General features: G+C 43.5%; 112 protein-coding genes and 3 pseudogenes (2 of these 115 cut by a window edge). 19 read left to right on the top strand and 96 right to left on the bottom strand.

Translation table 11 applies throughout. The features are described from left to right. The 4 genes in view from H509_RS0113950 to rfbH are tightly spaced (each overlapping or abutting the next) and all read right to left on the bottom strand, a layout consistent with a single transcriptional unit that may run on beyond the window. Positions 1 to 148, bottom strand: partial view of a thiamine pyrophosphate-binding protein gene (locus H509_RS0113950; RefSeq protein WP_245596047.1) — the beginning only. Its footprint begins 1,751 nt before the window's first position; only the first 148 of its 1,899 coding nucleotides appear in the window; the start codon lies at positions 146 to 148; its stop codon lies off the left edge, out of view. Continuing rightward, the gene (rfbG, locus tag H509_RS0113945; RefSeq protein WP_245596045.1) at positions 52 to 1,164 is read right to left on the bottom strand and encodes a CDP-glucose 4,6-dehydratase; all 1,113 of its coding nucleotides are present in this window, start codon (positions 1,162 to 1,164) and stop codon (positions 52 to 54) included. The genes H509_RS0113950 and rfbG overlap by 97 nt, the downstream gene beginning before the upstream one ends. Beyond that, a complete protein-coding gene (rfbF, locus tag H509_RS0113940) occupies positions 1,161 to 1,940 on the bottom strand; it encodes a glucose-1-phosphate cytidylyltransferase (protein ID WP_028545632.1) in 780 nt (259 codons plus the stop codon). The genes rfbG and rfbF overlap by 4 nt, the downstream gene beginning before the upstream one ends. Continuing rightward, positions 1,937 to 3,265 (bottom strand): lipopolysaccharide biosynthesis protein RfbH, encoded by a 1,329-nt coding sequence (rfbH, locus tag H509_RS0113935; RefSeq protein ID WP_211234336.1) that lies wholly within the window; start codon positions 3,263 to 3,265, stop codon positions 1,937 to 1,939. Before rfbH ends, rfbF begins: the two co-directional genes overlap by 4 nt. Positions 3,266 to 3,470: 205 nt before the next feature. On the opposite strand from rfbH, the gene H509_RS0113930 reads away from it, so the two are divergent. Further along, on the top strand, positions 3,471 to 4,292 hold the full coding sequence (locus H509_RS0113930; RefSeq protein ID WP_028545630.1) for an aldo/keto reductase: 822 nt from the start codon (positions 3,471 to 3,473) through the stop codon (positions 4,290 to 4,292). Between the two features lie 62 nt (positions 4,293 to 4,354). Then, complete coding sequence (locus H509_RS0113925) at positions 4,355 to 7,342, top strand: glycosyltransferase (protein ID WP_028545629.1); 2,988 nt, start codon at positions 4,355 to 4,357, stop codon at positions 7,340 to 7,342. Between the two features lie 408 nt (positions 7,343 to 7,750). On the opposite strand, the gene H509_RS0113920 is transcribed toward H509_RS0113925, so the two are convergent. Continuing rightward, entirely contained in the window at positions 7,751 to 8,599 is an 849-nt protein-coding gene (locus tag H509_RS0113920) for a metallophosphoesterase family protein (protein WP_157277685.1), read from the bottom strand. A 270-nt stretch (positions 8,600 to 8,869) separates the two neighbouring features. Between H509_RS0113920 and H509_RS0113915 the strand changes: the two genes are divergently transcribed. Continuing rightward, complete coding sequence (locus tag H509_RS0113915; protein ID WP_028545627.1) at positions 8,870 to 9,442, top strand: hypothetical protein; 573 nt, start codon at positions 8,870 to 8,872, stop codon at positions 9,440 to 9,442. A 125-nt stretch (positions 9,443 to 9,567) separates the two neighbouring features. Here H509_RS0113915 and H509_RS27250 read toward each other — a convergent pair. Continuing rightward, positions 9,568 to 9,950, bottom strand: a pseudogene (locus H509_RS27250) (aspartate/glutamate racemase family protein); the annotation flags it as partial. Positions 9,951 to 10,208: 258 nt separating this feature from the next. Here H509_RS27250 and H509_RS25300 point away from each other — a divergent pair. Both H509_RS25300 and H509_RS0113900 read left to right on the top strand, forming a co-directional pair. Continuing rightward, positions 10,209 to 10,595 carry a hypothetical protein gene (locus tag H509_RS25300; protein WP_036697058.1) on the top strand — a complete coding sequence of 129 codons (387 nt, stop codon included), beginning with the start codon at positions 10,209 to 10,211 and terminating at the stop codon, positions 10,593 to 10,595. A 369-nt stretch (positions 10,596 to 10,964) separates the two neighbouring features. Continuing rightward, positions 10,965 to 11,654, top strand: coding sequence for a hypothetical protein (locus H509_RS0113900; RefSeq protein WP_028545626.1), 690 nt, complete (start codon positions 10,965 to 10,967; stop codon positions 11,652 to 11,654). 358 nt (positions 11,655 to 12,012) lie between these two features. Here H509_RS0113900 and H509_RS28785 read toward each other — a convergent pair whose 3' ends face one another. Next, positions 12,013 to 12,210 carry an IPT/TIG domain-containing protein gene (locus H509_RS28785; protein WP_157277682.1) on the bottom strand — a complete coding sequence of 66 codons (198 nt, stop codon included), beginning with the start codon at positions 12,208 to 12,210 and terminating at the stop codon, positions 12,013 to 12,015. A 359-nt stretch (positions 12,211 to 12,569) separates the two neighbouring features. Between H509_RS28785 and H509_RS27705 the strand changes: the two genes are divergently transcribed. Beyond that, positions 12,570 to 13,580 (top strand): alpha-helical endospore appendage domain-containing protein, encoded by a 1,011-nt coding sequence (locus H509_RS27705; RefSeq protein ID WP_036697057.1) that lies wholly within the window; start codon positions 12,570 to 12,572, stop codon positions 13,578 to 13,580. A 675-nt stretch (positions 13,581 to 14,255) separates the two neighbouring features. Here the strand turns inward: H509_RS27705 and H509_RS0113885 are convergent. From H509_RS0113885 to H509_RS0113870, 4 genes are all read right to left on the bottom strand, one after another. Continuing rightward, positions 14,256 to 14,795: a cupin domain-containing protein gene (locus tag H509_RS0113885; RefSeq protein WP_028545624.1), complete on the bottom strand. Its 540-nt coding sequence runs from the start codon at positions 14,793 to 14,795 to the stop codon at positions 14,256 to 14,258. Between the two features lie 144 nt (positions 14,796 to 14,939). Beyond that, positions 14,940 to 15,362 carry an arsenate reductase (thioredoxin) gene (gene arsC, locus H509_RS0113880; protein ID WP_028545623.1) on the bottom strand — a complete coding sequence of 141 codons (423 nt, stop codon included), beginning with the start codon at positions 15,360 to 15,362 and terminating at the stop codon, positions 14,940 to 14,942. A 59-nt stretch (positions 15,363 to 15,421) separates the two neighbouring features. Continuing rightward, on the bottom strand, positions 15,422 to 16,483 hold the full coding sequence (arsB, locus tag H509_RS0113875; protein ID WP_028545622.1) for an ACR3 family arsenite efflux transporter: 1,062 nt from the start codon (positions 16,481 to 16,483) through the stop codon (positions 15,422 to 15,424). A gap of 5 nt (positions 16,484 to 16,488) precedes the next feature. Next, positions 16,489 to 16,797 (bottom strand): ArsR/SmtB family transcription factor, encoded by a 309-nt coding sequence (locus H509_RS0113870; RefSeq protein WP_245596077.1) that lies wholly within the window; start codon positions 16,795 to 16,797, stop codon positions 16,489 to 16,491. Positions 16,798 to 17,060: 263 nt separating this feature from the next. Between H509_RS0113870 and H509_RS0113865 the strand changes: the two genes are divergently transcribed. Continuing rightward, a complete protein-coding gene (locus H509_RS0113865; RefSeq protein WP_028545620.1) occupies positions 17,061 to 17,498 on the top strand; it encodes a protein-tyrosine phosphatase family protein in 438 nt (145 codons plus the stop codon). A gap of 48 nt (positions 17,499 to 17,546) precedes the next feature. Here H509_RS0113865 and H509_RS0113860 read toward each other — a convergent pair whose 3' ends face one another. From H509_RS0113860 to yhfZ, 9 genes are all read right to left on the bottom strand, one after another. After that, complete coding sequence (locus tag H509_RS0113860) at positions 17,547 to 17,873, bottom strand: ArsR/SmtB family transcription factor (RefSeq protein WP_028545619.1); 327 nt, start codon at positions 17,871 to 17,873, stop codon at positions 17,547 to 17,549. Positions 17,874 to 18,085: 212 nt separating this feature from the next. Continuing rightward, complete coding sequence (locus H509_RS0113855; protein ID WP_028545618.1) at positions 18,086 to 18,394, bottom strand: hypothetical protein; 309 nt, start codon at positions 18,392 to 18,394, stop codon at positions 18,086 to 18,088. Between the two features lie 173 nt (positions 18,395 to 18,567). Continuing rightward, positions 18,568 to 19,773, bottom strand: a complete 1,206-nt coding sequence (locus H509_RS0113850; RefSeq protein WP_028545617.1) for a phosphopentomutase — start codon at positions 19,771 to 19,773, stop codon at positions 18,568 to 18,570. Positions 19,774 to 19,779: 6 nt separating this feature from the next. Beyond that, positions 19,780 to 20,946 carry an alanine racemase gene (locus H509_RS0113845; RefSeq protein ID WP_028545616.1) on the bottom strand — a complete coding sequence of 389 codons (1,167 nt, stop codon included), beginning with the start codon at positions 20,944 to 20,946 and terminating at the stop codon, positions 19,780 to 19,782. A 71-nt stretch (positions 20,947 to 21,017) separates the two neighbouring features. After that, a complete protein-coding gene (locus H509_RS0113840) occupies positions 21,018 to 21,947 on the bottom strand; it encodes a phosphotriesterase family protein (RefSeq protein ID WP_028545615.1) in 930 nt (309 codons plus the stop codon). Positions 21,948 to 21,999: 52 nt separating this feature from the next. Beyond that, positions 22,000 to 23,346 (bottom strand): YhfT family protein, encoded by a 1,347-nt coding sequence (locus H509_RS0113835; protein WP_051287091.1) that lies wholly within the window; start codon positions 23,344 to 23,346, stop codon positions 22,000 to 22,002. Between the two features lie 3 nt (positions 23,347 to 23,349). Then, the gene (locus H509_RS0113830; RefSeq protein WP_028545613.1) at positions 23,350 to 23,715 is read right to left on the bottom strand and encodes a DUF2620 family protein; all 366 of its coding nucleotides are present in this window, start codon (positions 23,713 to 23,715) and stop codon (positions 23,350 to 23,352) included. Further along, positions 23,709 to 24,065 carry a PRD domain-containing protein gene (locus H509_RS0113825; RefSeq protein ID WP_028545612.1) on the bottom strand — a complete coding sequence of 119 codons (357 nt, stop codon included), beginning with the start codon at positions 24,063 to 24,065 and terminating at the stop codon, positions 23,709 to 23,711. The genes H509_RS0113830 and H509_RS0113825 overlap by 7 nt, the downstream gene beginning before the upstream one ends. Positions 24,066 to 24,214: 149 nt before the next feature. Then, positions 24,215 to 25,135 (bottom strand): GntR family transcriptional regulator YhfZ, encoded by a 921-nt coding sequence (gene yhfZ / locus H509_RS0113820; protein WP_028545611.1) that lies wholly within the window; start codon positions 25,133 to 25,135, stop codon positions 24,215 to 24,217. Between the two features lie 233 nt (positions 25,136 to 25,368). Between yhfZ and H509_RS0113815 the strand changes: the two genes are divergently transcribed. From H509_RS0113815 to H509_RS0113805, 3 genes are all read left to right on the top strand, one after another. Further along, positions 25,369 to 26,721, top strand: coding sequence for an extracellular solute-binding protein (locus H509_RS0113815; RefSeq protein WP_028545610.1), 1,353 nt, complete (start codon positions 25,369 to 25,371; stop codon positions 26,719 to 26,721). A 67-nt stretch (positions 26,722 to 26,788) separates the two neighbouring features. After that, positions 26,789 to 27,673 (top strand): carbohydrate ABC transporter permease, encoded by an 885-nt coding sequence (locus H509_RS0113810; protein WP_028545609.1) that lies wholly within the window; start codon positions 26,789 to 26,791, stop codon positions 27,671 to 27,673. Then, complete coding sequence (locus H509_RS0113805; RefSeq protein WP_342663648.1) at positions 27,673 to 28,506, top strand: carbohydrate ABC transporter permease; 834 nt, start codon at positions 27,673 to 27,675, stop codon at positions 28,504 to 28,506. Before H509_RS0113810 ends, H509_RS0113805 begins: the two co-directional genes overlap by 1 nt. 67 nt (positions 28,507 to 28,573) lie before the next feature. On the opposite strand, the gene H509_RS0113800 is transcribed toward H509_RS0113805, so the two are convergent. The 17 genes and pseudogenes from H509_RS0113800 to H509_RS28780 all read right to left on the bottom strand — a co-directional run bounded on the left by H509_RS0113800 (position 28,574) and on the right by H509_RS28780 (position 41,115). Next, positions 28,574 to 29,350, bottom strand: a complete 777-nt coding sequence (locus H509_RS0113800; RefSeq protein ID WP_028545607.1) for a sulfite exporter TauE/SafE family protein — start codon at positions 29,348 to 29,350, stop codon at positions 28,574 to 28,576. 66 nt (positions 29,351 to 29,416) lie between these two features. Further along, positions 29,417 to 29,644: a sulfurtransferase TusA family protein gene (locus H509_RS0113795; protein ID WP_028545606.1), complete on the bottom strand. Its 228-nt coding sequence runs from the start codon at positions 29,642 to 29,644 to the stop codon at positions 29,417 to 29,419. A 54-nt stretch (positions 29,645 to 29,698) separates the two neighbouring features. Further along, positions 29,699 to 30,832: pseudogene (locus tag H509_RS25295) on the bottom strand (MBL fold metallo-hydrolase). 138 nt (positions 30,833 to 30,970) lie between these two features. Beyond that, the gene (locus tag H509_RS0113785; RefSeq protein ID WP_036697053.1) at positions 30,971 to 31,534 is read right to left on the bottom strand and encodes a sulfurtransferase TusA family protein; all 564 of its coding nucleotides are present in this window, start codon (positions 31,532 to 31,534) and stop codon (positions 30,971 to 30,973) included. A 53-nt stretch (positions 31,535 to 31,587) separates the two neighbouring features. Next, on the bottom strand, positions 31,588 to 31,884 hold the full coding sequence (locus tag H509_RS0113780) for a rhodanese-like domain-containing protein (protein ID WP_028545604.1): 297 nt from the start codon (positions 31,882 to 31,884) through the stop codon (positions 31,588 to 31,590). 5 nt (positions 31,885 to 31,889) lie between these two features. Beyond that, positions 31,890 to 32,237: a rhodanese-like domain-containing protein gene (locus H509_RS0113775; protein ID WP_028545603.1), complete on the bottom strand. Its 348-nt coding sequence runs from the start codon at positions 32,235 to 32,237 to the stop codon at positions 31,890 to 31,892. An 11-nt stretch (positions 32,238 to 32,248) separates the two neighbouring features. Beyond that, complete coding sequence (locus H509_RS0113770; RefSeq protein ID WP_028545602.1) at positions 32,249 to 32,728, bottom strand: DsrE/DsrF/DrsH-like family protein; 480 nt, start codon at positions 32,726 to 32,728, stop codon at positions 32,249 to 32,251. Between the two features lie 61 nt (positions 32,729 to 32,789). After that, entirely contained in the window at positions 32,790 to 33,050 is a 261-nt protein-coding gene (locus H509_RS0113765) for a metal-sensitive transcriptional regulator (RefSeq protein WP_028545601.1), read from the bottom strand. 108 nt (positions 33,051 to 33,158) lie between these two features. After that, complete coding sequence (locus H509_RS0113760; RefSeq protein WP_028545600.1) at positions 33,159 to 34,853, bottom strand: FAD-dependent oxidoreductase; 1,695 nt, start codon at positions 34,851 to 34,853, stop codon at positions 33,159 to 33,161. A 186-nt stretch (positions 34,854 to 35,039) separates the two neighbouring features. Then, complete coding sequence (locus H509_RS0113755; RefSeq protein WP_028545599.1) at positions 35,040 to 36,401, bottom strand: PepSY-associated TM helix domain-containing protein; 1,362 nt, start codon at positions 36,399 to 36,401, stop codon at positions 35,040 to 35,042. 168 nt (positions 36,402 to 36,569) lie between these two features. After that, positions 36,570 to 37,457 (bottom strand): response regulator, encoded by an 888-nt coding sequence (locus H509_RS0113750; RefSeq protein WP_028545598.1) that lies wholly within the window; start codon positions 37,455 to 37,457, stop codon positions 36,570 to 36,572. Positions 37,458 to 37,485: 28 nt separating this feature from the next. Next, positions 37,486 to 38,289: a metal ABC transporter permease gene (locus H509_RS0113745; RefSeq protein ID WP_028545597.1), complete on the bottom strand. Its 804-nt coding sequence runs from the start codon at positions 38,287 to 38,289 to the stop codon at positions 37,486 to 37,488. Beyond that, positions 38,286 to 39,020 (bottom strand): metal ABC transporter ATP-binding protein, encoded by a 735-nt coding sequence (locus H509_RS25290; RefSeq protein ID WP_051287089.1) that lies wholly within the window; start codon positions 39,018 to 39,020, stop codon positions 38,286 to 38,288. The genes H509_RS0113745 and H509_RS25290 overlap by 4 nt, the downstream gene beginning before the upstream one ends. Before the next feature lie 266 nt (positions 39,021 to 39,286). Then, a complete protein-coding gene (locus H509_RS0113735; protein ID WP_028545596.1) occupies positions 39,287 to 39,790 on the bottom strand; it encodes a DUF5412 family protein in 504 nt (167 codons plus the stop codon). Positions 39,791 to 40,015: 225 nt separating this feature from the next. Beyond that, positions 40,016 to 40,585 carry a manganese catalase family protein gene (locus H509_RS0113730; RefSeq protein ID WP_028545595.1) on the bottom strand — a complete coding sequence of 190 codons (570 nt, stop codon included), beginning with the start codon at positions 40,583 to 40,585 and terminating at the stop codon, positions 40,016 to 40,018. A gap of 105 nt (positions 40,586 to 40,690) precedes the next feature. Continuing rightward, entirely contained in the window at positions 40,691 to 40,960 is a 270-nt protein-coding gene (locus H509_RS0113725; protein ID WP_028545594.1) for a spore coat protein CotJB, read from the bottom strand. Beyond that, positions 40,957 to 41,115 (bottom strand): spore coat associated protein CotJA, encoded by a 159-nt coding sequence (locus tag H509_RS28780; protein ID WP_245596076.1) that lies wholly within the window; start codon positions 41,113 to 41,115, stop codon positions 40,957 to 40,959. The genes H509_RS0113725 and H509_RS28780 overlap by 4 nt, the downstream gene beginning before the upstream one ends. A gap of 417 nt (positions 41,116 to 41,532) precedes the next feature. Between H509_RS28780 and H509_RS0113715 the strand changes: the two genes are divergently transcribed. After that, entirely contained in the window at positions 41,533 to 42,207 is a 675-nt protein-coding gene (locus H509_RS0113715; protein ID WP_051287087.1) for a CerR family C-terminal domain-containing protein, read from the top strand. A 56-nt stretch (positions 42,208 to 42,263) separates the two neighbouring features. On the opposite strand, the gene H509_RS0113710 is transcribed toward H509_RS0113715, so the two are convergent. From H509_RS0113710 to H509_RS0113540, 35 genes are all read right to left on the bottom strand, one after another. Next, complete coding sequence (locus H509_RS0113710) at positions 42,264 to 43,523, bottom strand: M24 family metallopeptidase (RefSeq protein WP_028545591.1); 1,260 nt, start codon at positions 43,521 to 43,523, stop codon at positions 42,264 to 42,266. A 553-nt stretch (positions 43,524 to 44,076) separates the two neighbouring features. Further along, positions 44,077 to 45,162 (bottom strand): hypothetical protein, encoded by a 1,086-nt coding sequence (locus H509_RS0113705; RefSeq protein WP_028545590.1) that lies wholly within the window; start codon positions 45,160 to 45,162, stop codon positions 44,077 to 44,079. A gap of 468 nt (positions 45,163 to 45,630) precedes the next feature. Further along, on the bottom strand, positions 45,631 to 45,795 hold the full coding sequence (locus H509_RS28380; RefSeq protein WP_084159183.1) for a serine hydrolase: 165 nt from the start codon (positions 45,793 to 45,795) through the stop codon (positions 45,631 to 45,633). Between the two features lie 279 nt (positions 45,796 to 46,074). Beyond that, positions 46,075 to 47,232, bottom strand: coding sequence for an alpha-helical endospore appendage domain-containing protein (locus H509_RS25285; protein WP_036697046.1), 1,158 nt, complete (start codon positions 47,230 to 47,232; stop codon positions 46,075 to 46,077). A 200-nt stretch (positions 47,233 to 47,432) separates the two neighbouring features. Beyond that, complete coding sequence (locus H509_RS0113690; RefSeq protein ID WP_028545588.1) at positions 47,433 to 48,023, bottom strand: YdeI/OmpD-associated family protein; 591 nt, start codon at positions 48,021 to 48,023, stop codon at positions 47,433 to 47,435. Between the two features lie 28 nt (positions 48,024 to 48,051). After that, positions 48,052 to 48,465 carry an SRPBCC family protein gene (locus H509_RS0113685; RefSeq protein ID WP_028545587.1) on the bottom strand — a complete coding sequence of 138 codons (414 nt, stop codon included), beginning with the start codon at positions 48,463 to 48,465 and terminating at the stop codon, positions 48,052 to 48,054. After that, on the bottom strand, positions 48,462 to 48,791 hold the full coding sequence (locus tag H509_RS0113680) for an ArsR/SmtB family transcription factor (RefSeq protein WP_028545586.1): 330 nt from the start codon (positions 48,789 to 48,791) through the stop codon (positions 48,462 to 48,464). The genes H509_RS0113685 and H509_RS0113680 overlap by 4 nt, the downstream gene beginning before the upstream one ends. A gap of 309 nt (positions 48,792 to 49,100) precedes the next feature. Continuing rightward, positions 49,101 to 50,294, bottom strand: coding sequence for a serine hydrolase domain-containing protein (locus H509_RS25280; protein ID WP_051287084.1), 1,194 nt, complete (start codon positions 50,292 to 50,294; stop codon positions 49,101 to 49,103). 232 nt (positions 50,295 to 50,526) lie between these two features. Beyond that, positions 50,527 to 51,210, bottom strand: coding sequence for a class I SAM-dependent methyltransferase (locus H509_RS0113670; protein ID WP_028545585.1), 684 nt, complete (start codon positions 51,208 to 51,210; stop codon positions 50,527 to 50,529). A gap of 37 nt (positions 51,211 to 51,247) precedes the next feature. After that, positions 51,248 to 52,099: a DMT family transporter gene (locus tag H509_RS0113665; protein WP_028545584.1), complete on the bottom strand. Its 852-nt coding sequence runs from the start codon at positions 52,097 to 52,099 to the stop codon at positions 51,248 to 51,250. Positions 52,100 to 52,140: 41 nt separating this feature from the next. Next, on the bottom strand, positions 52,141 to 53,007 hold the full coding sequence (gene nikC, locus H509_RS0113660) for a nickel transporter permease (RefSeq protein ID WP_245596042.1): 867 nt from the start codon (positions 53,005 to 53,007) through the stop codon (positions 52,141 to 52,143). Further along, complete coding sequence (gene nikB, locus H509_RS0113655; protein ID WP_028545582.1) at positions 53,004 to 53,948, bottom strand: nickel ABC transporter permease; 945 nt, start codon at positions 53,946 to 53,948, stop codon at positions 53,004 to 53,006. The genes nikC and nikB overlap by 4 nt, the downstream gene beginning before the upstream one ends. A 1-nt stretch (position 53,949) precedes the next feature. Continuing rightward, complete coding sequence (gene nikA, locus H509_RS0113650) at positions 53,950 to 55,518, bottom strand: nickel ABC transporter substrate-binding protein (protein ID WP_036697044.1); 1,569 nt, start codon at positions 55,516 to 55,518, stop codon at positions 53,950 to 53,952. Next, positions 55,500 to 56,837 (bottom strand): opine metallophore biosynthesis dehydrogenase, encoded by a 1,338-nt coding sequence (locus H509_RS0113645; protein ID WP_028545580.1) that lies wholly within the window; start codon positions 56,835 to 56,837, stop codon positions 55,500 to 55,502. The genes nikA and H509_RS0113645 overlap by 19 nt, the downstream gene beginning before the upstream one ends. 5 nt (positions 56,838 to 56,842) lie before the next feature. After that, the gene (locus H509_RS0113640) at positions 56,843 to 57,652 is read right to left on the bottom strand and encodes a nicotianamine synthase family protein (protein WP_028545579.1); all 810 of its coding nucleotides are present in this window, start codon (positions 57,650 to 57,652) and stop codon (positions 56,843 to 56,845) included. 149 nt (positions 57,653 to 57,801) lie between these two features. Next, positions 57,802 to 58,590 carry an ABC transporter ATP-binding protein gene (locus tag H509_RS0113635; RefSeq protein WP_028545578.1) on the bottom strand — a complete coding sequence of 263 codons (789 nt, stop codon included), beginning with the start codon at positions 58,588 to 58,590 and terminating at the stop codon, positions 57,802 to 57,804. Positions 58,591 to 58,678: 88 nt separating this feature from the next. Next, positions 58,679 to 59,560, bottom strand: a complete 882-nt coding sequence (locus tag H509_RS0113630; protein ID WP_084159182.1) for an ATP-binding cassette domain-containing protein — start codon at positions 59,558 to 59,560, stop codon at positions 58,679 to 58,681. Between the two features lie 126 nt (positions 59,561 to 59,686). Continuing rightward, entirely contained in the window at positions 59,687 to 60,328 is a 642-nt protein-coding gene (locus H509_RS0113625; RefSeq protein WP_028545576.1) for a response regulator, read from the bottom strand. A gap of 6 nt (positions 60,329 to 60,334) precedes the next feature. Further along, on the bottom strand, positions 60,335 to 61,153 hold the full coding sequence (locus H509_RS0113620) for a sensor histidine kinase (protein ID WP_028545575.1): 819 nt from the start codon (positions 61,151 to 61,153) through the stop codon (positions 60,335 to 60,337). An 84-nt stretch (positions 61,154 to 61,237) separates the two neighbouring features. Continuing rightward, positions 61,238 to 61,558: a hypothetical protein gene (locus tag H509_RS25275; RefSeq protein ID WP_051287081.1), complete on the bottom strand. Its 321-nt coding sequence runs from the start codon at positions 61,556 to 61,558 to the stop codon at positions 61,238 to 61,240. After that, the gene (locus H509_RS0113610; RefSeq protein ID WP_028545574.1) at positions 61,551 to 62,063 is read right to left on the bottom strand and encodes a redoxin domain-containing protein; all 513 of its coding nucleotides are present in this window, start codon (positions 62,061 to 62,063) and stop codon (positions 61,551 to 61,553) included. Before H509_RS0113610 ends, H509_RS25275 begins: the two co-directional genes overlap by 8 nt. Positions 62,064 to 62,092: 29 nt before the next feature. Continuing rightward, entirely contained in the window at positions 62,093 to 62,821 is a 729-nt protein-coding gene (locus H509_RS0113605) for an ABC transporter ATP-binding protein (protein WP_028545573.1), read from the bottom strand. Further along, a complete protein-coding gene (locus H509_RS0113600) occupies positions 62,814 to 63,626 on the bottom strand; it encodes an ABC transporter permease (protein ID WP_036697413.1) in 813 nt (270 codons plus the stop codon). Before H509_RS0113600 ends, H509_RS0113605 begins: the two co-directional genes overlap by 8 nt. Before the next feature lie 5 nt (positions 63,627 to 63,631). Further along, positions 63,632 to 64,231, bottom strand: a complete 600-nt coding sequence (locus H509_RS0113595) for a nitrous oxide reductase accessory protein NosL (protein WP_157277677.1) — start codon at positions 64,229 to 64,231, stop codon at positions 63,632 to 63,634. Continuing rightward, on the bottom strand, positions 64,231 to 65,559 hold the full coding sequence (locus H509_RS0113590; RefSeq protein ID WP_028545570.1) for a right-handed parallel beta-helix repeat-containing protein: 1,329 nt from the start codon (positions 65,557 to 65,559) through the stop codon (positions 64,231 to 64,233). The genes H509_RS0113595 and H509_RS0113590 overlap by 1 nt, the downstream gene beginning before the upstream one ends. Beyond that, positions 65,556 to 65,927, bottom strand: a complete 372-nt coding sequence (locus H509_RS0113585) for a hypothetical protein (protein ID WP_028545569.1) — start codon at positions 65,925 to 65,927, stop codon at positions 65,556 to 65,558. The genes H509_RS0113590 and H509_RS0113585 overlap by 4 nt, the downstream gene beginning before the upstream one ends. A gap of 252 nt (positions 65,928 to 66,179) precedes the next feature. After that, positions 66,180 to 66,611, bottom strand: a complete 432-nt coding sequence (locus H509_RS0113580) for a hypothetical protein (RefSeq protein ID WP_028545568.1) — start codon at positions 66,609 to 66,611, stop codon at positions 66,180 to 66,182. An 11-nt stretch (positions 66,612 to 66,622) separates the two neighbouring features. Beyond that, complete coding sequence (locus tag H509_RS0113575) at positions 66,623 to 67,162, bottom strand: LytTR family DNA-binding domain-containing protein (RefSeq protein ID WP_028545567.1); 540 nt, start codon at positions 67,160 to 67,162, stop codon at positions 66,623 to 66,625. A 33-nt stretch (positions 67,163 to 67,195) separates the two neighbouring features. Further along, complete coding sequence (locus tag H509_RS0113570; protein WP_028545566.1) at positions 67,196 to 68,377, bottom strand: serine hydrolase domain-containing protein; 1,182 nt, start codon at positions 68,375 to 68,377, stop codon at positions 67,196 to 67,198. Positions 68,378 to 68,554: 177 nt separating this feature from the next. Continuing rightward, a complete protein-coding gene (locus H509_RS0113565) occupies positions 68,555 to 69,955 on the bottom strand; it encodes an amino acid permease (RefSeq protein WP_028545565.1) in 1,401 nt (466 codons plus the stop codon). Positions 69,956 to 70,169: 214 nt separating this feature from the next. Next, positions 70,170 to 70,877: a DNA alkylation repair protein gene (locus tag H509_RS0113560; protein ID WP_028545564.1), complete on the bottom strand. Its 708-nt coding sequence runs from the start codon at positions 70,875 to 70,877 to the stop codon at positions 70,170 to 70,172. A gap of 225 nt (positions 70,878 to 71,102) precedes the next feature. After that, complete coding sequence (locus H509_RS0113555) at positions 71,103 to 71,861, bottom strand: class I SAM-dependent methyltransferase (protein ID WP_028545563.1); 759 nt, start codon at positions 71,859 to 71,861, stop codon at positions 71,103 to 71,105. Between the two features lie 259 nt (positions 71,862 to 72,120). Then, a complete protein-coding gene (locus tag H509_RS0113550) occupies positions 72,121 to 73,416 on the bottom strand; it encodes a DUF4179 domain-containing protein (protein WP_028545562.1) in 1,296 nt (431 codons plus the stop codon). Further along, a complete protein-coding gene (locus H509_RS0113545) occupies positions 73,382 to 73,945 on the bottom strand; it encodes an RNA polymerase sigma factor (protein ID WP_028545561.1) in 564 nt (187 codons plus the stop codon). Before H509_RS0113545 ends, H509_RS0113550 begins: the two co-directional genes overlap by 35 nt. 191 nt (positions 73,946 to 74,136) lie before the next feature. Further along, positions 74,137 to 74,904, bottom strand: coding sequence for a GNAT family N-acetyltransferase (locus H509_RS0113540; protein WP_051287079.1), 768 nt, complete (start codon positions 74,902 to 74,904; stop codon positions 74,137 to 74,139). A gap of 178 nt (positions 74,905 to 75,082) precedes the next feature. Between H509_RS0113540 and H509_RS0113535 the strand changes: the two genes are divergently transcribed. The 3 genes from H509_RS0113535 to H509_RS0113525 all read left to right on the top strand — a co-directional run bounded on the left by H509_RS0113535 (position 75,083) and on the right by H509_RS0113525 (position 77,570). After that, positions 75,083 to 75,544, top strand: a complete 462-nt coding sequence (locus tag H509_RS0113535) for a hypothetical protein (RefSeq protein ID WP_028545559.1) — start codon at positions 75,083 to 75,085, stop codon at positions 75,542 to 75,544. A 48-nt stretch (positions 75,545 to 75,592) separates the two neighbouring features. Next, positions 75,593 to 76,978, top strand: a complete 1,386-nt coding sequence (locus tag H509_RS0113530) for an SMI1/KNR4 family protein (protein ID WP_028545558.1) — start codon at positions 75,593 to 75,595, stop codon at positions 76,976 to 76,978. A gap of 238 nt (positions 76,979 to 77,216) precedes the next feature. Beyond that, positions 77,217 to 77,570 (top strand): hypothetical protein, encoded by a 354-nt coding sequence (locus H509_RS0113525; RefSeq protein ID WP_028545557.1) that lies wholly within the window; start codon positions 77,217 to 77,219, stop codon positions 77,568 to 77,570. Positions 77,571 to 77,685: 115 nt separating this feature from the next. On the opposite strand, the gene H509_RS0113520 is transcribed toward H509_RS0113525, so the two are convergent. The 9 genes and pseudogenes from H509_RS0113520 to H509_RS0113480 all read right to left on the bottom strand — a co-directional run bounded on the left by H509_RS0113520 (position 77,686) and on the right by H509_RS0113480 (position 88,059). Continuing rightward, a complete protein-coding gene (locus H509_RS0113520) occupies positions 77,686 to 78,297 on the bottom strand; it encodes a CatB-related O-acetyltransferase (RefSeq protein WP_157277721.1) in 612 nt (203 codons plus the stop codon). Positions 78,298 to 78,629: 332 nt separating this feature from the next. Beyond that, a complete protein-coding gene (locus tag H509_RS0113515; RefSeq protein WP_028545555.1) occupies positions 78,630 to 79,691 on the bottom strand; it encodes a suppressor of fused domain protein in 1,062 nt (353 codons plus the stop codon). A gap of 66 nt (positions 79,692 to 79,757) precedes the next feature. Next, positions 79,758 to 79,868: pseudogene (locus tag H509_RS27230) on the bottom strand (YfzA family protein); the annotation flags it as partial. 55 nt (positions 79,869 to 79,923) lie between these two features. Then, a complete protein-coding gene (locus tag H509_RS0113505; protein ID WP_028545554.1) occupies positions 79,924 to 80,550 on the bottom strand; it encodes an ABC-2 transporter permease in 627 nt (208 codons plus the stop codon). Beyond that, entirely contained in the window at positions 80,543 to 81,412 is an 870-nt protein-coding gene (locus tag H509_RS0113500; RefSeq protein ID WP_028545553.1) for an ABC transporter ATP-binding protein, read from the bottom strand. Before H509_RS0113500 ends, H509_RS0113505 begins: the two co-directional genes overlap by 8 nt. A 2-nt stretch (positions 81,413 to 81,414) precedes the next feature. Continuing rightward, complete coding sequence (locus H509_RS0113495) at positions 81,415 to 81,789, bottom strand: GntR family transcriptional regulator (protein ID WP_028545552.1); 375 nt, start codon at positions 81,787 to 81,789, stop codon at positions 81,415 to 81,417. 236 nt (positions 81,790 to 82,025) lie between these two features. Beyond that, complete coding sequence (locus H509_RS0113490; protein WP_028545551.1) at positions 82,026 to 83,492, bottom strand: TolC family protein; 1,467 nt, start codon at positions 83,490 to 83,492, stop codon at positions 82,026 to 82,028. Positions 83,493 to 83,560: 68 nt separating this feature from the next. Continuing rightward, positions 83,561 to 86,692 carry an efflux RND transporter permease subunit gene (locus H509_RS0113485; RefSeq protein WP_028545550.1) on the bottom strand — a complete coding sequence of 1,044 codons (3,132 nt, stop codon included), beginning with the start codon at positions 86,690 to 86,692 and terminating at the stop codon, positions 83,561 to 83,563. Further along, entirely contained in the window at positions 86,689 to 88,059 is a 1,371-nt protein-coding gene (locus tag H509_RS0113480) for an efflux RND transporter periplasmic adaptor subunit (protein WP_028545549.1), read from the bottom strand. The genes H509_RS0113485 and H509_RS0113480 overlap by 4 nt, the downstream gene beginning before the upstream one ends. A gap of 305 nt (positions 88,060 to 88,364) precedes the next feature. On the opposite strand from H509_RS0113480, the gene H509_RS0113470 reads away from it, so the two are divergent. The 3 genes from H509_RS0113470 (at position 88,365) to H509_RS0113455 (ending at position 91,211) form a co-directional block, all read left to right on the top strand. After that, on the top strand, positions 88,365 to 89,186 hold the full coding sequence (locus tag H509_RS0113470; protein ID WP_342663646.1) for a MerR family transcriptional regulator: 822 nt from the start codon (positions 88,365 to 88,367) through the stop codon (positions 89,184 to 89,186). Then, positions 89,161 to 89,793, top strand: coding sequence for a GNAT family N-acetyltransferase (locus H509_RS0113465; protein WP_028545547.1), 633 nt, complete (start codon positions 89,161 to 89,163; stop codon positions 89,791 to 89,793). Before H509_RS0113470 ends, H509_RS0113465 begins: the two co-directional genes overlap by 26 nt. Before the next feature lie 803 nt (positions 89,794 to 90,596). Then, a complete protein-coding gene (locus tag H509_RS0113455) occupies positions 90,597 to 91,211 on the top strand; it encodes a hypothetical protein (RefSeq protein WP_028545546.1) in 615 nt (204 codons plus the stop codon). Positions 91,212 to 91,583: 372 nt separating this feature from the next. On the opposite strand, the gene H509_RS27695 is transcribed toward H509_RS0113455, so the two are convergent. From H509_RS27695 to H509_RS0113435, 3 genes are all read right to left on the bottom strand, one after another. Beyond that, positions 91,584 to 91,865 carry a hypothetical protein gene (locus H509_RS27695; protein ID WP_157277671.1) on the bottom strand — a complete coding sequence of 94 codons (282 nt, stop codon included), beginning with the start codon at positions 91,863 to 91,865 and terminating at the stop codon, positions 91,584 to 91,586. A gap of 171 nt (positions 91,866 to 92,036) precedes the next feature. After that, on the bottom strand, positions 92,037 to 92,180 hold the full coding sequence (locus tag H509_RS27690) for a hypothetical protein (protein WP_157277668.1): 144 nt from the start codon (positions 92,178 to 92,180) through the stop codon (positions 92,037 to 92,039). A 15-nt stretch (positions 92,181 to 92,195) separates the two neighbouring features. After that, on the bottom strand, positions 92,196 to 93,509 hold the full coding sequence (locus H509_RS0113435; RefSeq protein ID WP_281169735.1) for a helix-turn-helix domain-containing protein: 1,314 nt from the start codon (positions 93,507 to 93,509) through the stop codon (positions 92,196 to 92,198). Positions 93,510 to 93,860: 351 nt separating this feature from the next. On the opposite strand from H509_RS0113435, the gene H509_RS0113430 reads away from it, so the two are divergent. Next, a complete protein-coding gene (locus H509_RS0113430) occupies positions 93,861 to 94,991 on the top strand; it encodes a DUF418 domain-containing protein (protein WP_245596074.1) in 1,131 nt (376 codons plus the stop codon). Between the two features lie 51 nt (positions 94,992 to 95,042). On the opposite strand, the gene H509_RS28375 is transcribed toward H509_RS0113430, so the two are convergent. From H509_RS28375 to H509_RS0113385, 10 genes are all read right to left on the bottom strand, one after another. Continuing rightward, the gene (locus H509_RS28375) at positions 95,043 to 97,082 is read right to left on the bottom strand and encodes an S-layer homology domain-containing protein (protein WP_245596041.1); all 2,040 of its coding nucleotides are present in this window, start codon (positions 97,080 to 97,082) and stop codon (positions 95,043 to 95,045) included. 24 nt (positions 97,083 to 97,106) lie between these two features. Further along, positions 97,107 to 98,327, bottom strand: coding sequence for a M14 family zinc carboxypeptidase (locus H509_RS28370; RefSeq protein ID WP_245596040.1), 1,221 nt, complete (start codon positions 98,325 to 98,327; stop codon positions 97,107 to 97,109). A gap of 105 nt (positions 98,328 to 98,432) precedes the next feature. Continuing rightward, positions 98,433 to 99,425, bottom strand: a complete 993-nt coding sequence (locus H509_RS0113420) for an LCP family protein (protein ID WP_028545541.1) — start codon at positions 99,423 to 99,425, stop codon at positions 98,433 to 98,435. Between the two features lie 44 nt (positions 99,426 to 99,469). Then, positions 99,470 to 100,132: an SGNH/GDSL hydrolase family protein gene (locus H509_RS0113415; RefSeq protein ID WP_028545540.1), complete on the bottom strand. Its 663-nt coding sequence runs from the start codon at positions 100,130 to 100,132 to the stop codon at positions 99,470 to 99,472. Positions 100,133 to 100,177: 45 nt separating this feature from the next. After that, positions 100,178 to 101,989, bottom strand: a complete 1,812-nt coding sequence (locus tag H509_RS0113410) for an acyltransferase family protein (RefSeq protein ID WP_028545539.1) — start codon at positions 101,987 to 101,989, stop codon at positions 100,178 to 100,180. 180 nt (positions 101,990 to 102,169) lie between these two features. After that, positions 102,170 to 103,309 carry a WD40 repeat domain-containing protein gene (locus H509_RS25260; protein WP_051287076.1) on the bottom strand — a complete coding sequence of 380 codons (1,140 nt, stop codon included), beginning with the start codon at positions 103,307 to 103,309 and terminating at the stop codon, positions 102,170 to 102,172. Continuing rightward, positions 103,302 to 104,771, bottom strand: a complete 1,470-nt coding sequence (locus tag H509_RS0113400; protein WP_028545538.1) for a HAMP domain-containing sensor histidine kinase — start codon at positions 104,769 to 104,771, stop codon at positions 103,302 to 103,304. Before H509_RS0113400 ends, H509_RS25260 begins: the two co-directional genes overlap by 8 nt. A 2-nt stretch (positions 104,772 to 104,773) precedes the next feature. Then, complete coding sequence (locus tag H509_RS0113395; RefSeq protein WP_028545537.1) at positions 104,774 to 105,472, bottom strand: response regulator transcription factor; 699 nt, start codon at positions 105,470 to 105,472, stop codon at positions 104,774 to 104,776. Positions 105,473 to 105,734: 262 nt separating this feature from the next. Then, the gene (locus H509_RS0113390; RefSeq protein WP_028545536.1) at positions 105,735 to 106,808 is read right to left on the bottom strand and encodes a hypothetical protein; all 1,074 of its coding nucleotides are present in this window, start codon (positions 106,806 to 106,808) and stop codon (positions 105,735 to 105,737) included. Then, on the bottom strand, positions 106,798 to 107,373 hold the full coding sequence (locus tag H509_RS0113385) for a sigma-70 family RNA polymerase sigma factor (RefSeq protein ID WP_028545535.1): 576 nt from the start codon (positions 107,371 to 107,373) through the stop codon (positions 106,798 to 106,800). Before H509_RS0113385 ends, H509_RS0113390 begins: the two co-directional genes overlap by 11 nt. Positions 107,374 to 107,609: 236 nt before the next feature. Here H509_RS0113385 and H509_RS28365 point away from each other — a divergent pair, with 236 nt between their 5' ends. After that, a complete protein-coding gene (locus tag H509_RS28365; RefSeq protein ID WP_051287075.1) occupies positions 107,610 to 108,527 on the top strand; it encodes a collagen-like triple helix repeat-containing protein in 918 nt (305 codons plus the stop codon). Between the two features lie 154 nt (positions 108,528 to 108,681). Here the strand turns inward: H509_RS28365 and H509_RS0113375 are convergent, their stop codons facing one another. Continuing rightward, positions 108,682 to 110,937 carry an ATP-binding cassette domain-containing protein gene (locus tag H509_RS0113375; RefSeq protein ID WP_028545534.1) on the bottom strand — a complete coding sequence of 752 codons (2,256 nt, stop codon included), beginning with the start codon at positions 110,935 to 110,937 and terminating at the stop codon, positions 108,682 to 108,684. Between the two features lie 187 nt (positions 110,938 to 111,124). Next, a protein-coding gene (locus tag H509_RS0113370) for a non-ribosomal peptide synthetase (RefSeq protein ID WP_028545533.1) crosses the window boundary here: on the bottom strand, positions 111,125 to 115,343 show its final stretch. The gene runs 5,480 nt beyond the window's last position; only the last 4,219 of its 9,699 coding nucleotides appear in the window; its start codon lies off the right edge, out of view; it ends in the stop codon at positions 111,125 to 111,127.

Here is a 115,343-nt window from a genome sequence, read left to right as displayed (position 1 = left end):
GAATGAAATTGATCACATAGTCAGATAACTTCACTTCGATCCCCTCCGCTGCTAGTTGTCCTCGCAAGCTGCTGCAAGTGTGAATGCCTCTAGTTCCTTCATGCAGACAGCCTTCATGTCCGCTTGTTTGTAATAAGCTTGGAACCATTCCACCGTTTTCTCCAACGCTTGCTCCACGCCCCATACCGGCTGCCAGCCGAGGAACCGCCTTGCTTTGGCGCTATCAAGACTGAGATTGACCGCTTCATGGAGGCTATCCCCTTCTGCCAGCTCGTAGAAATGATGATCGCCCCAGAGCTTTCCTATCGCCTTGACCAGCCACTTAACGCTTTTGATGCCATCTTCATTCGGCCCAAAATTCCACGCTTCTCCAAATTCCGCGCCGCACTCGACCATCTTTTGCGCCAGCAGCAAATAACCCCGCAGCGGCTCGAGGACGTGCTGCCATGGACGGGTAGCGCTTGGATTGCGTATAGTCAGCTTGCTTCCGCTCAGCAAAGCTCTCATGCAGTCGGGTATGATACGATCTTGGGACCAATCTCCTCCACCGATTACATTCCCTGCTCTTGCCGTAGCAATGCTAAGTCCGTGAGAAGCGTAGTCGTTAACATGAAAATAGCTATTTCTAAATGATGAAGTAACAAGCTCCGCGCAGGCTTTGCTGCTGGAATAAGGATCGTAACCGCCGAGCCTGTCAATCTCGCGGTATCCCCACGTCCATTCCTGATTCTCGTAACACTTGTCTGTTGTGACGTTTAGTACGGCCTTGATGCTTGCTCCCTCGACCAGCGCCGTTCTTACCGCATCAAAAAGATTAGCGGTTCCAAGTACATTCACCTCATAGGTGGCTACTGGGTTCAAATACGAATATCGAACAAGCGGCTGCGCGGCCATGTGAATAATGACTTCGGGTTGAGTATCCTTAATCGTCTGAAGAAGAGTTTCCCGATCCCGGATATCGGCCGTAACGGAGCGGATCGTACGATCAAGCCCGCACAGTGAAAACAAATTCGGCTCGCCAGCAGGCTGCAGCGCATAACCGGTCACCTCGGCCCCTAACGCCTGAAGCCACAGACTAAGCCAGCTTCCTTTAAAGCCCGTATGGCCCGTCAGCAGCACTTTTTTTTTCGACCAGAAATAGTTATTTGGCATAACTGTTTTCATCCATTTCCTTTCCAGGAGGCGTCTCCCTTTTTCCACAGCTCCTCTAAATAGTTTTTGTCACGAAGAGTATCCATCGGTTGCCAAAATCCCTTATGATGGTAAGCCATTAATTGACCGGCTTTCGCCAGACGCACAAGCGGTTCTTTTTCCCAAACCGTTGCATCCCCGTCAATGAATTCGAAAACATCAGGCTGTAAGACAAAAAAACCGCCGTTTACCCATCCACCGTCCCCTTTGGGCTTTTCTTCAAATCCAAGCACTTGATGATCATCCGTAATTTGCAAGGCTCCGAATCGCCCAACCGGCTGTGTTGCAGTCACCGTTGCCCATTTCCCGTGTGATTTGTGGAATTCGACTAGCTTTCCAATATCCACATCAGAGAGGCCGTCGCCATACGTAAGCATGAATGACTCATTTTCAACATATTTCTCAATTCGTTTCAGTCTGCCGCCTGTCATTGTATCTTGACCTGTATCCACCAAGGTCACTTTCCATGGGTCATGATAACGGTTATGAACCGTGACCTGGTTCGTCTTACTGGAAAAATCAAACGTTACGTCCGAACCATACAAATAATAGTGCGCAAAATATTCTTTAATTACATGAGCTTTATATCCCAAGCAAATGATAAACTCGTTAAATCCGTGTTTTGAATAAATATTCATGATGTGACACAGTATCGGCTTGTCACCAATTTCAATCATCGGCTTCGGCTTTAAATGTGTTTCTTCACTGATCCTCGTTCCGTAACCTCCGGCCAAAATAACCACCTTCATGATGAACAGCTCTCTTTCAGAAGCGTATGAAGAACATCTGCGACATATTGCAACATATCCTCAGTTAGACCTGGATACACACCGATCCAGAAGGCCTGGTTCATGATCCGGTCTGTGTTTCGCAATTCGCCAACAATCCGGCAGTTTATGTCTTTGTAAGCGGGTTGACGCAGTATGTTTCCTGCAAATAACAATCGAGTGCCGATGCGATGTTTTTCCAAAGCCTGCACCAACTGATTGCGCGTAAGAGTTGCATTCTCTCTCAGAGTAATCGGGAAGCCAAACCAGCTTGGCTCGCACCCTGCCGTCGCCTTTGGCAAGATAAGCACATCTTCCAAAGACTTCAGCGCATTTATCAAATACGTAAAATTGTGCTTGCGCTTGGCTATGAATCCTTGCAACTTCTTCAATTGAGCGACGCCAAGAGCCGCTTGCATATCCGTTAACTTCAAGTTGTAGCCGATATGGCTGTACGTATATTTATGATCGTAACCTTGCGGGAGCTCCCCATGCTGCCATTGGAACCTTTTTCCGCACGAGTTGTCTTTGCCTGGCTCGCACCAACAATCCCTTCCCCAATCGCGGAACGACTCTACGATTTTCTTTAGCTTAGCCGACGAGGTTAATACCGCTCCCCCTTCACCCGTTGTAAGATGATGTGCTGGATAAAAGCTTACGGTCGCCAGATCCCCGAATGATCCAACTCCTTTTCCTTCGTAGGTCGTACCAACAGCGTCACACGTATCTTCTATGAGCCATAAGCCGTACTGATCTGCAATTCGTTTGACCTCATTGATCTGAAATGAATTGCCGAGCGTATGCGCGATCATAATCGCTTTCGTTTTGCTGCTGATTGCTGCTTCCAGGAGCGTCGTGTCTATATTGTAGGTGGGTAAGTCCACATCCAAAAAAACGGGCACCAATCCATATAGCAGAATCGGATTGACCGTTGTGGGAAAGCCGGCAGCTACTGTCAAGACTTCATCTCCCGGCTGAAGCCTGCGCTCACCAAGCTGAGGTGAAGTCAGCGCTGCTAAGGCTAAGAGATTGGCACTGGAGCCAGAGTTCGTAAGAAGCGCATATTTACATCCCATGATCGCGGCAAACTCGCGCTCAAACTGCTGTGCGTAGCGGTCAGTAGTCAAATGAAAGTCGAGGGAGGCATCAACTAAATGCGTTATCTCATCGTGGTCAAACATCTTGCCGCTTACAGGGATATAATCTACACCTGGTCGAAATGTCTTCTTGGGCCACTTTATTGCATGAAATGCGGCAGTTAGCTCCAAAATTTGTTTTCTAAGACTTTCCTCGGACAAACTCATCATTTTTGAATCCTCCTGCCCCTTACATCGCTCTTTGAGAAATCCAACTTGTATGTTACATCAATCACCCAGTTCATATTTCAGATATATGCAAATGATTGAAAAAGTTTAATAATGTATTGAGAAAAAAATCTAAATGAACATATTTATGTCGGCCCCTTATTATGATTATTGAGGGAAGAAAGCTGAAAGAGAGGCTCTGAAGATGATTAGAAGCATTCAGGATAAAGCCTTGCTCAATAATGGAGTCGAAATGCCTTGGCTTGGACTCGGCGTCTGGAAAGCCAAAGACGGCAATGAGGTGATCCGTGCTGTTCAAACTGCAATTGCTGCCGGATATCGAAGTATTGATACAGCGGCAGTTTATAATAATGAGTCCGGTGTGGGTGCCGCTATCCGCCAATGCGGCGTACCCCGCGAGGAACTTTTTATTGCAACGAAACTGTGGAATTCCAATCAAGGCTATACTCAAACCGTTCAGGCTTTTCATGAGAGCCTTCAGAAATTAAGGCTGGATTACCTGGATCTATACTTAATCCATTGGCCGGTAAAAGAGACCTATAAAGAAACATGGCAAGCGTTCCTGGATCTCTATGAGCAAGGAAAAATCAGAGCAATTGGTGTTAGCAATTTTCAGGATTACCATATAAACGAGCTCTTATCGTTCAGCGGGATTATTCCGGCAGTCAACCAAGTTGAACTTCATCCGCGTCTGACTCAAAAACCCTTATTAGCCTTTTGTAAAGAAAAGGGTATTCAAGTCGAAGCGTGGAGTCCTCTCATGCGCGGGCAGTTTTTGGACCATCCCGTGCTTATGAACTTAGCTAAACTGCACGCCAAGTCTGTTGCACAAATTATACTTCGCTGGAATTTGCAAAATAATGTGATTGTAATCCCAAAATCGGTGACAAAACAACGCATTATTGAAAATACAGGAATTTTCGATTTCGAGCTTTCCGCAGAAGAACTGTCAGCGATTGATTCCCTTCATGCAGATCACCGATTAGGGGCGGATCCGAATAAGTATTAGGGAGCAGAACGATATCAAGGCAGGATCATGGTGACTGATAAACCCTATTTAGGAGGCGCTATATGACGTGTTACATCACACCTGAACTGGCAGCTCGCTTTCATCAGTTCGGGAGCAATACGTTCGTTCAAAGCGGCGGCACCTTCCATTCCCCCGAGCAAATGGCAATAGGTCATGGCGTATTTATGCGTGCTCCCTATTCGCTCAATGCGGCTGGCAGCAATAACCGATTGCCAGTCATCCAGCTCGGCGACGGCTGTGAAATTAACCCAGGAATGGAGATTACAGCGAAGAATCAAGTTAAGCTGGATCGAAACGTGCTCATCGGTCCGCATGTTTACATTAGTGATGAGGTCAACATAACAGCGCATCCGACAACAGGCGCTCCTATTCCCGAGCTACCTTTGACCAAACACGAAGGGGGGATTTATATTGGCGAAGGCGCTTGGATCGGGGCGAATGCCGTACTGTTGGGCCATGTAAGCATCGGTACTGGCAGTGTTGTAAAACCGAATAGCGTGGTATTGCACGATGTGCCTGATTTTTGTGTTGTCTCTGGAAGTCCCGCGGCAATCGTTCAGATCTACGAGGCGTCATCAGGCAGTTGGGTCCCTGTCTCTGACAATGAGCAAGCTAAAGAGCTTCTCTGCGCCCGGCGTCGGCAACCACTGCTGTCCATATGCATACCGACGTTTAACCGTGCACCGCATTTGGAGCACTGTTTGGAATCCATTTATTCACAAGTCGGAAACAACGAATTGATTGAGGTCATCGTGTCAGATAACGCTTCTACAGATGCAACCGCTGAAATTGCCAATCGCTTTGCAACTCGTTATACCAATATGAGGGTTGTGCGCAATACAGAGAATATCGGTGCAGATCCAAATATTTACCGAGTCATGAATTTAGCTCAGGGCAAATTTATCAAGTTACAAGGCGATGATGATTTCTACGTAGACGGCACGTTGTTGCCGTTGCTTCATGTTTTACACAGTCATGGGGATTGCGGCGTTGTTCAAATTTTCGTAAGAAACGGGGACGGAAGAATTTGGTCTGATGTCGGTATGAGCGTTTACCTCGATATAACATCCATTTACGCTACTTTCATTACCTCGATCGTTCTGCGTCGCGAAGATCTGGAGAGGGTCGAAGAGCCCGCCTTATTTCTGCAATCCTCCTTTAACCAACTCTATCTTCAATATGCTATTTTGGAAAAAAACCCAAGATTCTGCATCATGAACAGTTGTATGTTCACATACGCCGGCATTTCCTCGGATGAATATAATTTTGGTGAGGTCATCTTCCGCAGCTATCAATCAATTCTGCAGCACTTCGTGGGCCGAGGGTTGACACCTGAGGACATTCGTAAAGAAAAGAAACGAACGCTTTTTGAGTATGCGATTCCATGGTTCAAACATATTATTGCGACGGGAATGCTAGCCGATACGACTAGATTTGAAGACATCTATACCGAGCACTATCACGATGAACCCTATTATGAAGAGGCTTTGGCCATTATCACCGCCCATTCGACATCTGCCATAGAAAGGAGAAGATGTATGTCGTTATCCATAGATCCGCAAACCGCCGCTGCCTTCCATCATTTCGGAGAGGATTCCTTCTTGGATATTAGCGGCCAGTTCCATCATCCCGAGAAAATATCAATTGGCAGCCGCGTATCCATTCGTGAATATTATTGGCTGAATGTTATTGAGATAGACACACGACCTCACCCTAAAATCATAATCGGCGACGGTTGCAAATGTGAACAGGGTCTAATCCTCTCTGCTTTAAATCGGATCGAGCTTGGACCCAATGTAATTATCGAGCCGCGCGTGTATATTTCCGATACGGATCATGAATATCGACAAATTGGAAAACCCGTAAAGGCACAAGGGCTGATCGAAAATTGGGGTGAGGTGTTTATCGGAGAAGGAGTTCGCATTGGCGCCGGCGCCGTCATAGCCGGAAATATCCGGATAGGCCAAGGAAGTATCGTACAGCCCGGCAGCGTTGTAGAACAAGATGTTCCGGAGCAGTGCGTTGTCAGCGGCTCCCCCGCACGGATCATCCAAATTTATGAGCCTGCTCTGGACAAATGGGTGGATGTGGGCAGGAAAACAGACCGTGGAGATACGGATATCACAGCGCAAAAGCGGCCTCCCCTTCTTTCTATATGCATCCCCACCTATAACCGCTCGGCTAATTTAGACCGGTGTTTAGGTGCTATATTAAATCAACTGAAGGAAGATGCGCCCGTCGAAGTCCTCGTTTCCGATAATGCCTCGACAGATGATACCGCTGAGGTTGTTCAACGTTATGCAACTCGGTATCCTTGTTTGAAATACTTCCGCAATAACGTTAACATTGGTGCTGACCGTAATATTTACCACATTATGCGTCTAGCCAAAGGAACATTTGTTAAAATGCAAGGTGATGATGATTATTGTGTTGAGGGCACACTTATGCCGCTCATTCAGGTAGTGAAAGATCACCCGGAATGTGGAATTATCCATATTCATGTGCATAATAACGACCGTCGCGTCTATACAGCCAAAGGAGCGCAAGCATTTCTCGAAGCATCGACCATCATGTCCACCTTTATTTCAGGCATGATTCTGCGGAGAGAAGATTTGGAGAAGGTTGAACAGCCGACTATGTTTTTGGACTCTTCCTTTAACCAAATGTATCTTCAATATGCAATATTGATGAAAAATCCTACATTTTGCGTAGTAAATTGGAGTATGTTCTATTATGAAGGGAATCCACCTCTAGGTTACAATTTTGGTGAAGTCGTGTTTCGCAGTTACCAATCGATTTTACGTTACTTTATCGGAAAAGGATTGACCGAGGATAGTGTTCGAGCCGAAAAACGCCGCTCGCTTTATCATTATATTCTTCCATGGTATAGAGGGATTATCGCAAATGGTTACCAGACCAACACTAATCAGTTCGAAGAAATTTTCAGCGAGCATTACCAGGATGAACCTTATTATGAGCAAGTCTTGAGCGAAATTCGCTCAATAAAAGCAGCTAGGCAGAGTGGTTAGCAGCACAAAGAAATCGCTCCTTTCGTATTGACGTGCACTCCTTATAGTAGACATCAGAACCTCCTGTTCATTCCGTTGAATTGGGAACGGCAGCGTTCTAACAAAATGCTGCCTATTGAGCAACCGCCCCCCTATCGAAAAGCATTTTATGCAAGCCATGCAGACGGAACAGCGTATACGTTTCATGGTTTCTATTGATTTATGATCTATAAGCATTCTGGTTTCAGAATGGATCTGACTTGAGACAACAGTGTACTCCGCCCTGCCGCCTAGCATCATTGGCAGCAGCACATCCTTTTTCAAATAAAGTTATTTTACCTATTATTAATATTTAAACAACCTGATTGGTGACTAAAAAACTCCTGCCATAGAGATGACAGGAGTAAAAATTAACTTTCTTGTGGTAGGTTAAGCTGTAAACCCTATAGGAATGACGCGGCGTTTTACAACGATCCCTTTCCGCACGGTGAACTCCACGATGTGGAAAATCGGAGTGCGTGTCCCTTTCAGGAAGCCTTGTTTCACTAGAGGAGCTCCCGCTCCTCCAGATAGAACATAACGAGTCCCTTGGAATTTCAACGTATCAAAAGCATGTACATGACCGACCAAAACGTGGCGCACTTTCCCCCTAATCCTGTTAAGAAATCGAGTCAATTGCCCGTTTTGATTACCAAAGGTCGATTCAGGATCCTTAAAATAGTTCGGGTTTCCCCACTTTCCTATCCTAGGCGGAACGTGCATTAGGACAAGCGAGTTTTTCATAGATTTTGTTAGTTTCCTTTTCAAGAAGTTTAATTCTGTTGGCGAAAATCCATATACCGGCTTATTATTTTTATCCAGTCCCAATTGCTGTACATTATTGAGACCGATGATCGTCGTTTTGATTCGAGGAAGGTTGAACCCGAATCGCGTGGGACCAATAAAAGTTCTGAAATTGGTTAGAGGTCCGTTAATGCCAGTCCGATCATGGTTACCAGGCACAATGAAAAACGGGATGTCGGGAACACCTTTCTTTGGGTCCCGAATTAATTGAAGTAGACTTTTCACAGGAACTTTGTCGGTGTAGGTTCCTCCTGTTTTAAATTCTTTGGCCGTCCCTGTAAAGACCGAATCTCCGCTATGCAAAATGAATAACGGTTTCCTTTTCAAGGACCGAGCTGCCGAAAGAGCCAGCCCAAAAATGGTATTGCTCGTTTGCCCGTCACCCGCCCAACCGTCACCCATAAAAACAAACGTGAAATCATTCGGATTTTTCATCTTTTGTACGTTATGTTGCAGGAGCTTCCTGGATGTTCGGAATAACGATGCTGTGGTCGCCTTCTTTCTTGGTTTTAGCCTCACATCAACCACTTTCCTTTCAATCCGTTTGTGCCCATCATATGGACTTGAGATAGAAACCGTACCGGCTTCTACCCATCACAGGAGAGGAACCTCTGAATTCATTTCATATCACAGGGCATGCATACAAGTCATCTTGTGATTAGCCACATACTTATAGCTTATCAACGATTAAGGAGAGTGGTGTATTTGGCTACCATCAAGGCTGGAGATTGCGTCGGCATTCTTTATTTTACTACGATGGGAGCACCTGCTACCGTTCATGATGGTGTTCTGGTTTCTCCTAAGAGTCTGAATTCGAAAACGTATAGTGGGCCAGTTACAATACTGCATTACAACATCGACAGGAACACCGGACATCTCTTTCGCCAACTTATTACGGTCACTCCTATTGAAATTCGTAAAACTCCATTTAAAAAAAGCGATCAAAAAGGGCGGTGCAGTAATATGCCTTCTTCGCCCGCAATTCCGGCGGCTTCTTGCGTTGCCGTTAAATTCAGAGTTCCGCAGTCGCCCGCATTCCCCGCAGGGCGTGAAGTGAAAAACGGCAGGTTGCTTTGCCCGATCAAGAATGGGAATAACCCTCCTAATGAAGTATGGATCTATCATTGGTTAGTAAAAAATCCAAATAGCGATTATCCAAGTTTAAGGCTGGATCTGAAAAAATATACCGGTGTAACTTACGTAGAAAAAGCGAGAGTATTTCCTCTCCCGAAATCAAGAAAACGAGTTGCTCGCTTGCTAAAGAAAAGAATCAGTTGATTTCTGTTACCAGACTTGGGATTGGCATATATGAAAATCTATCATATATAAAAAAGAACTATGATCCGAGATGGACATGACTCCGTTCAAAAACGTAAACGTAAAAACAATCGACTTACGATTGTTTACATTTTATCTTTTAGAAAAAATATTAAAAATGCGATTTCTTTTTGTTTATCCAGAAAAAAAGGCACTTCTGAATCCTCTTGTTTTACTAATAAACCTATTTCTGTACAACCTAATATTATTCCTTCAGCACCACTATCAACTAAAGACATAATAACCTTTTTGTAATAATCCCTTGATGATTGCTTAATGATTCCTACACATAATTCGTCATAAATAACCTTATGTACCGTTTATCAGGCTGATCGGGCACTAATACCGTTATTCCGTTTGACTCTATTCGAGATATATAAAAGTCTTGCTCCAGCAATATGCAAAACAGGAATCGATATTTTTTCTTCAATATATTCTATTACTTATGCATCGTATTTGTACAAATAATTCTGCCCCTCCTTTTTCTAACGAAAGAGCAACATCTTGGTGCTATCTGCCATAAATAATTGTGATCGAAAGTCTTTGTTATTTTCTGGCCCTATAATTATGGGAAGGTCACTGGAATTTCAAAATTCTCCCTCTACAGTTCTGTTTAAAAAGCCTTAATGGCTCCTTCTTTCTTTTGAAGATAGATAACATCATTTTTTTGATAAAGAAATCAGGAAGCAGTAGCAAATCACAGCTAACAATGCTTTCTTCTTAATACTTGGAAGTACGCCAATCTAATGAACCGATCCCTTTTCTGGAGGCAGAAGTAACAAACGGGACAGGCATCTCCTTTTCCCCGAGCACGCCTACATCGATTCAGCTAGCACCCAATACCACCTACTTTGCCTCTTATAATTACATTGCTTGCCCAACCATTGTAGGGTTGGCTGTCCGTGTAATCTTATCTCTAAACAGCCAATTTATAGATCAGAGCTTATCATTGGCTCCCTCACTTACGGATCTTTCCACTGTATTTACGAGTGCTGCGGGCTCTGCTGTCTTTAATACAGGGCCTGAACCAATCCAAGTGTTGCAGCTAATCAACAATACGACTATTCTCACCAAGTTTGTATCAGCCAATATCAACTTGATGCAAATTGGATGAACCTTATTAGAGCATTCATGTAGTTCAAACTTTAATAATTGAACAGTATTATTCGACTAGTTATCGATCACATCTGTCACTTTCTCTTTTCCAGAATATATGCATTTCAAAAGGAGCTGCCGCGGCGGCTCCTTTTTCTATGAAATGAATTATTTTAAAGTACACGTTCATGCTCGGGGTGCGGAGGACAGACGATGATTGTTTTGTTTGTTGTTGGCTTCAATGATGTTCTACAGTATTGCAGCACAGTAACATTAATAAAATATTAGCTTTTAAACGAAGTAGCATCATGCTATTATTTAAATGTGTTTAAAGGTAAATATTACTAATTAAACACAAATAACATTCGGTGGAAGAGGGTGGATTTTGATGAAAAAGTGGATGTTGGTTATTATGGCAATGGTTCTGGTTTTATCCGTAAGCGGCTCGGTGTTTGCGAGTGGGTCGTTTACAAGCAATGCGGTTCATTTGGGGAAAAATGCGGACGGTTTGCGTCAGGTGAAGATCAGCTGGAACCCGCCAGCTGGCGTGTCGGTAAGCCACTATGAGGTGAAACGGTATGATTTCTATGACGCCCCTTATTTTACGTGGATCGTGTGCACGAATGTAACGACAACCACATGTACGGATACAAGAAACTATGCCGGCCCTTATAATAGCACTATTGTAAAAGGGTTCTCGTATGATTACTTTGTAACAGCCTATTTGACGGACGGCACAAAGATTGAAGCTCCGAAGACGCGTATTCTGATTAGGGATTACATGGGTGCACCTGCGGTTCCAACGGTAACGTTTGTTCCTGCTGAGACTGCAGGATTTTACTATGTTGGCTTCTCGATCACAAATGGAAACAACGCTGACGTCTGGCAAGTGTATCAAAATGATGTGTGCTTGAACTGTGGCTTATTGTTCCAAGACGTCGCAGTGGAGAATGGGACAGCACCTCAGTCCAAGTCCAGATTAACGAAGCTCGTTCCGGGAACAAACGTGTATAAGGTGAGGCTGAAAAACGACTTCGGCGAAACGTGGTCTGAGCCGCTGACGATAGTCGCGCCATAAGTTCTTCGTTTTAACCGAAAAAGAATCTGCTCCTTGGCAAAATGGCTGAACGGCAGTCATTTACCAGGGAGCTTCTTTTTTAGGTTGGTCTTACTTGCTCAAGGCAACCTACAGGTTGGCCAGGACGAGGACCAGGAAGGCTACACAGGCCGGAAGACCCTGGATATCTACAGAACCGACTACTGCTGCTTTCGGTACTCTTGCTCTAATTGTTGTGGCATTAATGAACTCTGCTTTCGCCACTGTACTGCCAAAGTATGTCTTCTTCCATTTTATAAAGTTTGAGCCATCGATATAATTTGACTTCCTCCAGTAAGGGTATCGTTAGTAAGGGGCATTGCTTTAGGCACTACAACTTTTACTTGAAAACCGGATACGAAGCTGTTAACCATGGCTTCTTCCCACCAAAGTACACTTTCAGGCCTTTAATGAAGTTAGTCCCCATAATCGTAATTACGGTACCTCTTGCAATGTCTCCGTTAGTCAACGAATATACCTGATTTACAATTTTTCTGTGCAAGCACTGGCATCTCACCAATATTTCCGTACAACACATACTCTAAGTTACCATCTTCTACAAATAAGCAACTACTCACTTTCCGCATACGTGACAAGCTTCCTCGTCTCTACTTCTACCCCATCTAATGAAAATGGTTAACGCCAATAATTCTAGCCATGTTTTCAATATAGCAATAACGATTCACTTCATTTCATTCATTAGAGAAATGAAGTCTCTCATGAATGTTCGCAGTTTATCTTTGCATTCATATGGCTCGAGATGCTTGTTATGTCCCATTGAGTTAAATCAGCATTACTACGCTAGTTCATTAGCGGACTTTCAAATAAATCGTAACTCTTTTTCTATCCTGTAAATATGTTATACGGAACATTCATTATTTTATAAGGAGGATGATTATGTCTCAAGCAAATATTCCTAATATTACGCCCAATATATCGATCTCTAGGGATGATGCATTGAATTTACTTTTGTCTTCGATTGCCATTGAGGAGTTAGGTTTAGGACACGTTGTAAATGCAGAGGCGGAGAAAATTCAGTATGCAGTCGGTACGCTGCCAGGCCTATCGGCCCCTGCTACTATAAGCGATCTACTTGCTATTGATGACAGCGTAAGAAGTACGCTTCAAGAAATTGTTATGAAGGAAATGATGCTCAAATATAAATTGGATAGCGTGCTTGCTGCCCCTTCTCTGTTAGGACCTACAGGTGCCACAGGGGCCACTGGCCCATCAGGAGGACCTACTGGACCGACAGGTGCTACAGGTCAAGGTACTACTGGACCGACAGGAGTTACGGGTGCTACGGGACCCACTGGCGCGACAGGTGTTGGGGTAACAGGTGCTACGGGACCTACTGGTGCTACGGGTATTGGTGTAACAGGAGCGACAGGAGCCACTGGTGCGACAGGTGTTGGGGTAACAGGAGCGACAGGACCTACTGGCGCTACGGGTATTGGTGTAACAGGAGCGACAGGACCTACGGGTACTACTGGACCCCTTGTTACGGCAAATAGTGCACGCATTACAAATGGTGCTTCAGTAAACGTTGCCGGTGGAGGTTCCATTCCTTTAACGAACAATGCAGAGATCAATGGCACGGCAATTACTCATGTAGTCGGATCACCGAATATTTTATTGGCACCGAATCAGACTTACTTTGCTACCTTTGAGACAACTGCAAATGTAGGAACCAACGGCAGTGCAGCCGTAGAACTTGACCTGAATGGATCACTTATTGCAGGGACGCAATCTTCTGCAGCAGGTCTGCCGGCTGGCTCTAGTACAGTCTTAACTTCCTCCGCAGTATTTACTACAGGAGCGGGTCCTAATGTGCTGACGATAACGAATCCTCAAGGTACAGCTACAAGCTACTTGGGTACCAACATAAATATAATTAAGATTGTTTGATCAACACTCTTTCTCCCCATGCCAATGTGTGCGATCCGCTTAATTGCGTGTTACGCTGCATTGGCTATTTGCAATGTTTGACTATGTACCTGTACTATTTAGATGTGAGAACGTGTATGGGAGGACATGAGTTGTTGTGAAGCAGCCTGGTAGTCCAGATCGCAAACTTCATCCGCATACAAAAAGAACAGCCCGTCAAGTGTACATGTATCTCCGTTTTACCATAGCTCAAACGTCGCCAAGTAGCTTCTCTAAAAAATCATGTACAAAATGTCTTATTTTTCAATCTTCTAAGATACTTCTTGCAATCAATCATATCTCAGGATCTTTTAAGCCTGATACATAGGTTGTTAGCAATACAAGCAAAAATATCGTAATTGGTCCAGTCATCAGAGCCCGTTGTGTTTGAATGTCCTGATGCAATTGAGTGCAATAATTTTATTTTGATATACACCTTCAAATTGTTTATTACTGTCGCTGTGCAATATAACTATGTGGTAACACAGCTCAAACTGTCGTGTAGATAAAACGATTTAATGGAGGCATTATTATGGGAGTTCCCTACGGAACATGCTCGTAATAATGCCTCTTCCTTTTACAGCCCACTACTAAATGCAATACTTGTATAACCTTACAGACTGCCTCTGATTTGCAAAGTAAATAAATTGGATTTAACTATCCTTCAGCAGACATCGCGACTGCTTTTGTTTCATGAACTGTACCATATGGATGCTGAGGCGGTGCATAGATCACGTAAATTTTAAGAGGAGTATGTCCCGTATTCGTTAAATTGTGCCATTTTCCCGCGGGTATTATAATTGCATAATCTTTGTACGCCATCGTTTGAAAATCTAAATTATCTTTCCGATCCCCCATTTGTACAAGCCCTTGCCCTTCTTCAATTCGTATGAATTGATCCGTTGTCGGATGAACTTCCAAACCGATATCTTCACCAACATTAATGCTCATTAGAGTTACTTGAAAATGTTTCCCTGTCCATAAAGCGGTACGGTAAGTTTGGTTTTGCTTTGCGGCCTGATCAATATTGAGTACAAGTGGATTTGGTCCATAATCTGTTATTGTTAGGGTTTCATAGAGTCGATGATCGATACCGTACCTATAATGGTATGGATAACAATAGCTCTGATAGTTATGACTCCAATTGCTGGATATCGGATTATGCCAGTGACAGTGATAACCTAAATGATGATACATCCTCATTCTCCTCTTCACAATCAGTGTTTATTTTTATCATATGCAAATGCCCATATAAAGGAGTGCCGTACCTACAACAATGGGCTAGAGCCTACATGATAAAGAGGAAAATAAAAACTATTGCACCGATCCTAAATAATCACATTATTGACCTTCACGCAGGAACTGTTCAATTCTTGCTTTAATGTCGTCACGAACTTGGCGAAACTCTGTCATAACCTCTTCTTCGGTGCCGGTTGCCTTTGCAGGATCATTAAAGCCCCAATGCCATTTAACCACATCTTTATTGGAGATGACAGGGCAATGCTCATCCGCATGGCCGCATAATGTAATTACATAATCCGCACGATGCAACAACTCTTGACTAATCACATCAGAGGTATGAGTAGAGATGTCTACCCCAGCCTCACTCATGACTTGAACGGCTCTTGGGTTAAGTCCATGTGCTTCCAAGCCTGCGCTTTGCACCACATAACGTTCTCCCCCCAACAGCTGCAACCAACCATCTGCGATTTGACTGCGGCATGAATTACCTGTACACAAGAAATAAACTAATTTTTTATCCATATAGATGAATCTCCTTTTGTTTCGACTGTATATAGCTGAACTTCTAACTGACTTCTCAATTAACCGCTCAAACCTTGCTTATCAAAATATTTCTTTCTAAACCCGAAGGCAACGTTGACTAAACCAATGAGCACGGGAACTTCAACTAATGGGCCGATAACCGCTGCAAAGGCAGCGCCAGAGTCGATACCAAATACACCGATAGCAACTGCGATCCCGAGTTCAAAATTATTGCTTGCAGCCGTAAACGACAAAGAGCAGCAGACTGGATAGGAAGTCCCGGCCCGAATGGACATAAAGAACGACAGCAAAAACATAATGACGAAGTAAATAAGTAACGGAATGGCAATTCGTACGACATCAAGCGGCAGTGATACCATTAATTGCGCCTTAAGAGAAAACATAAGTACGATCGTAAAGAGTAATGCAATTAGTGTTAAAGGACTAATCTTGGGGATAAATGACTTTTCATACCATTCGTTCCCCTTCCATCTGACCATGATCAGTCGTGTAAAAAGACCAGCAGCGAACGGGATTCCCAAGTAAATAAATACACTTTCCGCAATTTGACCCATGGATACATTCACTTCGGCACCTTGTACCCCGAACCAGCCAGGCAATATCGTAATAAAAATATAAGCAAATACGGAATAAAACAAGATCTGGAAGATCGAGTTAAACGCGACGAGACCTGCCGTATACTCCGGATCACCCTTGGCAAGGTCGCTCCATACGATGACCATGGCAATACACCGTGCTAACCCGATCATAATAAGCCCAATCATATATTCCGGCATATCACTCAAGAAAAGAATGGCCAGTATAAACATGAGGATGGGCCCGACAATCCAATTCTGTACTAAGGAGAGCAGCAGCACTTTCCAATCTTTGAACACACGCCCTAGCTTTTCGTATTTGACCTTCGCGAGCGGTGGATACATCATGATAATTAAACCAATAGCAATGGGAATGGAAGTTGTTCCAACTTGCATTCCAGATAAGCCTTCTGAAAAGCCGGGTACCACATAACCGAGTACGATACCTAGTGCCATGGCGGCAAATATCCATAGCGTCAAATAGCGATCCAGAAATGAAAGCTTTTTGGTTGTTGCTTGACTCAAGCCGATCACGCCCCTATTTCACAACTTAATTTACTTAACTTATCTTTTATCTTTCCATTCATACTCGGTACGTACTTAAATATCTCTTGTAAATGTGGTTTATCTTCGAGCTGCAAATGATAATAGCTCCATTGGCCTCTTCGTTTTTCCCGAACAAGCCCTGCATCCTTTAATTTTCTTAAATGCTGACTAATATTCGGTTGCGTTGTGTCCATCAGTTCTACAAGCTGGCATACGCACAGTTCTTGACCATAAAGCAAAGAAACGATGTTCATGCGCGTACGATCACCAAGCAGCTTAAATTGATCAGACATCTGTTCTAGCAAGATCGAATTCACGGTTACACCTCCTGTCGGCATCATTATATAAGTACATAGTTATATAATCAAGTAATTATTTATTAGTTCACATACCTTGAAATATATAAGTTAGTAATTATATAATTAAATATGTATCTATAGCCTTAATGGTGGGGAAATACTTCATCATCTATTCTGTTTTTTTGAAATTCTTTAGCACCAAAAAGGAAGAAATCAGTTGGAATTAGTTGCTTTGTTTACAAAAGGAGATACAAGAAATGAATAATGAGAAGGTATACCACGAGCTTATCCCTGAACGTATTTACATGTGTGGTGCCAAAGATGTAGATACTGTAATTGGGCAAGAAGGTGTTGAAGTGATCGTTGATCTTCGGGCGGAAAAGGAAATGGATGCATGGAACTCGACTACTGCTGAGCGAATTCATGCCCCACTTCGAGACAACACTACGGAGACTGAAGAAGAGTTGATGGCGAAAGCCATTCAAGCCGTCATTAAAGCTTATGAAGTCGGAAAAAAGGTCGCCTTCCACTGCGGAGCTGGTAAAGGTCGTACCGGGGCGGTTGCTATCGGAACCCTGCTTGAATTGGGATTAAGTACATCGGTTGAGGACGCAGAGCAACGTGCTAAGGAGGCCCGTGCGATATTGTCCATCAACGATGCACAGCGCCAAACGCTGCATCGTCTCTATCCCTAACACAAGCAAAGGAACAGAACTGTACAGTTGAACAGTCTGTTCCTTTTATTAATCACAAGAAACCTTCAAACCCTTTTCCTCGAGGTCTAAAATAGACTGCTTCATTGAAGGTAAATGCTTTAGAACATCTTGTAGATAAGGTTCCAGTTCACGGTTTATCGAATAATAGACCCACTGTCCCTTCTTCGTCTCTTTAATCATTCCACTAGCTTTCAGCTTTCTCAGATGCTGGCTTATATTCGGTTGAGATAATCCCAGAACCGCTACAATCTCGCATACGCACAGCTCCTGCTCATTCAGCAGGGCCACAATCGTTAAGCGGGTCTTGTCTCCCAGCAATTTATATTGATCTGACATCTGACTTAACAATTCCAATCCGTTACCTCCTCCAGCAGGACATATATAAGTAGTTGCAACTATAGTTATATTACCACATACAAATCGTATTATTGCTAGCTCATTTAAAAGTTATGTAAGAAGCACCTGCTAGTGTAGCAATATTGGACGCTTAAACACAAAAAAAGAGAAGCGACCTAAGCCGTCTCTCTTTCATAAAAATAAGGATGTTAAATTTCAAATTGTCGTGTTTATGAGAAGCGGGCAGAAATATGGCCATCAGCCCGAATCTTATAGGTTCCTTGAGGGAGATTGTTCAGAACAAGTCTAGCAATGCCTTTAAAGGAACCAAGAGCTCTTCCTTCTTGGATCGTGGCTCCATACTCATTAGTTACCTTGTAGTTGTAAAAGCTGCCATCAATCTTGCCCGATATACCAATAGTAAGGGTTCCCTGACCAGTAATTTCTACAGTTGATGGAGTTGTCGCAGATGCAGATAATGGTACCATCAAAAAGACTAACACAAATACTAACAATGCAGATAATGCTTTTCTTTTCATTAACCTCTTCCTTTCAAATAGGGGGTTTAGGGAAGATGTCAATACCATAGGAGGACAACTGGCCAGCTCAATGTATCCCTACTATTCAGATTAACAAACAAGACATATACCTACAATAAAAATTTTGATAAATTTTTATTAAAGTACCCCCGACGATGGCGCTTGCCAACGCTTTATTGGATCGCTAAAAGGAATGATGTACCATTTTCTGGCGCTTGCACCTGAAAATAATCAGCTGCCGTTGCGCCAATGCAAGACAAAGTAGAATAATGTCCGATATAGCCACTTCTGCCTCGACGTTGATAAACAAGTATAGGGACCTTTTCGCGGGTATGCCGACTATGACCTATCGTAGGATCGTTGCCGTGATCCGCCGCTATCATTAACATATCGTCATCATGCATCCGATCCATCATATAGCCTACGTATTTGTCGCACACTTCAAGCCGATTCATATAACGCTCCGTATCCTGCGCATGACCCGCTAAATCTGTTTCTTGAATGTTGACGCAAATAAAGCCGTGGGACATGGATTGCATTTCACGTAATGTAATATCGAGTAATTCCGCAGTATCTACTCCGGGGTAATTTCGTCCTTTAACATTAGACACAATGTTCTCGACCTTACCTATTAAAGAAACAGGAATACCCGCTACACCTAAAATAGTTGGAATTTGCACAGCGCTGTTCACGCCGTATCCGAGATGAACCACTCGATAACCGTGCTTGTACACGCCAGACAATGGCGTATCGATTCCCGCGTACTTGCCCTCTTTTATTTGTCTGGCAGCGAGCAATTGTTTCAGGGAAACGTGTTCCCCGCCAAAAGCAATCACACGAGAAACATATACAACCTCTCGTACACAACGTCCCAATTGTTCAATCTGCTCGAATGTCATCATATCGAGTAAGCCCGTTACATTATATACTTGGCCTGAATCCGTTTCCAAGTTATCGCCGACTACTGCTGATCCATTCACAAGTAGAATGGCAGGAGTCCCGCCAATACGCTCGACGACATATCCCTTACGCTCTAAATGAACGTGTACATCGTCGATGACGGTTGAAAACGAAGCAATAAGCGGTTTTATTGGCCTTGTGCCCATAATTTCCTGATGGCCCAAAAAGCTGTCCGCTCCTTCATGCATCAAGTCAGAAGTGGCAAATAAAGCTTCAGCGGAAAATTTCATGCTGCCTACTTCTTCTCCAAGGGCATTCATTAATCCGAGACGTTCCAGGTTAGGAAGCCGTTTATCTGGATATTGAGCTAATACATGCTTGCACGTGTTAGCTCCGACATCTGCACTACGTACAACTGCGACATCCTCCATCGCGCCGATACCGAAGCTATCGATGACTACCACTATTAATTTCCCCATCTGTCATCACCTGACTGATTTAGATTGTCCTAAGCTGTCAAATACACCAAGTAGTTGCGGACGACCTGAATGTAATCCGCCTATAACCGCCACATCACTTCTCGTGACAAATATTTGCGAGCGAAACGCCATCAATACGGTGCTTCCAATGGGGTGGACACCGCTTAAACCAAAATAATAATCAATACTGCTTGCCTCTGGCGCATCAACCTGTGCCTCCTGCCACTCTCCACCTCTAGTAGCTACATAAGCTCTCTCTATGCCCGATCTGCGATAATGTCCTCCACCATAACAATAGCTGTGGTGATCAAATTGATGTGACACTTCGCTTACATATAAGATGGCTGGGGTCTCAGCCAGATCGGTAACCGCATGCATCGGCGTCGTTCCTGTCAGACCATGTCCCGGTTCCCCTTGAGTTCCGCCTGCTGCACTTATTTTGGGTATCGTATAGGCGCACGTAGCCGAAGGCATATTAATATGCTGGATAGGCTGATCATATCGGTGCCGCAGCTGATAGGCCGCTTCTTGCAGCGTCTGCACATTTGGGGTCGCCACAACATCTTGAAGCACGCTGTCATACAAGAAGCAAGGAAACGAAGTCACCCCTTCTATCGATAGATGTGACAGTTTGGATAGTTCAGCAACCGCTGCATCCAGTTCACTCCGTTTGATGCCACCCTGCTGAGCGTCGTAGATTACGTCCTCTTCTCCGATTATCCGAAGCATAATAGGCTGTACATGGTTTTCCAAGCGGCTCATTTCGTCGATCTCCCGTGCTTTCTCTACTGAGAACACCGTCATCAGCTTAGGCTTGGCCTTGATCACTTCGCGGATGACCTGTGTTGGTGTCTGAACGAGATGACCGACGTGCGCCAACGGAATACCGTTTCTGATCATAAGCAGTGCTTCTTTATAATCAACTGTAACCGCACCGGCAAAGCCAGCTTCAATCAACATTTTCGAAATCAATGGATTACGTCCAAGCTGCTTTGTCATCATAAATAAATCGATATCCAGCTTTTGGGCAACCTCAATCATATGTGCAGCATTATGCTGAATCTGGTCATAATCCAATACAAACGTATCAGGCAACAGGCTTCCATTTTGATGGAGCTCTATTGCCGCCTTCATTAGGGAAGGGTTTCTTTCCGCTGTCTTATATAAGAACATATTGCCTCCTCGTTATGAGCATCGGTCGGCTGTCGATCGCTGTTTTAATGGGTATGGCAAACCATTCCCGCTTATAAAACAGCAGGCTCGCTCTTAAATATTAAAAATCGACGTGGATTATGAATGAGCATTTTGTCTATACAGCTATCTGTAGCCCCTCTTTGTTTTAAGCTCGGAATAAACGATTGAAACAAGTGAACATATCCGTGTCCACCTTGCGAAAGAAGATGGGACTGTCTTGTCAGATCACATGACAGCATAAGCTGGTTCTCGTATCCAAGCTCAAGCAAGGTGATTAATTGATTCATCCGTTCTTCATCTGAGCGATATCCGCATTTTCCAATCGTATCGAACTGAATGTACGCCCCGCTATCAAGCAGCCATTGCTGTTCGCTTACGTCCGAGTTCAAATCCTGGTGGCCAAATGAAATGGACTCGGGCTTTACACCGCATTTTAGTAATAGTCGCAACTGCTCACTTCCCATAGTACCGATCTCGCAGTGCGTACTTAAAGGTGCGCCAGTCATCACCTGTGCTCTCGCAGCAGCGCAAAATACTTTTTGCTCATGTGCTGTGATCTGCTTATAACTGCTGCCGATCTCCGCAATAATACCAGCCCGAATGCCGCTTCCTTCTATCCCCTCGCTAATGTCAGCAATCATTCGATTGGATAACGCTTCTTCACTCCATTGGAACACTTCGACCGGATAGTATTCCTGCTTGTAATAACCTGTCGCGGCAATGATATGCAGCTGATGTTGAGCTGCGATACGCCGAAGTGCGTGAACGTTTCTCCCCATACCTTGATTAGACACTTCAACAATGGTATTACACTTATTCAGTTTCAGTTGCTCTAATTCGGAAAACAAACTGGCATCATCATACAATCTGGAATCCGTATCCTGACGAACAGGCGTCAGATCAAATACGATATGCTCATGAATAAGTGTTGCTTCAACAGACGCTGGGGGAATGCTGCCAAGGACCGTTTGGATAAACAATTGACATTCACCTCTTTTTGGGATAAAAACTTCATCAATTCACCCTTTATCACTACCAAACACTTAAATAAGCCCATACATTGAGCAGCAGCGCCGTTAGTATGGCAGCAATCGGGCCAATGGCCAGACGCATAACAGGGCGTCCCGCCACCTCATTTATCACATAAATGAACATATAACATAGAAGACCCAGCTCGGCTAACTGTGTATTCATTCGCAGCACCGCCAGCATCCCGCCAAACAACATGCCAAGCTCAAGCATCGTATTAAGAGCAGATCTCAAATAATCCGCCGATTCCCTCACCGTAGGCTGTAAATATAAAGCAAGCGCCATGCGACGAAGCAACAACATTTCAAGTACGATACAGCCTGCGCCTAAAACGACAGCAGAAATCGGATCAGGAGCCAAATACCCGACGGGATATACAAGGGTCAGCCCGACTACTCCGTATACTCCTGTTGCAAGTGTCGTCGTCACGAGCAGCGGCACAAAACATAAAGCGCGCATCCATTCCGCAGCGGCAACTATAGTCGGGTTAACACCTGCTGCAGCTCCCCCTTCGCTCCACATATCGTGCAGCAATGGTGCTGACAATTCAGTGCCTGCCAACCACTGCATATGTACACATAGCGAAACTAAACCGCCGATAACCGCGAATAAGGGCATGAGCTTTTTCATGCGCGTATAAGAATCGGCATGTAATGCAAGCATTTGCTCAGCGACAGCTCGTCGTTCCTGGATTCCTTTGCGATCACGCCAATAGCCAATGGCAACTAACATCACAAGTCCTAACGCCAATGTCGGTGCCGCAAATTCAGCGATGTGAACATCTGTTAACGAAAAGGACTTCCCTTGCGCAGCGTAATATATGATAGCTGCACCTACTACTACGACCATACTTGCTATTAGCTTTGATCGCCCAAACTGCTGCAATATGGCTAAGAAAGGAACAATAACTACCGCAGCCAGAACCGGTACTGTCACATGCCGGAGCGAGTCAAATAGCGGAATCGGAAGGGCATGAAGCCATAAAGGCACCAGATGGATGACCATCGTGGCCCCCCCTCCCCATAAGGCGCCTAGCAGCAGCGCAGTACGTTTTCTGGAGGCGTACACTCCGAGCGCGTCTGTAGCTAAAAACAACAGCCACGGATTTAACAGCTGATAGGATAACGCAAAGGACAGTCCTAACGTCAGCACAAATCCTACGCTTAAACGGTACGATCTACCAGCCAGCTCTTGTCGACTCATCCGGCCAGCCGTCTGTTCAGCCAGCAACGGTCTCACGCCATCGTTAAAAGCAGCTCTGCCACAGTGTGATAAATAAGCCGTTAAGGCACAAAGCAAAGATACTATACAAAGCTGCACAGCCATATGACTGCCCATCATATTTAACATGTGTTACTCCTGTCGCTCTAATAAAGCATGGACTATGCAGCGAGCTGTTTCCTCTATGCTGTCTACGGTCATACCAAATGCGACAACCCCATCTTGAATATGACGTTGAATAACAGCTTGATTCGGGCGTTCACCATTTTTGGTAATCGTGGCACACTTCCCTAATGTCAAAATTCCAATTGCCATCGAAAGTGCTGCACCTCCGCCTGTGTTGCACGCCCCCAAGTAATAGTCCGCTTGCCCATTCTTCACTTGCAGCGCCGCTTCAATATCGGATAGTGCCTGAACGGATACTTGATCTCCACCGGCGGCAGCAACGGCTTTTGCAAGCTTGTCTTTGTTTAGTCCTGCAACTACAACTCTCAACATACAGGTTCCTCCCCTAACATCATTTCAAAATAAGAAACGAAGTACACCGCTTCTCCATCCAATGATACGTTGTCATTCGCGAAAGGATGAAGCGATTCGATAGCCCATTGGAACAAGCGCTCCTTTTTTTGCGCCATTTGAATGAAGGAAGGATCTTCTTGAATCGGAGCCCCTGCCTTCACACGCTGAATGGCCTTTATATAATGAGACACAAAAGCACCTGCATTATCTTCTTGCAGTTCGACACCCAGTTTGTTCTCTAATTCGCCCAGCAAAGACGGAATCCTCTCATATGTATCCGCATCCATTTGCTGAGAAGCATACAGCAGCTCCAATCGTTTTTGTAACATGTCATCACTCCTTGTTTACACAAACTACTTGTAATTTAGATAGTATCCATATACAATAGAGAATGTACAATATACAATATTTTGTACATTGATCTAAGGAAATAATAACACCGTTTGATAGTGTTGTAAACGACTATTTCCTTTTGACGTTAATAGCTAGGGTCAATTTCACAATGAACAACTTGTTGTTGGATGCTAAGCACCGTGTCAATTGCAATAATCTCTTTTATCATATGTCTAATGCCCTTATTAGTCTTGGCGGTTACGACCGCAGCGACAGATACGTTATCCATACCTTCGATATCGGTGATGTCACGGTACAATACGGGCAGCTCCTTGTCTTTAATTTCATCCAGATTCCACACCCCTGCATCAATGCGGCGTGACATAATACTTGACACGATTTGACTGTATGGCATTTCAACTAACGTAATATGTTTGCCTTCACATAGCCGTTGCGTAATCATCGACTGGTCTGTTGATTTGGGATCAATCGCTACTGTCATTCCATCTTCTATGTTGGTCATACGAGAATCAGCCACAACGAGGACGTGTTTAGACAAGTAGCTGTGCTTTCCGAACTGAAGAGCAATCTCTATCTCTTCTCCAGATTCAATCGCTTGCTGCGCGGCTAACAACGACACCACTGCAAAGTCATAAGCACCTTTAGCTAACATTTGTAAGCGGATACGTGAACCACGTACATAGGCCATGCTTAACTCAGCACCGAATTGTTGAAAAGATCGATACAAGCCAGTCGCCATTCCTTCGTAAAGCTTGGAATACGGCAGCGGCATCGCACCCGAGCATATGTCCCATCCGGTGTGCTCCCATACTTTTTTATAATCAATATCTGTTACATAAGTACCCGAATGCCCTTTGCTTTCCAAAGCGATCGCGCCAGACTGCTTCAACCGATTAATCGCATTCTGAATCGTACCACGAGCAAAGCCGATTTCTTTCTCGTACTCGCTAATGGTTTGCAGCCGGTCACCCTTTTTGACCGTCATCATAATTCTAGCCAAATGCATTAGTGCAAGTCCGCTCTTCTGATATAACTGTGTGTTCAATATTGTTCATCCTTCCATGTTCACTGTTAAAGATACAAAAATTTGTATATTGCACTAATTAGCATATCATCATCATTTGGACATGTAAAGAAACGACCATGTTGCCTATTGAAAGGAGTGATGCCTGTTCACCTAACGTTACATTTGTAGGTCGCTATACAGATTCATTCATTACAGCTGTTACTTGAAGGGGAAGTCATTTGTATCATATTTCTTGTGAGGAGTTGTTGTTGATGAAAAAAAGATTGTTGCTGCTAATCGTTGCTGTACTTGCTACCATGTCTGCCCTAGCTGGATGCGGTTCGAATACCCCAGCGGATTCTAACGCTGCGAACGGAACCGAGCAAGGTGGAAAGACTACAGAGGACGTGAAGTCATTTAACATGGTACTGCGGCACATTCATATCCGTGACACTGCTAAAAAATCATTAGAAATTTTACAACAAACTGTAAAAAAGACGGAAAGTGACGTGCCTGGACTTACGTTTGTGCTCGATGGTGTTGAAGACGCTGTCAATCGTGACGTCAAGCTAAAAGCCGAGATGGCGGCCGGTACGCAGCCACCTGTTTTTAGTTTATTTGGTGGCGCAGACACACGCAATTATTCCAAAGCAGGGCGACTGTTGCCCTTAAACGATATTTTGAAAGAGTTGGGCATTGCAGATTCGTTTTTTGACCTTCGTGAGTTTACGGTAGATGGACAAATATATGGGCTGCCAGAGTCAGGTTACATCGAAGGTTTCTTCTATAACAAAAAGCTGTTCGAGCAAGCTGGAGCAAAAGTACCTACCACTTGGGATGAGCTTGTGAGCGCGATGGAGCTATTAAAAGCTAAAGGAATCACCCCAATTGCGATGGGCGCAGGCAGCGGCGATGGCTGGGTCGTAAACATGCTTGTGAACAGCATGTTTGTCGCCTTGGGTGGTCCAAAGCTGCAAGAAGGATTTGCGACTGGAGCTACGAAATGGACAGATCCTGCTGTCATCGAGACGTTCAAACGTATTCAGATGATGGTCGAAAAGCAGTACATTGATCCGAACGTCCTTGGCTTAAAGTTCCCGCAAGGGCAAGCTAATTTCTACACAGGCAAAGCGGCCATGTTGTTTGATGGCAGTTGGGCAGTAAATGCCATATCAGGAGAGTCATCAACGGTAAAGGATGACACTGGCTTCTTCCGCTTTCCAGATGTAGGCGGGCCTGGAGATGGTTACATCAATGGTGGATGGTCTAACGGGTATGGATTCTCTGCGACGGTTAAAGATCAGGAGTTGACAGCAGTCAAAGCCTTCATCAAAAACTTCTACAATCAAGAGAATCAAAAACGGACGTTAATTGAGACGAGCCAAATCCCTTCCATGAAAGGTATTTCTGATGTGCAAGGCGCCAATGCATTAATTCAAACGATCGGAGAAGCACAAGGTTCTGCTAAAGGAGCATTTCCTGCATTTGATTCCTTGGTACAGCCAAAAGTAAAAGTGACGCTGGAAGCCACGATGCAGCAACTGTTGGGCGGCAAGATCGAACCGGAGAAAGCCGCAGAGCGTATGCAAAAAACCCAGGACGAAGCTAACGCTGAAAGCAAGTAATGATCGTGAGGGAGCTGTTATTTCGGCTCCCTTCTACTCGCCAGGGAGAGGAAGATAGGTAGCTGATATGAACAACATTCAACGTAATCATTGGGCTTATGCAGTATTTGTTGTACCTGCTATGCTTATCTATGTCACATTTTATCTCGTGCCGTTATTTCAATCACTTCAGTATTCCCTGACCCAATGGAACGGAATTAATGATCCCGTCTTTGTGGGTCTGGACAATTTCGCCAAAGTGTTAACCGATGATAGCTTCTGGATCTCATTTAACAATAACATGTATTTCGTACTGTTCTCCGTCTTTATTCAAGTTCCGTTTATTATACTCATCTCGATTATCGTCAGCAGTGTTCGACGTTTTCTTGATTTCTATAAACTTACGGTATTTATGCCCAGCATTTTATCTACCGCTTCCATCGGTGTCATCTGGCAATTTATTTATGCACCAGAAGCAGGGCTGTTAAATCAATTACTTCGTACTATCGGTTTAGAGCATTGGACTCGTATTTGGCTTGGAGATGAAGCAACGGCGATGCTGGCTGTATTGCTGACTAACAGTTGGCAGTGGACTGGATTTTATATTGTGCTTGTCCTGGCAGCCATCTTTGCCATCCCTAAAGAAATGCTGGAGGCTGGAGAGATGGATGGAGCTACCGGATGGAAAAAAGCGTGGCTGCTCACCATCCCGTTAATTCGGCCCGTTATTGTCGTAACCTTGCTGTTATCGATTACTGGCGCAATGAAGGCGCTTGATATTATATTAATTATGACCAAAGGCGGACCGTTCGGCAGCTCGGAAGTGATGGCTTCTTACATGTATAAACAAGCGTATACGTTAAGCGACTTTGGGTACGCCAACGCAATTGCTGTCATTATTAGCTTGTTTACTGCCTTATTAGCGCTCGTATTCCATTATATTAACGTCAAAACAAGGGAGGCCACAGAATAATGATGTTTAAAAAGAAAGTAAAACAGTTGGCTCCTCACCTCTTTTTATGGCCTTACATTTTGATCGTACTTTACCCACTGCTGTTTGTCATTACAGCGTCGATGAAAAATAATACCGAAATATTTAATGATCCGTGGGGACTTCCGGCCGTTTTTAATATGCAAAACTATCGAGATGCACTGACAAATTCCTACATCGGTCATTATTTTGCAAACAGTCTATACGTTGGGGTTGTGGCCACCGTATCCACGTTGTTGTTGTCTACGGCTATCGCTTACGCGGTCACACGAATGAAATATCCTGTTATAAGCAAGCTTGTATACGGAATGCTGCTGCTTTCGCTGTTAATTCCTCCAGCCTCCTTGCTCATTCCGTTATATACGCTCGTTAAAGATTTTGGTCTGTACAATACACCGTTAGCGCTTATATTTCCATATATCGCATTTGGCATCCCGCTTACGGTGTTTGTTTTGGCTGCTTTTTTGAAGTCGATTCCGAATGAATTGGAAGAAGCAGGCATTATCGATGGCCTTAATACGTTTGGCATTTTGTGGCGTATTATTATTCCACTTACACTGCCTACATTAGTGACGGTGTTTATATTAAACTTTATTAACAATTGGAACGAGTTTGTTATGGCTAACTTGTTTTTGTCCAATGAAAAGCTGCGTACGCTCCCAGTAGCCATCGTCGCCTTTGCCGATAAGTTTAATATGAACTATGGTGCAATGACAGCAGCGATTACGATCAGCATTATTCCCGTCATCCTTATATTTGCTCTTCTTCAAAGACGGATTATCGAAGGGGTTACGGCGGGTAGTGTAAAAGGTTAAACGTAGTGAAGAACAACCGAGTTATTACCACTCGGTTGTTCTTCATCTCACACCTAGTTAGCTGAATTTAAAATAAATCAAGCCATATCTTAGCAGCAGTAGCGAGTATCAATACGGCTAAACTTGCTTGCAGCGCTTTCGTATTTAATGTTTTACCTACTTTCGCTCCGAGTGGGGCTGCAAGTAGACTCGCAGCAATCATAATGATGGCTGGCAAGTAATCGACTTGCCCTGTCATCAATTTGCCAACACTTCCTCCTATGGAGGAGATAAACGTAATCGCTAAGCTTGTCGCGATCGTCATTCGTGTTGGAATGTTAAGGACAACCAGCATCACGGGCACAAGTAAAAATCCACCTGCGGCCCCTACAATCCCAGACCCTACCCCCACAATAAACGCTACAATTACTGCAATTGTTTTATTAAAGGTGACGTTATCAAGCGGAATATCATCGACTTGCTTTTTAGGTACAAACATCATGATTGCTGCTATGGTCGCGAGTATGCCATATACCACATTTACAGACTGCTCAGACAAATAAGACGAGCCAAAGCTACCGATAAAGCTGCCAAGTAAAATGGAGCCGCCCATGTACATGATCAATGACTTATTCAGATAGCCACCTTTACGATAAGCCCAAACTCCCGCGATAGAGGCAAACAATACTTGTATCGCACTAATACCTGAAACCTGATGTGCTGTAAAAGCTGCTATCCCAAATAACTGCGGAATATATAAAAGCATCGGGTACTTAATAATAGAACCCCCAACACCTAACATTCCAGATACAAAAGAGCCGATAAAACCTATTAAGAAAATGACAACAATAAATGTGAGATCCATACGTACCCTTCCTTCTCATAACGATGGCGGGCTTCGATGAACGAAAACCCGCCTAAAAGAACAACTTTACGCTTTTTTAATAAAAAATTTAAACACGCCAGCGTCTTCCGTCTGATCTAAAATGATGTGTCCACCAGCATTGGCCCAAGCTGGAAAATCTGCAAGCGCCCCCTTATCTGTTACCAGAATCTCTACGACCTCGCCTGAAGCAACGGCATCCATTGCCTTTTTTACTCTAACGATGGGCATCGGGCATGCTAGTCCTTTTACGTCTATCACTTTGTCTACTTTCATATTAAATACCCTCATTTCATTTATTTTGTCTGCTATTGATTTCAGATTTATACATTAACGGACTGCACAACGATTTGGTCCAATTTCCATTTCAGTTTGTTCATCACTGTCCGGCGTCATTTTCCCCATATTCACTTGGCGAATTTGTTTATAAGCATGCGGTTGTGGTGGAAGATGTTCAGTAACAAGTTGTCGGAATTGTTCCTCATCTTTTATATTCAAACCGTGATTTTCTGCGAGCAGGTCCCCTAACCGTTTCGCAGCTGTACCATCTTCATTTAATTCGTCCATAATCATAAAATGGGCCGGTAAAACAATAAGCTCCTCTGTAAGCTCTCGATAACGACGATATAAAGTTTCACGAAGATCTCCTACCCAATCCTCAGCAAGTCCTGCTAAGTCAGGCCGACCAATAGAATCGATAAATAGAATGTCACCTGTTAAGAGAAACGTGCCGTCTACTATAAATGAAGTTGATCCAATCGTGTGACCTGGTGAATAAAGTGCACCTACCTCAAGCTTGGAAGCGCCAATTTGAACCGTTAAGCCATCCTCAAGGGGTGTATAATCAAACACCACCTCTTCTGCATCTTTCGGAGGCAAATAATACGTTGCACCGGTAGATTGTGCTATAGCACGCCCACCTGAAATGTGATCAGCATGCAGGTGCGTATCAAATACGTGCTTAATTTTCACGTTTTTTTGTGCTGCAAAGCTTGTGAACACTTCAGTAAATCTGACTGCGTCAATAACAGCTGCTTCCCCGTCTGAAATGACCATATAAGAAAGACAACCTTTTCCTAACCGTACAAATTGATATAATTCACCGTCGCCTGAAAGATCAGCTACTTTTATAGGCTCTACATAACTGCTCCAAGCTTTCATACCACCTTCTAAATAGCTTACCGATAGAGCTGTATTCGCTTCACTCAGCATTTCAGCCACTAGGATCGAGGAGCCTTCTTTCGCACAAACAACGACTATTTCCTTGTCCGCTGGTAGTTGAGGTAATAGGCTCTCTACCCCATCTAACAATTCGAAGTATGGAATATTTAAATAGTCGAATTGATGTCCTTCGATTTACCAGTCCTCAAATGCATCTGTGTTGCGTACGTCCAAAATGAATACCGATTGTTTTTCAATCACTTTACGAGCAACGTCAGCTGCTGTCCATTTCGTTACTGTCATCTTACATTACCCCCTTGGGTATATTTTTTAGCTATTTTTAGTGAGAGGAATAATCCTCTCACTACTTGGTTGCCTATCCGTTGGAAAGCATCGCTTAAATGTGAATCATCTGACTCACGACAGTGACATCCTCATCAATCATATCGATTTGGTTAAGTCCCCATTCCAGCCTGCCATGCCAGGCAAGACGTTATACACTTTTTCAAATCCATTGCTTGCAAGCTTGAGTGCTGCCAGATCACTGCGTTTGCCGGTTCGACAAATCACATAAATGTCTTGATTTTTATTCAGCTCATTCATGCGCGAATCTAATTCACCCAGTGGAATGGATGCTGCACCTTCAATATGACCGAAGGCATATTCCGCCTCTTCACGTACATCTAAAATACAGCCGCCATTTCCCGCGCGTGACAACATCTCTTCATTCGAAATGGTATGCGCATAGGTGTTTTCTATCATGAGGTCATTCGAACTTTTACGAATGTAATGATAGAACACGTCACCAACTTCTGTAGTGCCGATATAGTGGTGACCAACGGATTCTGACCAAGCAGCAAGATCTGCTTTAGAGCCTTTGTCTGTTGCTTGCACTTCTAAAATTTGACCCGCTTCTAGTTCGTTCATCACCTTTTTCGTTTTGACGATAGGCATAGGGCAAGCCAGCCCTTTCGCATCTAACCTAACATCTGCTCTAATTGCCATTGTGAACTCCCCCTCATACCCCTAGGTGTATTTTTTAGTGCAAAAAAATTTGTTTACTCAACGCTGCCTTCCCAAGCCAACATGCCACCCCTCATATTTGTAACGTCATAGCCATAAGAGGATAAAAATTGGGTAGCTCTCTCGCTGCGTCCACCTGAACGGCATATTATAATATAGGGCGTATTTTTGTTAAGCTCATGGAATCGAAATTCAAGTAAGCCCAATGGAATATGGATAATGCCAGGAATGTGACCTTCTTGTACCTCCTCAACCTCACGAACATCAATTAGGTGCAGCTTGCTCCCATTTTCTAAACGTTGTTGAACCTCTTGAACGGAAATCTCCTTCATTCTCCTCATCCTTTCCACGCATTCATGCCACCACGGACGTTCGTAACGTTATCATATCCTAATTTCTTTAATTGCTTACAAGCTTGCTTACTGCGCATTCCACTCTGACATATGACGACTATTTCCTTATCTTTAGCCAACCTGCTGAGATCGGAGCCAAGTGGTATATTTTTAAACGGAGCAATATGTCGACCTTTATATTCACCCGCAGTTCGAACATCAACAAATACTTTATTTTTGTCCGTCAACATCGTCTTTAGTTGTTCCGTTGTAATGTCCTTTATTCCTTTTACGGGTAGCTTACGCCAAAGGATAAACAGAAGCAGTGCGCCAATAATGATTCCTAACTCCATAGTTCTCCTCCTTATCCGATGAACAGATTGACATGACCACTTTCTGCATCAGCAAGATACGCGGCTACTCCTGCATACTGGACATCATCTAACAGCTCTTCTTTTTGCAAGCCTAATAAATCCATCGTCATCGTACACGATATGAGCTTAATATCCTGCTCTTGAGCCATATCAATTAACTGTGTTAATGTCAACGCATTATGTTTTTTCATGACATGCTTGATCATCTTTGGTCCCATACCGAGCATTTGCATTTTAGAAAGACCTAGCTTTTCAGCACCTCGTGGCATCATGAAACCGAACATTTTTTCCAAAATTCCTTTTTTCACTGCAACAGGGGCTTGTTTGCGTAATGCATTAATTCCCCAAAACGTGTGGAAAATCGTGACCTCATGATCATAAGCCGCTGCACCATTCGCAATAATATAAGCTGCCATTGCCTTGTCATAGTCTCCACTGAATAATACAATTGTCGTTCTTTTCTTTTCCATTACGCGCTCCTTTACCTATACCGGTATGGGTATTTATGAGTTTAAAATATAAAGCCGAAGTTTATCGGCTTTTTACGAGAAGATTAACCGCTTCCTGGATGGACTCATTCATTTTAGATGTATCGCCCTCCGCATTTTGCACACATTCTACTAAATTCTCACTTACAATAACACCAATCGTATGATCTAAGCCAGATCTTACAGCTGAAAGTTGTGTAATGACTTCTTTGCAATTTTTCCCTTCATCCATCATACGTAAAATGCCTCTTAATTGGCCTTCCATACGTTTGACACGATTGATCACTTTACTGTCGTAGGTCATGTACACACTCCCTTCTCATTCAGTTTCATAATTGATTGCTACAAAAATCATTCTATACCCTACAGGGTATAATGTCAACACGAACTTCATTGCCTTATATTAACTAGTTTATTTAAAGTTATACTTTGTTACTATCGGTTCCCGACCTGTAGTGACATCATTAAAATACTCACTCAAACAAATACCAAGGAAGGAGCCTGATACATTAAAGACGTTATTATATCCGCTATTTTGTAATGCCATCACTGCGTTATAGCTTCGTTGTGCTGAGCGGCAATGTACATATACTGGAACATCGCTAGGAATTTCATGCATACGCTCACGCAGTTCACTTAATGGAATGTTTATAGCATTCACCAAATGCCCATTTGCAAATTCACCTTTTTCGCGAACGTCAATAAATACAGCATTACTTTCTACCAGCTCACGTACTTCGGAAACATGAATTTGTTTAAAACGACCATTCAGTACGTTCAAAGCAACTAAAGCAGCCAGATTCACAACATCTTTTGCTGTACTAAACATCGGGGAGTAGGTTAACTCCAACTCTTTCAAATCCTCTAATGTGCCACCCATCGAAATTAAAGTTGCAATAACATCAATTCGTTTATCTGCATTGCCTTTTCCTATAGCTTGCGCGCCTAATATTTTTCCAGTTGGCACCTCAAACACCAATTTAAAATGCAGCGGGTTGCTATCAGGCATAAGACCAACTTTATCTGGGGCAATAATATACACACTATCGGCTGCAATACCAGCTTGCTTGGCTACCTTTTCATTGATCCCTGTAGCAGCACATGCCAAATCAAAAATTTGAATGCTTGCTGAACCTATAACCCCTTTATTTTGATGCTGCATGCCAAATAAATGATCCGCTGCTGCACGTGCTTGACGTTGCGCCGGGCCAGCAAGTGCAAGTCTTGTTGGTTTTCGAAGCAATTGATGATACACCTCAATCGCATCACCTACCGCATATATAGAAGGATCACTCGTGACGTAGTTGGCATTTACTTTTATTCCACCTAGCGCACCTATTTCCAATCCAGCGTCTACAGCAAGCTTCGTTTCTGGACGTACACCGATTGCAAGTACAACCACTTGTGCTTGTACTTGTTTGCCCGAATGTAACTCCACGTACTGCTCAGTTACACGTTTCAAGCCATCACCAACGATAAGTTCTACCCCTTTATCGTGCATCTCTTTGTGTAGAATTTGCACCATATCATAATCAAATGGCATCATAATTTGGTCTGCAAATTCCACCAGTGATACGTTACGACCTGCTAGACGTAAATTTTCGGCTACTTCCACACCAATAAAGCCACCGCCAATGACAGCTATATTGTCCACTTGACCCTCTTTTATATATTGATTCAATCGCTCGATATCCACCACATTTCGAACTGTAAACACGTGTGGCAATTGCACACCTTCTAGCTGTGGTACAATTGGGCTTGCCCCTGGCGATAATACTAAATAATCATAACGTTCTTCGTAAACCTCACCTGTTACCAAATGTTTCACCGTTATCCTTTTGCCTGCACGATCAATCGAAACCACTTCCTGTTGTACCCGTGCTTCGATGTTATATTTGGATTTAAAACTTACGGGGTCCATCAGCACGAGCCTGTTGCTGTTTTCTACAATTCCACTTAAATGAAAGGGCAGTGAGCAGTTCGAAAATGAAACGTGCGGCCCTTTTTCAAACATAACAATTTCTGCTGATTCATCAATCCGTCGAATACGTGCAGCTGTAGACGCGCCTCCCGCAACCCCACCAACGATTAATATCTTTTTAGCCATATTCCGCATCTCCTCATAATTTAGTTGGACTCGATGTCTATTCTGTATTCCCTACAACTAAAATATACCCATAAGGGTATATTGTCAAGTGGCTGTACCTACACTTTAGGCATACCTCGTGAGTATCTTTTTTATAAACAAAAAAAGGAATGGGCATATTCCCCACTCCTTGTTACATGCGGTTGCCTATTCCGCAACCGTTCCGTTTTTATTTTTTAAAGTAATGATAATTTCAATAAGCATTACCGCAATTAAGGAAATTCCGAAAAGGGGCATTACACATCCTAACAACACCATAAAAATAATGAACCCGATCGAAAGCTTGTTTGAGACGTTCGGCGGCGCAGACCATGCATTTTTCTTTTTACGAGCCAGCCATGTTTTGAAGCCCCAGAAAATGACGAGCAAAAACGAAATACAAACGATCAGGTTCAACAGCTTGTTAGGCCAGCCAAATAAATGACCTTCATGCAGCGGGATTCCCCACGTAAACCACTTAGCTAAAATGCCATAGTCTTCAAAGCCTACATCCTGAATTAACTTGCCGCTGTATTGATCAAAATAAGAAGTTACCTCTTCATATGGACTAACGTCTAAGCCTGTCACACCCGTATTACTCCCTTTAGAAACGGTAAATACACCTTGTTCATCCTTAGGGTAAATAATAGAGTAAGGCTTAGAAACATTGGCTTGCTTCACTTCGTGCATCAACTGTTGGAGCGTAATCATCCTGTCCGGATCAGACGTATCTTCCGTATGTCCCATACCGTGATGTTCCGCATGCGCTCCGCCATTTGAAGTTGGCGGCTCGTTTTTACGAGTAGCCCAAGGTATTTCACTCATATCCGAAGTCGGAGGATTTTGTTGTAACGCTGGAATGCCGATGGAAGGGTGCTTTTGAGCTGCTGAGTAAATAAAATCACCCATAACTGCCGACCAAGGCAAGCCGGTAAAAATAATAATAACCATTGGAATCGTAATAATCGTACCGACTAGCGCATGCCATTTCAAATTCTTTTGTCGTTTCGTTGGATTCGGGTCCTTCTTTAAGGCTCTTCCCTTGAAGGTCATGTACAAACCGGAAAGCAGCAAAAAGATCGCCCAACATGCAGCCAATTCTACTAAGTAGTTAACGATAGTGCCCCCCACAAACAGTGAGCTGTGGACTTCTCTCATTACATTAGCAAACGTATATTTCGGATTTTGGCTGCCGACAATTTGATAGTTCGCATCTAAAAATACGTACTTTTGATCACCATCTTTATTGGCCATCGTTAGCCGCGTATTGTAAGGCTCTTCTAACACGATAACTTTCGAGACAGCATAACCTTCGAATGTTTCCTTCGCCTGTTTGATGCCTTGATCGATCGTCAAGGAATCCGTTTGGCTGCTCTTTGCAAAAAATTCATGCTTGTACATATTATTTTCTACATCTGTGTAAAATAAATATCCAATACCACTTAATGTTAAGGTAATCAGGAGTGGCGTCATAAATAAGGCTCCATAGAAGTGCCATCTCCAAAAACGATTAAAATTACTTTTTTTCATCATCCCTATCCCTTCATTGTTCTGCCTTTATTTATTATAGCGATACAGTTTGTCATCACAATGCCTCAATCGTGCTAATTATTTGGTAATATTCGCTTAAAATGAGATTAGAGGATAATTATTTCTTGCATTGGACGTTTTTGGACATGTTAAACTAAATAATTGACATTATAACGAAATCAGTCCCAGTTGTTTGGCGTTGCTTCTTAAAATATCCAGTAAGCTGCTCATATTGGTATCTGGGTAGCTGCGCAGCTCAATCCGGTTGACTTCTTTATTAACCTCGGAAATGCCTGCACCTTGTGGCATGTGCAGGTTGTCCACAATCAGGTCTGGTTTTAGCTTTGCGAGTGCTGCGACCTCTGAAGGCGTCAATTCATTTGGACCAAATTCCCCTACAATCTCGTAGCCTAGCCATTTTAATAGAGGTGTCATGTAGATTTGGGATACGACCTTTTGATTAGCCACCTTATGTGCTTTTGCCGATTGAACAAGTTCTGTTACCAATTGATTTAATTCGGCTTCAAACTTGGCTTGCTGCTCCTGGGTGCCCCAAATGTCGGCAAGCTTTTTGGTCGCCATCTGGTAGCTGGGCGGTGTATTGTCTATTTCAATCGTAGCAGCCATGTCCGGTGATATGTTGCCTGCTTCCATTAATTTAGCCATAAACGGTTCATATCCCAAATAAACCAAATAACTTTCCTTCACTTTACTTAAATCACTGGGTCGATAATCATATTCGGGCGGGTGACGAAGTTCAGAGGGGGCAAGGTAGGAAACCTCACTTGCACCAGCCGCCGTCGCAATTAAGGCCGTTAAACTTGTTGAGGCCACAACGCCCTGTACCTCAGATAAGCTCACCCGCTTATTTTCCTCTTGCTGTCCCTTAGAAGAATGCTCGTTGCCGTGTTGCCCTGCGGTCGAGTGACCCTTTCCCTTGCTGTCAGCTTCATGCAATTTGTTTCCTTCTTCCTTCCCGTTACTACAAGCTGTGGCTAGCAACGTTACTGCAAGTGCTATACCAACAAACGATTTTTTAGTGAACGAAAGACGCATCTCATTTTCCTCCTTATGTAACATCACATTAAGCACGTCGCCACACAAAAGTCACAACTAGAACAGCAACACCAGTCATCGCGATGCTCGCACCGGTCGGAAAGTCAAATTGCATGGAGAACAGCAGCCCAACGCATGTCGTAAACATCCCAAAGACAGAAGTCCACAAAATCAACTGTCCAAAGCTTCGTCCTATCCGCAGTGCAGCCATAGCGGGTAACAAAATGATCGCATCCACCATAAGTGCGCCTACGATTTTCATAATGACCCCGATCGAAAGTCCGGTGAAAAACAGCAGCATACTTTTCAGCTTCTCCGTAGGTACTCCTAGCCACTTCGCCTGCGCTTCGTCATAAAATAGCAGTTGGAGCTCTCTATAAAAAAACCAGTACATTCCCAGCACAGCTAAAGATAGCACGGCTAAAAAAACAATATCTACCGTTGTTAGCGTCAAAATACTTCCGGCAAACAAACCGAATATGTCCATAGCCGGTATGCCTGCTGTGTGAAAAATAAGAAAAGCGAGTGCAATTGCCCCGGTCATAAAAAAAGCACCAATGAGTCCCGTATCCAGCTTGAGCTTACGCGACATTGGACCAAGCAGCACGGAGCCGACCACAATGCCGCTCATGGCCCCTATTATAGGCGCAGTGCCCAACACCAATCCGCATGCGCCTCCTAGCAGCGCCATGTGCATCAAGGCAAAACGAATTGTCGTCAAATTTAACATGACAATGACGATTCCGAGCAAGGATATAGCTCCGCCGGCCAGAATGGCGGCGAGCAGCGCTTTTTGAAACACAGGAAGCTGAAAATATTCCCACAGCGTCATTCGCCTTCCTCCATCAGGCTGCTAGTATGAAGATAGCCGTTTTTTAAAATGACAATTCGATCTGACATTTGCAAAGCTTCTTCTCTCAGATGGGTAATGGTCACGACAGTAGTCTGCTCTTGGTGTCTGCATGCATCGATAAGCGCTTTCAGCATATGCCTTGAATCGTCATCCAAATAGGTTGTCGGTTCATCCAACAGCAAAATTTTCGGTTTCCGAACGAGTGCCCGTGCGATATTTAATCTTTGCTTCTGGCCGCCGGACAATAGTCGACAGTCCGTTCTGCGAAAGTCCGCTAATCCCACTCGTGCTAGCATCGCCTCAGCCAGCTCAACATCCTGCCTGCTCGGGCGACGACCAAAACTAAACGATGTCCCCCAACGGCCAAGAAGCACAGCATCTTCAGCGGATATTGGCAATTTACCGATTTCAAATGACTGAGGTACATAGCCAATAAAGGAGCGTGTCCATCGTTTATCCCGATCAGAGCGGATGGGGCGACCAAGAATGGTCATACTTCCGTGCTGTATGGGTAACAATTGAAGAAGGGCACGGAAAAAAGTAGTTTTCCCCGCTCCATTTTCCCCGACTACAGCGACCGATTCGCCTTGCTTGACTTGAAAGCTCAAATCCTTCAAAATCGGTATTGGACCGTATCCACCAGTGACATGACACATATCAATGGTCAGTTCATCTTCAAGAGCTGCATCCATCTCATTCCCCGCTTTCATATGAACAGCACTTATTTCTTATCCATTTCCTATAGGTTTGACTGTGTTTTTTATCTTATCGAAAAATGAGCCGCATGCATATAACTCAAAAGAGCTAGTTTATCTATGATATACATCACTTAAAAATGCAGGAATGAACAGACTGACCTTATTACACGACTTTCTAACGATATTTATATCGGTAACATTATTGGCGCTGCTACAGAAAAGAGGGTAGCAGATGTAACGATCCGATCTGATTTCACAAAGATTAATGTAGGGGGTATTTAGAATTGTGGGGGGAGATTCGTCTGCCTATGCCTTTCATGCCTAAAATCAAATACTTCGCATTTTGTAATATCCAGTGTTTCCCTGCCAATCACAACTATTTGATCATTTTTCCATACGACTAAAGGAGAATAATCATAATCGTTAAAATATATCGTTTTGGCTTTATTATTACTTTTTTCGATCACTTCTGCCCGAGCCATTCGATTAAAGATCGTTTCGAAATGGTATGTACGGATTTCATATTTTCCATTTGGAGATGACACACTCTCGTTTAAATTGCCTTTAGGAAGGAAATCAAGATTGTAATAGTAATTATAGTAATAGAGGGAGACGAATATAACACCTACGAGACTGACTATTAAGCTATATTTCGGAAAATTTCTCTCCTTACGAAACCATTTAAGAAGCAGCAAAATGAAAAAAATGAACATACTAATTATCGTTGTGACTAGCAAACCAAGTGAGAGGGCAAAAAGAATGACGTATACATGGTTATTCATTTGTTATCCTCCTACAGATTGTGCAATTTGAGAATAGACTTATGGTCACCTGTACTTCACAGGAGTAGAGGCTATCAATCGATTTTATATACATTATACATATATATGGCAAGAACAAAAAACCATCCCCTTCAGAACTAAAAGTCCATAAAGAAGAAGGTCTCATTGTAGCTGACCACATATGAATTAGAAGACTTATAAAACCGCCACTGCCGTCCATTTACTTTAATATACTTTTTTAGTTGCGCGATCATCTTTTAAAATTTCGACAGCTTCACGGAAACGGAGTGAATGCACAATTTCCCGCTCACGCAAAAATTTAAGACTGTCCTGAAGGTCTACATCATCCGTCAGATCAATCAGCCATTGATATGTCGCCCGGGCTTTTTCCTCGGCCGCAATATCTTCATATAAATCGGCGAGGGGATCTCCCTTGCCCTGTATGTAGGCGGCTGTCCAAGGAACGCCCCCAGCGTTGTTATAGAACAACGCGCTATCGTGTGCAGCATAATGTGCCCCAAGTCCGGCTGCCTCCAGTTGCTCCGGCGTTGCATCTTTGGTCAGTTTATAAATCATAGTTGCTATCATTTCCAAATGAGCAAATTCCTCCGTGCCGATGTCAGTCAGCAAGCCAATGACTTTATCTGGTATCGTATAGCGTTGGTTCAAATAGCGTAGAGCGGCAGCCAGTTCCCCGTCTGCGCCACCATATTGTTCCATCAAATATTTAGCCATCTGAGGATCACATTTGCTTACTTTTACAGGATACTGCAATTTTTTCTCATATATCCACAATAGCTTTCACCTCACACTGCTTTATGTTTCAAGATGAATTGGAAACGCTGAAATGAAGCTGAAATGAAATAGAACAAAGTTGTGTAGCTTCCGCTCCTCGTTCTCTCACACTTGCCACGGCCAAGGTGTATTTACCCATGTAAACGGGGTTCCAGTGTAATCACGGCCAAAATGCTGCAGTGGGCCGTAACGCTCTTGATACAATTGCGCCAGCTTAGTTCTTTCACCCACATAATGATTAAATTGTTGAATCGCTTGCGCGTCATCGGGATGTGTATCAAGGTACAAATTTAACTCGACCAACACAAAGTCAACCTCCTGAAGCTGTCGCAAATGTTGGAAATATTCTGGAGATTGGAACGGATGCCCTGTCATGTGTGATGACCTCCCCGCTTTGGTCGATATGAGCTGTATAATGCTGGCCATAGTGTACCGATGCATAAAGCCTGTTCTGGTGGAAATTGCGGCAAATTAGGCGGCTGAAACGTCATATATTGATTGGGCGGCACAACATAAGACTTAACCGCAATTGGCGGGCATGGGTCACACGCCCCTCTGAAAGGTGCATAAAATCGTTCTTCTGGAAAAGGAGCTTTTCCGTTACTATTTGGGTTATGATTCGGAATCGGCCCCACAATGCCTGCTGTTTCCGAGTGGACGTGCGGTGTATTGGCATGGGTCATACACGCATTCCTCCTGAGTTGATGACAGATTATCAGTATGTTTCTTTATTACGTTATGAAACGTGAGGGATGTCTCATGCTTGAAAACTTGCTCCGAATCAAACATTTATCATCATAAGATGAAGGAACTCTCAGCTAGGCTGTACGGCACCAAGTACATATCACGTCTGTTTAACATAGCTCTAACCGAGCGTAATTTTAGGTTTGTTTCAATTGATTAATTCGTTTGAATTAATTATACTCAACAGTATGGAGGAATGCACATTGAATACAACACGCAGCAGTGAGATCAATAAAGGGAATGAAGACTCTGCCCAAGCTCGTTTATTAGAGGCAGGGTTACGGATATTCGGTTTACAAGGCTATGAAGGCGTACGAACGAGAACCCTTGCAGATGAAGCGGGCGTGAACCAATCAGCGATACCGTATTATTTCGGTGGGAAAAAGGGATTGTACTTAGCGGTTACCCGCCGCTTGACAGCAGAGATCTCTGATGAATTTTTGGAACAGGCTCTTATGGAGACAGAAACAATCCAGAAACGTTCAAAAGCAGAAGCTGAAGAAGCTTTAAAAGAAGTCATCACACAGTTCTCCATGTCCATGATTGGCAATCCTGATGCCAATGCAAGAAGCCTATTCATCGCAAGAGAGCAATTGCAGCCTACGGAAGCCTATGACATCTTATATGAACAATTTTTTCTGCCACTGCATCAGATGATTGCTATTTTGGTAGGCAAAGTAAGGGAACACGACGCACATGATCCAATAACGATTTTAACTACGCATGCCATTGTTGGACAAGCAATTGCGTTTTCTGTAGCAAAGGAAACCTATCTCAGGCGCCAAGGGATTCAGCAGTTGGATGAAGCACACGTTGCCTTGATCGCCAAAGAAATTGGGGAGATGTCGATTCGTATATGCGGCGACTATTCTCATTAATCAAAGGGTACGTCATGAAGCGATCAATACGCTTCTCAACGTACCCTTTTGCTATTTTACCACGCAGCCCTCATCAGCTCAGTAGAATTTCGATTTAGTTCAATTCCCCCATTTTCACCGACAATTACCGTTCCACCAAGATTAATGACCTTCTTCCCAATCGCACAATTGGGCTCAAATGCAAATACCATCCCTGCCTTAAGTTCAGTCTCTAACCCAATGGATGGGATAGGCAATACGCTTCCATACTTTTTCACCTCAGGCAACCGTGCCATCTCATCCCCAACCCCAATAAGGCCAAAAGGACTAATGGAATGAATAAGCGGATGAACGTGCCAGCCTCCTACTTCACGTATCGGCTCATTCATTGCTCTGACAACGTCTCTAAACATCGCACCGTGCCGCAGCTCTTTTACTCCGTTTACATACGATTGTCTCGCTGCCGCTGCCGCCCGCTCAAAATCTGGATGTACAGTTCCTACAGCGATTGATGGTTGATGCTGCGTCTCTAACATCCCGAATGATGAAAATACTTCAGCTAAAATAATATCCCCTTCTTGGATCACGCGCGGCTCTTCTGGACGATATGTCCATGCTGGCAACCCCCATCCGACGAACTCAGGTCCTGATCCCATTAGGATCGTTGTTGTAAACCCAACAGAGTTCGCACAAGCATGGATTCCTGCCGCATAGATCTCGTTTTCCCTTACACCTGGCTTCGTCGCCTCTAGCATCGCCTGGACCATTTTTTCCCCGACGTTTGCTGACCATGTTAATACTTCGATTTCTTCTTGACTTTTCACCGCCGACAGTGTGAAAAAGGAGTGGCCCACAGGTTTAAAGGTCGCACACGGTAATCCCTTTAAGATAGCTTGCCACGTATTATAGGGCATGGCCCCATCAAAATAATAAGGAGGATATGGCTCTAAACCAATTACACCAAACGCTTTATTCGCAAGTCCTCTTTCCTCCAAAATTTTTACTATGTGCGCTCCCATTTTTCCCACATACATATTTTCCGGTCTTATCCAGCCCTGCGTATTTGTGTATCCAGCTTGAATATGATCTTCCACAGCAGTCGCTAAAAAAACGACAGAAATCGGCTCTTCATGCTTAGGAAAAATGACAATGGAACCTGGACGCTCATTCGTAAAGTAAGTGTCGGGGTTGAACACAGCCGGGAATGCACCTTCTCGATCGCCATACACAATCAACACATCTACATCCTCTTCGTCCATCAACTGATTGGCCAAGTTCCATCTCCGATCTCTCTCCACAAGTGAATAGGTTGGGATTCGATTATCCTGATTGTTCATACCATTTTCTCCTCCTGAATAGATGTAATGAATCAATGAGTACATGGTAAGTATAATCCAATCATATGATTTATTCAATTGAATGAATTAATCTATTCAGTGAACTTTTCCTGAAAATGAAGAGTATACGCTCCTTATCCTTCCAGCGCCAATGCTTCAAAAGTTCCAAGACCATATCCATCGATTCCTGCGCTTCCTACAGGAACTGTGGGAGAACGCCATATCTATCAGCTTAAGAACTATAAACGCCAAAAAGCGAAAAATGGAGCTGACTTCTTAAAGCAGAGTCTAGTGCACCATCAGACCTTTTAACACCGTACTCATAGTAAGATAAAAGCAAAGCGCGATAATCATGCTTACCAGCAATCATTGAACATGAGACAACTGCTATCATAAATTACAATAAATATTAATTCATGTTCATTACGGTTTGGTTTACTACAATTGATACAAAAACATGCCTTTTCATACAAAAGAGAGGGCATATCACCCTCTCTTAATTAAGAATCTCTATCTGTATTTAACGCTCCTGCGTAATAGGATGAGAGCCTATTTAAGTATTACTAAAGAGAATTACCTTAGGTCCAGTCATTAAAGTGGCCGATAAATTAAAATAGTAATTGGATGACGTATCTAGTGTAAGTGGTCCAGACCAGGTAATCGATCCGAATTGACTGCTAAATATGCCCGTAGGGGGCACATCAGAAGATGCTGAGTTAACTGTCACATTCCCGTTAATGCTTGTGCTCGTTATGTTCGAGTATGCATCTACGTTTATCGTTCCATCCGATCGACTATCAACCATCCGCTGAATTCTGAGACCATTGTGAATCATTGTATTAATTCGACTGTTATAAATATATGTGTTGAGTATTCCCATATGTCCTGATTGTATAATGCCACCAACAACTTTTGTATTCAGAAGCTGAAACTCAATCGTCGTAAAGGGATCACCCATGGATACGTTCTGGAAAGTAATATTGCCACTTATGATAGCACCATCCGTATAATTGGTATGCGTACTTACAGAGGTACCATTATTAAAGGTGCCGATTACCGTTACAGGACGTACGTTTAGATTCGGGTTCACCAGATATACGTTCTCTGCAGCTTCACTAGTTTGGATCGTTACATTTCTAGGAACAGTTGACACAAAATTGGCCAAGGCTCCGTCGCCAAGTATCCATGGACCCAAGCCAAGCAGTTGAATATGTCTTGCTGGCGCAATCACAATATCCTCGTTGAACGCTGAATTAGCTGCGATAAGAACGATGCAGCGTGCTTTCATCCCAATTGCAACGGCTAACGGACTGTTTACTGCTGCATTGATGGCAGCTTGGAGAGAATTATATGGATCGGCCGGAGTCCCATCGCCAGGACCTGGTGCACTTGAGTCTGCCCAGAAGACACACTCCTCTCCCCACTCGAAGATACCGGGACCTGTTGGTCCAGTGCCCCCCTGAGTACCTGTGACTCCTGTTGCACCTGTTGGCCCTGTGACTCCTGTTGGTCCTGTTGATCCTGTTGGCCCTGTTGGCCCTGTCGGTCCGATGGGAACCGGTGTGCAGTTTCGTACTGGAAATACAGCTGAGCAACCAATAGGATAATTCCAGCTAAAAGCATTATAATAACGATTCAATGATTCCCCTCCTAGTAACACGATTACTACAATTTACTAAAATGTATTGAATCCGTTACATTAATCGTAATAAATAGACTTTTATCATCTGTCACTTTGCAAATAACGACTGGTTTAACGAGACAGACATATACTGCTTGTACAAAGTTTATCTACGGAATATTTCGAAGGGGAAAAATTTCCGTTTATATGTGTATTAAAGTGTAACTTCCATAACACCTCTACTTTATATTGATTTAATTAATACACACGTCGTCATTACACGAAACTTTATGTTTGTGCTTTTCAAGTTTATGGAGATTCGTTTTATCATCTTCGATATTTTCTTCAATTTCAGTATTTTTACCCATTGCTTATATTTCTTCAATAAAATGTTTCATGTTCAGGGAGAGTCAGTCTGACTCGGAATTCCAACATCCCCAAAGTAAGCAGACAAATCTTTGTTCAATTCGATTTCCCCTTGCTCCGCTAATGCATTATGGCAGTAACGGTTACCACTTTGAAAATAGAGGCGATGCGGAACACCGTTCGATATGGATTGACTAGCAGCTTCTTTTCCACATCCGAACAACCGTAATCTTTATTCAATAGCACTTTCGTGCCTTTGAGGACTACAAGTGCAGCTCCATCCATACTTTTTTTATTTCTGAGCGGTTAAAAAATGATCAGCATAGTGCTCTATTTCTTTTGGATTTTGCGGACCTCCCCCCTGGATGCTGCCGATACTTTCGATAGTTAACCATTACCGCCTAGTAAGCTGGCTGCTACGATGAAGGCTGGTGAAATGACCTTTACACGACTCAAAAAAAGGAGTCGATGCAGCACTTCTCTGCTGAAATCTAGCAGATTAGTCGTGCATGGACTCCTCTTATCGAGTATGATGAACAATTGAAATTACGAGGTATTCACCTGTTATGCTAGCTTAACAATGTCGATATTCGTGCCTTCCACATTTAAAGAATGACCTGAAGTATTATTTAGAGTCAAAATATTAGCCCCTGCTCCAGTAGTAAATACGGCCGATGAACTTTGAGAAACTCGAGTTGCTGTAGGAAAATTTGGGCTTAATCCAGCTAAATTAAACTCACTTTGCGTACCACCGATCAAAGTTCCATTTAATTGAAACTCTAATATAGATGTTCCTTGATCGGCAAAACCTAAATTTGTTGCAGCCTCATACGTAGCGAAATAAGTCTGATTTGGAGCCAATAAAATATCAGTTGATCCTGCCACATGAGTAATAGCTGTTCCATTAATTTCCTCATTAATAGTAAGCGGAACAGCATTCCCAGCACCTACTTGCACAATAGCTGGATTCGTAATACGTGCGTTGTTAGCGGTAACCAGTGGCCCTGTCGCTCCTGTCAATCCGGTAGCACCCGTAGCTCCTGTCGCCCCTGTAGCTCCGCTTGGACCTGTCGCTCCTGTTGCACCTGCACTTCCCGTAGCACCAGTTGCCCCACTTGGGCCTGTAGCCCCTGTTGCACCTGTAGCTCCCGTAGCACCAGTTGCCCCACTTGGGCCTGTAGCCCCTGTTGCACCTGTAGCTCCCGCTGGTCCTGGATCTCCTGTGGCACCAGTCGCCCCACTTGGACCTGTAGCCCCTGTTGCACCCGTAGCTCCCGCTGGTCCTGGATCTCCTGTGGCACCGGTTGCCCCACTTGGACCCGTAGCTCCTGTTGCACCTGTAGAACCCGTAGCTCCTGTGGAACCTGTTGGGCCAACCGGTCCGCCAGACGGACCTGTAGGTCCAGTCACCCCTGTTGGGCCTGTGAATGACGGTGCGGCAAGCACATTTTCTAATTTAAACTGAAGCAACATTTCCTTCTTTACTATATCTTGAAGTGTACTCTGCACACTCGCATCAATAGCAAGCAGATCACTAATCGTTGCAGGAACTGACAATCCTGGCAAAGTTCCAACCGCATATTGAATCTTCTCTGCCTCTGCATTAATAATATGACCCAGACCAAGCTCTTCAATGGCAATCGAGGCGAGTAACAAGTTTAAAGCATCCTCACGCGACAGCGTAATGCTTGGTGTGATGTTCGGTAAATTTGCTTGAGACACTAGTAATCCCCCGTTTCTTGATATATATCAGATAACAAGATATCATATGCCAGAAACAAGCATCTGTTCAAGCTTCTATTAAAAACCAACTCCTATCATATTTTCTAGTCCTATCTATACTACAAGGAGTCAGTTCTTCAATGCAGGTAACATCAGAAACAGCCGTAGCTCCTTAATAAAGGACATACGGCTGCTTCGTTTCATTTATCATTTAAACCCTTACCGTCCAAAATATGCTGCGCCCATTTTTCAATTCTCGCCTCGCGAGTTTTAGCTTGCTTTGCTCCAGAAAAATGCAGCATATACGCTTTTTGTCGACCTGCTGTTAATGCTTCAAAGGCGGCTTTGAATGCAGGATTTGTCTCAAATTTAGTGTGCAGTTCTTCAATGGGCACAAGTTCTGTACTCTTCATTACTTCCAAACCGGCTCGTTCTACTTCAATAGCTTCATGTATATAAGCTTTTAACATAGACTCCATTTTGATGATTTCCTGAACATTGGTGAACCGTATTTGACGCGCTGCCTGCACATTTTCTGTTTGTTGGATCAGTATACCGTCAGGGTCCTGTAACAAGGCACCCTTATGAAACAAAAGCGCACAGTATTCTTTAAAGCCATGAATTAAAACGATGTTTTTGTTCTCCAATGTGTAACAAGGATGCATCCATTTAAAGTCCTCTGTTAGCCCACAATCGAGCACAATCGTTCTTAACTTCGCAAACTCTTCCTTCCATTGCTTCGCTTTTCTTATAAATCCATCCACCTTAGCATTCATAATCGTATTTGTCATTCAGGAAGTCCCCTTATCCACTTTACGTTCAAAACAGCTGTTCAAGCGTAGCGCACCATTTTCCCCAACCATACTTGGCCCCTGCAAGTGCTTGCTCATTCGAGATTCCTGTTTGTTCAAGGTGAAGGTTAACTGTCCCCTCCCCTAAATCCTGAAGTGACCACGTAATCGTATGCTTCTCACCGCTCTCCCACGTGTAGGACAATTTGTGAGGTGCTTCCACCAGCAGCACTTCTCCTTCTATAATTCCATTCCACCATTCAGTCGGTTGCGTGCGAAACTGAAAACGATGTCCTACAACGGCTTCAAAATTGTTATCCATCGCCTGACCGGAATGAATATTGTGCACCCACTTCGCAAGCATGCTGGAATCAGTCAAGGCTGACCAAAGCTTCTCTATCGTGGTCTTGTACTGAAAATCTAAGGATAACGTTAAACTCATTCTTCTTCCTCCTCTAATAAATGCTTTAGGTGCATCATATTCGTACTCCAGAACTTACTGTAGAACGCCACCCAGTCTTGAACTTCGCTTAATGGCGCGGCGTTTAGTCTAAACCGCGTTTCTCTGCCGACTTTTCGATCTAACACGAGTCTGGCTTCTTTTAATATGGTCAAATGCTTGGATACTGCTGTACGGCCCATCTGAAACTGTGCCGTTAATTCATGCAGCGGCAGTTCCTCTGCTTCCGCTAACAATCGGATTAGGCGGCGTCTAGTTGGATCTGCAATCGCATCAAACACATCTCGTAACGGGTTGCTCTCATTCACCACACTCCCTCCATCAATTTAATGAATGGCACAAAAACCGTGTACGCGTACATAAGGATCGCTATTCATGTACGGCACCTCCCTGTAAGTTATAATAGGACACCATTTGGTGACGTTTTTATTATAAGACACCTTTTGGTGTCTTGTCAAACAGAGCGCTTCGCCTTTCACAAAATGTATAGAACGGTATTTTCCCCTCCTGCTGCTTATATAAGTACACTTTTTTCCAAGCGATTGTTGGCACAGAAATAGAAACGGTGCACCACTCCTTTTTAACAAAGGCGGAACACCGTTTCTGCTGTCTTTAAATTATTGACCAAATGCAGCCCTAATGACATTCAAACGCTGCTCCCACGTATCCACATGCGATGCATTTATGTTTACGGTCAACACATGCTCCCCACCTAGCAGACCTCCAGCATAAGACGAACTTCCATGTATATCCCCGCCATGCCCCCAGAACGTCTGCCCGTTTGGCAATTTGAATCCGATCATACCTAATCCATAAAGGCCGATTCTAGTCTCGACGCCATTTAGCATCTGCTGCAACGTCTCCGGCTTTAAGAGCTTACCGCCTAGCAAGGCGCTATAAAATGTATTCAGGTCTTTGCCGGTGGAGATCATATCACCAGCTGCATTTCCCGACGATGGATTTATTTCAGTGAAATCCACTAACTGGTTATCCTTACTGTTCATTGGAATCGAATAACCCCTGGCGTGTGTTCCTGGAATATACGACGCGTTTCCTAGTGAATAGGTATCCTTTAAAGCGAGCGGATCAAAAATACGCTTCTTCACTTGTTGAGCATATGTTTCACCTGTTACCTTACGAATAATTTCACCAACAAGTACAGTGTTCGTATTCGAATACTCCCATTTCCCTAATTCCCCCGGTGCAAATGAAGGTTTTATCGAAAGTCCCGCTTTAATTAGCTCATCTGCGGTATAACTGCGAAACGGTGTTTTCTCAAACTCTGTAATAAACTCCTTTGTTGTATAGTTTGCGATCCCGCTTGTCATTTGCAACAGATTACGAATCGTAATCTTATCGCCATCGTATCCGTTTCCTTTTACCACACCAGGAAGCCATTTTTCTACCGTATCTTCCAGACTGAGCTTTTTCTCATCCACCAATTGCAAAAGAACTGTTGCTGTAAATGTTTTGGTCACACTCCCAATTCGAAAATTGTAGTTTGACTTGATTGGATACGTATCATGTATACTTGCTTGACCTGAAGCATAAGACCATGACACGCCATCGTTCATACCTACCGCAAAAATACCAGGTGTAAGCGGATGTGCAGCTGCTTGATCCAATACTTGCTTCACATGAACTCGTAAATCAACTGGAGCTTGCTCGTTTTCCGATTGCTGTTGCGTCGCTTGCTCATGTTGCGCATTTACGGCTCCTTGTACCGAAAAAAATAGGAAGCTTGCTGTTACTGCCGTCACCAGCATCATCGTCGTTCTTTTTTTCAAGTCACTTGCGTTACAATTCATCATGATTACTCACCCTCCAATAGTTCGAGCTTTGGCTTCTCAGCTTAATAGAATGACTTGCTCACACCTTCATGCTATCGTAGTGATCTTTCATTTTTCTTACCTGTTTCTTACATCATTCTTACTTTCTATGTATTGATCGGGATGTAGTTGAGTTCTTTTACATGAGCTGCACAAAAAAAGACCTCTCCCTATCGTCAGTGAAGACCATAAGGAGAAGTATCGTCAATCCATATTAAGCTGGCGCCGTAAATCGAAAAATATAAGCCTGTTCATAAGCATACGTTAAATGATCTGCCACACACGTATACCACACACTATCTTCTGACAACTCAACAAAATCGACGGGCAGCATGCGGCGAACCGAAACTTTAAATCCTGCTTTAAAAAAGGCACCCGCGATTTCATCCAGCGAATGTTCCTGCATCGGCACCGCTGAGTTGGTATTTATTTTTTGTTTTATTCGAAGAAAGCTCGGGTTGCTCGGGTAATCCGCGTAAGTTGCATAATACACGCCCCCCGGCTTTAAAGCCTTTTTCATTTGGTGCGCGTGCGCCTCCAAGTCAGGCAGCAAATACATGACAGCCAAGCTGAATGCGATGTCAAACCTGTGCTCAAATTGCGCTGGATTTGATGTTAATACATATTGGATGGGCAATTCATGTTTGCGACTGTTGGCAATCGTAATGGATTCACTGGCTAAATCTGTGCCGATCGCTTCTTTATATGGACGTTCCTCATATAACAAACGTAAAAAACCACCTTGATTGCAGCCAACATCAAGTACGCTGCATGCACGTAAGTCTTCCTCGGGAATAAATTTCAAAACTCTCTTCCAGTGTGGAATATGAGTATCTTCCATACTCTGATCCCCCTCTTGCCACCACACCTTATAAAATTGATCCTCGCTTGTCCTCATATTCTTCCACTCCTTTTAGGTCACTATTTTAAAATAGTTAGGCGCGAGCACTGTGCGACGGTTTAGACATAGATAGACCAACGCAGCCGGCAACAATCAAAATACCGCCAATAATCGTAGTCAAATTAGGTATTTCTCCCCAAAAAAGATAACCAAACAGCGCATTAAGCATGAGCCCGAAATAGCTGATTACTTGTACGACAACAGCATTTTCATGTGTAAACGCCTTCGTTAAAAATAGTTGGCCAATTAAGGAAACGACGCCAATCAGCAGCAAATAAACGCCTTCCCTTACATCAGGAATAACAAAAGGGTTCGTTAGAAATGGAATAGCGACAATTGTGGAGGTCGCCGTAAAATAAAACACGATTTCATAAGCCGAATGCTTCTGGCTTAAATAACGTATCGAAATGCTCGCCGCCGCCGAAAAAACCGCGCTTAGGATGCCAACAATAGCATATACAGAGTAGCTAGCGTACGTATTCGGCTGAATGAGGATGGCTGCACCAACCAGCACGACGAGCAGCAGCAGGGCTGATTTACTTGGAATGTGCTCCTTTAGAAGGAGAGCGGACAAGATCATTACAAAAATGGGTGCAAGTTGAGCTAAGATGCTCGCATCCGTAAGTGGCAAATGGGAGAGCGTATAAAAAAAGGTGAGCATATACATGCCGCCCATCAGACCACGAACAGCGAGCATCGGAATGCCTGTTCTGGAAAAAGAGATCCTCTGCTGACGCATCATGACAAGTACAAGCACCGTGCCGATTAATCCACGGAAAAACGCAATTTCCCCGGCAGGAATCGTAAAGCTGACCTCTTTGACCAATGCATTCATGACACTAAATACGAAAGACGACAGTAGGGCCAGTAGTATTCCATTTTTCATGGTGACCTCTTTATCCTTTGAAGTTGGCTTAATAATTCAGATTATCTGGAACGCACATCCATTAGATCACGTAAGCCATCACTTATGAGATTGCATGCCAGCACAACGATTAAAATGCATAGACCAGGATATATCATCTGCTCAGGTGCGATTTGAAAATAAGGCCTGCCATCACTTAGCATGGCTCCCCATTCCGGTGACGGGGGCTGTGCTCCAAGACCAAGGTAGGATAGTGCTGAAATAAGCAATATCGTTTTCCCCACATCCGCGGCGGCCATAATGGCCAATGGAGATGCCACTTGACGAAGCAGGTGCCTTCGGATAATACGCCAGCCCCCACTACCGGCTACAATGGAAGCATGGATGTAGTCCTTCTTGCACTCCGATAGGGTTATCCCTCGTACGAGTCGGGCGTATCCGATCCACTTGACACATGCAATCGCAAACAGCGTATTCACGAGGCCTGGGCCAAGAAAGCCTGCTACGGCAATCGCAAGCAAAAACTCAGGCAATGCGCCCGCGGCATCAGCCAGACGCATCAACAGGGCGTCCAAATATCCTTTGGCGTAGCCTGCAAGCAGGCCAAGCGGCACTCCAATAAGGATAACGACTGCGCTGGCACAAAAGGAAAGACCAACCGTTTGACGAGTTCCTGCCACTAATCTGGATATGATGCAGCGCCCCATATGATCCGTTCCAAGTGGGTATTCCAGACTCGGCGCACGCAGCCGCTGTGACATCTGGATAAGCAGCGGATCATTAAGTGTTAGCCACGGGCTTAACGATGCGATCAATAAAATAATTGCCGCGATCCCGATGCCGATCCCCATCACTGGACTGCGTCTTATCGTCCGCCATGAGGCGTATGCGCTTTGAGTTACCACATTTGTAGGGCTCTCTGCTTTCAAGCGCTCATCCCCTTTTCATGCCGAATTTTCGGGTCTAACAACAGAAGGCCGACGTCGGATAACCAATTCGCAAGTCCAATCCCTAATCCGGTTAGCAAAATATACCCTTGAATTACCGGATAATTGCGTTGCGTAATCGCTTCCATCGCCATGCTGCCAAGCCCTGGCCAGCCAAACAGCGTCTCCGTCACGACAGAGCCAGCTATTAACGCACCCATGCTCACCCCTAGCAGAGAAACTATAGGCAGTAAAGCAGGACGCATCGCGTATATGGCGGTTACCCTCCATTCTCGAATACCTCGCGCACGTGCCGCTCGAATATATTCCTGCGAAAGACCTTCCAGTAGACCGGAACGCAGCAGCCGGATGTATTCCGGAGCCATAACAAAACCAAGCGTAACAGAAGGCAAGATGAGATGGTACAAGCTGCCTCCCCCCATCATAGGCAGCCAGTTTAAGCGGTAAGAAAATAAATAGATCAGCAGCAGGCCAAGCCAGAAGCTAGGGATAGATGCACCAAGCAAAGCAATCATTCGACTGGCATGATCAACAGATCGGCCACAATATACAGCAGCTAGCAGGCCAAGCGGAACTGCGAACACAAGCAGTGCAAGCATAGAGCTGAACATCAATGAAACCGTTGCAGGCAATCGTTCCATTAGCAGTTGCCAAACGTCCTGATTAGTCGTATAAGAGCGTCCCATATCGAAACGAGCAACTTGGAGAAGCCAGCTTCCATACTGCTGGTACAAGGGCTTGTCAAGTCCTAATGCTTGACGAACCACTTGTTGATTAGCTTCAGTAACCGGTCTTTCATCAGCCTTCAAAACAGCGAGCACAGGGTCGCCTGGTGCCATTTTCATGAGTACAAATGTAACTAGACTTAACACAATAAGCATTAGCACTAGCTGGAGCAGCCTCAATCCGACATGCTTGAACATGTTAGCGCACATCCATTTGATTCGAAACGATATAGAATTCTTCAGCACCTGGCTTCCAGTTTAAAACGCGTTGATTGATCCCCACCAAAATGTTTGGATGTATAATAAAAGAATTTACGTTCGTTTCGTTAATAACTTGCACAGCTTGCTGGGTCAACTGATTACGTGTTTGAACATCTCCGGTTGCGTGAAGTGCTTTCAAAATCGGATCAAGCTGAGCCACGTGAATGTTAGCCGGATTGTACGACCCTCCTGGAACATAGGCCGCAGTAAGGAACGACGCGCCGTCTCCACGAGGCGATGTTAAATAACTCGATGTCGATAAATCCCAATCGGTGTGATCTTTTATATAGACATCGGGATATTCGACCGATAATATTTGGATATCCATTCCTATTTTGGCGGCGTCCGATTGCAGCAGCAGTGGAATTAGCGGCAATTCGGGATTGATTCCGGAAAAGGCGATCAGCTTTAATTGAAGCACTGCACCGTTCTTTTCCAGCTTGCCGTTTCCGTTCTTTTTATATCCTGCTCTCTCCAGCAGCTTGAGTGCTTCCTCTGGACTAAACTTTGTATATCCACCCTTGTTGCCGAACGGAAGCGAAGAATAAAACGGACCGTTAGCAGGATGAGCATGACCAAGCATAATTTCTTTTACGATGGTGTCCCGATCAATCAGCTTATCGATCGCTTTTCGCACGAACAGATCGGATACGCTCGCACTTTTCGGGTTGTACGTAAAATAATGGGTACGTAGACTCGTTACCGATTGCACGGCAAGCTCTGCATCTTGGCCAATCGTCCCGAGTGCCTCTGGAGCTAAATGATACACAATATCCGCATGTTTGGACTGAAAGGCCATCGTCCTGACGTTTGCATCCGCATTAAACAGAAACTTCACCTTGCTCAGCTTCGCTTTTCCGTCCCAATAACCGTCAAACCGTGACAGCGATATTTCCTGTCCGGAAATAAAAGCATTGACTTGAAATGGCCCCGTACCAACAGGTGCTTTATTAAAGGCTGCCTTCCCCATTTTTTGCTCAGCCGCGACACTGATCAAGCTTGTCGTAGGATGAACTAGCTCTGTGGGGAAAGCTGGATGAGACTCTGTCGTTGTAAAGGTAAGCACTTGTCCATTGGCTTCCATATGTTGAATCTTTAATGCAGCAGCAAGCGCCTTGCTATCTGTAATCCCCCGCTCGAAGGAAGCTTTAGCGGCGGCAGCATCAAGTTTTGTACCGTCCTGAAAAGTAACACCGTCTCGGATCGTAAATTGCCAGGTAAGGTCATCCTTTGCTTCCCATTTAACAGCAAGCCAAGGGTTGACCTGCATGTTCTCATCCAAGCGAAGCAGCGTTTCGGTTATACCCGCTCTCAAGGCGATCCATTCATTGTGAGGGTCTAGTGACTCGTTAGGTAAGCTGTGTACAATAGTAATGAGCTTCTCTTCATCCTTGTTTGTATGTGCCAACTGGGCATTTCCACTACAACTGGTCAGTACCATAATGCAGCATAATATGGCGAGAAGTGTTCCACTGCTGCGGAGCAAGCTTACGTTGTGTCCAAACATGCTTCTGCCTCCTGTTCCCGAAAAGTAAGAAGAATCGTTGCCGCTTGCTCCTCTGTGTCATCTGTCATCATATCGAAAGCGAACCTGTCTGCACCTTTCTCCTCTATAAAGGTGGCCAGCTTGTCTTCAAAAAGCTCGACTAATGCAAGTGCATGCTTCATCTGCACACCTAACAGCTGTCCCAAGCTGCACAGCAGCTTCAGCTTCTTATAATCCTCATACGGGATTCGCGGGATGTACCAGTGGCCGTTGTTATCAACCTCGGCCTGCTTGTAGGGAATGGCGGAAAAGTCGACGTATTTTCCTTGCTCGTCCGGTTCCGAGAATGGATCGATCAGTATGGAGGAATAGCGGATATACAGCATATATTGTTGCTGGATAGGCTCCATTTGAGGAAAGCCCTCGATATCCGCTCGCGACAGCGTCACCTCATGCACCGGATAGTTATCATCATTCAGAAATTTCAGCAAATTCAGAGGCTTTACACCAAAACATAGGAGCAGCTCTGATATCTCCTTCCAGAGCAATATCATACTGCGGATCGTATGCTGGTTAATCGGCCCTTCCGGATACAGTTTATACAAATATTTACGTGAAATATGGGAGCCAAAAATTTCATTTAAGGAATATTCGTTCATAAAAAAAGGGGGATGCACATACGTTGTTATGCTGCGGCTCTCTGCTTCAATCGGTGTAGCAGCTAACTCACACTGAATCGTTTGCGCTTCGAGCATCGCTTTGAGTATTGGGGTTATTTTGCTGTCCTTGCGATTTGTTCCGACTATTATTTTTCGTTTCATACCTTTGACAACGGTTTTTAACATCGTATTTTCGTGGAATGGGAATCTGGAAGAGGCATAGTAAGTAGAAAAGCTGATAAGTTCAATGGAAGCTGCATGCTGACCTAGCGCACGTTGAAGTAGAAGATTCGATCCGATCCCTGGTGAAATAAGTACAATAGTACGCAGTCGCATCATCGCTGCCAGATTTAATTGTTGAATGACCTGTGTGTAACTGTCACTTGGGGTGCATAACACAAGCGTGTGCCATATATCCTCAACGTCTTCATAACCATTATAAAAACAGCTCACTGTCGTACCACTACTTAAATGACGGGCTTGCGGAGTTTGTAAATCAGCATAAATCGCATATTCATTTTGTTCAAGCTCTTGCTGAATCTGATTCGCGCGAATTCCTTTTCGATTTAGTAAGCCTACTTGATTAGAGTGCTTGCTCCAATCTACTGCTGCATGAATGCCAGCCGGCCCAACGCCAACAATTAATGTGTTGCCAAACGATTTCAGGTGTGGATTAATCATCCTACCTATGTCACCTCCATTGCTCTAACTCTTTTGCGCTGTAGCATGACGGTATCGTAAATCCTTTTCCCTTGTACGATCGGGGTTATTTCCCATTCATCAGTTGGTTCGACATCAAAAGGAAAGTTGAAGATGGACTTTAGTCCGTTGCCATATCTTATAATGATTTTGACATCTTCATGAGCTGATTGTCTTAGCTTTCCGAGCAGTTCATGTTTGTCGTCAACGAGCGAAGCAACAATAACATGTGTAGCCTGCTCAAGGAAGCTTAGTCCTGCCTCATAACAGCCTGAGAACGAAAGACTGGTGATTAACCCTACCGCCTCAGCAACCCGCTTTCCGAGAGCAACAGCTTCTTCATCTGTGTCCAGGCAAAATACTTTTGCACCTGTTTCTTGCGCCATCGTCAGCGCAGATACAGGGAAGGCACCGGAGCCGATAAACAATATTTTGGAAGACGAGTCCATTTCGAACAATAGCAGTTCACGTCTTACTGTAGAAGAGAGAATCGAAAGGTAATCACTTATGCTCGTTGTTTGATTCAGTATTTGCGAGGATTGGTATTTTTCCAAATGACACAACGCTTGATTAGATGCAGAGCGAACTCGCTCCCCGTGCTGCCTGATCTCTTCCGTATCCCCCCATTGCCTCCAAAGCGCTTCATTTTCATCGGATGTCATGAACTGACATAAAGCGTCCAACTTCGACTGCAACAACTCGTAACAATCGGAACACTCTTCTGAATAAGCTCTTAACCGATGAATTTCAAATTCAAATGACTGCAAGGCAAGCAGTAAGGCGTACTTCTGTTTCAAATCATTTCCCCCCGTTTCATTGGTAAGTTGAATGGATGGTAATAACCACCATTTTACAACCGTAATTATACAAGACTTCCAAACGTACTTGTATAGCTAAAACGGGCTATATTTGACTACTAGCAAAGTAGCGATGATAGGGAAATGCGCTATCTGCTTGCTGCCGCCAGGAGTAACTGGGTGTAGGGATGACGCTTAGCACTCCAAATTTCATGCTTGGAAAACTGGTCCACGATTGTACCTGCTTGCATAATTACCATTCGAGCGCTCATTTGCTCCACAACAGCAATATCATGGGAAATAAATAAAAATGCTAACCCAAGCTCAAGACGCAACTGCTCTAACAGCTGCAAGATTTGAGACTGCACTGTAACGTCAAGACTCGTCGTTGCCTCGTCGCAAATTAGCAGCTTCGGCAGCAAACTGATTCCGCGTGCAATGACAACCCGCTGCCGTTGTCCACCGCTTAGCTCATGTGGATAACGCTCCATGCAAGCGCGTTCCAGTCCAACCATGTCAAATAACGTCGCAGCGGTGTTCCGTCTGGACTTTCTTATTCCGGTAAGAAAAGGTGGCACTACTTCTGGATAATTGTCGAGCGGCTCCAAGACAGAGCGCCATACGGGAAGTCGATCATTAAGTGCGGCGTTAGGGTCTTGAAACACGCCTTGTATATGCTGGCGCATCATGCGTAAAGCCTTTCCTTTAAGTCCTGTTAGCAAAGTACCGTGAAACGAAATTTCTCCACAGTCTGGCTGCTCCAACAACAAAAGCAGCTTTGCAAGCGTGCTTTTGCCACATCCGCTCTCGCCCACAAGCCCGAGACATTCTCCCTTGTTGATATGAAACGATATATTGTGTACGGCATGAACTGTTGCTTTCCCTGTTGAGCCTTTGTACGTTTTGGATACCCCGTTTACCGATAGTAGTGCATTCATCTGGCAATTCCCTCCTTAACAGTAGCGCTGCCTTGAAGTGCACGATCTTGTTATAAAAGTTACTGCGATACAGGTTCAGCAGGTTTGATTAAGTTTGATCAGGTTTGATCAACTTTGGACATGACTTCAGAAGCTGGCAGGTGTACGGATGCTTTGCATCATCTCGTATCGTTATGGCATCTCCCGCCTCTACGATGCGGCCTGCTTTCATCACTAAGATGCGATGTGCTCGTGTCATTACTTGTTGCAAATTGTGTGAGATCAGCAGCAACGCACATCCCGTTTGCCGCTGCAACTCCGACATAAGTGCGAGTACCGTTTCACCCGTCAATACGTCTAGCGCCGTTGTCGGTTCGTCCGCAATAAGTAAAGCGGGTTTCAGCATTAGTGCGGCAGCAAGGGACACACGCTGCTGTTGTCCCCCACTTAATTGGAAGGGGTAGCTTGCGTAGGTACGCTCAGGTGGCAGCGCAACGTAGTCTAACCAAGTCAACGCCAATTGCTTGGCTTCCCGATCGGAGAGATGCTTCAGATGCGTTCGAATGATAGCACACATTTGCCGTCCTACTGGGAAAAATGGAGAAAAGCTGCCTTGATAATTTTGAAAAATCCAACCGATTTGTTTGCCTCTCCATTGCCTCTTTTTCTTTTCAGACCAGTCTATGATCGACTCCCCTTGAAATAAAATATTTCCGCTTCCAATCCGGACCCCATTTGGCATTAAACCCGCTATGGCGCTTGCAGTGATACTCTTCCCGCTTCCACTCTCGCCTATAAGCGCCAACGTCTCTCCTTCGTTAATGGTGAATGAAAGCTCATGAAGTAGTGTGCTGCAATGATTGTCTTTTTGGACAACGACACTTAGGCGATCTACCATCAACACTTGACGTAAGGGGGTATCCTTCTGTTCCTCTCCATGATGATCGCTCCAATCCGCTTCCTGCTTGTTCTGATCCTGCAAAGCTGCCATTAAACTCACCTCCCCTACAGCCTCCTGTTCTTCACTGGAAAAACAAGCCATTGAGTATTAGTTTAATGGATTTTAAAGTATTACAATAGATTTAAATTTTAAAATGGCAAATAATATTTATTCTCGCTAGCTCATCCAACCATGTTCGTAGGCGTAGCGGGCCAACTGGACTCGATTTTCCAAATGGAGCTTCTGGAGAATATTTTTCAAATGATTTTTAACCGTATGCTCCGAAATATCAAGTCTGCAAGAAATGTCTTTGTTGCTTAGTCCTTTAGCTACAAAGCTTAGTATTTCACGCTCACGGCTAGTTAATGGACTGTCCTGACCCTCGCCGCTTCCCATTGGCGACATTTCTTTTAAAATACGAAACGCCAGTTCGCGTGTCATTGGCGCTTCATCAACGGCAATGGCTTTCAAATATTCGTGCCATGCCTCAGGATTCAAATTTTTTAATAAGTAGCCTTGAGCTCCCTTCTTTAAAGCGTCAAACAAATGGGTAATATCATCCGAGACGGTGACCATTACAACTTTGACGTACGGAAATTTCTCCTTTAAACGTTTAGTCGCTTCAAGCCCCCCCATGCCTGGCATTTGAATATCCATCAAAATAAGATCAGGCATCCACTGCTCACTAAGTACGAGTGCCTCTTCACCGCTGTTTCCTTCGGCCACGACCTCAAAAATGGGGTCACTCTCCAAAATCATCCGCATTCCTTCTCTAGCCATTTCACTGTCATCGATGATCAGCACACGAAATGTTGACATTTCAAGTCACCCCTTTGTGATCGTAACCCTCGTTCGTCTTTTTAATCTGTCGATGTGTAGGTTCCAAGACATCTTGTCAGCACGATCCTGCATCATCTTTAAGCCGTAACAATTTCCTTTATTCGCCGCCTCCAAATGAAAGCCTTTGCCGTTGTCTGTAATCTGGCAGAGCCAACCAGCAGGGGTCGTTGCAGCATGCACATAAACATTGGTTGCAGCAGCATGCTTATGAATATTAAGTAATGCTTCGCGAATGATCGACAGCAGCTCCACTTTCTCTTTAGAAGAAAGAATGGTGTCCGTTAAATTCCATGATATTTCAAAGTGCAAATCACTTTCTCTGCGCAGCTCGTCAATTAAGCTTTCGACGCTTTGAAGCCAAGGGTTGCTGTCTACATCCGCTGCATGACGCAAATTTGCAATGGCTTGTCTTACATAGTCGTTCGTATGGTGTACGCTTTCTTTTAGCTTGTCTAGCGGCAAACCATTTGCCTGCTCCATTCGCTCCATCCGTGTAACCTGCGCATTCAAAAAAAACAACGATTGTGCGATGCCATCATGCAATTCTCGTGCTATTTTCTCACGTTCCTCCAACACCGCCTGAACTGCTTTCACACGATTAAGTTCTTCTTGGCTTTGCTCGATCATAGCAAACAGTTTGGTCAAAAATAGTAAAGTGACTAACAATACAAGTACAGGAGCAAGCCAATTGCCAAGATCCATAGAAATATAGGGAAGGAGAAACTCATGCCTCACATACTCCCATATCCCAATAGTTAAGGTGGGAATGATCAGGATAAGCCATTTGATTTGTCTATAGTTCAACGGTGCAGTCTCCTCTCCCTATATTAAATGCTGCTGTATAACGATCAACGTCATATGCAAAGTGAAAATAGAGGATTTCCTTCACTACCACGACCAAGGATTAGGCATTAATCCTATCAGTTCCATCACTTTATTCCACAATGTACGCTTTATTGGCTGCATCTTGAGGGCCGTACAGTCCGACTCAGGTGAATATCCTGACTCTACTACTCTGTGCCAAGTAGTCTCGACTAAATGATTAGTAAGCTCAGCCTCATTAAAACAAGGCGGGGCGATATAGACACGTAACGTATGGTCAATAACCATTCTTGTATTGCCTGGGGGCTGGAATGACAGTGGTACAAAGAGCATAACGAACAGGACAAGCAGTAGACCGAGGCTTAACCCCCACTTGCGATTAATCATGACTAATTTTCCTCATTAGATTTAAAATGTCTGCCATTTCTGTCAACTCCCCCTCATGCCTTTCAATAATTTCGCCTTTAGCATTAATTACGATTGTAAGCGGCAAGCCGACAGCCAAATATTGCTTTTTGATCTTCTTATCTGCATCCAGAACGACTGGAAATGCAAGCTCATATCGATCTACAAATTGCTGCACCGTTTCAGCTTTCTCCCCTACATTTATCGCCAATACGTCAACGCCTGTTAATTTATAGGCTTCATTCAGCAATGGAAGTTCGTTTACACATGGATTACACCAGGAGGCCCAGAAATTAAGCAGGACGCCTTTCCCTTCATAACGAGAGAGTGGGACGGTGTCTCCCTGTAGATCTGCCAGTGTGAACAGAGGCGCTGCTTGTCCGAGTACCGCCTTATCCCGAGGAACCTCCCCCTTAACTAAGGTGTATACTCCAGCACCGATTAACACAAGCAGCAAAATATACTGGATCAGTTTGCTATTTATCATATCCATTGCAGCTCCTTGTTGTACCTCATTTATAGACCTGAGCGGATGCCAAACAATTCACCAAACAATTGCTGCAAGCCGGCTGCTCCATGCTGCTCATAAATTTGTTCCTTGCTTCCATCCAGTACGATGTTACCGTCACGCAAAAATACAATCCGATCCGCCAAAGCTTCAGCGATTTGCAATTGATGCGTGGAAAATAAGATCGTATGCCCGTTGCTGGCCGCTTGACGAACCAATTGGATAAACGTTTCCATCCAATAAGGGTCAAGCCCGTTCGTCGGCTCATCCAGCACGAGAAGCGGAGGCGCAGCAAGCAAAGCCTGCGCAAATAACACGCGTTGCCGCATGCCCTTTGAGAAAGAGGAGACTTGCTTATTCACGTTATCAGACAGGCCAACGAGCGAGAGCACCTCCAGCGCACGATTCTTGCCCAAGCCACGTAACTTAGCCCAGAAATGTACGGTCTCTAACGCTGTCAAGCCAACACTAAAGCGGTAATCATCGGGCATATAACCGATCTGCTGTGCATAATGACGTCGTTCAGCTTGCCAGCTTAACCCATTCACCGTTATTGCGCCGCTTGTCGGATGCAAAATACCTACCAGCATACGCAGCAGTGTGCTTTTGCCAGCTCCATTGCCGCCGCATAAAGCTACAATTTCACCACGGTCAACACGTAAATCCACCTTCTCGATGACCGTTTTCTTCTGAAATACTTTATGAACCGCATCAAAGCGTACGCAATCGTTATCCACGTCTTCGCTCCCTTTCCCATAAACGATAAGCTATTGTTAAGGCTGTACCGATCCATAACACGAGTACACCAATAAAAACGGGTGTTCCCCACGGAGAGCGTATCCACAGCATCCAATTGTAATATTCGGGCCCAAGTGTTGAACCGCCACCTAATTTAACGACGGTAAATAAACGGGTCAGCTCCGCGGGGTTCAGAAAGGTTAACACCGTAAGCGCTGGCTTTATCCACGTATACGGCATCATCCCGAGCGCTGCAATAAGAATGGAAGGCCAGGCAATGATCGCAAAAAACCAGATTCCAACCCCGATCGTAAGTGCCTGCCAGCGATTATGAGCGATTGTACCGATAAGCAGCGCCACACCGAGAAACAGGAAGGACAAGCTGAGCGAAAATACGAACAGTTGCCCATAGGTTGCAAAATTAAACCCGCCCCCAAGCAAAGAGCCTACCGCACCAGACAACCCGAATCCAAAGGTAACAATCGCTAGCAGTACAATAGCAAGCCCTGTATATTTTCCTGTAAGAAAAGCCCATGTTCCTAAAGGATAAGTCGACAATAGCGCCCAGTTTCCCTCTTCCTTCTCACCTGTCAATGAAAATGAACCGAGCATTAATGCCATGAGGGGCAGCAAATACAAAGCCAAATTCAGCATCGTACTGCTGCTGCCAGAATAACCTGTGACATAACCTTGCGCATTAATGAACAACAGGCTAAGCATAAATAGAGCAAAAAGGGCCGTAAACGAATAGGCCCAAGGATTGCGAAAACCGATTTTCATTTCTCTTGCAGCGACATCACGCATCTCTGTCACGAGCCATGACCTCCGGACGAAGGTTGCTTCGTCGTATCTGTGGAGTGGTTGTTATCAGAAGTTGTCTTCTCCTCCGACATTGTATGTCCACCATCTGGCTTGGCATGACCGTGTCCCTTCATACCTTCCATCATTTTACGATTCACTTCCCATGAATGATGGGCAAGATCGTCGGCTGTCATCAGTTTGCCTTTGCCTTGTGTTTCTATGAATGCTTTTGTATCTGCTTCTTTCTCAAATGACACCACTCCGTAAGCCATTGGCGTTTTGTAGGTGGCATCATAAGCATAATAAGCTTTTTCATACGGAATCCATTGTTTGCTGTTATGATCACGAACAAAAGCAGCACCAATCGTATCGGTTCCATTCTCTTGCTTCCATTTATTTAAGCAGCCAAGATCATCAAATTTAAGTGATTGCCCATCCTTAGTCACAATTTGAGTTGCAAACTGATCGTCCTTCACCGCCATTTTACAAATGGCACATACGTCCGTTTGTTCATTAATCGCCAGTGGCTCATATTTATTTCCACCGCAAGCAGTCAGCAGTACCATTAGGGCAAACATAATAGCCAGCAGTTGTGGTATTTTTTTCATCATTTTGGTCTCCTCATTTTATAAAATAATAAGCTTGTACAGCTTAACATGAATAACCCCATCAATCCGGTTATCAACTTGTCACCTTGGTGTTCGGTCTGGATGAGATTGGCGTGTGGTTTCATAAGGGGGGATAAATCGGTTGTCCATCGCGTGCGCTCCGTCTGGTAGAGGCCTTCTAAAAAAATCATGCCTGGAGATTGGAAAAACAACTGAAAAGCTGCGCGCTTGCGGGTTAACCCTTGAAAAAGCGGGTTGATGGCATATGTAAGTTCACTATGTCCATCCCCATTTGTATCAATGCCACGAAAACTGTCCCAATAGTTGCCTGTAATGGTGTTATCGTCGCTGTTGCGTGCTTGTGCGTCCGTCACATTACCCCAAAATTGATTGCTTGTTATCGTATTATCGCTTGCTTCCACCAATTGAATGCCGACAAAATTGTAACTTACCTGATTACGCTCCATCTGGTTTGCGGTGGATTGTTCTACATACAAGCCTACTCGATTCCCATCAATCTTGTTATCTGACACAGTTGTCTTGTGTGCATCAAAAAGCAAAATGCCTTGCGAATTTACGTTTTCGCTTTGCTTGCTGAATGTATTACCTGTAACTGCAACTTGCTCGGCCGCCATCACCATAGCGCCTGTTACATTAAGTTTGCCTTCGTTACCCTTAATTACGGTTCTCTTGGTGTACATACAGTGAATGCCATAACGCGAGCGTTCGATTACATTGCGTGAAACGAGAGCTTCATCGCTATTTTCCATATAAATGCCGTCATGTACTGCCCGAATCGTGTTATTAGTCATCTGCCAGCGGTGTGCATTATAAAGATCGATACCATTCCCTTTGTCAGCCATTCGCATACCGTCAACAGCCCATTCTATTGTCGTCCGCTTGACCGTGCCGTCATTTGCATCCTTAGCTTGAATCCCGTGAGAACCCGTACGGACCTGCAACTGATCCAGCACAGAGCGATTGCCTAGCACGAGTATGCTTGCTGACTCTTTAACGGCTTCATCAACAATTCGTAATCCAGTCAATGTGATATGGTCTGCTTGAAGTGTGATGGCGGGCTGCTGGCTCACGTTGCGCACAATAACTTCGCCTGCGGACTCTGCCGCTTGCAGGGTAAGCGGCTTGCTGATCGTAATAGGTCCTTCATACGTTCCTGACGGCAGTACGATCCGCGATCCTGGCTTTGCTTGATCCAACAACTGTTGGAGCTCCAGTGGTTGTTGTTCTGCGTAAGCTTGACCAGACGACAAACAGACAGCAACTACGATTCCAGCAAACACAATTAAGCAGAAAGGTAACGTTCTCATTTGACTTCAACCGTTTTCTTTCGGGTTAGATGCACATCGTCTCCAAACAGATGAACATACACGTCGTATTTTCCTTGTTCAGAAAACGTGTACGATCCGCTAAACACATTATCGCCCTTATGAGTGGCATCAAACAGATCCGGCTTATCACCCGCCCGGATATCAAAGCTGACGGTTGCCTTCTCAGATACTTTCATTCCTGTAAAGCTAACCTGCAGTACTACGGGTTGACCAGCTACAATCGTGTCTGGCTTCATGGTTAACGATGCTTCCACGTCGTCCGCATTAACCGGAGCCTCTTTGGAGCAGCCGATTAACAGGCACAATACGACTACAAATGTGAAAACCGCCACACCTTTTAATTTCATTCCTTCACCACCTTGCCTCGTATTACTCAACACCAATCATTGTAGCAACAACCTTTGTTTACTCCTATAACTCATTAGAGCTATTACGAGCCATAACTTCGACATATTTGTGTCAACTTGTGAACAAAATTAGCCCAATGTAAACTTTCCACGCGAAAAAGGAATGAACAAAGGTTGCCTCTGTCCATTCCTTCACACGGGAACGATGCCCTATCTAAAACAAATCAAGCAGGTGCCTAGTACTTATTCATTCTATTTCTCTTTCATTCGTGCCTTAAACGTGTCTAATTGGTGTTGTGCCCGTCGATACATCACATAATCTATTAAATTAGCGATACATACGATACCAAGCACGATCAGCATCATCGATACGAGCTCACCTTGAGCCTCTATTTTACGATGTGTAGTCCAAATTAAAGCGGCCATGATCAAACTGGTCACTACTAATGCAATTAAGTTGTTAATAAAAAAGTAAGTTCGTACCCTCGCTATACGAATAGGAAGTATCGCGGTTAGCCATTCGGTAATAAGACCAATAATAAAGCCAATACTCCCGCTTGCTAAAATGGCTAACAGTCGCTCCGTTAACAAAACATCCTTGTTATCTATAAGCTGCAAAACAATACCGATGAAGAGGCCGAGAAAAAAGGACTTTACTGTATTTTGAAAATTGATATTTTCCATCCCTTGCGCTCCTATATGTTAAGTGTGTGCCTAAGTTTTTTGGAAAACACCTTTGATACTTCCAATTCCATGTTATTGTTCATCCTCAGTACGTATCGGGAGTTAAACCACGGGATAATTTCTTTTACATGAAGCAAATTGACAAGTTGGGATTTGTTGATGCGAATAAACCCTTTAGCGACCCACATGTTCTCATAATATTGTAACGTTTCTTTGACGGTATATCGATTCATCGCAGTGTACGCCATAATTCCTTCTGGAGCCGCTTCGAGATATAACACATCTTGTGGGGCAATTACGGCGAATTTATTTTCACTTAAGCCCGTAATCGTGCTCATTGCCTGCAAGTCTGCTCGCACACCTGAAACTAGCAGCTTCACCACATCCATGTAATCAATCGCGTCGAATACGATGCAAAGCTTATCACTCGGAATGGCATAACCTTGTTCAACGAGCACCAATGAGCTGTCTGGTTTCATTTCAATATGGTGCTTCGATAACTCTTGTTTCAATTTTTCATACACTTTATTTGAACACAATAATTGAACCATGCTGTGTCTCCTAAATGACAACGTATAGTTTAGTTATTCTATTATCATCCTATCATATATCATCCTTATGTTTATTAATTGTTCTAATCCTTTCTGCGTAAAATCAAGGGAGCCAAAGTTGGCGATAAAGTACGTATCCTTCGCCTTGTCATATAAGGCATAGGTGCCAGTTGATCCTACCCCACCATACAAATCAGACATGGAGCCTAATAAAAAAGACAGCTCACTAAAATCAAAATACATCATGCCCATACCGTAGGTAATCCCTTTCTCATAATGGTGCGTAAAAGCTGTCATCTGCTTATAAACTTCATCAGACAGTAAGGTCCTCTCCTCAAGCGCCCGCATAAACGTTAACAGGTCACTCATTGTAGTAACGACCCCACCCCCTGCCCAGTCAACTGACAAGGCACGTTTGTCGCTCAGATCGATGCCATGTACATAAATACCGAGTATATTCGCAGGTTGATCATAGTTAGACATGAAATAGCTATTTTTCATACCCAAAGGTTTAAATATTTTGTCTTGTAAAATGTCAGCATATGGCTTCTGCTCAAGCGCCTCCAATATAAGACCAAGCAATATATATCCGGTATCCGAATAATAAAATTGCTGGCCTGGCTTGCCAACAGATTGCTGATAATCCCGGGTAAACGCAAGCAACTGCTGCGGCTTAAATGAACGGTTGGGGTTCGATGTTATGAGGTCAATCATCGGCTGCCCGCTTGTGACCGGCCCTTCAAAATAGTCTCCGATTCCTGATGTATGACTGAGCAACTGTCGAATCGTGACTTGATCTGCATAGTTCACGCCATCGACCACAAACAAGCCATCAAGCAGGCTCTCATCCAGCCATAATGTGATTTTGTCGTCATAGCTGATGCGACCTTCTTGGACCAACATGCCGAAAATAGCTGCGCACATTGTTTTCCCGATGCTGGCTGCATGATAAGGGCTATCGATTTGAACAGGCTGGTCAGTAGTATGATTTTTTGTGCCTACTGCAAATTGTGCAAAGTAACCCGTTTGCTTGGAGTAAATAGTCAGTAAAGCGCTCGATAACGAATCATGTTGTGTGACGATATCTGCTAAATGTTTTTCAATTTTCTCGTTAACGATCTCTTTTGAGATTGGCTTATTCATGTAGGCTAACGTGCCAAGCCCAATGCCCGCCAAGATGAGCACACAAACTACGATTTTGATAGCTATTTTCATATGGAAGCTAAACCACCTTTCGCTTCGTATCCTTTGTATACCTTAATCTAAGCGGTGGTTCAGGAATTAAGAAATGCTTTTGCTCCAAGTGGTCAAAATTTAAAGCTAAAGAGGCTTTTTCGGGGCCTAAAAACAAAACCACTCCTCACTGACAGGAGTGGTTCACATTTGATATAATTACCTTTTTAATTCATCTCTATTTTCATTATCGGATTGCTCACTTAATGGAACTGCCTTACTCACACCAAAAGCGTAAAAGCTGATCACAACAACAGCTAGAAAAATAATTCCCGTAATAAGCGACATCCGTGTATCATCATTTAGCCACATTCCGACTAATACCATAAGTAAAAAGGCAATCGTGACATAGTTCGTAAACGGGGCAAATGGCATTTTAAAAGGATGCTGATCCAATTCGCTGCCTTTTACTTTCCTGAAGTTGATTTGACTAATTAAAATCACAAACCACGGAACCATGCCAGGCAGTACACTCGCGCTATATACATGCACAAACAGATTTTCCGGTGCAATATAACTTAATACGACACCTACACCCAACCCTACTAGCACACCAATCGTACCCAACAGAGGTACACCATTGTGCGATATTTTTGTAAATATTTTAGGGGCCTGTCCATTTACGCCTAGAGTATACAGCATACGTCCTGCACTATATATTCCACTATTGCACCCTGACATAGCAGATGTGATCACAACAAAGTTGATCAAACCAGCCGCTGCGGTAATGCCGATTTTTGCAAATGTGGCCACAAACGGGCTGCCGATTTCTTGTAGCTGGTCCCACGGGTACACCGTCACAATAACAAAAATCGCACCCACATAGAAGATCAAAATACGCCAAATAATACTTTGGGTCGCTTTTGTTAATGTTTGCTGCGGATTTTTGGCTTCGCCAGCTGTAATTCCGATCAGTTCAACACCTTGATAAGCGCCGATAACTAACGAGAGTGCAAAGAAAAATCCTGTCCAGCCCCCCGTAAAGAAGCCGCCATGCTCCCACAGGTTAGCTAAACCAATTGCATTGCCTCCGTTGCCAATTCCAAAGAAGATGAGTCCGATTCCTGCAATAATCATTAACACAATCGTTACGATTTTGATCATCGCAAACCAAAATTCAAATTCACCAAACGATTTAACGGAAAACAGGTTCGCTGCACCTAGAATGACCATAGCAATAATTCCTGGAATCCAGGCTGGCAAATCTGGAAACCAATATTTCATGTAAGTGCCCACAGCTATAATTTCCGCCATGCCAACTATGACCCACTGAAACCAGTTGCTCCAAGCCGTCATATAACCGGCCAAAGGATGAATGTACTTATGGCCGAAGGTTGCAAAGGACCCTGTGCTTGGCTCTACGTACAACATTTCACCCATTGCACGCATAATAAAAAAGATAAAAATCCCGACAATCGCATACGCAAGCATTACGGACGGTCCTGTCCATTTGATTGTACTTGCTGAACCCATAAATAATCCAACACCGATCGTACCACCTAAAGCAATCATCTGAATATGCCGGGCCTCGAGGCCCCTCTTTAACCCTTTGTTTTCCATTGCAGTTTTCTGTTCCCCCCGCTAGTGTTAGCTGTTATTTTGGATAAGCTGCAAAACCATTCAGTCATTTAGCAGGCACCGGCATGTCATATAGGAGTGCTCTCCTACCTTGATCTAAACTGCTCTCATTGTATTATCTTTTATTGATGGAGACAATTAAGATATTTTGGGTTTATTAACATATAATACTATTTTAATCGTTACTCCTTAAGGCCTAACACCTTACATACTTTCGTTTGAAACCGAGCTGGTTTTTAGCTATCGCCTTTTGAATCGTGTCAGCTGCATTGAGGAATTTGCTCTTGCCAGTATGACGATTCACTTCCACCTGTCCCACTTCTTGTGCAATCTCAACGGCTTTTTCATGAAGAGGCAAATAGGATATGCCCACGGTGTATATAAATTGGTTCATCGCGTGCTTTGTGCGCTCAGGGGCATCATGAATCGTATCTTTGACAAGTTCCAGCATATTCGCTATCTTCTCTTTTGAAAATGCACGATCTGGGCGGTTCCCGAGCATCCAGCAATAACAGCTCCAGCCCGCCGACATTTTGAGTTCTTCCCCACTTTGAATCCATTTATCAGCCACTGCTTGGCCGATGTCCGTTTCTGCTAAGGTTACGGCTACTACATAGTCGGATATCATATAGAAATAAGCTTTATCGATCCAGCGGTCAAAATCCGCCTCCGACATCACTTTAGGATCGGCAATAACGCCAGCAAAGTACATTGCATCATAATTCCCGGTTGCATAAAGCTCTTCTGCTAATGGTTGATTATGCTTGATCTTTTTAAAAATCGGCTTCATCTGGCCTGTAGCTACACCAAATAACGGTTCTTGTGCGCCATTGGATTGATATATCTTTTTCGTCCGTTCTTTGCCAAGTGATTCAAGCTCTTGCATGACCATGTCCAGATTCATTTATTTGCACGCCCTTTAATTTTTAGTTTTGTGACCCATTCAGCTCGCCTTTACATGAATATATCATAATATATCCCAAAGCCAATAATGCCAAGTCAAGGCTACCTAAACTAAGAAACGAGCTATCATAAGCGCTCCTCAGAAGAGCGTTAAGGATCGAAAACGGATCACGTCTTGCAACATAAAAAAAGCTGTTGTCACATAGGACAACAGCTTGTGGTATTATTACTTTCTTATCGCCTCAAATGTAATAATCTGATCCGCTTGTGTGGGTTGTTTGCCATACACATAATCAGCAGAACATGTCACATCCGAGAACCCGATACGCTCTAAAATAAGTTTAAATTCCTCGACTCCGTACCAACGAAGGGCAAATCGCTGCATCTCCGTTTCAATCAAACGTCCTTGACGCCATTTTTCATACTTGATATACGATACTGTAAATTGATTGAGCCAATCCATTTCAATGGATTTGTTCTCCATCGTAATCCCATCTCCATTAGGCAGAGCAAAAGTGGAAGTTGTAATTTCGCCTGTCTTCCAATCGCTAGGCAATTGAAGATCAACAATTAAGCGCCCTCCAGAAACGAGATGGTCATAAAAGCATGTCAACGCGTCAATAGAATCCTGTCGCTTGTCGAGCAAGCAAAAGGAACCCGTAGGAATAATGATCGCCTCATAAGTAAATGGCAATGAAAAGCTTTGTAATTCCGCTTCGTACAAATGAGGCTTGAAGCCTCTTTCCTCACAACGTGTGCGACAAGAATGCAGCATCTCAGGTGAATAGTCGATGCCATCGACTGTAAACCCTGCTTCAAGAAGTGGTATTAAAAAGCGTCCAGATCCAACAGCTGCTTCTAAAATACGCCCCTGACAAGTCTTTAGTCGTTCTTGATAATACTCGATATCTCCATTTAAAGAGCAGCCTACAGGTTTGGTGAGGTCATAAACTTCTGTACAAAGTGTGCTGTAATAACTAAACATAAAATAATTTCCTCCGTTTGTATGTACGGAAGACCCTAATTCAATTAAACCTTCCGTACCTCTAAATTTAAGGATGGGTAAGCAGAGCTGACTGTCATAGGAAATCACTCTCTTTCATAAGTAATTATGGAAATTATATAACAGTTACGAAAAATAGACAAGGCTTCTCTATTCTTTCCATTCAAGTAGCAGCAGCTTCTGCTTATTCTAGTAACTTAATGATAAACGTAGACGAAGTTTATATAACAAACACTTGATTTTATTTGTTATAATTTACTGGAATCGATATTTTCTTCTTATAGGTCTTCATATATTGGTACCCCTCTACCAGCAGAAATTCCGGCTTGTCTGTCGTGATAAACGAATAGGTTTGCTCCCAGAGAATGTTACCGTTTTTCAAATCCCATTGTCGTTCATCAGAAATCGACGATACAGGAATGACTTTGCCGCCGGCCTGTACGGATAAAGTTTCTGTATCCAAGAACGTAAACTGTTTTCTCGCAATGACAACATCATAGCCTGTAGCCGTTTGGGCAACACTGCGAATCCAGAACTTTTCATCCCCCACTCTAATGGAACGATCAGACGGTGTCGCGAGCGAGATAGGTTCTTGTATATTATGATATCCTTCAAAATTGACCAGTTCAAGCTCAAGGGATTCAATATGGTCTGTAGGGAATGGGTCAAATTTAAGTTGGAAGTCCGGATTACTTCCCCCTGCTCTAGTTCTCCCTACTTCCACCCCATTCACATAAAGCTTGGTTTCACCTGAAAATCTCGGGTATTCCTCTAGTTCATAGTGCCCCTTCACGATAGTTGAAGTGGGTGAGGCAGTAATGGAGTCATAATGAATAGTCCCTTTATCAACAGCGATAGATTCGGATAGATCCTCTTTAATGACACTCTTCATTGCTTTGTTCGCTTCAAACTCGAAGGAAAGTGGATAGGATATCTTTTCCCCATTGTCAAGCCATTCATTGAATGTAAGGGTTAATGTTCGTGAAAATGGACTGACTGGTTCGAAATCCATGTCTCCAACGAACTGGCTCTTGTTTTTACCTGGGCTCCCCCCTCCTCCAAGCGGTTTGGAATTAGTCAAGAACCCTTGCAGCTGAAAAAAGCTATAACGCACAAAATCATGATCTGTATATTCAGTGCCTGTTGGCCGATCAATTGTGTAATACATGCGGAATACATTGTCGTCTGCAATCACGCCATTAATAGTAAGGACGGTTCCGTCTTTGAACGTCGTGCTTTTATTTACTTTTTGTCCGAGTTCCTGATTCATCATTTCAGCAAAGCTGAGAGAATTCAAGCTGACACTTCCAAACAGCTTGCTTCCATAATAAGCTAAGGCCGGATACTCATATACGCCAACGATAAGAATAAAAGCTGCGGCAACGGATGCGACCCATGCGCGGGCTTTGCTGCGGTTTCTTTTTATGACTGGAACATTGTGAAGTGCATCTCGAAGTCTGTCCTCAAGGTCTGATGGAGCCTGAACGTTATTCAAGCTTTCTTTATGCTCCTGTAATTTCTCCTCGATCGTTGTCATAACGATCACCTCCGATCATCATTTTTAGTTTTTGTATACCCTGAAAGATTCTGGATTTGATGGTTCCAAGCGGCGCGCCGGTCATATCCGCTATGGTCTGATACGGAAGATCGTGAACATAACGAAGTTCGATCGCTTCTCGCTGCTGTGCACTCAGATGAGATAGCAGCACCTGCATGTCCATCTCAGACTCGGTGTCGCGATATGGATTATGATCTGTTAGTACAGCAGCAGATGTTGCTAGCTGGTCTTCTAATGGAAGCAAGCTATCCTTTTTACGGAGTAATGTTTTGCACCGATTAACAAGAATCGTTTTGCTCCAGCTATAGAACGCTTCTTTCTTCTGCAACTGATCAATTTTCTCATAGAGTACAACGATCATATCTTCCATCGCATCCATAGCATCATGCTCGTTACCCATGTAGCTGTACGCAAGGCGATAATAAGCATTGTGGTCAGCCATGATGAGTTGTAATAAAGCTTCCTTGTTGCCTGTTTGCGCTTGTCTGACAAGATGGCTTACGTTCATGTTCACTCCCCTTTTCTATAGATAAGAGAACGTATAAGTCACAAAAGTTCATTTGAACCCTAATTACTCTTCGCTCATTCTCTGCACTTGAATATAAAATACAAATGCAACCGCATTATGATGCGATTGCATGGGCGTAAAGCACATCTATGTTTGGATAAATATAAGAGAACGTGATGCGAGTCCAACCATTAGTTCGTCGATACGGGTGAAATGACTTCCCACTTTCCGAATAACGTTAAGCCTGCTGCTTTGGCTAGTGACGTAGATGCATAGTTATCAAGTTGGCACCGGTACTGGGGAACATATCCTTGTTTATACGCATACCTGCTTATGGAACGCACCACATTGCGGGCATGTCCTTTCCCTCGATGTGCTGCAAGTGTTAATACACCAATATCTGCAAATTTTGATTGTTCCCAAGGATACATGCTAGCGGCGCAAACCAAATGCTGCTGGTCAAATGAGCCAAACACCGCCCAGTGATCCAATTCCACGTAGGCATCATCCAAATCTTGTTCTGAAGCAGCACTTTGGAATGCAGAAAATACCGCGTCATCTTGTGCTGTCAGTTGGCGTAAATCAGCCTCCACGATCTCCTGCTCTAGGATGCGCTTATCTTCCTCTGTAAAGTAAAATAAATAATCTGCACCATGCAGCATAATTCCCGCTTCACTCAATTTTTTTCGAAAAATAGCAGCCGTCAGTTCTGGTTGTGGAGTAAGTTCAGCTTTAGCTGCCATTGCTGGCGTCAAAACTGCCTTCACTTTTCCGTCAACAGTTTCCAGTACGACAACACGACGGTCTTCACTTAAATCTGGATCGATCGCAATCGTAAATAAGTCATCTGCATATAAAATGCGGCTGCTCTGAAAGGAACTCTGCCAAAAATCAGTGATGACATGCGAAAATATACTTTCATTTCTTAATTGCATAGCGTGCGTAGGTTGATTAGTCATATGTTTCACTACCTTCTTTATATTTTTTCCTTTAGTCGTCCTTGTCCTTACAGTTTATGTTATATAATAGGGTAGCTAAATGGCAATATGCTACTATGAATACTTACTCTCTTCTTCATATACATCAACATTTATTAATGTTACTATTTCTATACATCCTATCTACTTGGAGGAAATGATGACGTTTTTGCTATTAATGGCGGGTGCTGTTCTCAATGTGCTGCAAGTTGTATTTGTAGGCGGCATCGTTTTTATCGGTTTTGTCTTTTCTTTAATTGGATGGTCACCAGCCAAGCCCAACAAAGCCAGGTTTACACTCGACATGATCAAGTTTATACTTACAGTCCTTTTTACATTGCTCACTTTAATTGTGTACATGGTCCTTATATACAGAAACGTACGAGTCAGCGGCACATTGGCCTTTACGCCTCCAGTTTCCCATGAGGTTTACCTGATGCATGCCAAAAGTTTGGTGCTTGGGGGAGTTGTGCAGGGGGCCTTCGCACTGTTTGCATTTACATGGATGCTGCCGATGATGCTTGGTGAACTGCCATTAGATAAAAAGCACAAACGAATCGTTGCGGGCGGCGCCCTATTAACGATCGCAGGCGGTGGTTCGGCATGGCTACCGTCGATTTAAATCAACGTACGCTTTATAATTTTTAATATAATGATAACGGGGGTCGCTATGAATTCCTTACGAATTGAACAATTAGACCAATGGCATGAAGAAGACAACCATCAACAAATTATCGATGCGCTGTTAGAAGTTCCTGATGCAGAACGGGACTACGACACGTGTAATCGTCTAGGTCGAGCCTTTAACAACTTGGGACGATATGAAGAAGGACTTCATCAATTTGAACAAGTTGCGGCGTCTGGCCAGAACGATCCGTTGTGGCACTATCGGGTAGGCTATGCTTTATATCATTTGAAGCGGTTTGAGGATGCGGTTCACGCTTTACGCAGAGCTGATCAACTCCAGCCTGATGATCCGCATACGGAATCCTTGTTATCTTGGAGTTTGCAAAAAGCAGAGAAGCAGCAAAAACAACAGCGGCGTCTGGCTGCCAAGCGAGCAGCAGCCTTGGACACGCAAGGAACGACAGCAACTCAGCTTCCATTTGCGGACATGTCACTCGCTGATTTTTGGGATAACAGTGAATATGCAAGAAACGCCTATCAATCCGCACCGCCAACGGATGAGCAAATTGCATCGATTGAAGAGGAGCTTGGCTACAAGCTGCCCCACTCTTATATTACATTGATGAAGATGCAAAATGGAGGGGTTCCAAACAAGAGCTGCTTTCCAACGGAGGAAGCGACATCATGGGCTGAGGACCATATTGCTATTAGTGGTATTATGGGCATTGGACGTGAGAAAAGCTATTCGCTCGGCGGTGATTTAGGCAGCACCTTTATGATTGAGGAATGGGGATATCCGGACATTGGTGTTGTGATCTGTGATTGTCCGTCAGCAGGTCATGATGTGGTCATGCTGGACTACCGCGCATGCGGAAAAGATGGCGAGCCTGAAGTCATTCATGTGGACCAAGAAGACGATTATGAGATCACTTTTCTGGCCGACAATTTTGAGGCTTTTATTAAGGGTCTAGTGAGTGAAGAAGAGTATGATACCGCTGAAGAGGATAAGCAAGCCGCGCTTGAGAAAGTCGCCCACGGCAAATTCTCCCCTTTGCTAGAGGAACTGTGTGCAGCCGTGACAGAAGTAGAGGCGATTGAACAGCAAATCCGTCGCATTTGTACACAAATTGTTGAGGATAAAGGCCATTTTTCCTTCCATGCCGATGAATTATCGTACCTCATGTACGATGTGCAGTTTTGGTTATATGTAAAATCATACCCCGATACTAGTCGTGAGCAATACTTGGCCAATTATGAAAACATAATTGCCTTTGGTGGACAATTCAGTCTCGGCGGTTACGCGCCATCCTTTATTACAGATTGGCTGGATCGTCGTTTGCGGGAAGGACGGATTGTAAATCAAAAAGGACGCCTTCTGTTTACGGATTTATTTGCATCACAAGTGGTTCAGCAGTTGCAATCAGCCTGAAAGAGCTGATCCGATCTCGATCATACCTACTGGACAGCAAGAAGAGCTTGCCTACCCTGCAAGCTCTTCTTTTTTTGGATAAACTCGTTGCACATATTTGAAATGTATTCTATCTTTTATTCAGAATAGATAGGCATAAACGCTTTGTTTTGATACAATAGTTAAAATATAACTATAAACTGACCTCTACGCTCTTTTTCTCTACTGACACTCTTCAACTAGAAGGGAGGTGAATTAAATGAAAAAGGTAGTATTGATCTTATTATTAGCCTTCTTCTCTTTCTCGACTAACGCATTTGCTGCCTATACTGCAACCTCACATGATTTGACAGTTAGCCAATTTGCTCAGCATAAATTAAGTGTTGGCTTATGGAGTTCTACAGATGAAACCGTTGAGCTATCGCTTTATTCCAAAGGACCCTCCGGTCAACTTCATAAAGTGTTCTCGACTACCGTGAATATCGGGCCCACCTCTCCGAGTCCTGTTGAATATTCAGTAGGCTATCTTAGTCCAGGAACTTATGTCCTGAAAGGACAATTCCAAGGATCTTATGGTAGTCTAGGGCCTGTTAGTTTACATCAAGTATATTAATAAATAACATAGGCAAAATGCGGCCAAGCGTATTATTTTAATGTTTGGCCGCATTTTCATTCCTTCATAAAGGAGATCACACTATATTATTACTCGATGTTACTCCAGCATCCATTTACATTGCGCCACTCGATTTAGCATATTGAATAAATTGATCCATCTGATTAGATAGTAACAGCGGCAGCGCTGAGAAAATACGATGGAGCGGCCAATTCCACCAAGCGATTGCTTCAAGCTCCTCTATTTGTTCATCGGAAAAGCGATAACGTATAATCCGCGCTGGATTACCTCCAACAATAGCATAGGGGGGTACATCTTTTGTAACAAGACTACGAGCAGATACAACTGCTCCGTTGCCAATGGTCACCCCAGACAAAATATAACTATCAATGCCAAGCCACACATCATGACCAATGATTACGTTACCTTTCGTTTTGGGGTGTCCTAAATAGGCTTGGGCTTGCGGAAATATCGGATTAAAGGGATACGTGGACACCCAATCCACATTGTGCTCACCACCGAGCATAATCGTTACACGTGATGCTATTGAACAAAATTTGCCGATGGTTAGACTAGCATCTTCGCCCCAAGAAAGTACATCTGGCTCTCCATAAGTAAAGTCACCGATGGAATACGCAGCATAACGGACGTCTTGATTCATAAATATGCCGAGTCTGGCAGCTTTATAGACGGCGGTTTTAAATTCATCCTCATTCATCTCCGACATTCTTTCCAACGCTCACCTTCTCCTCTCGTTTCGTATCGCCAGACGATTCTTATCGAGTTATTATTACGTTCGCATATAATGAAGTCCCACTCCAAAGTATTGAACTGTATAATTCCGGAGATGAAGTTGTTATGAATGCCCCCTTAACAATTAGGGATCATTTTGCACGTACACGCTCTCTTTTGTAAATGTCAGTAACGATATGCGATCCACTACTTTATAATATTTATGCTGCTCCCTCTATTAGAACTCCCATTAAAAGGCCGGCTTTGTCGTTAGCGCCTTCCTAACCACGGACACCAACTTGCAATCATCAACCAGTTACCTGCATGTTAACCTATCGTGGATACGATAACACCATCCTGGTCTTTAATGTACGTTTTTACAACTTGGATCGTTAATCCGTTGAAAGCGGAAAGCTTGAGCGTGCCTTCCTGCGGCTGCATCATTTGTGAAAGTTCGGTAGCATCTGCCGTATGTAATGTTAACCGCACCTCGTTTTCTCCACACTCATAACGGGTTTCCTCTCCTGGAGCTAGTATGACCCGCAAATGCTCACTAGAAAGTGTTAGTTCCTTCCCTTTCAGCAGGCGGCCACGGATGAGCTTGGCAACAGTAGCCGCCTGCTTAGCTCCTAAAGTGAGCACTGCAGGTGTGTTGCTAAGCAAACGATTTGTAGCAGGCTCCCATAATAATTGATCTACAAATAAAAATCCGGTATTGGAGCCGTCACGTTCGATACCACCTTGCACAGCTTCAGCAATAGCTGGAACTTGCAGCATGGAATCCCTCGACAAGTTCGTAATATAACCTGGCAGCATCTCCTGACAGGCTTCCAACATTTTTAGCGTATTCCATGTTTTAATCGCTTCCAGTTCATCCTCTGTCATACCTATCATTTGGACAAACTCCACTCGTCCGTTTGGCGTCTTTATGGCCGGAAGCTCCGCATCTTCCATAAAGACAAGCGCAGTCAGCTTCGTATTCGATTCCAAGCAGATAGGACCGTTAGCATCCAAATAATCACCAGGCACGAGCACATTTCCGCTACTAAATACATATCTCGCCATATTTTGAAGTAAGTTCAGCGCCCAAGTTGGCGGCTCCTCCTCATGCTCCTCACGAATGAGCCGGAACGTAAGTTCGAATCCAAAGCCGCTGTAATCCGTATTTTCAGATTCTTTTTCGTATAGCTCCGAAAATCCGTAGGTAACGAAGTGCCAGTGCGGAAACGGCTGCTCTGCCTTGTACACACTAATGCCGTCCAATGGATCATTTCCACCCAGTGCATATGAAATCAATGTACCGTAATGCTTAGGCTCCTGTGCTCCATAAATGTGAACCATTTGCTCTTCGATTGCATCCCATCCTGAAGTAACAACTTCCTCGCTCATTTGTTTTCCCTCCATCTCACTCATCACAATACCCTTAACCATATACGCAGCCCATTCATAATAGATTCATTTTCTCGAAAAGATGTCCTTTATAGCACCTATTAGAGCAGACGGAAGTAAAGTAACAGCAAAAAATGCGGTAAAAAAATTAAATATCGGTATTTTGTATGGGGTAAACTTTCCCCATCTCCCCCTTTCCCTATATTTTATGACCATACAACCGTTAAGCCTCTTATAAGTCCTTTCTAGTAAACAAAGCTACAGCTAAGAAGTAGGAAGCTATGAACAACAGCAAAGTACCTATTAAAATCCAATATATCGTCAGGTCACTTTGCGGGCCACTCTCGTGTAACATATTCATAAAAATAGCTGTAGGCTGTGCCAATGCAATGAGCAGAATAAAAAATACACCATTAATGATAGAGGCCCCCTTTTTGCTAAATGCATAAAATAGCGGCAAGTATACGGAGGTTAGAACAAAAATGATGCCGACCGGACCTAATATGTCATGGATCGAATAATTAGGTTTGTTTAGCTCTGGGAAATATTGATTAACGAGCACATGAATGGCGTAAGAAGCAAGAACTCCCCCTACCGCATAAATAATAGCTAACAAGTATTTGGCTTGCACAATCTGCTTGCGTTTAATCGGCAGCGTAATAAGAAAATTATGATTATGGTGTTTAATATCAATCATAGTACCAAGCGTTATCGTCGCGAAAGCGGTATAGATGCCGACAAGATGAATAGATGATGACATCTTTGGAATAAACGCGGCGCTAAAAACAACTAGATACAAAAGACTCATCCAAAATGAGCTTTTTAAAGCGATAAAGTCTTTACGGACTAAGTTAAGCATACACACGGCCCCCTTTAGCACTGAAATACATAATGTCTTCTAACGATGGTTTGTCCAAAACGGCATAACTGCCAAATAAACGTTCAGCATCCTGTCGATTATCTACTAACCCCTCAAAGCCAACAGCCGTTTCACGAAGCCCGACAAATTTATGCCGAATATCCGCATCCAGCAGTTGTAAATCCCCTTTTACAATCGTATATCGCTCAAGCACTTCATCTTTTGCTTCATTAAATACAAGTTTACCTCGATTAATAAATGCTATGTAATCTGCAATCCGGTCCAAGTCTGTAGTGATATGAGTTGAAAAAATAATCGAGTTTCGCTCATCCTGCATCATGTCCGCAAGCAGATCGAGCATTTCCCTACGGAACACAGGATCTAGTCCAGAGGTTGGCTCATCCATAATAAGCAGCTCAGCCTCATGTGATAACGCCACAGCCAGAGCAAACTTCACCTTCATCCCCTTCGATAATTGTTCAATCTTTTTCCGAGGTGACAATTCGAACTGTTCAAGATACCGATTAAACTTCTGTTCATTCCATTTCTTGTAGAACGGCGCAATCAGCTTCTTCATTTCACGAATCGTAAGATGCTCATAATAAAAGCAATCATCCGATACGATACCGATCCGCTGCTTAATGTCTATTTCTTGTACAGGCATTTGGCAGCCCAAAATCTTTACAGTGCCAAAGTCAGGTCGGACCATCCCCAATATCATTTTGATCAAGGTGCTTTTCCCAACACCATTCGGACCAATTAGGCCCGTAATATAGCCTTGTTTGACATCTAGCGATACGTTATCTACTGTAAATTGAGCATATTTTTTAGTCACGTTTCGTAATTCAATTGCATTTGTCATAATTATTCCTCCTCGAACAATAACGTCAAATAACGGATGACGTCTTGTTGACTCATACTTAATTCCTTACTTTCTTGTATGATTTCAATCATTTTCTCCTCTAATCGTTTCATACGCTGTTCCCGAATGAAATCTGTGTTTGCCCCTGACACATAACTCCCTTTACCTACAACAGAGTCGATCAGCTTCTCCTTTTCCAACTCCTCATAGGCACGTTTTGTTGTAATGACGCTAACTTGTAAATCTTTGGCCAGCTGTCTAATAGAAGGGAGGCTATCACCAGCACGCAATTCCCCACTCAAGATGCTCTGTCTGATCTGATTCATAATTTGCATATATATGGGATCGCTTGAAGCGTTGGATATAATAATGTTCATGTTTCACCTCACCTTCATCCACAAAGTAATTACCGTATATATATAATATATACACTAATAACTTACTCGTCAACACATCTCTATTGTGTTGCAGTTATAGTTATGCTCTGCATTATCGCGAGCAGCGGAAGACGATCGCTTTTATTAGATTAGAAATAACACAAAAAACCGCTAGTTTCTGCGGTTTTTTGTGTCATGCTCGCGCTGCGTGTACGAACGAACTAGTCGCACAGCCTCTACTCCATCTTCGACGTAGCAGCAATGTCACTTGCAAAAATATACCCTTTTTCCATCGCCCCCACCTTGCTCATCAGCATTACATATTGTAATTGCAGTAATTTGAGCTTCGCTTCAGCCTGCTGTCGTTGAAAGCTAGCTTGATTCAGTTCATAAGACGGCACGCTGCCTAATTGAAAGCGGCGCTGCACGACGGTATAGTTGGCAGCAGCCTCGTTTACCTCAGCTTGTGCTGCTTTGTACAGTTGATACGTATGATCAGTTTCACTATAAGTCGCATCAATCAGTTTGATTAACTGCACTTGAGCCTGCTTTGTCTGTGCAACTGTAAGCGCAACATTAGCTGCTAAATAACTATGTCCATGTGGATTAGATGATTTGGTGTTGGCCTGTTCCCACCAAGCTTGCTTTAACTCATTCCACTTCCGCTTCATTTCGTGTGATCGTGTAACGATTTCCTCCGTTTGTTTACGAGGGGGCAATCTGACTTCAACTGGCTCCACATCTGCCAGCACCATTGACGGATCGTAACGTAACCCCAAATCAAAACAAAGCTGTAGCAATGCAAGACGATAGTTCATGTTCTGAACCTCAACCTCGGTCGTCTGCTGAGAAATTTTAAATTGCAGTCCCCGCATATGATCTGCTGCCGCTACTCCTTGATCTTGCAGTGCCCTTAATCGGTTATATTCTTTATGAAGAAGCTGTAGCGCTTCTTCATGCAGCTTTTTTTGCTCACGCAAAGCTAACAATTGGACATATTGACTCGTTATGTTTAATTTGATCCCTTCCTTGGCCTCGTCCAGATCAAGCTCCGTGTTCCATCTGTCACGCTCCAACTGCTTTACAGTAAGCTCCAGCTCATTGCGCTGCGCTTGCAGCATATCGTTCATTCCATATACAATTTCGGTAACACTACTCATCAGTCCATTTACGACTGTGTTAGTCTCTACTGTTGGACCGAGCCACAGCAGTTGCTCCCAAGTGGCGTCAGGCGGAATTTGATAAGCGGGATGATTCACTATTTTTTCGGGTGTATCAGGCAATCGATAAGTATCCATTGGCCAACGGGTGATCATTCGGTCAGCCTGCATTTTAAGATCAGACCGCTTGGATTCTAATGCAAAAAACTTAAGATGCAGCAATGTCAAATTAAATGAATCCGATACAGCTCGCGACTGTACATCAGCCAAAGTTAAACGTGAAATTTCAACCAAAGGCCGTGCAGCTACAAACGAGGCAGGTAATTTTTTGCCTGTAGTTGCTTGATCCCCGGCTGACATAACAGGCTGATCCGGCACGTGATCTGCTGCCGTAGTGCTTGTCGTTAATGGACTTCCCAGCATCGTTTCCCGCTTGACTTCGTTAGCGCCCATTAATGTGGCACTGCTGTTAGCCGACACGGTTGCAGCCGAGTTCGCAAGCAAGATAAGCATTACTGACGTTATCACTATTTTTTGCTTCATATCGTTTTTCCTCCCATAACAGACTAATTAGGTTTCGCGGGTTCTCGTTCGACAAACCCGTTAACCCACTAAACGGATAAATGCGAGCTTTCCGCTTGCTTCATTGAAGTGTTATTTTGTTTTTCATGCCGCTGCTGCTGCCGCTTTAATTTGTAACGTGCGATAACCAGATATAAAGATGGAACAACAAACAGCGTTAATATAGTTGAGAACAGTAGACCGAAAATGATTGTGTTAGCCATTGGGCGAAACAAAATATCCCCAATAAGCGCAATCGGAATCATGCCAACAATGGCCGTCAAAGAAGTAAGCAAAATTGGTCGAAAACGAGCCGCTGTTGCCTGCACAATCGCATCCTCCAGTCCTGCCCCAGCATGTCGCGCATCTTCAATGAACTCGATCAAAACGATGCCGTTTCGTACGACGATTCCTGACAGAGATATAATGCCCATCATACTCATAAAACCAATTGGCATACCGGTAATATAAATACCGATAATTCCACCTGCTGCCGCCAAATAAACGGTAGTCATAATAATTAGAGGAATAGACACAGAATAAAATTGAATCGTTATTAACATCAAAATAAGAAAAATGACAAACACAGACAGCATACCTAAATCCGTAAAAATTTTGTCCTGTTCCGATGTTTCGCCACCAATAGCCCAGCTATAGCCTTCCGGAAAAGAGATGTTATTCATTTTCGTCGTAATTTCTGCCATAATTTCAGTGGCCGTCCGTCCTTTTGCATCCGCGTCCACCGTAATCGTTCGTGCCAAATTGTAGTGCTTTATTTGCTGAACGGAGAAGGCCGGCATAAGTACCGCTACTTGTGATAACGGTATTTGCTTTCCTGCTGCATTAGTTACATTCAAACGATGGAAAAGCTCGGACGGATCAGATACACCTTTATCCAAAAATAAGCGAATACTGATCAGATTTTTACCTGTATTGTATTGACTTGTCGTCATCCCGTCACTTGCAAGCAGCAAGGCTCGAGTCAGATTTGTATAGGACACCATGTATTGATCCATAGCCTGTTTGTTTATTTCCAGCTCTAAACCGTATTGTTCAATTCCCATGTCATCTTTCACGTTGTAGGCTCCACTCGTGTTCACAATCGTCGTTTTTACCTGTTGTGCGAGTGCTTGCAATTGCTCCATACCCTCGCCTGATATCCGAATAGAAATCGGCTTTCCAACTGCAATACCTAACGATGGAGTTTTGACCGTGATGGAGGCACCAGGATAATCTTGTTTGAACTTCATATCCCATTCTCGCAGGGTGGCAGAGAGATTTGCGTTTTCTTTTTTTAATCTCACCATAACGTTGCCACTTGTTGACGAATACTGTCCGGTAGGATCGGCATCCAGATCATAAAATAATAGTGGAGCACTGCCACCCGCACTGTATGAAAATACGTCTACCTCCTGCTGTTTGCCTATCCAAGCCGCCACTTGATTCACCATACGATCGGTTTCTTGCAGCGAAGTTCCTGCTGGCATCGCGACATGAATAGCAAGCTCTGGACGTTCTGATTTTGGAAACAGTTCGACCGGAACAAATAAAGCCAAAAAATAAGCCGCTGTTCCGATCAGCAAGCCTGACAAACCAACGAGAATCGGACGTTTTATAACTTTGCTCATAAGATTGCCCGCATAAAAGCGGCCCATTGCCTCAATTTGCTTGCTTAATAGGCCCGATTTGGAACGGATCGAAATTGTCTGATCTTTCCTCCGCTTTTCATACCATTCACGAAATATCGGGATAATCGTTAAAGACATCAACATTGATGCTAGCATCGTTAAGGAGATGACAATCGGGATAGGCTTTATAAATGCACCGATGTCCCCCTTCAAAAAAATTAAAGGTGCAAATGCAGATATCGTTGCCAGCGTAGCTGTAAGTATCGAAATCGCTACCTCTTTTGTTCCTTTTACCGCAGCTATGTGTGGTTCTTCCCTCAATTCGGTCAACCTTCGTTCAATATTGTCATTCACAACGACGGCATCATCGACCAATATGCCGAGTACGATAATGAGACCAATGACCGACATTTCATTTAGCGTCACTTGCATGGACGGCAATAAAATGAGACCGATCGCAATAGATATCGGAATAGCCAATGCCACAAAGGAAGCCGTCAGCAAGCTCATGCCGAGCATGCAGATGACAATGACCGCAGCAATCGCGATCAAAGTTTCCTTCGTCAGACTAGTGAAAATTTCATCTACCCGATCCTTTTGCGCAAATAACGTCATAAATTGAGCTTGTGACGGAAGACTTTTCTTTAGCTGCTCCAGCTTTTCCTGAACCAGCTTATTCATCGTTGGCACGTCGCTGCCTGTTTCGGCACCGATTCCAATTGTGACAACCGGTTTGCCGTTATAATAAGCAAAGTATTCCGACTTCGCATGAGTAAATTCCACTGTTGCAATATCCTTTAAATAAACGGGTGCATCATTTTGAGATCTGGTCACTAGCAAATGGTTTAAAATTTGAAGCTGCTCGACATCTTTAACGATCAACTGATAGCTCCTTTTATTAAAAGTAACACCTCCTGTGGGAACACGCTCTTTTTCCCCTTCCACCGCCACCAGTACTTGCTCCCAGTTAATTTGATATTGCTGTAGTTTATGACTGTCGATACGAATATGAATTTCCTGCTTTGGAATACCTTTGAGGTCAACTTTGGCAACACCTGGTATTGCCCGCAGCTGATCGCGCCAGCTTGTCATTAGCTCATTAAGCTTATACAGATCATTTTTGCTCTCTGTGGTAATCGCATATGAACCGATAAAAGAGCTAGCCAGATCATCATTGACTACTGGAACCTTTACGCCTTCAGGCAGTTCCTCCCTTACATCCTGCACATTTTTACGTACTTTGTCCCACACTTCTTTTGTATTTGCCTCATCTTTTGCTTTTAAAATAATAGAAGAGTAACCCTCTGCTGAGACAGATACGATTTCCTTAATCCCTTGAATTTCCTTTACTTTCTGTTCCACAACTTTTGTAACGGTCTGTTCTATTTTCTGAGCGGAAGCACCGGGGTAAATGGTAGTAACAGTCGCATATTTAATGACAATATCCGGCATCTCTTGCTGTGGAAGCCCGACAAAGCTTAGTGCGCCTACGATCATCGCCATTATAAAAAACAACAGCGTTATTTTTCGTTTTTTCACAACATATTCGATCATTGGGCCACTCCTTTAACAGCCTGAACCCGATCCCCATCAAATAACAGTTCGGCACCCTTTGTTACGATCTGATCGCCTGTTTGCAGACCGCCACTTATTTCAAACTGATTGTTTGTTGTATGTTCGCCTAACTGCACAATCGTTTTAGCTGCTACCCCTTTTTTTACTTTGTACACAAAAGGTTTATCTCCCTCGCGGATAACCGCTTCCACCGGAACAAGAATGACATCTCGCCCCGTTTGATTTAACCCTGCCTTTACGACTTGTCCAGGGGACCAGCCAAGCTTTGTATTGTTTAGGACAACCTCCCCATTAATCGTGCCGGTTGCTGCATTTGTAGTGGGATAAATTTTGTTAACAATTCCTTTGGTTGTCTCACCATATAGACTGACATCAACCACCGTGCCAGGTTTCCACTGCTTAACTTCACGATCTGGTAATGGCAGAAGCACTTTAAGTTCGTTTACGTTGCCTAATGTGTACACGGATTGACCCTCCGCAGCCAGTTCTCCATTTTGAATGGACTTCGTTAATACAACCCCTTCAACACGTGAAAAAAGCGTCGTTTTGGATAAGGCTAGCTCAGCTTGCCGTTTCGTCGCAAGTGCAGCCTGATACGCAGCAGCAGCTTGCTTCTTGGCAGCAAGGCTTGCCAGCTTTCCTGCGTTTGCTTCGTCCAACATACTCGATGCAGCACCAATTTGCTCTTTTGTTGCACCGGCTTGCATTTCTGAAAGAGCTGATGTGGCGTCTTTGACCGCATTTTGAGCGTTTGTCAGTGCTAATTGAGCACTCTCATTGTCACTTTGGGACACTAATCCTTGTTCAAATAAACGTTGTGAGCGTTCTGCGTCTATTTGAGCTTTCTCGCAGGCAGCCTGTGCTACTGTTACTGCATTTTGTAATCTCTCCCGCTGTTGTGCTCGTGCGCCCTTTTTTATTTCCACTAAATTGGCTTCGGCACGCTTCACTTGTGCTGTGGAAACATGGATAGCAGCTTCAGCGCTGTCGAGCGCCGCCTTCGCCTGCGCAGCACCTTGAATCGCCTGGTCCAGTTGAAGACGATACTGATACGTGTCCAACTTAGCCAAAATCCCCCCTATTTTTATGACGTCACCGATTTGAACCTTTGTCTCCACGATGCGCCCTGGAACTTCAAATGCTGCTGTCATTTGGCTTACTGGCTCCAAGGTGCCTGATAGCGTATAATTTGTCGTTAGCGGCTGCTTGCTGACTGTGCTGACACCTACAATTCTTCCTTGTGAGGTTTGCTTTTGGGCGGTGTCCTGTGGATTTGCACTGGTGCAGGCGACCACTGCTATGCTGCACAGTATACAGAGCATTGCTGCTATTTTCTGTCTACGCACGATTCCATCTCTCCTCTATTTGTTCTAATGATGTCACATTCAGCTTCACTCGGGGACAAGCCGAAGTAAGCAGGAAGACTCGATCCTTTATCCTATTACTGATCGTAAAAGGTACGGCCTGCTAGGAGGACTGAATGATTGATGTGTTCATATTAGTCCCTAGGTCAGACCTAGAGTCAAGCGAAGTGTTTACAAATCATGCGCAGCTCAAATAGCACGCCCTACTTTCTATTTTGTTGGAAACACTTGACCTTAGGTCAGACCTAACGTATATCGTTTATATACGACAAGATTAAAACACAGAGGTGAACGATGTGAAAAACGACATTACCATTAGTGAGCTCGCCAAGCTTATGAACGTTTCTATCCATCAAATTCGTTATTTTGAGGAGAAAGGGGTTCTTTTCCCTGCTTATACAGACGACAACCAGTACAGATTTTATAGTATGGAGCAGGTATATCAGCTCGCACATATTTTGCTGCTGCGTAAGCTTGGAGTACCCGTTCACTCGATTAAGGAATGTATGACTTCCTTTTCTGCCGATCAATATGACCAACTGCTTCATCAGTCCCTGCGCAAAATTAAGGAAGAAATGCAGCGTCTTCAAGAGCTACAGCAGTTTATTCGCAAAGTGCAGCAGGAACAAAAAAACGTGAATAGGTTGTCCACTCCCTATCAAATCAAACGACGCGACATCACCTATCTCACACGGTGGATGGACATGGATATCGGCACAAGGCTAAGTGCTAAACAGTTAGCTGCACAAACCAAAAGTTTGCCTAACTTGTTTGAGCTGGACCTCCATTTTATATGTGACGGTTCCGCCACCATTCACTTCTGTCTCGAAACGCAGCAGCCTGGCGATTTATGTTTGCCTGAGGGAAATTACCTTTCCACGCACTGTTCCATTCAGGAAGATGATGAGCTTGAGCAAGCGATTGCACAGTTTTATGACTACGCAGCAGCACATGCTTTTGTTCCCGCGGGACCACTTATCCTGATTGAAAAATCGTATTTATCTTTGTTTAGCCATAATCAACTGCATTACGAACTGCAAGTCTTGCTTGAAGCAGATACTCATTTTAAAGGAGGGGCTGATCATGACCGCGGCGGGAATAACGTTTGAACCGATGCAGGAGAAATACAATGTACAGGTCGGAAAATTGTTTGTGTGTGGGTTTCGTGGGAAATTTCAGCATTTAACCAATTTGAGTGATGACGAACTGGCGCATTTTTTTGCAACCGTGCTTGATCTTTTTCCATCTAAATCAAACAGTCGCAGAGTTATTGCCATTTATCAAGGGGAAGTGATCGGTACATTGTCTGTCAAATGGAACGTGGACTCCATCACGAAGCAAAACATGAATACAACTGCCTCTTGGCGAAGCTTTAGTCACTTCGGTAAATGGAACATTGTGAAGCTGTACTTGGGGTTATGGCTGTTAGAGCATGAGCCACAAGTTGGAGAGTGTTATGTTGCCGATGTTGCCGTCCATCCAGACCATCGCAGCAAAGGTGTAGGCAGGATGCTTTTGGAATGGGCGCGCCAGTACGCCGAAGCAGAGCCAGACCTGAAAATACTTAGTTTGCATGTTTCAGGTAACAATCCACGTGCAAAACAACTGTATGAACAAATGTCTTTTCGGACACTATCACAAAAAAATAGCGTATTAAGTTACGTCTTGCTGAAGGAAGGGAAATGGAACTATATGGTCCAAACGTTAAGCAGATAAAAGATGAGACTGAAAAAATATAGTTGTAGACTGTAGGGCCTGACGGCGGTGGACGGATAGGACTATCCACACCTCTCATTCACTCGGTCTAACACTATATTTTCTGGTTTTCATTTTGCGTAAGGTACATGCATCTCCTAAGATGACAATGCGTTATGCCTAACTTCTGGTCAGTACTAAGCGAAGGGGGTTTGAAACAGTTGTCAAGCAGGGCGTATTTAGCTTTGATATGAATGGGAAAATACATGAGATCCATAAGGAAGAAGAAATCCCATACGATATCTTGGAAACGCTCTTGCGAGATCAAAAGCTAAATGCGATTGATACTCCCTACGGCTCCTGTCGGGCCCGTGTAAACGGAAATTGCCAAACAATACGGCCGCGGCGAAATTGCGGAGAAAAGCAAAAAGAACCTTGATCGTCTGACCAGCATTTATGAGACGATCAGGAATAGCAACATCGTCTTTGGGTGAATGGAGCGTATCAAAGGAAAGCAAGGTGTAAAACATGTCTGATTACGATCGCAGAGCGCATTTAAGCAGGTTCATGAGATTCTCAAAGCAAAGGTGGATGAAAACAATAAGGACGCCATCATTGCTTCTCTAAAACGTAAGATGAAGAAGCTCGAAGATGAAAATAAAAAATTAAGAGAACAACTTAAGTTTTCCTATGCAGAGGTCTATCAACAGATTTGGGGGAATGTATGTCACCATATTCACCAATAAGGAAGAGTATTATTGGCACCTTTATTCCTTAATGTGGTAAAATTGCTTTAAGATTAGCCTGGATGGGGGGTATTGTACTTGCCTTGGCCTATGGTACACTTTGAAATCGCAAGGCGTTTGTGTGGTGATCCAAGTCCTGAATTTTTGCTAGGGAGTTTGGCACCCGATTCGATTCATGTAAGAACGAACGACCGTGTAGAGAAAAATAAGTCTCATCTCATGAGACCAAACGGTGATTTTGCAACCAACGAAGACCTGAAGGAATTTCTGAATATCCAAACGAAATACGATTCATTATATTTAGATTTTATTCTCGGATATGTTGCTCATATCTATGCCGACCGCGCATGGACCTTTACGGTATATCGCGAGTTTGAAAAGCAATCTACTGATAAGAATGTCTACAATATCGATGTGAGCAAGATCGAGTTTTTGCTGTCGCGCTCAACGGAATGGCTTGAAGAACTCATTCAGAAATTGAACAAAGCTGCGTGCTATGATGTTGGTGGCCTGACAAGACATGAGATCTTAACGTATAAAGACGAGAAAATTGATTATTTGTTGGATCCTCTGAATGAGCCGATGAATGTACCAGGAATTATCTCTCTCAATATGGTTGAAATATTTATTGATGATGTGGCGAATGAATTGAAATTAATGTTCGGAAATGTCTCGTTAGGGGCTAAAGAATGAGTGTGGTGAATGAATATTAGCGTTCCATAAATGGGGTTGTATTTTCAGAGGAATTAAGAAAAGACGTACAGGCATTTTTGGAATATTATAATGAGCATGAAACCTTTGACCATACAATCAATGTTAGAAACGAAGCGTCCGAATCGATCATAAGAAACTTTCGAAGGACATGGATATAGCCATATTCGGTTGCACGAATATGACTATATTAAACGCGAATGCCTTACACCCCTAAAGGCAGGGGCAAGTCCATTGGATAAGGTTTTATTTGTAGCTGATAAAATTTCTTGGGAACTGCCATGTGAACATCTTTATCAGGAGATGATGAGACAGAGACTTGAGGTTTTTGATCTGGATGGGGCGATATTTGGTTTACCTAAACCATGTCTGGGGACAAGGGGCGGGAAAACCATCCGATATAAACACAGCCGTGTTATGAAGGACTACTGGATTACCCGGAGCGCGTTGTGTTTTATTTTCATGTGTAGTCGGGACAGGAGCAGAAAAATCGTTAGATTTGAAGTTGGCATTGGATGATTGGACTACAGCAGCAGGAGCCGCAGCGTTAGAAGCAAGTGAACCTGAGACGAGCGGAGTAATAATAGTAGCACCTGCTACGAGTACGGTCATTACAATTGCTTTATTTAACTGCATGTTAGTAGCTCCTTTGTTACAGCATAATATTAATTACCTTTTAATAGTAACAGGCACAAGTATAAATTAGGAAATAATCATTCTCTACCTATAATACATCAATACTGGAAAAATTAATAATAAAGCAACCAAAATAAAAACAGGCACCGCTTGGATGCCTGCTACTGTAGTTTACCAAGGTAAGATTACACCCGAGTTTCCCGAAGTTACTACAAAAGATTCATTGTTCGGGTTAATTGGGTCTGACGGTGGGACAATCATGATGGAAAAAGCCAGTGCTGTCGTAATTATAAGACTGCTAAATTTTTTCAACATAGGACTCACCACCTTCTATTCATCTATATGAGTAACATACTCATTTAAGTATTCGGCTAGTTGCTCAACTTCACCTTTAATATTTGGGTTTTGAAGTATAGTCGTGCTGCAAATGGATGAAAGGAGTGAGGCAACATGTTTATGTACATCACGTTCTCTATTAACTGACATAAACAGTTTAATCCCTTTTATCCGATATTCAGCAGCCAAAATATGTTCATTTATTAAAGTATAGTAAGCGCTCTTTTTGATATAATAGTCCGCATATCCGGCCACAAGCAAGGGATTATTTTTAGAACAGACATCCACAAAGTCATTTTCGTGCAAAAATAATCGTTCTGCTGCTGATACATCTTTGTTCTTGGAGTACAGCTCAAGCAAGGCATCCATCGCGGGTACTTTAGGGTGCAAACTGTCCAAGCAATGTTCCAATTGAATAATGGCCAGATCTGTATCCCCTCGTCTGCCATCTAACTTTGCGCTTATAAAATCTATAGTTGATCGAACAAATGGGAAATCAAATGTGGTTAGCAAGTTGAGGTGTTGCTCTGCCACATCATATCGACCTAATGCATAGTAACATTCGGTAGAGTATGTAATGGCATATGCCTTGTAGATGCTTTCATTTGGATCAAGAGAAATAAGCTCTTTAAAGAACTGGATTCCTTCCGCGTACTTTCCTAAAAAATAAGCATGTGATCCGATTTTATAGTAATAAATGATTTGATCATCTGGCGGCAAAAATCGAACATGATATTGAATAAGTTTTCCTGACTCATAGGTTTTGCTCAACTTGGTAAAATCATCTCGTTCAATAAGGTAGGATTGTAACAATGCTTTAGCCAACGTCGGCCGAATACTGTGATTGTCGGTAAATTCACTAATCACTTTGAATAAAGCAAGCTTTGGAGGTATTTCTTTTAGTTCGGATGCAAAGGCGTATAAACGTTCGACGGACTCTTCAGAGGTTTCGCGTTGATTGATAGCGAGGAATTTAGTTGCGATTTTCATAAGTAGTGGAACAGGTAACGAATTAGGAGTTACTTCCTTAAATACTGTAAATAGTGCGTCAGGGCTATGTTCTGCTTCGGTATAAAGTTCTGTAAGCTCATCGATCGGAATGTCCAGGCAAGAAGCAATCACTAGAAGGGTGCGAAAGTCTGGGGAATGTGTCTCCCCTGTTTCAATGGTGGATAACGTAGCTTTGGGGGTACCTGATAGATCGGAGAGTTGCTGTATCGTCATCTGCTTTTCTAATCGTTTACATCGTATCAGTTCCCCCAGTCCTGACGTTAAAGTGGATGTGGGGAATTCAGTCAATGGGTACACCTCACTTGTTTAATTATTCAATATTTATATTATATTTCAACCACCTACATATTACCATACTAATTTTAGGTATGCCAATAGATTTCCATATCTAAGAACGATGTCAGCATCATTTGGGTGATCACATAAATGAGGACAAGACCAAGGTAGTGTATACCCAAGTGCATAATGAAGCCAAACCATCTTGTTGTGACATTTTGTTTACAAGCTGGTCAAACTTTGGCAACACCTCCTTGCTATAGTGGAGGCGTATGGATGTGTAAAGTCAAGCACCCATCGCACTTTATAACAACAAAGGAGGAGTATGAGTTGTCAGTAGTATTACACTCGCCGTCTGAGCCGCGCCACGAAATCGACACCGATCTTCGGGAAAAGCCGGCATCTCACCATTCGCAAGGGAAAGGGCGTCTTATCGCCCTTGATGCAGCTAGAGGTTTAGCTGTGATCGGCATGTTTTTACAACACTTTGCTTTAAACGAAAGGAATGCATTTGTCGCCGGAAATACAACACTATTATTTGTTCTGTGCGGAGGCATTTCCTACTCCATTATGGCCCAGCGAATGAAGGAGCGCGGAATGAATGCAGCTGTTTTTCGTTCAAAAATGCTTGCTCGGGCAGTATTTGTAGATGTGATCGGCTACTCACTTATTCTTCTAAATACCCAATATGGCATCATCTTGCCCGCCTACGCTGCCATGTTCGTCTTGGCGTTGATGCTCGTTTACCGTTCGACTCGCGTCCTTGTGTACACAACTCTTGCCTTGGTGTTGTTAGCCCCACCACTCATGATCTTGGGAATGAGCCTCTTGTCAGGTGCATATTTGCTCCAAGATATTGCCGGTGGTCCGATGTCTGCTCTCGCACTTGCACCTGCATTTACAACTGGTATCGTAATTGGACGTCTGGAGCTTACGAAAAAGCAAGTCGCCATGTCACTTGCAATTTTCGGTTTTATTATGCTCGTCATCTTCCAATCAATGGGTACATACGTTCTTCCGGACTTACGTTTAAATTTCGAAACGTGGCTAGTTAATGTCCAAGGTACGAGTGCCACTCCGCCTGACTTATATGCCATCTGGCCACATAATGCGGAGCAACCGCTCTGGCACATGCTGTTAGCGACAGCTCCTCATACTGCATCTACGTTTCAAACGCTTATTGGACTTGGCATTGCACTTCTGGTAGTAGGACTAATGTTCCTCGTTCCAAGAAGAATGACCGTTATGTTAACTCCTTGCGCAGCAGTCGGCCGTGTGGCACTTACGATGTACGCTTTACAGTTCGTCGTCATTTGGATACTGGTGTTATTAGGGATTGAATACAGCTTGAGCGATATTCCGTTTGGCGATTTACTCATTGTGGTCATCTCGTTAGTAATCGGCTGGATTTTTGCTCGTTTACCGAATGGCCCGCTTGAGTCTAGCATGCGACGTTTCGACCACATATTTAGTTCCTTCGATTCAGCACCGAAACCCAAGTAGAAAGTGCTAATAACCCCCACTCGAATTCGAGTGGGGGTTATCAGCAATAAATTATGCTGGTTCTGTCTTAAATTGCATCATCCGGTGGATTATTACCGCTGCCTGTGCCCGATTGGCGATTTCTTTTGGACCGAAGGTTGTCAAGGTAACTCCTTGAAGGATTCCTTTTTGGGTCAACCATGCAACAGCCTTTCTCGCATAAGGGGCAATGGTATCTTTATCGGTAAATTTAGAAAATGATTCGTCAATGCTGTCAATTGAAGGATGTTGAGTGAGCTTCAGAGCATTAGCTGTAATTTGTGCCATCTCTTCTCGCGTAATGGCTCGCTTGGGCTCAAAACGACCGTTTCCCAAGCCATTAACCAGTTTGGATTCAACAGCTGCCGAAATATAAGGATAAAACCAACTTGACGTGAGAACATCGGTAAAGGGACTTTCGGCTTGTGGATTGGTCAGATTAAAGCCCTTTACGATCATCGTAGTAAATTCTGCACGTGTCACTGGCTTTAATGGTTCAAAACGATTTCCACCTGTACCTTGCAGAATCCCTTGACCTGCCAATTGGCGGATTTCATCTCCTGCCCAAGACTCGACGCTTTTTAAGTCATTAAACGCTACATTTGATCCGGAATCCTGAGTCTCAGAAACTGAATTAAAGATGGAATTGGCCAGCAATCGGTATTGATGCTGAGAATGGGCCGCGTTCGTCAAATCGTTAGAAAACACCGTCACATTTTTGTTGTTTTCTTTATATGTGAAAGCCATGATTTGGCCCTTGGCGGCATCATGTCCTGGCCACCAGCCCGACTTGTAAAAATGGTCTTGTTTTCCGAATGTAGCAAGAACTTTTGCTGATTTGGGTACAGATGTGATATAGGTGCCGGATACGGTATAAAAATGCTCCTGTTCATCGTAAGGTCCCGTGATGACATTATCCTGGTTGACGTCTGCCAAGAATACTCCCTCGTATCGCTGCCATCCTAGACCCTTATAGGAGAATCCGGGAATCAAGTCCTGGATATTCATCATGCCCATGTATCCATAGGCGATATAAGGTTTTCCTTTTTCCACCATATCGGAAAAATCGAATGTATTAACGAGTACATCTGCCTTCACCTGATCTGAAGTGACATCGAAGCCCATATCTTCCAATACAAATGCGGCTTCACCTAGCGCTGCTACTGTCGAACGTCTAAGTTCCTTTCCATCCGGTTTGTAGTTGCCAAATGCACTCACGTCAAGAACATATTTTGAAGCTAGTGGATACAAATCGACATAGGAAACAACGAAATCACCTATTTCGTGCCCTTCACCACGTGAAGTAAGCATGGTCACTTTCTTGCCTGCAGCAAGTAAATGATTTACCGCTTGGATTGCGTCGTTATTGGTATTGCCGATCAGCACGTTATCTGTATGGCCAGGCATTGTCGTCGCTGGAACTGAAACCGAGGTTACTGGCATTGTCTTACTTGTAAACGCAAGCGGCTTTCGGATTGCATATGAATCAAAACCGCGCAGCTTAGGGAAATTTTGAACAATTTCTCCGGCGACAGATTCATAGTCAGATACATCCACTCCGTCATACAAGACCAAATTAGCTATCCCTCTCAATGCTTGATGCATATTGACAACAAATGATCCTTCAGGATATATCTTACCATCAATGCTGACAGCTTCTGTGGAACGTTCGACCTGAACCCCGTTACGAAGAAAATACTCAATCATACGGTATGCTTCGAGCGGATTTTTTTGAAGATTCTTGTCGATGGGTAGCACGTAATATTCCGGAAAAAAATTTTGCATTCCCTGACGTGGACGACCGATTCGATCATTTTTAGCATTGACCAAATATTGATCTACTGCATGATCGTCAACATTATGAACCCCGCGTTTATAAATTTCTAGTTGGTTTACAAACAGTTTTTCTTTATTATTCATCACATAGGATGTAGCTGCTGCTGTACTGTAGTATAAGGCCTTTGTGGATTCTTCGTTATTCTCCGGAACCTCGAGCGTATGTCCCAATGCACCATGATGCATGGCGAATACTGCTGTGTAGGCCGGTGACGCATCATCCCATCCTGAAGCCACACCCTTGGACTGATAACTCGGATCTTAAACGGATTTCCGATGTTCTTCGTAAGGAATATGATAATAATCATAATGGGTATTGGCTATTCCGGCTTCACCCATGGCTTTCGCTTGTTCTACCATGTTGTCTATCATCAAATCGTATTCGATGTTTGGATCATGCGGCGGCGTGGCCGGTTCAATGAGAAAACCTCTATCGAATCCATGTAAATCCAGAAATGAGAGCGGGGACCACTTTGCAATCTGTTCCGTAACACTGCGTGTCTCCGGTTGGGTTTGGTAAGAGTTGTCCCGGTTCAAATCGAAGTCATTAGCGTTCCCTCTGGTCGTATGAGCGCGTCCATCCGGATTATTAGTATAAACGAATAGGAAGAACACATGGTCTAACGCATCTTCTACATTAAGCGAGACCTTGCTTGGTTTGCCAGTCGGCAAAGTAGTGTTATACGTTATGCTCTTATCCAAAGCAATGGACTTAAAATAGTTAAAGATTGCATCGACGCCTGGGGACTCATTTGGGTGAATATTATTTATCCAGATCGGTACAGCATAGTCACCGAATGTACCCGATTTAATGTCCTCCTGTAATTGTTCGGGATTGTTCATCATGGCAGGATGGGTTACTTTTTGATATTTGTCAACAATCGCCTTATTCTTGGCAACAATCGTAAAATAAATATCTCGACCTTCCACTGACTTTCCAATGGATGTCGTTTCAATATATCTGTCATTTTTCTCAGCCGCTTGAGCTGTCACGACATCTATCCCCGGCTTCAACTCATCATAAGTAATGAAGCTTTCGTAAGGTGTTAATTTCACGGGTGCCTGAGCAATAACTTGTCCATCAGCCACCGCTGCTAATTCATATGTGCCCATCAGTGACCCAAATAGCTGAGCCTGCAAGCGTGGTTCGGCCAGATTGGTCGAACCATATGGCAGATCAAAGGTCACGTTGGCCGTAAACTCTCCATTATTCACCTTCTCATCGCTAACCGTAATGAAAGCCGGACCGGTGTAGTCACCTTGTTCGAATGTTTTCCATTCTGATAGTGGTTTATCATCATACGTCCAGCGTATACTTTTCGCTTTCACACCTTTTGGAAGATCAAACTTGACTTGAAATGTTCTCTTCTCCGTCAACGATGCAACATGATTACTCATTTTTAATAGTTGAGTTGTCACTGGATTCTTCACATTCTCCTGTGCGGCCTGTGCCAGAACCCTGTAGTCGGAGATCGCGTACATCATGACCAAAAGTGTTATCAATAACATGAGTACACTTTGCTTCCTTAATTTCTTAACCATCTTGCTCCTCCTTCTCATTTCCCCATCCCTCCGGTCCCTCATTCACTATGGTTGTGTTATCTCCCCGCCATCAGCGGGATCTGTCTCATGTGCTTCAATAAAATTCCGGACATAATCCTTAAGGTCCTTGCTGCTTGACACGGTCAGCACTGCTGCTCTTCCAACATAGGTTTCCTTGAGCAGCTTCATCGGTGGGATTTGCTCACTTGCTTCGACCTTGCTCTTATATCCGACCTCTGCCAGCTGCCACATGTCGTTTACCGACATATTCGTATCCATATACGGACTGACTTCTTCCAGTATGGAAGGCAGCTTCATGATGGAGGTTGTGCTTTTCATTTTTTTGACGATGGCATTGATGAAATCTCGCTGACGTTTCGTTCGAGCATAATCGGACAGCGCATCATGGCGAAAACGGACATATTGAAGTGCCGTAGTCCCGTCTAAATGCTGCTCTCCTTCTTTTAAGTTGATATCGTACTCATGCTTGTCGGCTTTGCTTCCATACTTCATATCCTTCTCCACATAAAAATCAACCCCGCCTACAGCATCGACAAGTTTAATAAATCCCTGAAAATCTGTATAAACATAAAATTGAATCGGGATACCAAGCAACTCGCTTACTGCACGCATAGCCGTCTTGGGTCCATGCGTGATCGCTGTGTTAATGCGGTTCTTGCCATGATCCGGGATATCGGTATAGGTATCTCGGAGAATAGAGAATACATGGGTACGCTTATGAACAGGGTCTAAGGAAACCACCATCATGCTGTCAGATCTGGGAATCTCCCCTTTTTTACTTCCTCGAGCATCTACTCCCATTAATAAAATTTGGACTGGCTCCGTGCCTAACCATTTTGGAGGTGCTGCCACTTTCTCATCACTGGCCATCACCTTGGAAAAGGGAGAATGAACAGACGTTTTATTTAACCCTTCCAAACCTTTATAAATGGACACCGTATAATAAAGTCCATAAGCAACAATTACAAATAAAATAATGACGAGTAAGGCAGCTATTTTTTTCTTTTTTTGAGACATGTCGTTATTCCTTTCCTTTATTTTTAATCATCGAGAGGTCCAACTTATTTTTCCTCAAGGGCTTGTATAAGCAGTGAAGCATAAAATCGGTTGCCATCCGGAGTTAAATGCACCCCGTCTTTGTAAAAATATTGTCCTTTTCCTTCGCTCGCTGTATACCAGTCCACCACTTCTGCATTTTTGAAATCACCAACAACATCGTTGATATTAGAATTCACAGCATCTTGCCATCCTTTAGGAACCCGAGTTGTTACAACCAGCACCTGTTTAGCTTCATCAAGGGACTTCAACAAGCTGCGAAGTTGATCTTTAGAAAAGGGACCGTTAGTTCCCAGTTCTATAATAATGCGATCTCCTAATTTTTGTTGTATACTTAATTGTTTAATTAGTTCTCTGGCCTGTGACATTTGTCTGCCGACCTTTCCATCAACAGTAACTTTCGGAAGCATTTCCTTTAGGTAAGGCTCAACGCCAACGATGACAGAATCGCCTATGATCGTAACGTCATCACCGTTAATAGACACAGATTCGGTATAGTTAGCTTTTTTCTTTGGGTTAATCGCACCATTATTTGAGGAATCAGCAGAGTTGAGATTCGTATTTTCTAGTTTACTATCAGAAGCAGCTTGTGATTGGACGCTAACGTATCCCATAGCGAAGATTAGGAGAGTAAGCCCCCATACTATCCATACTTTTTGTTGTTTCATCCTTTATCCCATCCTTTCATTTATATGTTTTTTGGATATCGCAAACTATTCATTTTGTTGGAGGTGCTCAACCAGTAGAGACGCATAAAATCGAGCTCCCTCCGAGTTTAGATGAACACCATCCTGTGCAAACAACTCGCTTCTGTTCTCACTAGCAGCATACCAATCGATAATTTTCACATTATGATAGTCATGCGCAACTTCCTTCAAAGCATCATTGACTGAATTTTGCCAACTTTTAGGAACCCTTGTAGTTACGAGGTAAACCTGCTTGTCCTGTAGAGAATCGAGCATAGATTTCAGTTTGCTCCTATTAAAGACCCCGTTGCTTCCCAATTCAATGATGAGATGATCCCCTAATTGCCCCTTTGACTGTAGTTCATTCACTACCTCTTGAGCATCAGACATCTGTCTACCAACCTTGCCATCAACCACAATGTCCGGAAGCAACGCTTTTAAGTAGGAATCTACGCCTAGCGCCAAAGAATCACCAATCAGCGTGATGCCCCTTCCTTTCTTAGGCGATTCCATAACATCATCGTCATGACTTGTTTGTTGATCGTCATTTGTGAATGGTTGATGAAGATCAGTCATTTGCTGGTCTTCATTTTGCACAGTATTTTGCATACTCACAGTTTGTGCCATTTCTGATGGAACCTTGCTTGCATTCGTGATCCAAGATTGAGCAATAAAGAAGGCGATCAGCGTTACGCTCAAACCGATCATTGGTTTAAATGAATGATGATGTCGAATACGATGCCATTTAGCCCGGAAATTACGCTTGCGAATCGGTTCTTCAATAAACTCGTAAGATAAGATAGACAACCATACAATAATGGCCAGTTGCAGTAGCAATTGTGTAAATTCCAATCCTTCATTACCTGCTTCTGGCCGCATTAAAATAATGACGGGATAGTGCCAAATGTAGAGACTATAGGAATGCTTACCAAGCCAAGTTAGTGGTCGACAACCCATAATTTTGCCTAGAAGACTTCCCGGATGCACCAACACTGCAATAATTACGGCACTAATCAAGGACAAAGAAAGGAAGCCGTGCTGGTACAACGAATCCTCATACTCATTCGTGCGGTGAATTAGTATAAGTAACATAAGCAATCCTAACCCGCCAATCATATCAAGCGATACACGCGCCGCAGGTGAAATCATTTTGTTCAGCTTCCAGCTCGGCCAACAGACCGCCAAGGCAGCACCAATCAGTATGGCGAATGCCCTAGTGTCTGTTCCGTAATAAACTCTGCTTGGGTCCGTTCCTGGCACATACATTAGAGCCATCGTGATCGCGGATACGAAAGCCAATACCAACATGCTTAACACTAATTTTCCGCGCTGCGGTGCAAGCTTTATGCCGATGAGTAATGCGATGGGCCAAATCACGTAAAACTGTTCCTCAATGGAAAGCGACCATAGATGTCCAATCGGCGAAACTGGACCAAAACTTTCGAAATAAGAAACTTCATGAAAAATGAGGAACCAGTTATTTACGTAAAAAACAGAAGAGATAAAATTTCCTATTAGTGATAAGAATCTAGTAGGATCTGTGACTACTAACCACAAAGCAACTAAAATGAGCATATTTAACATCGCAGGCAGCAGTCTACGAAACCTTCTCATCCAAAAGTTCCAAATCAATATGCGTTTATTCACGGTCCACTCCATAAGCAGCTGATCCGTAATCAGGTAACCGGACAGAACAAAAAATACGCCTACTCCTTGAAATCCCCCTTGGGCCCACTTCAATTCGAAATGGTAAGCAATAACAGCCAAGACAGAAATGGCTCGCAGACCATCGATTCCAGGCATATAACGCTTCATCGGCTGATTTAATTTCCCACTCATCATGTTTCATTCCTTGTCTGTATTTGGGCTATATCTCATTTCATTACTATAATCAGAAGATGTCGCCAAAGTTTGATCAAGATGTAAACAAGTTGTCACAGCCGACACGCGCTTGTAAACAAAAAAAAACCACCTCTGTTACGGATTATTTCCGTATCAGGGGTGGTTCACGAAGTCACGCTATTCAAGCTCAATGATGAGTGAAGGGCCTTTTGAGTAGTCATTTTGAACGTTATTCAGATTCGCAAATGCTTTGAGCCCTTGAATGAACAGTCTTGTATTTTCTGAATTCCATTTCATATTCATCGGGATAATACCGTGGTAAACAGGCTTGTTGTACAGCACATTTCTCCCTTGCATTTTGCCCACATAGACAACATCTTCATCTTGCAGCGAATAAGCAATAATTTTTTTGTCCTGAGAAAATTCATAAGCATACACTTTTTCCAAAATGACCGAAAGCTCGCCGTTTCGCAAATCGTATTCGTACAGTGTGCCGTCCCTTCCCAAAAAAGCAAACTGATCATCCCCAATCCATGTAACCTGATTTTCACCAATTAGCCGCTTGTATTTGGTTTCAAATTGATCATCTACCAGTTTGCCGAGCACGATGGTTTTCTTGCGTATATCGGATGCATACATCGTAATCAATGCGCTTCGTCCATCATTAGATACGTAAACGTTAAGTAGTGAGTCGCCTTGCCCGAATTCGTTTAATGTAAAACGTTGGAATTTCCCGGATTTCGTGTTAAATACCCGCAGGCTGCTCTTGCTGTTATCCACTGGGTCCAGCATTAAACAACTTATATATTGGCTGTTGTCTGACCAGGACATGTCCTGCAAAAACTGCTGATTGCTGGCACTGAACCTGTCTATCTCTGTTTTTTTAATATCCTTTAATGAAATAACGTTCAAGCTTGCTTCTTTTCTGCTCATGATCATTTCAGCGACATGTTTACCGTCCGGGGAGAGTGATATTCGGGAAGTATTCATGTTAATTCCTGTCATGCTTTCACCTTGTTCAAACGGGTAAATCAACCGTTTGAACATATAACGCTCAGGCAAGTCCGCAGCTTTGAATGTACCAACAATTGAATCGCTTGAGGACCAGCCCAGCCATTGTACCGTATCCGCATTTTCTTCTGGCAGACGATAAATCTTTTTGACCTGAACCGGACTTGTATCCTGTAGTGTTTGTCCCATCTCGTCGCTGTCGGTTATTACAATGGTTTCGCTTTGTAATCCGGCACTACAGCCTGACAGCAGAACTAGGATCAGCAAATGAATGCCTACCCCCCATCCACACTTTGTATTAGTCATGAGAGCTCACTCCCTTAGTCAATGGCACACTATTAAATTCCACGGTAACAACGGTATGATTGTCCTGACTTATGATCGAGATCGAGCCTCCCAATTCATCAACAATGGACTTTACGATACTTAACCCCAGTCCAACACTGCCCTTTTCCGAATGTTTGGAGTGAACCAAGTAGAATGGTTCAAACAGTTTAGACAAATGATCCGCATCAATAGGATCACTTTTATTGTCAATCGTGAACTGTATTTTCCCATTGGTCTGACTACCCTTTACCGTTATTTCGGAGAAAGCCCAACTGTATTTGATAGCATTGTCCAGCAAGTTAATAAAGAGTTGACGCACTCTGTCTTGAGCGGCCAGCACGTATAAGTTGTTCTCTAAATGTACGGCAATGCTTTTTTTATATCGTCCTGCACGAATGGCCATCGATTCACAAACATCCCGAAGGACAACTCCTGCTTCAATTTCTTCCAAATCGTCATTCGGTGCTTGACGACGCGACACCTCAAGCAGCTTTAATACCATCGTGTGTAGGCGCTTGCTCTCTTCGATAATGTGATTCGTACCTTTTTCAAAAAACGCTGGATCACGATCTCCATTGGATTTGATTAACTCCGCATACCCCAGAATTGAGGTTAATGGGGTTTTGAGCTCATGGGTAATGTTGTCGAAAAAACGTTTTTCCTGCTCATGCAGCTCTTTAAGTTGGTCTCTATCTTTTCGGATGATGTTCATTTGCTGGCCGATCTGATCCAGCATGTCATTAAAGGTTTCAGCCAACCGGCCGATTTCATCTTTTCTTTTAAACCGGATACGAACGTCCAAATTTCCATTTTTAACTTCAGCGGAAGCTCGGGCAAGTTTGCCAAGCGGGAGCGTAATATGTCTCGATAATATGTATGAAAACAGAAAAGCTACCGCGAAAATCGCCAATGTAATGTAAAGTGTAATATCCAGAATGCGATTACTTTGTTGATACAACAGGGTGAAATCTTTTGAAAATCGCAAAAGGCCGACCTTTGACCCGTCGATGACAACGGGATAAGAAAACATAACCGATGTTTGATTTTCATCTGAACGAATGTTATAAGCCGTTTTGCCGTCAATTGCTTCATCTAAATCGTGTTTCTCCTGCTGCAAAAATGCCGCTTTGTCCGAAGCAAACAGCAAATCACCCTGCACAGTATATACGCCAACATCGTTCCCTGTCGCGTGATTCAAATTGTTCCCTAGTTCCTCAGCCATCTCCCCGAAATAAAGTTCATTATTTGAAAAATGATTAATCAGGAACGTTTGTCGCACGTAAACGTTACTGTTGTTTTTCAGCCCGATCAACTCTGTCGTAATCAGATTTTGATTACTTGTTCGGATGAACTCCTTCACCGTCTGATTTAACACGACAAAAGAAATGGAGAAGATTAAAAGAAGTCCGAGCAGAAATTTAAGGCTGATTCTGCGTATCATGCTTAATCACCTGTTTTCTTGAACTTGTATCCGATTCCGAATACCGTTGCAATACATTCCGTTCCTTCAAGCTTTTTACGAAGTCGTTGGATATGCGTATCAACTGTGCGGGTATCCCCTGCATAATGATATCCCCATACTACGTCAAGTAATTCAGAACGCGTAAAGGTTCTCCCTGGATTTCTGACGAGTGTCATAAGCAGATCATATTCTTTAGGGGTGAGTTCAACAGTTTGATTATTTTGTTTCACACTCCGCTCGTTAACATTGATTTCAATGTTGCGAAAACGGATCACTTCTTGATCTACACCGTTTGGAACTCCTTGATTTACTTGCTCCATTCGGCGAAGAATCGTCCGGATTCTAGCAACAACTTCACGCAGGTCGAACGGCTTCGTTATATAATCGTCTGCGCCAATTTCAAGGCCTAATATTTTATCCGTAATATCGGACTTCGCAGTAATCATAAGAATCGGTATGTTACAGCTTGCCGTTACCTTTTTGCAAATATCCAGCCCACTTTGGTCTGGCAACATCCAGTCAAGCAGCAAAAGATCAGGCTGAAATTGCTGTAGTTCGATCATTCCCGTTGCCCCGCTTGAGGCTGATCGTGTCTGAAAGCCTTCCTTGGTAAGGCTATACGAAAGCAAATCAGCAATCGCTATATCATCTTCAATAATGAGTATTTTGGCATTATGCATAGTATTCTCCGCCTCTATTCTTACTGATGTCTACAATGTTCATGGCATCATTTATTAATGTTAACGATTTGTGTAGCATTAATCAAATCCACGGGAATATACGGGTAAATGGCCTTACGCAATTAACAGATAAGTATAAGTAAGTTCTTAAAATACGTTAAAAGCCCAGTATGACGAATGATTGCACCACTTTAATCATAAAAAAGGCCGATATCCTGTTCACTCAGGATATCGGCCACTTATTTCCTTTAACTTCTTCTTTCTACCACTCGGTTTCTGTCTTATGTTCAATGACGGCTAATACTTTTGGTTCTACTGCTTTCATAAATTGTTTTATTAAAGACTCACTTGCTTTTTCACCATTAGAATCAGCTTTATATTGGTTTTCAGCCTGTGTTCTTGCTATCACATCTATCACTTGTTGTTTAGTCACATTTTTAGATGCTGCAATTTCCACAACAGATCGACCTTTTGCTAATTCTTGCTTTAATACTGTCGGGCTTATTTGGAGTAAAGCGAATAGTTTTTCATCGTTTAAAAAGGAATCCGCCGTATAATCAGGCTTCCCATTTAAAGAGAACAAACCTTCTACTGTAATGCTTGGTGGAGTAGACTTACTACCTCCTATGTGCGAAAGACTAATTGCGTTGCCATACACAAATACTTGGTAAATAGGTGTTTCTGATCCCTTTTTCGTGTAATTTAACATCCATGTTTTTTCATGTTGATTGTCCATTTGCTCCAGAGTAACCTCGAAGTCTTTGATGTTGCTATACATTTTATCAATGATATAATCTACCTTTGCTTTGATTTCCTGTTCGGTTAACGTATGAAGAGGTTTCTGCTTAGGCTCCCAGTTCTCTTGAGTCAGGTCTTCGACCTCACCTGTAATCCCGTTAGCATGAAGAGTAATTCTTTTTTCTGTCCCTCCCTTTTCCTGCAATACGATGCTTTGTTGAATCGTCGTGCGTGTTGGATCGTTAGGATCTCCAAGGTAACTAGCATCGATAATCTCAAACGATCTCGTTTCTGGTAGTGCGTTATACAACTTCTCTAGTGTTGCCCTGCCCAACTTATCTACCTTAACTTGATCAGCAGTCATTGGTGTTCTTGTAAACATATCAATTAAGGCAGGAGCCGCAAAGGCTGCGGTTGGAATCAAAATAGCAGTGGCAACTAAGCTAGCAATTAATCGTTTTTTCATCGTTTGTTCGCTCCTTTTCGGGTTCACATATTGAGAGTAAGACTGTTCGATTCGTTTGGAAATGGCTGGTGGGCACGTTATCGTTTCTGCTTCGTTGTGCAAATGTTCACGGATTTTATGCTCAATACTCATGGATCATGTCCATCCTTTCCGGGGGGAGATCCCCTAAGCTTTTTCGAAGTGCTTGAAGGCCAGCATGATATCTGGACTTGACCGTACCGAGCGGAATATCAAGCAAGGTCGCTATTTCTTCAAGCGTATAGTCTTGAAAAAAGCGTAAAATAATGACTGTCCGCTGCTTGTCGGTCAATTTTCGTATAGACTGCGATATCAGTTGGTTTGTCCCATCCATTAGTACTGTAGGTTGATCCCAATGAGACTCTTCACGAGAGAAGCCGCGGGCACGTTCAAAAATGCGAAACCTTCTCCAGCCTTTGACCCGAAATCGCTGTACTTGACGGATGACCAAGCCGTTTAGCCAAAAATGGAATGGACGATTCGGATCATAGTTAGCAAGTGAAGTCCACATTTGCATATAGATCTCATTCATCACATCTTCCCGGTCTTGCTGATGGTCTACCAGAAAGCAGACTGTTCGGTAAACGTCCTGATAGGTGGCATCATACACCGTATGAAACGCCTGCTGATCACCAGCTTTCATCTGTAAAAGTAGTTGGTACATATTTTCATTGTCCATTCAGAGGGCCCTCCTGCGTAACCAGCTTACACACTATATTGTCGTTCTATCGAAAAAAGGTTCGGTGCTCACAACAAAATGTCGAGATCCGTTAAATTTATGTAGTAGCTGTGTCCTTCATAGAGTTGTACTTGCAAAGTTCTTCGGCTGTGCTGTGTTGGGAGTATTCTGGAACAGCCCTTGCCTCGTATGCATATGATGGTCAAGAAGCCTACCATATGTAAAGGGTGATGTTGATGTCACAGGCAAACTTGCCTAATATTACGCCTACTATTACGATTACAAGGGATGACGCTTTAAATCTACTTTTGTCATCGATCGCGATTGAAGAACTTGGACTCGGCCACGTGATTAACGCCGAGGCAGAGAAAATTCAATACGCAGTTGGTACATTACCAGGATTGACGATTCCCGCAACGATCAGCGATTTGTTAGCTGTCGACGCAAGTGTGAAGAGTACTCTACAAGAAACGATCAAGAAAGAAATGCTTCTATCCTCTAAGTTAGAAAGCATTTTAAATGCCCCATCCCTTACTGGACCTACTGGCGTTACAGGACCAACAGGGCCATCAGGCGGACCGACCGGACCTACTGGTGCAACTGGAATTGGTGTAACTGGGGCGACTGGTATCGGCATTACTGGACCAACAGGACCTACTGGTGCAACTGGAATTGGTGCAACTGGAGCGACTGGTATCGGCATTACTGGACCAACAGGACCTACTGGACTATTTTTATCCAGCTTTATTGAAGTTGGACGTAACGTAAACGAAACGTTAGCTTCACTGGATACTATTGACTTTACTAGCAGTAATATTGGAGGGACGGCGTTTAGCTTTAATGGTACAGACACGGTAACGATAACTGAACCCGGTCTTTATTATGCAGATTATTTCGCTAACTTAATAGACGGTGAAGCCGTGGGATCATTTACATTGTTTGTTAATGGTGTGAGTAGTAACTTTGGGGCTGCAAATCCTGCAGTAGGTGGAGGGAATGTGGCAGGCGGGAGACTTATTAATGTAACAACGATTCCTACTACGGTTACATTAGTTGCAACGCATGCTGCAGGAACCCGAACGATTTCTGGTAACGGCGGTGGATTTTCGGCCAACTTAGCGATTGCTAAAATTGCTAACGGCTTGTCGGTCTAAATATCAGTTACCGCCTTGAAACAACGAAAGGCTGCCGTTACTGCTGGCAGCCTTTGATAGTGTATTGTTAAATTGGGGCTTTCAAGACCGATCCATCCTGCTTCAGATTGTTAGGTTAATCGGATATGGCTAGGTGGACAAGTTATGCCTTGACTCACAGCATATATTTTCCTGTTATCGAATGCTCCGTACCGATGATTTGCGCAGGTGTACCTTCGAATACCACTTGCCCTCCCTTACTGCCTCCATCTGGTCCCATATCGATAATCCAATCCGCTTGGCTGATCACCTCAAGGTTGTGTTCGATCACGATCACCGTATTGCCAGCATCTACGAGACGGTTCATGATCTCCAGCAGATGACCGATATCTGACATATGCAGACCAGTCGTCGGCTCGTCCATCACATAAATGCTGCCCTTCTTATGCAGCTCACTGGCCAGTTTGATGCGTTGGCATTCCCCACCCGATAACGTGCTAAGTGGCTGACCGAGCGTAATATAGTCTAACCCCACATCACACAACGCTTGAAGCTTGCGAACAACTTCTTTAAGCTGGAAAAATTCCAATGCCTGCTCTATTGTCATCTCCAGCACATCGGCAATGGATCTGCCATGCAGCTTGTACTCAAGCACCTCTTCCTTAAAACGTCTGCCTTCGCATACTTCACATGGAAGCTTCACACTATCAAGGAATGCAAGGTCAGTATACACCACTCCTAAACCTTGGCAATTCGCACATGCACCCTTTGAATTAAAGCTGAACAAACCTTGACTAACCTTATTGGCGGAAGCAAACGCCTTGCGTACATCATCCATAATGCCTGTGTAAGTGGCCGGATTTGAACGTGTGGATACCCCTATTGCCGATTGGTCAATAACAATCGCATCTGGATGCTGACTGAGAAACACTTCGTTAATCAACGTACTTTTGCCTGAACCTGCAACACCTGTCACTAAAGTAAGCACTCCGGTTGGAATATTGACGCTCACATTTTGCAGGTTATGCAGTGTAGCATTCTCGATCGTCAGCTTGCCGGATGGCAATCTGCAATCTTGTTTTAGTAGCAGCGGCCGCTTCATATGCGTGCCTGTTAATGTTTCTGCCTCGAGCAGTCCTTCATAGCTGCCTTCATATACGATCGTACCACCTCGACTGCCAGCGCGGGGCCCCACGTCAACGATGTGATCAGCCACCTTGATCACATCAGGATCGTGCTCAACGACAATGACGGTATTCCCTTTATCCCTCAACTTCTGAAGCAGCTCATTTAATCGGTGCACGTCGCGGGGATGCAAACCAACACTAGGCTCATCAAAAATATACGTAACATCAACTAGACTGCCGCTCAAATGTTTTACCATTTTGACACGCTGCGACTCGCCGCCTGACAACGTATCCGTTTCGCGATCCAGTGTTAAATAATCAAGTCCGATGTCCACCAGATGCTGCAACCGCTCTGACAGTGACTTCAAGATTGGCGCGGCGACAGCATCGTCTATTTCCCGAATCACTCGAATGAGCTGTCCGACCTCCATCGCAGACATTTCTGCAATGTTGAAGCCATTGACTTTGCAACTAAGTGCCTCTTGACAAAGTCTTGCCCCGTGGCAGCTGGAGCATGAACCTTCGGTGATGTACGGCGCGACCGCTTTTTGCGTACGCTCAGACTTCGCCTTTACATCCTGCTTAATGTATTTGTTCGAGAACTTCTCAAAGACACCTTCAACTGTAATATTAGTTGCCTTGCCTGCAAAGTCCATCTTCACTTTTCTAGCTTTGCTGTACAACAAGTGCTCCAGTTCCTCAGTCGTATAATCGCTTAACTTCTTGTCCAGATCATAGTCACCTGACTGTACAATAATATTCCAATCCCAACTGCCTACCGTATAATCCGGCAGCATAATTGCCCCTTCGTTTAACGACTTTGATGGGTCTATTGCCTTCTTCATGTCAACGGCTAGCTTTCGGCCGATTCCGCTGCACTCGGGACACATCCCTTGCGGATCGTTAAACGAAAACATATTCGTATGTCCAACATATGGCTGTCCCACTCGGGAGAACAACAATCGAAGAATGGGCGAAATATCAGTAATTGTCCCCATCGTAGAATGGGAGCCGCCGCCTAGCCGCTTTTGGTCCACAATAACAGCCATACTTAGGTTCTCAATCGCGTCCGCATCTGGTTGTGGATAACGAGGTAAGAAATTACGTACGAACATACTAAAATTCTCATTTAGTAAACGTGTGGACTCTGCGGCAATCGTATCAAAAACGATCGAGGACTTGCCTGAGCCGGACACCCCGGTGAAAATCGTAATCTTTCGTTTAGGAATACGCAAGGATACGTTTTTGAGGTTATTTTCTCTAGCCGCCGAAATGACGATATATTCCTGCTTAGACTCACTCATGTATAATCCCCCCTTAGTATTTTGTTCATATGTATAAAATAGGAACGGTGTTCGTTCCTTTTGTTATCGTTATGTGTGTTAACTCACCCTTTGCGTGAGCAATAACAAATCCCCCCCAAAGCCATATGGCCGTTACGCCTACTTCTCATTTGGTTGTGGGCAAGTATTGGCCTTGGGGGGCCCAAGTTTAGATAAAGAGCAATTGATTAAAGTTTCTCATCCAGGCATGAAGCTCTTCTGTCATTTTGGCTATGTTATGTTCTTCGCAAAATAACCGAATCATTACTTCCTGCTCTTTTATTGCAATCGCGACCTCAGTAGATACTGTTGTGGACGGACTAGCGTACACTTCCTTCAATCGACTCAGTTCGTCTTGCATCTCGGCTTGTGCATCATACATGCCCAAGTAGTTAAAGATCGGAATTTGTATCGCTTCTGGGCTGTGCATTTCTTTTAAAATACGTCTCACCTTTTTATACTTGTTCTTTGGTTCTTCACGTGACATCAAAGCGGCAAAATTGATGTTTTTCTCGTATGCAAAACGAATACTTTCATTGATTTGTTCAAGTGGTAGATGTTGATTGCATCGTACACTTAAAGGCAAAATATCAATAAATGCCCCGATAGTAAGATAATAATTGTTGGACTCGTATTTTCTTCCGGTGTGCATAATTGCAAACGGTACCGTATCAAGCTCAAAATTAAGCTCTAACACTTTCAAAAATAGGTGTAAGGATATGTCCCATGACATTTCTTCTACAGATTCACGAAGCCGGTCTGTCATCGGAATAGAAATGATCGTATTTACGAATGAAGTTTCCTTATATTTTTCGAAATATTGACGATAGCTAGTGTGAAAATCATGCAAATTATATTTCTCGATCAGTTCCTTTTCCGTGACGTTTTGAGGTCCCTTCATCTGTTCTGTAATATAATGCTCATATTGCAAAACGTTATGTCTTTCTAATTGTCCATTGTTGGAATAGGCTTGACGTATACTCGCTTCGATAATTTCATAGCTCATCGCATCAAAAATGAGATGATTAAATGGCATATATACTTTGCAGTCATTCGCAGTGTACTTCAGTATGATCACTTTGTACAACAATTTGTCAGCGATAGGTGTTTGGTCTGCTTGTTCTCCATAAAGCTTATGAATATAAGCTTGAACGGCCTCTTTCTGCTCTTCACTGGCATGCTCTAAGTCCAGATAAGGGATGTCGATTCCCTCAACGATGTCATACTGTTGAATCATCGTTTGCTGATCTAATCGGAGAAGCGTACTTCTTAACAAACCTTGCTCGTTAATGAGCGCTTTAATACTTTTTTTCAGCAACGGTACATTGATCTTCTCGTTAAAATCCAATATCGCCCCACTATAGGTTCTATTGGTATCGAGTAGAATTTCCTGCATTGCTGATAAGGGATAAGTTTGAACCCTTTTATGTTCATTGGTAATCTTATCATTAAATGCTTGCAGCTGCTCGGTTAGTGACTGCTCCCATTGCAAAAGGTTCGTTATTACAGGCTCCGTGGACATCTCGCTTGCATCGCTTACCTCAACGCCTTGATGTGCCCAATGTTTATACATGTCACGAACATTTTCATAATAGAACATATCTTTAATGGAGATTTCAATCTTCGCCTTCTTAAGTTGTTTGTGTATTTTGGCGATACGTATTGAATCTCCCCCAACTTCAAATAAGCTGTCTCTCACACCTAGCTGTTCCAAGCCTAATACATCTTTGCACACCTCTAGCATCAGACGTTCCACTTCATTATCAGCGTCCTCATAGTGTGTACCCGTCTGTATTATACCGTTTAACTCTGGTAATTGCTTGCGATCCACTTTGCCATTTGCATTAAACGGTAACGATTCCAATCTGACAAAATAGGCAGGTATCATATAAGCAGGCAATTTTTTGCCCAATGATTCCCGCATAACGTGAATGGCTATTTCCATATCGGATACATAATAGGCGCACAGACACTTTACTCCATCCATTTCTTTGTCGACGACAGCCACCTGTGACACCTCAGGCATCTGTAGCAGGTTCTGTTCAATTTCACCTATTTCAATCCGATAGCCTCTTATTTTAACCTGATGGTCGATACGCCCCATAAATTCAATAGTTCCATCTGGCAGCCTTCTGGCCATATCCCCTGTCTTGTAGAGGCGTTCGCCTTGTTGATAGGGGTGATCTATAAATTTCTCTCTCGTTAATTGGTCATTGTGTAGGTATCCTCTTGCTAATCCCACACCTGCAATACATAACTCACCGGTTACCCCTGTAGGTACCCGCTTATTGTGGGTATCTAATATCCACACTTGATGATGACGAATAGGCGTTCCAATTGTTATTTTCGCTGTAGCATCTGAAGACAACTTACACGTTGTTGTACATACCGTATCTTCTGTCGGACCATATGCATTAATAACCTCTACCTTGCCAAGCAGATGAGAGACTTGTTCGTATTTAAGCTCACTGCCTGCCGTAATTACCCGCTTTAATCCGTTCCCTGCCTCCACATTAGCGGCAACAAATGGCGGCAACGTGAGGGTAGTAATCTCATGTCTGCTAATATATTCGTTTAACAAGTCTGCGCTCAGCAGCACCTCTTTATCGGGGATAAAGAGCGTATTACCGAGCAGCAGCGCCATATACAGCTCCCAGGAGAACGCGTCAAACGCAATGCTTGCAAACTGCAAAATATGTTCATCTTTTCCTATACCAAGATCATGCTCAAACCAATACCTCAAGTTAATAACACCTTTGTGCTCAACCATTACACCTTTAGGCTTTCCGGTCGTTCCAGAGGTGTAAATCACATAGGCCAAATCATGGGCAACGTTTCTATTCTCGATAGGTTCATTTGAAAGCGCATAGTGCTCCCCCTGATCGAGATCAATCACTTCTTTAATGTCAAATACTCTCGATTGCGTAAGGTTAGAAGTCGAAAGCAAAATCTCAGCCTTACTATCCTCTAATATATAATTAATGCGGTCTTCAGGATAGCTCGTATCAATAGGTAAATATGCAGCGCCGGCCTTTAAAATGGCCAACACGCCAACAATCATGTCGATGGATCGATCCATTAAAATCGGTACGATGGATGCGGTGCCAATCCCTTTATGCTGGAGATGTCGGGCTAGTGCATTTGCTCGCTTATTAAGTTCGTCATAGCTTATTGCAGCGTCTCCACAAATGACAGCCGACTTGTCTTTATTTCGTGTGACTTGATATTCAAAGAGCTGTTGAATCGTCTCCTCTGGATGTTCTTCCATATCGGTGTCGTTAACAGGGAACAATGGCTCGACTTTCTCTTCATGACCCACCATCTCAATCTCATCGATCCGAATATTCGGATTAGTAATGACCTGATGTAAAATATTCGAGAAATGGCTTTTGATATGGTTAACTTCCTGCTCATCGTAAATGCCATCGTTGTAGTCAAATTTGACAACAAATGCTTCTCCAGGGAATATTTTAACATTAAAACTGTAGTTCGTCTCCTCAAAACTCCGAGCAGATTGAATCTGGAGATTAACTTGTTCCTGTAACCCCTGATTAATCATATCTTTGTCAATTGGATAATTTTCAAACACCATCAGTCCGTTAATAAGGCTATTGCCAACTTCAGTTAACTTTTGAATGTCTGCGATCGAACAATATTGATATGGCTCACTAGCATTAAAATCGGATTTGATTTGCTGTAACATGTGGCTATATCTTTTTTCATGAATCGTATTTACCCGTAAAGGAATCGTATTAATAAACAGTCCTACCATTTCATCGATTCCATTTATTTGAGTCGTTCGACCCGATACAATAAATCCGAACACAACATCGTCTACATGATTATATTTTTGGAGCTGGATTGCCCATATACTCTGGAATACAGTATTTATCGTAACGTTGTTATTTTTTGCTAAAAGTTCTATTTGTTTGACGATCTCTTTATCTAACTCTAAAATGACCTCTTGTGGCCTGCCTTCGGTTGTTGCCGCTTTCTTAAAGGGAATGTCAATGGTAGTGTCGTAACCCTTCAAGTACGTCGACCAATAATGTAAAGCAGCCGCATGATCCTGTGAACCTATCCACTTAATATACGTTTCATACGGAGTTACATAGCTCGCTTTGACAGGAGCATTACGCAAGCGGCGACGATAGTTATCAAACAACTCGCTACTAATAATGCCAAAAGACCAACCATCTAAAATGATATGGTGATTGCTTAAAATCAAACTATATTGCTGATCCTTCATCCGGACTACATATAGTCTGATTAGATTGTCACAAGATAAATCAAACCCTCTTTTCCTATCCGCGCTCACTAGTTTTGTAATGTAGGCTTCTTGATCGACCTGTAAATCTCGGATATCCAAATATGTAAAATCTTCCTCT

The sequence above is a fragment of the Paenibacillus taiwanensis DSM 18679 genome (assembly GCF_000425125.1).
In the GTDB taxonomy this organism is placed as follows: Bacteria; Bacillota; Bacilli; order Paenibacillales; family Paenibacillaceae; genus Paenibacillus_B; species Paenibacillus_B taiwanensis.
The sequence above is the reverse complement of the archived record's forward strand: the minus strand, read 5'-3'. Positions and strand labels throughout refer to the sequence as shown.

Bases quoted from the DNA above. Each gene is read 5' to 3' on its own strand.
- rfbG (WP_245596045.1), bottom strand. From the start codon at position 1,164: ATGAAAACAGTTATGCCAAATAACTATTTCTGGTCGAAAAAAAAAGTG.
- rfbF (WP_028545632.1), bottom strand. From the start codon at position 1,940: ATGAAGGTGGTTATTTTGGCCGGAGGTTACGGAACGAGGATCAGTGAA.
- rfbH (WP_211234336.1), bottom strand. From the start codon at position 3,265: ATGATGAGTTTGTCCGAGGAAAGTCTTAGAAAACAAATTTTGGAGCTA.
- H509_RS0113925 (WP_028545629.1), top strand. From the start codon at position 4,355: ATGACGTGTTACATCACACCTGAACTGGCAGCTCGCTTTCATCAGTTC.
- H509_RS0113920 (WP_157277685.1), bottom strand. From the start codon at position 8,599: ATGAAAAATCCGAATGATTTCACGTTTGTTTTTATGGGTGACGGTTGG.
- H509_RS0113900 (WP_028545626.1), top strand. From the start codon at position 10,965: ATGAAAAAGTGGATGTTGGTTATTATGGCAATGGTTCTGGTTTTATCC.
- H509_RS28785 (WP_157277682.1), bottom strand. From the start codon at position 12,210: ATGTGTTGTACGGAAATATTGGTGAGATGCCAGTGCTTGCACAGAAAA.
- H509_RS27705 (WP_036697057.1), top strand. From the start codon at position 12,570: ATGTCTCAAGCAAATATTCCTAATATTACGCCCAATATATCGATCTCT.
- H509_RS0113885 (WP_028545624.1), bottom strand. From the start codon at position 14,795: ATGTATCATCATTTAGGTTATCACTGTCACTGGCATAATCCGATATCC.
- arsC (WP_028545623.1), bottom strand. From the start codon at position 15,362: ATGGATAAAAAATTAGTTTATTTCTTGTGTACAGGTAATTCATGCCGC.
- H509_RS0113870 (WP_245596077.1), bottom strand. From the start codon at position 16,797: ATGTCTGATCAATTTAAGCTGCTTGGTGATCGTACGCGCATGAACATC.
- H509_RS0113865 (WP_028545620.1), top strand. From the start codon at position 17,061: ATGAATAATGAGAAGGTATACCACGAGCTTATCCCTGAACGTATTTAC.
- H509_RS0113855 (WP_028545618.1), bottom strand. From the start codon at position 18,394: ATGAAAAGAAAAGCATTATCTGCATTGTTAGTATTTGTGTTAGTCTTT.
- H509_RS0113850 (WP_028545617.1), bottom strand. From the start codon at position 19,773: ATGGGGAAATTAATAGTGGTAGTCATCGATAGCTTCGGTATCGGCGCG.
- H509_RS0113845 (WP_028545616.1), bottom strand. From the start codon at position 20,946: ATGTTCTTATATAAGACAGCGGAAAGAAACCCTTCCCTAATGAAGGCG.
- H509_RS0113835 (WP_051287091.1), bottom strand. From the start codon at position 23,346: ATGTTAAATATGATGGGCAGTCATATGGCTGTGCAGCTTTGTATAGTA.
- H509_RS0113830 (WP_028545613.1), bottom strand. From the start codon at position 23,715: ATGTTGAGAGTTGTAGTTGCAGGACTAAACAAAGACAAGCTTGCAAAA.
- H509_RS0113825 (WP_028545612.1), bottom strand. From the start codon at position 24,065: ATGTTACAAAAACGATTGGAGCTGCTGTATGCTTCTCAGCAAATGGAT.
- H509_RS0113815 (WP_028545610.1), top strand. From the start codon at position 25,369: ATGAAAAAAAGATTGTTGCTGCTAATCGTTGCTGTACTTGCTACCATG.
- H509_RS0113810 (WP_028545609.1), top strand. From the start codon at position 26,789: ATGAACAACATTCAACGTAATCATTGGGCTTATGCAGTATTTGTTGTA.
- H509_RS0113805 (WP_342663648.1), top strand. From the start codon at position 27,673: ATGATGTTTAAAAAGAAAGTAAAACAGTTGGCTCCTCACCTCTTTTTA.
- H509_RS0113800 (WP_028545607.1), bottom strand. From the start codon at position 29,350: ATGGATCTCACATTTATTGTTGTCATTTTCTTAATAGGTTTTATCGGC.
- H509_RS0113795 (WP_028545606.1), bottom strand. From the start codon at position 29,644: ATGAAAGTAGACAAAGTGATAGACGTAAAAGGACTAGCATGCCCGATG.
- H509_RS0113785 (WP_036697053.1), bottom strand. From the start codon at position 31,534: ATGGCAATTAGAGCAGATGTTAGGTTAGATGCGAAAGGGCTGGCTTGC.
- H509_RS0113780 (WP_028545604.1), bottom strand. From the start codon at position 31,884: ATGAAGGAGATTTCCGTTCAAGAGGTTCAACAACGTTTAGAAAATGGG.
- H509_RS0113775 (WP_028545603.1), bottom strand. From the start codon at position 32,237: ATGGAGTTAGGAATCATTATTGGCGCACTGCTTCTGTTTATCCTTTGG.
- H509_RS0113770 (WP_028545602.1), bottom strand. From the start codon at position 32,728: ATGGAAAAGAAAAGAACGACAATTGTATTATTCAGTGGAGACTATGAC.
- H509_RS0113765 (WP_028545601.1), bottom strand. From the start codon at position 33,050: ATGACCTACGACAGTAAAGTGATCAATCGTGTCAAACGTATGGAAGGC.
- H509_RS0113760 (WP_028545600.1), bottom strand. From the start codon at position 34,853: ATGGCTAAAAAGATATTAATCGTTGGTGGGGTTGCGGGAGGCGCGTCT.
- H509_RS0113755 (WP_028545599.1), bottom strand. From the start codon at position 36,401: ATGAAAAAAAGTAATTTTAATCGTTTTTGGAGATGGCACTTCTATGGA.
- H509_RS0113750 (WP_028545598.1), bottom strand. From the start codon at position 37,457: ATGCGTCTTTCGTTCACTAAAAAATCGTTTGTTGGTATAGCACTTGCA.
- H509_RS0113745 (WP_028545597.1), bottom strand. From the start codon at position 38,289: ATGACGCTGTGGGAATATTTTCAGCTTCCTGTGTTTCAAAAAGCGCTG.
- H509_RS25290 (WP_051287089.1), bottom strand. From the start codon at position 39,020: ATGAAAGCGGGGAATGAGATGGATGCAGCTCTTGAAGATGAACTGACC.
- H509_RS0113735 (WP_028545596.1), bottom strand. From the start codon at position 39,790: ATGAATAACCATGTATACGTCATTCTTTTTGCCCTCTCACTTGGTTTG.
- H509_RS0113725 (WP_028545594.1), bottom strand. From the start codon at position 40,960: ATGACAGGGCATCCGTTCCAATCTCCAGAATATTTCCAACATTTGCGA.
- H509_RS0113710 (WP_028545591.1), bottom strand. From the start codon at position 43,523: ATGAACAATCAGGATAATCGAATCCCAACCTATTCACTTGTGGAGAGA.
- H509_RS28380 (WP_084159183.1), bottom strand. From the start codon at position 45,795: ATGGATGGAGCTGCACTTGTAGTCCTCAAAGGCACGAAAGTGCTATTG.
- H509_RS0113690 (WP_028545588.1), bottom strand. From the start codon at position 48,023: ATGACAAATACGATTATGAATGCTAAGGTGGATGGATTTATAAGAAAA.
- H509_RS0113685 (WP_028545587.1), bottom strand. From the start codon at position 48,465: ATGAGTTTAACGTTATCCTTAGATTTTCAGTACAAGACCACGATAGAG.
- H509_RS25280 (WP_051287084.1), bottom strand. From the start codon at position 50,294: ATGATGAATTGTAACGCAAGTGACTTGAAAAAAAGAACGACGATGATG.
- H509_RS0113670 (WP_028545585.1), bottom strand. From the start codon at position 51,210: ATGAGGACAAGCGAGGATCAATTTTATAAGGTGTGGTGGCAAGAGGGG.
- H509_RS0113665 (WP_028545584.1), bottom strand. From the start codon at position 52,099: ATGAAAAATGGAATACTACTGGCCCTACTGTCGTCTTTCGTATTTAGT.
- nikB (WP_028545582.1), bottom strand. From the start codon at position 53,948: ATGTTCAAGCATGTCGGATTGAGGCTGCTCCAGCTAGTGCTAATGCTT.
- nikA (WP_036697044.1), bottom strand. From the start codon at position 55,518: ATGTTTGGACACAACGTAAGCTTGCTCCGCAGCAGTGGAACACTTCTC.
- H509_RS0113645 (WP_028545580.1), bottom strand. From the start codon at position 56,837: ATGATTAATCCACACCTGAAATCGTTTGGCAACACATTAATTGTTGGC.
- H509_RS0113635 (WP_028545578.1), bottom strand. From the start codon at position 58,590: ATGAATGCACTACTATCGGTAAACGGGGTATCCAAAACGTACAAAGGC.
- H509_RS0113630 (WP_084159182.1), bottom strand. From the start codon at position 59,560: ATGGCAGCTTTGCAGGATCAGAACAAGCAGGAAGCGGATTGGAGCGAT.
- H509_RS0113625 (WP_028545576.1), bottom strand. From the start codon at position 60,328: ATGTCAACATTTCGTGTGCTGATCATCGATGACAGTGAAATGGCTAGA.
- H509_RS25275 (WP_051287081.1), bottom strand. From the start codon at position 61,558: ATGATTAATCGCAAGTGGGGGTTAAGCCTCGGTCTACTGCTTGTCCTG.
- H509_RS0113610 (WP_028545574.1), bottom strand. From the start codon at position 62,063: ATGATAAATAGCAAACTGATCCAGTATATTTTGCTGCTTGTGTTAATC.
- H509_RS0113600 (WP_036697413.1), bottom strand. From the start codon at position 63,626: ATGCGTGATGTCGCTGCAAGAGAAATGAAAATCGGTTTTCGCAATCCT.
- H509_RS0113595 (WP_157277677.1), bottom strand. From the start codon at position 64,231: ATGAAAAAAATACCACAACTGCTGGCTATTATGTTTGCCCTAATGGTA.
- H509_RS0113590 (WP_028545570.1), bottom strand. From the start codon at position 65,559: ATGAGAACGTTACCTTTCTGCTTAATTGTGTTTGCTGGAATCGTAGTT.
- H509_RS0113585 (WP_028545569.1), bottom strand. From the start codon at position 65,927: ATGAAATTAAAAGGTGTGGCGGTTTTCACATTTGTAGTCGTATTGTGC.
- H509_RS0113580 (WP_028545568.1), bottom strand. From the start codon at position 66,611: ATGGAAAATATCAATTTTCAAAATACAGTAAAGTCCTTTTTTCTCGGC.
- H509_RS0113575 (WP_028545567.1), bottom strand. From the start codon at position 67,162: ATGGTTCAATTATTGTGTTCAAATAAAGTGTATGAAAAATTGAAACAA.
- H509_RS0113570 (WP_028545566.1), bottom strand. From the start codon at position 68,377: ATGAAAATAGCTATCAAAATCGTAGTTTGTGTGCTCATCTTGGCGGGC.
- H509_RS0113565 (WP_028545565.1), bottom strand. From the start codon at position 69,955: ATGGAAAACAAAGGGTTAAAGAGGGGCCTCGAGGCCCGGCATATTCAG.
- H509_RS0113560 (WP_028545564.1), bottom strand. From the start codon at position 70,877: ATGAATCTGGACATGGTCATGCAAGAGCTTGAATCACTTGGCAAAGAA.
- H509_RS0113555 (WP_028545563.1), bottom strand. From the start codon at position 71,861: ATGTTTAGTTATTACAGCACACTTTGTACAGAAGTTTATGACCTCACC.
- H509_RS0113550 (WP_028545562.1), bottom strand. From the start codon at position 73,416: ATGACAACGATCGAGGAGAAATTACAGGAGCATAAAGAAAGCTTGAAT.
- H509_RS0113545 (WP_028545561.1), bottom strand. From the start codon at position 73,945: ATGAACGTAAGCCATCTTGTCAGACAAGCGCAAACAGGCAACAAGGAA.
- H509_RS0113540 (WP_051287079.1), bottom strand. From the start codon at position 74,904: ATGACTAATCAACCTACGCACGCTATGCAATTAAGAAATGAAAGTATA.
- H509_RS0113535 (WP_028545559.1), top strand. From the start codon at position 75,083: ATGACGTTTTTGCTATTAATGGCGGGTGCTGTTCTCAATGTGCTGCAA.
- H509_RS0113530 (WP_028545558.1), top strand. From the start codon at position 75,593: ATGAATTCCTTACGAATTGAACAATTAGACCAATGGCATGAAGAAGAC.
- H509_RS0113525 (WP_028545557.1), top strand. From the start codon at position 77,217: ATGAAAAAGGTAGTATTGATCTTATTATTAGCCTTCTTCTCTTTCTCG.
- H509_RS0113520 (WP_157277721.1), bottom strand. From the start codon at position 78,297: ATGTCGGAGATGAATGAGGATGAATTTAAAACCGCCGTCTATAAAGCT.
- H509_RS0113515 (WP_028545555.1), bottom strand. From the start codon at position 79,691: ATGAGCGAGGAAGTTGTTACTTCAGGATGGGATGCAATCGAAGAGCAA.
- H509_RS0113505 (WP_028545554.1), bottom strand. From the start codon at position 80,550: ATGCTTAACTTAGTCCGTAAAGACTTTATCGCTTTAAAAAGCTCATTT.
- H509_RS0113500 (WP_028545553.1), bottom strand. From the start codon at position 81,412: ATGACAAATGCAATTGAATTACGAAACGTGACTAAAAAATATGCTCAA.
- H509_RS0113495 (WP_028545552.1), bottom strand. From the start codon at position 81,789: ATGAACATTATTATATCCAACGCTTCAAGCGATCCCATATATATGCAA.
- H509_RS0113490 (WP_028545551.1), bottom strand. From the start codon at position 83,492: ATGAAGCAAAAAATAGTGATAACGTCAGTAATGCTTATCTTGCTTGCG.
- H509_RS0113485 (WP_028545550.1), bottom strand. From the start codon at position 86,692: ATGATCGAATATGTTGTGAAAAAACGAAAAATAACGCTGTTGTTTTTT.
- H509_RS0113465 (WP_028545547.1), top strand. From the start codon at position 89,161: ATGACCGCGGCGGGAATAACGTTTGAACCGATGCAGGAGAAATACAAT.
- H509_RS27695 (WP_157277671.1), bottom strand. From the start codon at position 91,865: ATGCAGTTAAATAAAGCAATTGTAATGACCGTACTCGTAGCAGGTGCT.
- H509_RS27690 (WP_157277668.1), bottom strand. From the start codon at position 92,180: ATGTTGAAAAAATTTAGCAGTCTTATAATTACGACAGCACTGGCTTTT.
- H509_RS28370 (WP_245596040.1), bottom strand. From the start codon at position 98,327: ATGTACGCGATCTCCGACTACAGGGTTCTGGCACAGGCCGCACAGGAG.
- H509_RS0113420 (WP_028545541.1), bottom strand. From the start codon at position 99,425: ATGTCTCAAAAAAAGAAAAAAATAGCTGCCTTACTCGTCATTATTTTA.
- H509_RS0113415 (WP_028545540.1), bottom strand. From the start codon at position 100,132: ATGAAACAACAAAAAGTATGGATAGTATGGGGGCTTACTCTCCTAATC.
- H509_RS0113410 (WP_028545539.1), bottom strand. From the start codon at position 101,989: ATGAGTGGGAAATTAAATCAGCCGATGAAGCGTTATATGCCTGGAATC.
- H509_RS25260 (WP_051287076.1), bottom strand. From the start codon at position 103,309: ATGACTAATACAAAGTGTGGATGGGGGGTAGGCATTCATTTGCTGATC.
- H509_RS0113400 (WP_028545538.1), bottom strand. From the start codon at position 104,771: ATGATACGCAGAATCAGCCTTAAATTTCTGCTCGGACTTCTTTTAATC.
- H509_RS0113395 (WP_028545537.1), bottom strand. From the start codon at position 105,472: ATGCATAATGCCAAAATACTCATTATTGAAGATGATATAGCGATTGCT.
- H509_RS0113390 (WP_028545536.1), bottom strand. From the start codon at position 106,808: ATGAGTATTGAGCATAAAATCCGTGAACATTTGCACAACGAAGCAGAA.
- H509_RS0113385 (WP_028545535.1), bottom strand. From the start codon at position 107,373: ATGGACAATGAAAATATGTACCAACTACTTTTACAGATGAAAGCTGGT.
- H509_RS28365 (WP_051287075.1), top strand. From the start codon at position 107,610: ATGTCACAGGCAAACTTGCCTAATATTACGCCTACTATTACGATTACA.
- H509_RS0113375 (WP_028545534.1), bottom strand. From the start codon at position 110,937: ATGAGTGAGTCTAAGCAGGAATATATCGTCATTTCGGCGGCTAGAGAA.